The 112,767-nt window shown below is 69.6% G+C and carries 103 protein-coding genes (2 of these 103 running past the window's edge); 56 read left to right on the top strand and 47 right to left on the bottom strand.

Going from position 1 to position 112,767, the window contains the following annotated elements; translation table 11 throughout:
- Positions 1-491: the 3' portion of a hybrid sensor histidine kinase/response regulator gene (locus CFB46_RS30730; RefSeq protein WP_027786027.1), read on the top strand. 1,816 nt of this gene lie to the left of the window's left edge; the window shows 491 of its 2,307 coding nt (coding positions 1,817-2,307); its start codon lies beyond the left edge, outside the window; it ends in the stop codon at positions 489-491.
- Positions 492-513: 22 nt separating this feature from the next.
- Here CFB46_RS30730 and CFB46_RS30725 read toward each other — a convergent pair whose 3' ends face one another.
- A complete protein-coding gene (locus CFB46_RS30725; RefSeq protein WP_027786026.1) occupies positions 514-1,560 on the bottom strand; it encodes a UDP-glucuronic acid decarboxylase family protein in 1,047 nt (348 codons plus the stop codon).
- Complete coding sequence (locus tag CFB46_RS30720) at positions 1,560-2,879, bottom strand: glycosyltransferase family 4 protein (protein WP_089502449.1); 1,320 nt, start codon at positions 2,877-2,879, stop codon at positions 1,560-1,562. The genes CFB46_RS30725 and CFB46_RS30720 overlap by 1 nt, the downstream gene beginning before the upstream one ends.
- A gap of 245 nt (positions 2,880-3,124) precedes the next feature.
- Between CFB46_RS30720 and CFB46_RS30715 the strand changes: the two genes are divergently transcribed.
- The 7 genes from CFB46_RS30715 (at position 3,125) to CFB46_RS30685 (ending at position 7,842) form a co-directional block, all read left to right on the top strand.
- Entirely contained in the window at positions 3,125-3,526 is a 402-nt protein-coding gene (locus CFB46_RS30715; RefSeq protein ID WP_027786024.1) for a BON domain-containing protein, read from the top strand.
- A 27-nt stretch (positions 3,527-3,553) separates the two neighbouring features.
- Entirely contained in the window at positions 3,554-4,582 is a 1,029-nt protein-coding gene (locus CFB46_RS30710) for an SDR family oxidoreductase (RefSeq protein WP_027786023.1), read from the top strand.
- A gap of 27 nt (positions 4,583-4,609) precedes the next feature.
- The gene (locus CFB46_RS30705; protein WP_027786022.1) at positions 4,610-4,909 is read left to right on the top strand and encodes a DUF2795 domain-containing protein; all 300 of its coding nucleotides are present in this window, start codon (positions 4,610-4,612) and stop codon (positions 4,907-4,909) included.
- A gap of 61 nt (positions 4,910-4,970) precedes the next feature.
- Positions 4,971-5,537, top strand: a complete 567-nt coding sequence (locus CFB46_RS30700) for a hypothetical protein (RefSeq protein WP_027786021.1) — start codon at positions 4,971-4,973, stop codon at positions 5,535-5,537.
- A gap of 128 nt (positions 5,538-5,665) precedes the next feature.
- The gene (locus tag CFB46_RS30695; protein WP_027786020.1) at positions 5,666-6,523 is read left to right on the top strand and encodes an SDR family oxidoreductase; all 858 of its coding nucleotides are present in this window, start codon (positions 5,666-5,668) and stop codon (positions 6,521-6,523) included.
- Positions 6,524-6,557: 34 nt separating this feature from the next.
- The gene (locus tag CFB46_RS30690) at positions 6,558-7,172 is read left to right on the top strand and encodes a DUF4142 domain-containing protein (RefSeq protein ID WP_027786019.1); all 615 of its coding nucleotides are present in this window, start codon (positions 6,558-6,560) and stop codon (positions 7,170-7,172) included.
- A 58-nt stretch (positions 7,173-7,230) separates the two neighbouring features.
- On the top strand, positions 7,231-7,842 hold the full coding sequence (locus tag CFB46_RS30685; RefSeq protein WP_027786018.1) for a hypothetical protein: 612 nt from the start codon (positions 7,231-7,233) through the stop codon (positions 7,840-7,842).
- Positions 7,843-7,936: 94 nt separating this feature from the next.
- Here CFB46_RS30685 and CFB46_RS30680 read toward each other — a convergent pair whose 3' ends face one another.
- Positions 7,937-9,229: an Nramp family divalent metal transporter gene (locus CFB46_RS30680; protein ID WP_027786017.1), complete on the bottom strand. Its 1,293-nt coding sequence runs from the start codon at positions 9,227-9,229 to the stop codon at positions 7,937-7,939.
- On the bottom strand, positions 9,226-9,888 hold the full coding sequence (locus CFB46_RS30675; protein WP_089502430.1) for a UdgX family uracil-DNA binding protein: 663 nt from the start codon (positions 9,886-9,888) through the stop codon (positions 9,226-9,228). The genes CFB46_RS30680 and CFB46_RS30675 overlap by 4 nt, the downstream gene beginning before the upstream one ends.
- Positions 9,889-10,120: 232 nt before the next feature.
- Here CFB46_RS30675 and CFB46_RS30670 point away from each other — a divergent pair, with 232 nt between their 5' ends.
- A complete protein-coding gene (locus CFB46_RS30670) occupies positions 10,121-10,600 on the top strand; it encodes a response regulator (protein ID WP_089502448.1) in 480 nt (159 codons plus the stop codon).
- 30 nt (positions 10,601-10,630) lie between these two features.
- Here the strand turns inward: CFB46_RS30670 and CFB46_RS30665 are convergent, their stop codons facing one another.
- Together CFB46_RS30665 and CFB46_RS30660 are read right to left on the bottom strand one after the other, a co-directional pair.
- Complete coding sequence (locus CFB46_RS30665; RefSeq protein ID WP_027786014.1) at positions 10,631-11,842, bottom strand: MFS transporter; 1,212 nt, start codon at positions 11,840-11,842, stop codon at positions 10,631-10,633.
- Positions 11,843-11,877: 35 nt separating this feature from the next.
- On the bottom strand, positions 11,878-12,147 hold the full coding sequence (locus tag CFB46_RS30660; RefSeq protein WP_027786013.1) for a DUF4148 domain-containing protein: 270 nt from the start codon (positions 12,145-12,147) through the stop codon (positions 11,878-11,880).
- A gap of 192 nt (positions 12,148-12,339) precedes the next feature.
- Between CFB46_RS30660 and CFB46_RS30655 the strand changes: the two genes are divergently transcribed.
- Entirely contained in the window at positions 12,340-13,233 is an 894-nt protein-coding gene (locus CFB46_RS30655) for a LysR family transcriptional regulator (protein ID WP_027786012.1), read from the top strand.
- A gap of 99 nt (positions 13,234-13,332) precedes the next feature.
- Here the strand turns inward: CFB46_RS30655 and CFB46_RS30650 are convergent, their stop codons facing one another.
- From CFB46_RS30650 to CFB46_RS30640, 3 genes are all read right to left on the bottom strand, one after another.
- A complete protein-coding gene (locus CFB46_RS30650; protein ID WP_006498342.1) occupies positions 13,333-13,815 on the bottom strand; it encodes a PRC-barrel domain-containing protein in 483 nt (160 codons plus the stop codon).
- A 91-nt stretch (positions 13,816-13,906) separates the two neighbouring features.
- Positions 13,907-14,338, bottom strand: a complete 432-nt coding sequence (locus CFB46_RS30645) for a CBS domain-containing protein (RefSeq protein WP_027786011.1) — start codon at positions 14,336-14,338, stop codon at positions 13,907-13,909.
- An 88-nt stretch (positions 14,339-14,426) separates the two neighbouring features.
- Positions 14,427-14,681, bottom strand: a complete 255-nt coding sequence (locus CFB46_RS30640; RefSeq protein WP_027786010.1) for a hypothetical protein — start codon at positions 14,679-14,681, stop codon at positions 14,427-14,429.
- Between the two features lie 171 nt (positions 14,682-14,852).
- Here CFB46_RS30640 and CFB46_RS30635 point away from each other — a divergent pair, with 171 nt between their 5' ends.
- The 12 genes from CFB46_RS30635 to ligD all read left to right on the top strand — a co-directional run bounded on the left by CFB46_RS30635 (position 14,853) and on the right by ligD (position 25,729).
- Positions 14,853-15,155 (top strand): hypothetical protein, encoded by a 303-nt coding sequence (locus tag CFB46_RS30635; protein WP_027786009.1) that lies wholly within the window; start codon positions 14,853-14,855, stop codon positions 15,153-15,155.
- Between the two features lie 194 nt (positions 15,156-15,349).
- Positions 15,350-15,601: a hypothetical protein gene (locus tag CFB46_RS30630; protein ID WP_027786008.1), complete on the top strand. Its 252-nt coding sequence runs from the start codon at positions 15,350-15,352 to the stop codon at positions 15,599-15,601.
- Positions 15,598-15,909, top strand: coding sequence for a hypothetical protein (locus CFB46_RS30625; RefSeq protein WP_027786007.1), 312 nt, complete (start codon positions 15,598-15,600; stop codon positions 15,907-15,909). Before CFB46_RS30630 ends, CFB46_RS30625 begins: the two co-directional genes overlap by 4 nt.
- Positions 15,910-15,960: 51 nt before the next feature.
- Positions 15,961-16,275 (top strand): hypothetical protein, encoded by a 315-nt coding sequence (locus tag CFB46_RS30620; protein WP_027786006.1) that lies wholly within the window; start codon positions 15,961-15,963, stop codon positions 16,273-16,275.
- A 76-nt stretch (positions 16,276-16,351) separates the two neighbouring features.
- The gene (locus CFB46_RS30615; RefSeq protein WP_089502429.1) at positions 16,352-16,861 is read left to right on the top strand and encodes a DUF892 family protein; all 510 of its coding nucleotides are present in this window, start codon (positions 16,352-16,354) and stop codon (positions 16,859-16,861) included.
- Between the two features lie 190 nt (positions 16,862-17,051).
- On the top strand, positions 17,052-18,485 hold the full coding sequence (locus CFB46_RS30610) for an RNA polymerase factor sigma-54 (RefSeq protein ID WP_027786005.1): 1,434 nt from the start codon (positions 17,052-17,054) through the stop codon (positions 18,483-18,485).
- Positions 18,486-18,556: 71 nt separating this feature from the next.
- Positions 18,557-18,745 (top strand): DUF3008 family protein, encoded by a 189-nt coding sequence (locus CFB46_RS30605; RefSeq protein ID WP_027786004.1) that lies wholly within the window; start codon positions 18,557-18,559, stop codon positions 18,743-18,745.
- A 46-nt stretch (positions 18,746-18,791) separates the two neighbouring features.
- Complete coding sequence (locus tag CFB46_RS30600; RefSeq protein WP_006498332.1) at positions 18,792-18,953, top strand: DUF1328 family protein; 162 nt, start codon at positions 18,792-18,794, stop codon at positions 18,951-18,953.
- Positions 18,950-19,336 carry a DUF3022 domain-containing protein gene (locus tag CFB46_RS30595; RefSeq protein WP_027786003.1) on the top strand — a complete coding sequence of 129 codons (387 nt, stop codon included), beginning with the start codon at positions 18,950-18,952 and terminating at the stop codon, positions 19,334-19,336. The genes CFB46_RS30600 and CFB46_RS30595 overlap by 4 nt, the downstream gene beginning before the upstream one ends.
- Positions 19,337-19,461: 125 nt before the next feature.
- Positions 19,462-21,567, top strand: a complete 2,106-nt coding sequence (katE, locus tag CFB46_RS30590) for a catalase HPII (protein WP_027786002.1) — start codon at positions 19,462-19,464, stop codon at positions 21,565-21,567.
- 361 nt (positions 21,568-21,928) lie between these two features.
- Positions 21,929-22,939, top strand: a complete 1,011-nt coding sequence (gene ku / locus CFB46_RS30585; RefSeq protein ID WP_027786001.1) for a non-homologous end joining protein Ku — start codon at positions 21,929-21,931, stop codon at positions 22,937-22,939.
- Positions 22,940-22,984: 45 nt separating this feature from the next.
- Positions 22,985-25,729: a DNA ligase D gene (gene ligD / locus CFB46_RS30580; protein ID WP_089502428.1), complete on the top strand. Its 2,745-nt coding sequence runs from the start codon at positions 22,985-22,987 to the stop codon at positions 25,727-25,729.
- Positions 25,730-25,732: 3 nt separating this feature from the next.
- Here the strand turns inward: ligD and CFB46_RS30575 are convergent, their stop codons facing one another.
- Positions 25,733-27,055 (bottom strand): cation:proton antiporter domain-containing protein, encoded by a 1,323-nt coding sequence (locus CFB46_RS30575; RefSeq protein WP_027785999.1) that lies wholly within the window; start codon positions 27,053-27,055, stop codon positions 25,733-25,735.
- Between the two features lie 42 nt (positions 27,056-27,097).
- Entirely contained in the window at positions 27,098-27,454 is a 357-nt protein-coding gene (locus CFB46_RS30570; protein WP_027785998.1) for a DUF3175 domain-containing protein, read from the bottom strand.
- A gap of 157 nt (positions 27,455-27,611) precedes the next feature.
- On the opposite strand from CFB46_RS30570, the gene CFB46_RS30565 reads away from it, so the two are divergent.
- The 5 genes from CFB46_RS30565 to CFB46_RS30540 all read left to right on the top strand — a co-directional run bounded on the left by CFB46_RS30565 (position 27,612) and on the right by CFB46_RS30540 (position 30,117).
- The gene (locus CFB46_RS30565) at positions 27,612-28,061 is read left to right on the top strand and encodes a hypothetical protein (RefSeq protein ID WP_027785997.1); all 450 of its coding nucleotides are present in this window, start codon (positions 27,612-27,614) and stop codon (positions 28,059-28,061) included.
- Between the two features lie 84 nt (positions 28,062-28,145).
- Positions 28,146-28,511 carry a DUF3022 domain-containing protein gene (locus CFB46_RS30560; protein WP_027785996.1) on the top strand — a complete coding sequence of 122 codons (366 nt, stop codon included), beginning with the start codon at positions 28,146-28,148 and terminating at the stop codon, positions 28,509-28,511.
- A 230-nt stretch (positions 28,512-28,741) separates the two neighbouring features.
- The gene (locus CFB46_RS30555) at positions 28,742-29,290 is read left to right on the top strand and encodes a type 1 glutamine amidotransferase domain-containing protein (RefSeq protein WP_027785995.1); all 549 of its coding nucleotides are present in this window, start codon (positions 28,742-28,744) and stop codon (positions 29,288-29,290) included.
- Between the two features lie 4 nt (positions 29,291-29,294).
- Positions 29,295-29,624, top strand: a complete 330-nt coding sequence (locus CFB46_RS30550) for a DUF1488 domain-containing protein (protein ID WP_027785994.1) — start codon at positions 29,295-29,297, stop codon at positions 29,622-29,624.
- A gap of 256 nt (positions 29,625-29,880) precedes the next feature.
- A complete protein-coding gene (locus CFB46_RS30540) occupies positions 29,881-30,117 on the top strand; it encodes a hypothetical protein (RefSeq protein WP_089502427.1) in 237 nt (78 codons plus the stop codon).
- A gap of 22 nt (positions 30,118-30,139) precedes the next feature.
- On the opposite strand, the gene CFB46_RS30535 is transcribed toward CFB46_RS30540, so the two are convergent.
- A complete protein-coding gene (locus CFB46_RS30535) occupies positions 30,140-31,390 on the bottom strand; it encodes a phosphatidylserine decarboxylase family protein (protein WP_027785991.1) in 1,251 nt (416 codons plus the stop codon).
- A 117-nt stretch (positions 31,391-31,507) separates the two neighbouring features.
- On the opposite strand from CFB46_RS30535, the gene CFB46_RS36125 reads away from it, so the two are divergent.
- Positions 31,508-31,762: a hypothetical protein gene (locus tag CFB46_RS36125; protein ID WP_179235143.1), complete on the top strand. Its 255-nt coding sequence runs from the start codon at positions 31,508-31,510 to the stop codon at positions 31,760-31,762.
- 37 nt (positions 31,763-31,799) lie between these two features.
- Here CFB46_RS36125 and treY read toward each other — a convergent pair whose 3' ends face one another.
- The 12 genes from treY to CFB46_RS30470 form a co-directional block, all read right to left on the bottom strand.
- A complete protein-coding gene (treY, locus tag CFB46_RS30525; protein ID WP_051421427.1) occupies positions 31,800-34,595 on the bottom strand; it encodes a malto-oligosyltrehalose synthase in 2,796 nt (931 codons plus the stop codon).
- Positions 34,592-36,823, bottom strand: coding sequence for a 4-alpha-glucanotransferase (gene malQ, locus CFB46_RS30520; RefSeq protein WP_027785990.1), 2,232 nt, complete (start codon positions 36,821-36,823; stop codon positions 34,592-34,594). The genes treY and malQ overlap by 4 nt, the downstream gene beginning before the upstream one ends.
- Positions 36,820-38,691: a malto-oligosyltrehalose trehalohydrolase gene (gene treZ / locus CFB46_RS30515; RefSeq protein WP_027785989.1), complete on the bottom strand. Its 1,872-nt coding sequence runs from the start codon at positions 38,689-38,691 to the stop codon at positions 36,820-36,822. Before treZ ends, malQ begins: the two co-directional genes overlap by 4 nt.
- 8 nt (positions 38,692-38,699) lie before the next feature.
- On the bottom strand, positions 38,700-40,814 hold the full coding sequence (glgX, locus tag CFB46_RS30510) for a glycogen debranching protein GlgX (RefSeq protein WP_027785988.1): 2,115 nt from the start codon (positions 40,812-40,814) through the stop codon (positions 38,700-38,702).
- 32 nt (positions 40,815-40,846) lie between these two features.
- The gene (gene glgB / locus CFB46_RS30505) at positions 40,847-43,054 is read right to left on the bottom strand and encodes a 1,4-alpha-glucan branching protein GlgB (protein WP_089502426.1); all 2,208 of its coding nucleotides are present in this window, start codon (positions 43,052-43,054) and stop codon (positions 40,847-40,849) included.
- The gene (gene treS, locus CFB46_RS30500) at positions 43,051-46,461 is read right to left on the bottom strand and encodes a maltose alpha-D-glucosyltransferase (protein WP_027785986.1); all 3,411 of its coding nucleotides are present in this window, start codon (positions 46,459-46,461) and stop codon (positions 43,051-43,053) included. Before treS ends, glgB begins: the two co-directional genes overlap by 4 nt.
- Positions 46,461-49,853, bottom strand: coding sequence for a maltotransferase domain-containing protein (locus tag CFB46_RS30495; RefSeq protein ID WP_027785985.1), 3,393 nt, complete (start codon positions 49,851-49,853; stop codon positions 46,461-46,463). Before CFB46_RS30495 ends, treS begins: the two co-directional genes overlap by 1 nt.
- A 160-nt stretch (positions 49,854-50,013) precedes the next feature.
- The gene (locus tag CFB46_RS30490; RefSeq protein ID WP_027785984.1) at positions 50,014-50,517 is read right to left on the bottom strand and encodes a phage protein NinX family protein; all 504 of its coding nucleotides are present in this window, start codon (positions 50,515-50,517) and stop codon (positions 50,014-50,016) included.
- A 28-nt stretch (positions 50,518-50,545) separates the two neighbouring features.
- Positions 50,546-51,346 (bottom strand): endonuclease/exonuclease/phosphatase family protein, encoded by an 801-nt coding sequence (locus CFB46_RS30485; RefSeq protein WP_027785983.1) that lies wholly within the window; start codon positions 51,344-51,346, stop codon positions 50,546-50,548.
- A complete protein-coding gene (locus tag CFB46_RS30480) occupies positions 51,337-53,535 on the bottom strand; it encodes a VTT domain-containing protein (RefSeq protein WP_027785982.1) in 2,199 nt (732 codons plus the stop codon). Before CFB46_RS30480 ends, CFB46_RS30485 begins: the two co-directional genes overlap by 10 nt.
- Positions 53,532-53,870, bottom strand: a complete 339-nt coding sequence (locus CFB46_RS30475; RefSeq protein ID WP_089502425.1) for a hypothetical protein — start codon at positions 53,868-53,870, stop codon at positions 53,532-53,534. The genes CFB46_RS30480 and CFB46_RS30475 overlap by 4 nt, the downstream gene beginning before the upstream one ends.
- Positions 53,867-54,562, bottom strand: a complete 696-nt coding sequence (locus tag CFB46_RS30470) for an MgtC/SapB family protein (protein WP_027785980.1) — start codon at positions 54,560-54,562, stop codon at positions 53,867-53,869. Before CFB46_RS30470 ends, CFB46_RS30475 begins: the two co-directional genes overlap by 4 nt.
- A 177-nt stretch (positions 54,563-54,739) precedes the next feature.
- On the opposite strand from CFB46_RS30470, the gene CFB46_RS30465 reads away from it, so the two are divergent.
- Both CFB46_RS30465 and CFB46_RS30460 read left to right on the top strand, forming a co-directional pair.
- Positions 54,740-54,982 (top strand): DUF6566 family protein, encoded by a 243-nt coding sequence (locus CFB46_RS30465; RefSeq protein ID WP_027785979.1) that lies wholly within the window; start codon positions 54,740-54,742, stop codon positions 54,980-54,982.
- 87 nt (positions 54,983-55,069) lie between these two features.
- The gene (locus CFB46_RS30460; protein ID WP_027785978.1) at positions 55,070-55,777 is read left to right on the top strand and encodes a succinate dehydrogenase/fumarate reductase iron-sulfur subunit; all 708 of its coding nucleotides are present in this window, start codon (positions 55,070-55,072) and stop codon (positions 55,775-55,777) included.
- Positions 55,778-55,780: 3 nt separating this feature from the next.
- On the opposite strand, the gene CFB46_RS30455 is transcribed toward CFB46_RS30460, so the two are convergent.
- Positions 55,781-56,455, bottom strand: coding sequence for an HAD family hydrolase (locus CFB46_RS30455; protein WP_027785977.1), 675 nt, complete (start codon positions 56,453-56,455; stop codon positions 55,781-55,783).
- 207 nt (positions 56,456-56,662) lie between these two features.
- Here CFB46_RS30455 and CFB46_RS30450 point away from each other — a divergent pair, with 207 nt between their 5' ends.
- Positions 56,663-57,847 carry a sugar transporter gene (locus CFB46_RS30450; protein WP_027785976.1) on the top strand — a complete coding sequence of 395 codons (1,185 nt, stop codon included), beginning with the start codon at positions 56,663-56,665 and terminating at the stop codon, positions 57,845-57,847.
- A 64-nt stretch (positions 57,848-57,911) separates the two neighbouring features.
- On the opposite strand, the gene CFB46_RS30445 is transcribed toward CFB46_RS30450, so the two are convergent.
- The 4 genes from CFB46_RS30445 to CFB46_RS30430 form a co-directional block, all read right to left on the bottom strand.
- Positions 57,912-59,081, bottom strand: a complete 1,170-nt coding sequence (locus CFB46_RS30445; RefSeq protein WP_230469153.1) for a helix-turn-helix domain-containing protein — start codon at positions 59,079-59,081, stop codon at positions 57,912-57,914.
- 159 nt (positions 59,082-59,240) lie between these two features.
- Positions 59,241-60,368 carry an NAD(P)-dependent alcohol dehydrogenase gene (locus tag CFB46_RS30440; protein WP_027785974.1) on the bottom strand — a complete coding sequence of 376 codons (1,128 nt, stop codon included), beginning with the start codon at positions 60,366-60,368 and terminating at the stop codon, positions 59,241-59,243.
- A 14-nt stretch (positions 60,369-60,382) separates the two neighbouring features.
- A complete protein-coding gene (locus tag CFB46_RS30435) occupies positions 60,383-61,855 on the bottom strand; it encodes a benzaldehyde dehydrogenase (protein ID WP_027785973.1) in 1,473 nt (490 codons plus the stop codon).
- Between the two features lie 509 nt (positions 61,856-62,364).
- Positions 62,365-63,933, bottom strand: a complete 1,569-nt coding sequence (locus CFB46_RS30430) for a DUF262 domain-containing protein (RefSeq protein ID WP_080681401.1) — start codon at positions 63,931-63,933, stop codon at positions 62,365-62,367.
- A 758-nt stretch (positions 63,934-64,691) separates the two neighbouring features.
- Between CFB46_RS30430 and CFB46_RS30425 the strand changes: the two genes are divergently transcribed.
- The 7 genes from CFB46_RS30425 (at position 64,692) to CFB46_RS30395 (ending at position 71,124) form a co-directional block, all read left to right on the top strand.
- A complete protein-coding gene (locus CFB46_RS30425; protein ID WP_027785972.1) occupies positions 64,692-65,828 on the top strand; it encodes a muconate/chloromuconate family cycloisomerase in 1,137 nt (378 codons plus the stop codon).
- Between the two features lie 51 nt (positions 65,829-65,879).
- Entirely contained in the window at positions 65,880-66,821 is a 942-nt protein-coding gene (catA, locus tag CFB46_RS30420; RefSeq protein WP_027785971.1) for a catechol 1,2-dioxygenase, read from the top strand.
- Between the two features lie 116 nt (positions 66,822-66,937).
- Positions 66,938-68,296 (top strand): Rieske 2Fe-2S domain-containing protein, encoded by a 1,359-nt coding sequence (locus tag CFB46_RS30415; RefSeq protein ID WP_027785970.1) that lies wholly within the window; start codon positions 66,938-66,940, stop codon positions 68,294-68,296.
- Positions 68,293-68,781, top strand: coding sequence for a benzoate 1,2-dioxygenase small subunit (benB, locus tag CFB46_RS30410; protein ID WP_027785969.1), 489 nt, complete (start codon positions 68,293-68,295; stop codon positions 68,779-68,781). The genes CFB46_RS30415 and benB overlap by 4 nt, the downstream gene beginning before the upstream one ends.
- A 39-nt stretch (positions 68,782-68,820) precedes the next feature.
- Complete coding sequence (gene benC, locus CFB46_RS30405) at positions 68,821-69,843, top strand: benzoate 1,2-dioxygenase electron transfer component BenC (RefSeq protein ID WP_027785968.1); 1,023 nt, start codon at positions 68,821-68,823, stop codon at positions 69,841-69,843.
- Positions 69,840-70,616, top strand: coding sequence for a 1,6-dihydroxycyclohexa-2,4-diene-1-carboxylate dehydrogenase (locus tag CFB46_RS30400; protein ID WP_027785967.1), 777 nt, complete (start codon positions 69,840-69,842; stop codon positions 70,614-70,616). Before benC ends, CFB46_RS30400 begins: the two co-directional genes overlap by 4 nt.
- Before the next feature lie 109 nt (positions 70,617-70,725).
- Positions 70,726-71,124 carry a RidA family protein gene (locus CFB46_RS30395; protein WP_027785966.1) on the top strand — a complete coding sequence of 133 codons (399 nt, stop codon included), beginning with the start codon at positions 70,726-70,728 and terminating at the stop codon, positions 71,122-71,124.
- 212 nt (positions 71,125-71,336) lie between these two features.
- Here the strand turns inward: CFB46_RS30395 and CFB46_RS30390 are convergent, their stop codons facing one another.
- The 4 genes from CFB46_RS30390 to CFB46_RS30375 all read right to left on the bottom strand — a co-directional run bounded on the left by CFB46_RS30390 (position 71,337) and on the right by CFB46_RS30375 (position 77,133).
- Positions 71,337-72,143: an oxidoreductase gene (locus tag CFB46_RS30390; RefSeq protein ID WP_027785965.1), complete on the bottom strand. Its 807-nt coding sequence runs from the start codon at positions 72,141-72,143 to the stop codon at positions 71,337-71,339.
- Between the two features lie 34 nt (positions 72,144-72,177).
- Positions 72,178-75,318 carry an efflux RND transporter permease subunit gene (locus CFB46_RS30385; protein ID WP_027785964.1) on the bottom strand — a complete coding sequence of 1,047 codons (3,141 nt, stop codon included), beginning with the start codon at positions 75,316-75,318 and terminating at the stop codon, positions 72,178-72,180.
- Entirely contained in the window at positions 75,315-76,433 is a 1,119-nt protein-coding gene (locus CFB46_RS30380) for an efflux RND transporter periplasmic adaptor subunit (RefSeq protein WP_027785963.1), read from the bottom strand. Before CFB46_RS30380 ends, CFB46_RS30385 begins: the two co-directional genes overlap by 4 nt.
- 82 nt (positions 76,434-76,515) lie before the next feature.
- Entirely contained in the window at positions 76,516-77,133 is a 618-nt protein-coding gene (locus CFB46_RS30375) for a TetR/AcrR family transcriptional regulator (protein ID WP_027785962.1), read from the bottom strand.
- A gap of 77 nt (positions 77,134-77,210) precedes the next feature.
- Between CFB46_RS30375 and CFB46_RS30370 the strand changes: the two genes are divergently transcribed.
- A complete protein-coding gene (locus CFB46_RS30370) occupies positions 77,211-78,671 on the top strand; it encodes an efflux transporter outer membrane subunit (RefSeq protein WP_027785961.1) in 1,461 nt (486 codons plus the stop codon).
- Positions 78,672-78,877: 206 nt separating this feature from the next.
- Here the strand turns inward: CFB46_RS30370 and CFB46_RS30365 are convergent, their stop codons facing one another.
- From CFB46_RS30365 to coxB, 4 genes are read right to left on the bottom strand one after another with little or no spacing between them, the layout of a single operon-like run.
- Positions 78,878-80,455 (bottom strand): cytochrome c, encoded by a 1,578-nt coding sequence (locus CFB46_RS30365; RefSeq protein ID WP_089502424.1) that lies wholly within the window; start codon positions 80,453-80,455, stop codon positions 78,878-78,880.
- Entirely contained in the window at positions 80,446-80,847 is a 402-nt protein-coding gene (locus CFB46_RS30360; RefSeq protein WP_027785959.1) for a hypothetical protein, read from the bottom strand. The genes CFB46_RS30365 and CFB46_RS30360 overlap by 10 nt, the downstream gene beginning before the upstream one ends.
- Complete coding sequence (gene ctaD, locus CFB46_RS30355) at positions 80,844-83,483, bottom strand: cytochrome c oxidase subunit I (protein ID WP_027785958.1); 2,640 nt, start codon at positions 83,481-83,483, stop codon at positions 80,844-80,846. Before ctaD ends, CFB46_RS30360 begins: the two co-directional genes overlap by 4 nt.
- Before the next feature lie 13 nt (positions 83,484-83,496).
- Complete coding sequence (gene coxB / locus CFB46_RS30350) at positions 83,497-84,558, bottom strand: cytochrome c oxidase subunit II (RefSeq protein WP_027785957.1); 1,062 nt, start codon at positions 84,556-84,558, stop codon at positions 83,497-83,499.
- Between the two features lie 304 nt (positions 84,559-84,862).
- Here coxB and CFB46_RS30345 point away from each other — a divergent pair, with 304 nt between their 5' ends.
- The gene (locus CFB46_RS30345; RefSeq protein WP_027785956.1) at positions 84,863-85,846 is read left to right on the top strand and encodes an SDR family oxidoreductase; all 984 of its coding nucleotides are present in this window, start codon (positions 84,863-84,865) and stop codon (positions 85,844-85,846) included.
- A 5-nt stretch (positions 85,847-85,851) separates the two neighbouring features.
- Positions 85,852-87,630 (top strand): glycoside hydrolase family 15 protein, encoded by a 1,779-nt coding sequence (locus CFB46_RS30340; RefSeq protein ID WP_034185542.1) that lies wholly within the window; start codon positions 85,852-85,854, stop codon positions 87,628-87,630.
- A 45-nt stretch (positions 87,631-87,675) separates the two neighbouring features.
- Here the strand turns inward: CFB46_RS30340 and CFB46_RS30335 are convergent, their stop codons facing one another.
- Entirely contained in the window at positions 87,676-89,520 is a 1,845-nt protein-coding gene (locus CFB46_RS30335; protein WP_027785954.1) for a thiamine pyrophosphate-requiring protein, read from the bottom strand.
- A gap of 131 nt (positions 89,521-89,651) precedes the next feature.
- Between CFB46_RS30335 and CFB46_RS30330 the strand changes: the two genes are divergently transcribed.
- The 9 genes from CFB46_RS30330 (at position 89,652) to CFB46_RS30290 (ending at position 97,211) form a co-directional block, all read left to right on the top strand.
- Positions 89,652-90,752 carry an enolase C-terminal domain-like protein gene (locus CFB46_RS30330; protein WP_027785953.1) on the top strand — a complete coding sequence of 367 codons (1,101 nt, stop codon included), beginning with the start codon at positions 89,652-89,654 and terminating at the stop codon, positions 90,750-90,752.
- Between the two features lie 19 nt (positions 90,753-90,771).
- The gene (locus CFB46_RS30325; protein WP_027785952.1) at positions 90,772-91,623 is read left to right on the top strand and encodes a hypothetical protein; all 852 of its coding nucleotides are present in this window, start codon (positions 90,772-90,774) and stop codon (positions 91,621-91,623) included.
- Positions 91,620-92,285 (top strand): gluconate 2-dehydrogenase subunit 3 family protein, encoded by a 666-nt coding sequence (locus CFB46_RS30320; protein WP_027785951.1) that lies wholly within the window; start codon positions 91,620-91,622, stop codon positions 92,283-92,285. The genes CFB46_RS30325 and CFB46_RS30320 overlap by 4 nt, the downstream gene beginning before the upstream one ends.
- Positions 92,272-93,942 carry a GMC family oxidoreductase gene (locus CFB46_RS30315; protein WP_027785950.1) on the top strand — a complete coding sequence of 557 codons (1,671 nt, stop codon included), beginning with the start codon at positions 92,272-92,274 and terminating at the stop codon, positions 93,940-93,942. Before CFB46_RS30320 ends, CFB46_RS30315 begins: the two co-directional genes overlap by 14 nt.
- Before the next feature lie 99 nt (positions 93,943-94,041).
- A complete protein-coding gene (gene copM, locus CFB46_RS30310) occupies positions 94,042-94,425 on the top strand; it encodes a CopM family metallochaperone (RefSeq protein WP_034185502.1) in 384 nt (127 codons plus the stop codon).
- A 127-nt stretch (positions 94,426-94,552) separates the two neighbouring features.
- A complete protein-coding gene (locus CFB46_RS30305; protein ID WP_027785948.1) occupies positions 94,553-95,293 on the top strand; it encodes an FRG domain-containing protein in 741 nt (246 codons plus the stop codon).
- Positions 95,294-95,451: 158 nt separating this feature from the next.
- Positions 95,452-95,955 (top strand): low affinity iron permease family protein, encoded by a 504-nt coding sequence (locus CFB46_RS30300; RefSeq protein ID WP_027785947.1) that lies wholly within the window; start codon positions 95,452-95,454, stop codon positions 95,953-95,955.
- A 181-nt stretch (positions 95,956-96,136) separates the two neighbouring features.
- Complete coding sequence (locus CFB46_RS30295) at positions 96,137-96,616, top strand: BON domain-containing protein (protein ID WP_027785946.1); 480 nt, start codon at positions 96,137-96,139, stop codon at positions 96,614-96,616.
- Positions 96,617-96,728: 112 nt separating this feature from the next.
- A complete protein-coding gene (locus CFB46_RS30290; RefSeq protein WP_027785945.1) occupies positions 96,729-97,211 on the top strand; it encodes a hypothetical protein in 483 nt (160 codons plus the stop codon).
- Here the strand turns inward: CFB46_RS30290 and CFB46_RS30285 are convergent.
- Entirely contained in the window at positions 97,186-97,692 is a 507-nt protein-coding gene (locus tag CFB46_RS30285; RefSeq protein WP_034185501.1) for an NUDIX hydrolase, read from the bottom strand. The genes CFB46_RS30290 and CFB46_RS30285 overlap by 26 nt on opposite strands.
- Positions 97,693-97,857: 165 nt before the next feature.
- Positions 97,858-98,058 carry a hypothetical protein gene (locus CFB46_RS30280; protein ID WP_027785943.1) on the bottom strand — a complete coding sequence of 67 codons (201 nt, stop codon included), beginning with the start codon at positions 98,056-98,058 and terminating at the stop codon, positions 97,858-97,860.
- Positions 98,059-98,217: 159 nt separating this feature from the next.
- Between CFB46_RS30280 and CFB46_RS30275 the strand changes: the two genes are divergently transcribed.
- The 3 genes from CFB46_RS30275 (at position 98,218) to CFB46_RS30265 (ending at position 102,965) form a co-directional block, all read left to right on the top strand.
- Positions 98,218-99,606 carry an HlyD family secretion protein gene (locus CFB46_RS30275; RefSeq protein ID WP_027785942.1) on the top strand — a complete coding sequence of 463 codons (1,389 nt, stop codon included), beginning with the start codon at positions 98,218-98,220 and terminating at the stop codon, positions 99,604-99,606.
- An 85-nt stretch (positions 99,607-99,691) separates the two neighbouring features.
- Positions 99,692-101,284: a DHA2 family efflux MFS transporter permease subunit gene (locus tag CFB46_RS30270; protein WP_027785941.1), complete on the top strand. Its 1,593-nt coding sequence runs from the start codon at positions 99,692-99,694 to the stop codon at positions 101,282-101,284.
- Between the two features lies 1 nt (position 101,285).
- On the top strand, positions 101,286-102,965 hold the full coding sequence (locus CFB46_RS30265) for an efflux transporter outer membrane subunit (RefSeq protein ID WP_227789679.1): 1,680 nt from the start codon (positions 101,286-101,288) through the stop codon (positions 102,963-102,965).
- A 67-nt stretch (positions 102,966-103,032) separates the two neighbouring features.
- Here the strand turns inward: CFB46_RS30265 and CFB46_RS30260 are convergent, their stop codons facing one another.
- The gene (locus CFB46_RS30260) at positions 103,033-103,743 is read right to left on the bottom strand and encodes a response regulator (protein ID WP_027785940.1); all 711 of its coding nucleotides are present in this window, start codon (positions 103,741-103,743) and stop codon (positions 103,033-103,035) included.
- A 587-nt stretch (positions 103,744-104,330) separates the two neighbouring features.
- Here CFB46_RS30260 and CFB46_RS30255 point away from each other — a divergent pair.
- Both CFB46_RS30255 and CFB46_RS30250 read left to right on the top strand, forming a co-directional pair.
- Positions 104,331-104,663, top strand: a complete 333-nt coding sequence (locus CFB46_RS30255; protein ID WP_027785939.1) for a hypothetical protein — start codon at positions 104,331-104,333, stop codon at positions 104,661-104,663.
- A gap of 23 nt (positions 104,664-104,686) precedes the next feature.
- Entirely contained in the window at positions 104,687-104,908 is a 222-nt protein-coding gene (locus CFB46_RS30250) for a hypothetical protein (protein ID WP_089502423.1), read from the top strand.
- 22 nt (positions 104,909-104,930) lie between these two features.
- Here the strand turns inward: CFB46_RS30250 and CFB46_RS30245 are convergent, their stop codons facing one another.
- From CFB46_RS30245 to CFB46_RS30220, 6 genes are read right to left on the bottom strand one after another with little or no spacing between them, the layout of a single operon-like run.
- Positions 104,931-105,470 carry a GNAT family N-acetyltransferase gene (locus tag CFB46_RS30245; RefSeq protein ID WP_027785937.1) on the bottom strand — a complete coding sequence of 180 codons (540 nt, stop codon included), beginning with the start codon at positions 105,468-105,470 and terminating at the stop codon, positions 104,931-104,933.
- Between the two features lie 27 nt (positions 105,471-105,497).
- Positions 105,498-106,310, bottom strand: coding sequence for a DeoR/GlpR family DNA-binding transcription regulator (locus tag CFB46_RS30240; RefSeq protein WP_227789678.1), 813 nt, complete (start codon positions 106,308-106,310; stop codon positions 105,498-105,500).
- A gap of 34 nt (positions 106,311-106,344) precedes the next feature.
- Positions 106,345-107,319 carry an N-acetylglucosamine kinase gene (locus CFB46_RS30235; protein WP_027785935.1) on the bottom strand — a complete coding sequence of 325 codons (975 nt, stop codon included), beginning with the start codon at positions 107,317-107,319 and terminating at the stop codon, positions 106,345-106,347.
- Positions 107,316-108,497: an SIS domain-containing protein gene (locus CFB46_RS30230; protein ID WP_027785934.1), complete on the bottom strand. Its 1,182-nt coding sequence runs from the start codon at positions 108,495-108,497 to the stop codon at positions 107,316-107,318. Before CFB46_RS30230 ends, CFB46_RS30235 begins: the two co-directional genes overlap by 4 nt.
- A 22-nt stretch (positions 108,498-108,519) precedes the next feature.
- Positions 108,520-109,815 carry a D-tagatose-bisphosphate aldolase, class II, non-catalytic subunit gene (locus CFB46_RS30225; protein ID WP_027785933.1) on the bottom strand — a complete coding sequence of 432 codons (1,296 nt, stop codon included), beginning with the start codon at positions 109,813-109,815 and terminating at the stop codon, positions 108,520-108,522.
- The gene (locus CFB46_RS30220) at positions 109,812-110,714 is read right to left on the bottom strand and encodes a DMT family transporter (RefSeq protein ID WP_027785932.1); all 903 of its coding nucleotides are present in this window, start codon (positions 110,712-110,714) and stop codon (positions 109,812-109,814) included. Before CFB46_RS30220 ends, CFB46_RS30225 begins: the two co-directional genes overlap by 4 nt.
- 363 nt (positions 110,715-111,077) lie before the next feature.
- Between CFB46_RS30220 and CFB46_RS30215 the strand changes: the two genes are divergently transcribed.
- Positions 111,078-112,767, top strand: partial view of a glycoside hydrolase family 36 protein gene (locus CFB46_RS30215; RefSeq protein WP_027785931.1) — the 5' portion only. It continues 446 nt past the right edge of the window; the window shows 1,690 of its 2,136 coding nt (coding positions 1-1,690); it begins with the start codon at positions 111,078-111,080; its stop codon lies beyond the right edge, outside the window.

Here is a 112,767-nt window from a genome sequence, read left to right as displayed (position 1 = left end):
GCACGACGTTCACGGTGACGCTGCCGGCCGGATGGCAGCCGGGCGGCGCGTTGGCGTGGGGGATCGTGCACGCGGGCAGCCGTCGCGATGCGCTCGTGCTCGATACGCAGCGCATCCTGATCGTCGACGACGATGCAACCACGCGTGCCAGCCTCACGGCCGCGCTCACCACGTTCGGCGCGGCCGTCGCGATCGCATCGTCCGGCCGCGAGGCGCTCGCGATGGCGGCCGACATGCGGCCGACGGTCGTGCTGTCCGATCTCGCGATGCCCGACGGCGACGGCTTCTGGCTGCTGGACGCGTTGCGGCGCGGCACGACGAACGGCGACAACGGTCCGCTCGACGTGCGCGTGCTGGCCGTCACCGCGCATGCGGGCCTCGCCGACGAACGCCGCGCGCTGGAAGCCGGCTTCGACGGCTACCTGTGCAAGCCGGTCGACGTGCGCGAACTGGCGCTGAAGATCGCGCACGTGACGAAGCGCGACGGCTGACGCGCGTCGCGCTTCGGCCGCGTCAGGTGGTCGGCGCCGGCCGGTTCTGCGTATGGACCTGGGCGAGCAGATGCGACGCGATTCGCGTGCTGCGCACGAGATCGCCGGGCGTGTGATGCGTGACCTGACGCTGAATGAAGTATCGCGCGGTGTGCGCGAGTCCGTTCGCGAGCGTCGTCGTCGCGCGCCAGCCGAGTCGCTTCTGCGCGGCGGCCAGATTCGGCCGCCGCTGGCGCGGATCGTCCGACGGCAGCGGCCGGAACTCGATCGGTACGCTCGCGCCCACGATCCGTACGACTTCCCGCGCGACGTCGATCATCGCGATCTCGACGTCGCTGCCGAGATTGACCGGCTCGCTCGCGTCGCCCGGTTCGTCCATCAGCCGGATCAATGCGTCGATCATGTCGTCGACGTAGCAGAACGAGCGCGTCTGCTTGCCGTCGCCGTAGACGGTCAGCGGCTGTTCCGCGAGCGCCTGGGTGACGAAGTTCGACACCACGCGCCCGTCGGCCGGGTGCATGCGCGGGCCGTACGTATTGAAGATCCGCGCGATCCGCACGTCGACCCCGTACTGGCGGTGATAGTCCGCGAACAGCGTTTCCGCGCAGCGCTTGCCTTCGTCGTAGCACGCCCGGATGCCGGTCGGATTGACGCGCCCGCAGTAGTGCTCGTCCTGCGGATGGACGTCGGGGTCGCCGTACACCTCGCTCGTCGATGCCTGCAGGATGCGTGCCTTCACGCGTTTCGCGAGGCCGAGCAGGTTGATCGCGCCGTGTACGCTGGTCTTCGTCGTCTGCACGGGGTCGCGCTGGTAGTGAACGGGCGACGCCGGACACGCGAGGTTGTAGATCTCGTCGACTTCGACATAGAGCGGAAACGTCACGTCGTGGCGCATCAGCTCGAAGTTCGGCGCATCGAGCAGGTGCGCGATGTTGTCCTTCGTGCCCGTGTAGAAATTGTCGACGCACAGCACGTCGTGCCCGGCCGTCACGAGCCGTTCGCACAGATGCGAACCCAGGAAGCCGGCGCCGCCGGTGACGAGGACGCGTTTTCGATCGTAGCCCTTCATTACGTATTCTCCTTGCGGTGTGCGAGCATGCCCGTCGTGGGGCCGACCGGCGTGCGCCGGCCGGTGCCGGCCGACGTGCCGGCGCGCTGTGCGTGGGCGACGTCGCGATAGATGGCGACGAGCCGGTCGGCTACGCCTTGCCAGGTGTAGAAGCGATGCGCGCGCAGGTAACCGGCGCGGCCGAGCGCCGCGCACAGGTCGGGTTGCGCCCGTAGTTGCACCAGGCGCGCGGCCAGCGCGGCCGGGTCGCGCGGCGGCACGAGATAGCCGGTGGTGCCGTCGTCGACCGTCGTGCGGATGCCGCCGACGTCGCTGCCGATCACCGCCGCCGCGCACGCCATCGCCTCGACCGGCGTGATGCCGAACGGCTCGTACCACGGCGTCGTCACGAACACGTCGGCCGCGCTGTAGTACAGGTGCAGCGCGTCGCGGTCGCGCCGGCCGACGAAGGTCACGCGGTTCGCGATCCCGAGTTCGTGCGCGAATGCGGCGAGCCGCGCGAGTTCCGGGTCGCGCGCGGGGTCGGGCTCCGCCTGGCTGCCGCCGACGACGTACAGGTGCGTCGGCCGCTGCGGATCGCGCGGCATGCGCGCGAGCGCGTCGATCACGGTATCGATGCCCTTGCGCGGCACGAGGCGGCCCAGTTGCAGCACGACGAACGCGTCCTGCGGCCAGCCCAGCCGCGCGCGCGCATCGACGCGCGGCACCGGCCGGAATTCCCGCGCGTCGAAGCCGCACGGCACGATCTCGATCCGCGCGGTGTCGGCGCGATAGTGCGTCGTCAGGTCGAGCGCATCCTGCGGACACTCGGCGATCAGGCGGTCCGAGCGGCGCGCGAGCGTGTCCTCGATCGCGAAGCGCGTGTCGGGGAAGCCATCGGCCGTGCCCTGGTGCAGCCGCCGCACGCGGCCGAGCGCATGGAACGTCGTGACGAGCGGGATGCCGAGCGCTTTTTTCACGCGCAGCGCCGCGTCGCCGGACATGAAGAAGTTCGCGTGCATCACGTCGACGGGGTCGGGCTCGCGCCGCATGCGCGCGATCATGTATTGCGCGAATGCGCCCATGTACGGCAGCAGCCGCTCCTTGGGCACGTCGGTCGGCGGTCCGGCCGGCACGTGGATCACGCGCATGTGCGGGCCGATCGGCACGACTTCCGGCAAATGCGGATTGTCGCAGCGCGTATAGACGTCCACGTCGAGGTCGCGCTCCGCGAGTTGCTTGGCGACGTTCGCGACATAGATGTTCTGACCGCCGGCGTCGACGCCGCCGATCACGCCGAGCGGCGATGCATGTTCACTGATCAACGCGATTCTTTGCATGGTATTGCTCCCGATATCGGGGCCGCGCACACGGGCCGCCGTCATCGGTCGCTCGGCAATCGGCATGCCCGGGGGATTGCGGGGAAAACCGCTTCCCTGTGTGCCGAAAAAATTACAACGCGTTGGATGAAAGGGCGTCTGATCGCGGTTTCCCGCAGGCATGCGGCGCACGCGGCGCGGCACGCGATTTGCGCGACCTCTGCTCACCCGCCGGCCCGGCCGGCCCGATGAAAAAGGAGGTCACGATGAAGGTATTCCAGCTGCAAGCCCGCTCCCCGCGCATCCGCCGCCAGCGCGCGATGCGCACCGGCATGGCGGTCGCGATCGCCGCGGCCACCGCGTGCATGGTCGTCGCGCCGAACGCGGTCGCCGCCGGCGACGACGGCGCCGCATCGTCGTCGACGTCGTCGCATTCGAGCACCGGCACGAAGATCCGCGACGCGACGATCACGACCAAGGCGAAGGCCGAACTCGTCGGCACGAGCGGCCTGTCGGCCGGCGACATCCACGTGAAGACGCGGCACGGCACCGTGACGCTCACCGGCAGCGTGCCCGACGAGCAGCAGCGCACGCAGGCCGTCGGCGTCGTGAAGCAGGTGGACGGCGTGCAGTCCGTGCGCGACCAGTTGACCATCCGGCCCAAATAACCGCGCGGCCGTAACAGGAGTCCAGCGATGAACTGCATGCTCAAACCGGTCGGCGAACAGACGATCGTAATCACCGGCGCGACCAGCGGCATCGGTCTCGTCACCGCGCGCAAGGCGGCACGACGCGGCGCGAAGCTCGTGCTGTTCGCGCGCAACGAGGAAGCGCTGAACACGCTGTGCGAGGAAATCCGCCAGCACGGCGGCCTCGCGGTGCCGGTCGCCGGCGACGTCGGCAATATCGAGGACCTACAGCGCGCGGCCGCGAAGGCGGCCGACACGTACGGCGGCTTCGACACCTGGGTCAACAATGCGGGCGTGTCGATCTTCGGCACGGCCGCCGCGGTGCCGCTCGAGGATCAGCGCCGGCTGTTCGACACCAACTACTGGGGCGTCGTGCACGGCTCGCTCGTCGCGGCCGACCATTTCCGGCGCAAGAGCGATTTCCACGGCGGCGCGATCATCAACATGGGCAGCGAGGCGTCCGACGCGCCGGTGCCGCTGCAAAGCGCGTATGTCGCGTCGAAACACGCGGTGAAGGGCTTCACCGATTCGCTGCGGCTCGAGATGGAGGCGGATCACCTGCCGGTGTCCGTCACGCTGATCAAGCCGGCCGCGATCGACACGATGTTCGTGATGCACGCGAAGAACTACATGAACGTCGAGGCGAAGCTGCCGCCGCCGATCTACGACCCCGATCTGGTGGCCGACGCGATCCTGTTCGCGGCCGCGCACGCGCGCCGCACGCTGTTCGTCGGCGGTGCCGCCAAGTTCACGTCGGCGAGCGCGTACCACGCGCCTCGCCTGTTCGATCGCGTCGCGGCCACGCTGTTCTCGCGCGGCCAGCGCACGGTGCGTCCGGCGCGGCCGCGCGACGACAACGCACTGTACGACTCGCGCCACGCGCTGCACGAGCGCGAAGGCATGGAGGGGCCGGTGCTGCGCAGCTGTGCGTACAACACGGTGGTGCAGCGGCCCAAGGTCGCCGGCGCGGTCGCGCTGGGCGCGGCGGCGGTGGTGTTTGCCGCGTTCGCGCGGTCGCGCCGCTCGTCCGCGTGATTTCATCGATTTTCCAAGGAGGCTTTCATGACATCCCGACAACATACGGGCCACGAATACAGCCACTCGCGCGCGCACGAAGGCGAGCGCACGCAGCAGGACCACGACAAGGGCGGGCACCAGACCGGGCACGGCAAGCCGCCGAGCCCGGTCGACGTGCAGAAGGCGCTGAAGGGAATGGACTACCCCGCCAGCAAGTCCGACGTCGTGCAGTGCGCGGAACGCTCGCATGCGGACCGCCAGGTGCTCGACATGCTGCGCAAGATTCCCGAGCGCGAATACGACACGCCGGCGTCGGTATCGAAGGAACTCGGGCGGCTGATGTAAGCGCCGCCCCGTTGCGTCGCGCGCGCGAGCGCGCGGCGCACCCATCATGAGGAGCACGACCATGGCGATGATCGTCGCAGGCCGTTTCACGACGTTCGATGAAGCGGAAGGTGGGGCGCGTCACCTTTACGAGCGCGCGTTCGGGCCCGACGACGTGTCGATCTTCTTCCTGAACCCGGGCGGCCAGCATGCGCGCTTCCCGATCGGCGGCGACGTATATGCCGACACGGCGGCGAAGCCGGGCGGCCGGGGCGCGATGATCGGCGCGATCCGCGGGTTGCTGATCGGCGTCGTCATCGGTTTGATCGTGTACGCCGTCGGCTTGCGCTACTGGTTCGTGCCGGCCGCGGGCGCGCTGGCCGGCGCGTATCTCGGCGCCTTCGGCGGCGCGCTCGGCCGGATGCGCGGCCAGCAGGCCGAAGGCAAGGGCACGCTTGCGCAGAGCGAAACGGGCGTGATCCTCGCCGCGCGCGTGACGCCCGACACCGCGACGGCCGCGGAAGACGTGCTGCGTGCGACCGGAGCGAAGTCGATCGAGCGCGTCGAAGGCGAATGGCAGGACGGCGAATGGCGCGACTTCGATCCGGTGCGCCGGCCGGACGAAGCCGAATCCGGCGGCCCGCACTGAATACGCCCTTTTTTCCAAACGCTTGCAACGCCAGCCGTCGAAACACGGCGGCCGCGTGCGGGCCGGCGTGCGGCCCACGCGGCACGCCGCTTGCGCAGCCTCGGCGGCATCCGTTCAAGGAGGAACCCATGACCACCCCACAGACGCCGCCGCCGCAGAAACAGGCGCATCAGCCGGGCACCGAGCGCGACATGCATCCGAAGCCGCGCGACGAAGCGGCCGACTACGTCGGCAGCGGCAAGCTCGCCGGCAAGGTCGCGCTGGTGACGGGCGGCGACAGCGGGATCGGCCGCGCCGTCGCGGTCGGTTTCGCGAAGGAAGGCGCGGACGTCGCGATCGTCTACCTGAAGGAATCCGACGATGCCGCGCATACGAAGCAACTGATCGAGCAGGCCGGCCGGCGCTGCGAGGCGATCGCATGCGACGTCGGCGATCGCCGGCAGGCGCGCGACGCGGTCGCCCGCACGGTCGAACGGCTCGGCCGCCTCGACGTGCTCGTGAACAACGCGGGCGAGCAGCACCCGCAGCCGGGCATCGAGGACGTGTCCGAGGAACAGCTCGAGCGCACGTTCCGCACGAACGTGTACGGGATGTTCTTCTGCACGCAGGCCGCGCTGCCGCACATGAAGCAGGGCGGACGCATCGTCAACACGGCCTCGGTCACCGCCTATCACGGCAGCCCGAAACTGCCCGACTACTCGGCGACCAAGGGCGCGATCGTCGCGTTCACGCGGTCGCTGTCGATCGAGCTGGCCGAACGCGACATCCGCGTGAACGCGGTCGCGCCGGGGCCGATCTGGACGCCGCTGATTCCGTCGACGTTCACGCCCGAACAGGTCGAGAAATTCGGCTCGAACGTGCCGCTCAAGCGGCCGGGGCAACCGGACGAACTGATCGACTGCTACGTGCTGCTCGCGTCGGACGGCGCGAGCTACATGACCGGGCAGACGCTGCATCCGAACGGCGGCTCGATCGTCGGCGGCTGACGGCCGCGCTCACGCAAATACAAGGAGAAAGCAGATGAGACAACCCAACTGGACCATTGCGGCGCTCGCCGCCGGCGTGCTCGCCGTGTCGGGCCTCGCCCGCGCGCAGATGCCGAGCGAGCCGCCCGCGTCGAATTCGCATGTGCCGGGCGGCGTGATCAATCCGTCGTCGGGCGCGGGCGGCGCGGGTGACCCCGGCATCGCGAAAGCGCCGAAGGGCGCCGACGCGGAGTTCGTCGACAAGGCCGCGATGGCCGGCAAGGCGGAAGTGCAGGCAAGCCAGCTAGCGCTGAAGCAGGCGCAGTCGGCGGACGTGCGCGCTTTCGCGAAACGGATGGTCGCCGATCACGGCAAGGCGAACGCGAAGCTCGAGGAAATCGCCGCGCGCAAGGGCATGAAGCCGCAGGTCGACCAGATCTCGGACCCCGACGTCGAGGCGCTGCGCGGCAAGAGCGGGCACGACTTCGACACCGCGTATCTCGCGGCGGCCGGCCCCGATGCGCACAAGAAGGCGGTCGCGTTGTTCGAGGACGAAGCCCGCGACGGCAAGGACGCGCAACTGCGCGCGTTCGCCAAGTCCACGCTGCCGACGCTCAAGCATCACCTGAGCATGGCGGAGACGGTTGCACGCAAGGTGGGCGCGCAATAGTGCGTGCCCGGTTCACCTCCGGGCCGCACGTGCGGCCCGCTTTTTCGGAGAAGCAGTCATGGCCCAACGGCAATCGAAGCACGAAGGTATCCTCGAACTGCTCTGCCAGGCATACGAGACCGAGCTTGGCGGCGCGCAGATCTACGAGGCCGCACTCCAGTGCGCGACCGACGAGGACCTGCACAAGGAATGGGAGAAATACCACCGCGAGACGCTGCATCACCAGGAGGTGCTGCGCAAGGTATTCGAAACGCTCGGCCTCGATCCCGATGCGCAATCGCCGGGGCGCGCCGCGGTAGCGGCCACCGGCAAGTCGCTGGTGCAGGTGATCGAGCAGGCGAGGAAGCAGGCCGACCCGGCGGTCGCGCAGGTGGTGGCGGCCGAGTGCGTGGTGCTGGCCGAAACCAAGGATCACCTGAACTGGGAACTGATCGGCTACGCGGCCGACCAGTTGCCCGACAGTGACGCCGCGAAGGCGCTGAAGGCCGCGCACGACGAGGTCGAGGCCGACGAGGATCATCACCTGTATCACACGCGTGGCTGGGCGCGCGAGATGTGGATCGAGTCGATGGGCTTCAAGGCGGTGCTGCCGCCGCCGGAGGAAGTGAAGAAGGTGGAATCCGCCGCCGATGCGGCACGTGCCGAGCGCTCGCGCGGCAAGATGATGTAACGCCCGGGCGGGCGGCGTCGCGCGTGGCGCGGCGCCCGCCTGCTCGTCATGAAGGTTGCGTACGCAACTTACTGTACCCGGCCGTATCGATCCCTCACGTCAGCGCGTCGACGATCATCGTCACCACCGACGCCGCCATCAGCACCACCGCCAGCCAGCCGAACAGTTTCGATACCGGGCCGCTCCCGGGCTGGCCGGCAGCGTCGCGCTTCCCCGACAGCAACATCACGAGCACGAGCATCGGCACCGCGGCCACGCCGTTGAGCACGGCGCTCCAGTACAACGCCCGGATCGGGTCGATCGGGCTGAAGCAGATCGCGATGCCGACGATCACGCACAGCGCCAGCACCGTGTAGAAGGCGGGCGCGCGCCGCACGGGCTCGTTCAGCCCTTCGCGGAACCGCCAGGCTTCCGCGCAACCGTAGGCGGCGCTGCCCGCGAACGCGGGAATCGCGAGCAGGCCGCAGCCGACGATGCCGAACGCGAACACCAGGAACGCAGCTTCGCCGGCGATCGGCCGCAGCGCCTCGGCGGCCTGCGCGGTGCTGCCGATGTCGTGCCGGCCGTGCGCGAAGAAAACGGCCGCGCCGATCACCATGATGCAGAACGACACCGCGTTGGTGACGACCATGCCGGTCCACGTATCGACCGTGACGCGCTGCTCGGTCTCGCGGCGCGTGTCGCGTTCGCCGTCCTGTTGCTCGGCCGTGGTTTGCTCGACTTCGAGCGCGGCCTGCCACACGAACAGGTACGGGCTCAGCGTCGTGCCGAGCACGGCGACCGCGGTGGTCGCATACGCATGCGTGAACGCGATCTGCGGCAGCACGATCGCATGCAGCACGTTGCCCCAGTCGACGTGCACGAAGCCGAGTTCGAGCACGTACGCGATCAGGCCAAGCGTCATCCATTTCAGCCAGCGCGCGTAGCGCTCGTATGACAGCATCACCTGCAACGCGAGCGATGCGATCCCGTAGACCGGCGCATACCAGTAGCTGCGGCCGCCGACGACGAGCGCTGTCGCATCGCCCATCGCCGCAAGATCGGCGCCGACGTTCACGACGTTGACGATCACGACCATCACGATCAGCGTCTTCGCGACGCGATCGGAAAAGTGTTCGCGAATGCCGGCCACGAGACCTTCGCGATTGCGTCGCCCGATGAACGCCGCCGCGAGCTGCACGGCGACCATCATCGGCAGCGTGACGACGATCATCCACAGCATGTTGAAACCGAACTGGCTGCCGGCCTGCGCGTAGACGGCGACGTTGCTCGGATCGGCGTCCGACGCGCCCGCGAGCAGGCCGGGGCCGAGCCGCCGATACCACGGTTTCGCGGCGGGCGGCGGCGCCCCGGCCGCCGCCCGCGCGTCTTCGCCCAGTCGGCTCATCCGGCATCCCCGTGCGACGGGTGCCCGCCGCCGTGGCGTCGCTCGCGCGCGAGGCGCGACGCGGTGCGCAGCGCGTCGACCAGCGTGCGGTACGCGTGTTCGCGGGAATCGGCGCCGCGCGTGCGCAGCACGTACGACGGATGATAGGTGGCGACGACGAGCCGGCCGTCGTCGGTGCGCACCGGCGCGCGCGTGCGCTCGAGCGTCGCGTCGTTGTCCAGCAGCACCGCGCGCAACGCCGTCGCGCCGAGCGCGACCACCACGCGCGGCTGTACGGTTTCCAGTTCGCGTTCGAGCCAGTAGCGGCACGCGGCCACTTCGCGCTGCGCGGGCGTCTTGTGCAGCCGCCGCTTGCCGCGCGGTTCCCATTTGAAGTGCTTGACCGCGTTCGTCAGGTAGACGTGCGAGCGTTCGATTCCGGCTTCGTCGAGCGCGCGGTCCAGCATGCGGCCGGCCGCACCGACGAACGGCATGCCCGCGCGGTCTTCCTGGTCGCCCGGCTGCTCGCCGACCAGCATGATCGTCGCGTCGACCGGCCCTGCGCCCGGCACCGGCTGCGTCGCGTGTTCCCACAGCGCGCAGCGGCGGCACGCGTCGAGCGTGCGCGGGGCCTCGTCGTCGGGCGGCGAAGCCGGAGGGGCGGGCGCTTTGCGGGTCATGCGGCGCCTCCGGCGCAGGCCGACGCAGCAGCGCGCCGCGATCGGGCGGAACGCTTCGGCAATCGCGTGGTCGCACGCGCAGAGGGAGGCAATCGGGCCGATTGAAGCCGCATCGCACGCATGAAGGACTCCGGAGTCGACGATACGAACGAGACAGCAACCGGCATGCCGCATGCGGTCGGTATGGGCGCGCGCCTTGCGTGGCAAGCCCGGCCAACGACAGGAGAAGCAGATGCAACCCGACCCCGGCGACGATCCCGCCGCCGACGACGTGCTGCTGTGGCGCGCGCCCGACAGCGTGCCGCGCCGCCCGCGCCGCGTGCTGGTCGTCGACGACTATCGCGATGCGGCGGATGCGCTGCGCCTGCTGCTCGAGGCGCGCGGCTTCGAGTGCCGGGTCGCCGACGATCCGTTCGCCGTGTGCGACGTCGCGCGCGACTGGCAGCCGTTCGCGGTCGTGCTCGATATCGCGATGCCGGGCCTCGACGGACTGGAACTCGCGACGCGGCTGCGCGGCGATCCGCAGACATCGGACATGCTGCTGGTCGCGTGCAGCGGGCTGGCGTCGCGGCGGGATCGCGAACAGGCGAAGGAAGCCGGCTTCGATGCGCATTGCGCGAAGCCGCTGACGCCGCACCGCCTGCTGGGCTACCTCGAATCGGCGAGCGGCGGTGCGGTGACGCCGGACGAGGACGTTACACGACCCTTGTAAAAAGGCCGGCGGCGCGCAGGGCGCGGCCGGTCAGGCGACGGTGCGCGGCGCGGCACGGGCGCTCGACCGCCCCGCCGCGACGGCCAGCGCGCTGGCGAGCACGAGCAGCGCGGCGCTGAACGCGAAGGTCGCACGGTAGCCGTGCAGGTCGAACAGCAGGCCGCCCGTCGTCGCGCCGAGCGTGATCGCCAGTTGCACGACCGCCACCATCAGCCCGCCGCCGGCCTCCGCGTCGCGCGGCAACGTGCGCGCGAGCCAGGTCCACCAGCCTACCGGCGCCGCCGTACCGAGCAGGCCCCACAGCGCGAGCAGGCACGCGGTTGCCGCCGTCGACGCGCCGAAGCCCGTCAACGCGAGCGCGATCGCGGCCATCAGCAGCGGCGTGGCGACGAGTGCCCGGTACAGCCCGTATTTCAGGACGCCGCCGATCAGCGCCGTGCCCGCGACACCCGCGATGCCGATCCCGAGCAGCATCAGCGACAGCGCGGTCGTGCCGGCATGCGTGACGGTTTCGAGAAACGGGCGCAGGTAGGTGAACAGCGCGAACTGTCCCATGAAGAACACGCCCACCGCGGCCATGCCGACCGCGACCGGCGGCCGGGCCAGCAGCGTCGCCGCACCGACCCGCGTGCGCTGCGGCGCCGAGGGCATCGACGGCAGGCTGACGAGCTTCCAGCCGAGCGCGAGGGCGGCCACCGGCACGACGCAGAAGAATGCCCAGCGCCAGCCGACGATCGCGCCGAGGAAGCTGCCGAGCGGCGCGGCCACGACGGTCGCGAGCGCGTTGCCGCCATTCACGATCGCGAGCGCGCGCGGTACCTGCCGGTCCGGCACGAGGCGCATCGCGGTCGCGGCGGACATCGACCAGAAACCGCCGATCGCCACGCCGATCAGCGCGCGGCCGGCGATGAACGCCGCATAGTTCGGCGCGAACGCGACGACCGTGCCGGACACGATCGTCAGCAGCGTCAGCGACAGCAGCACGCGCTTGCGATCGCAGCGCCCGGCGAGCGACGCGATCAGCAGGCTCGTCACGAGCGCGAACGCGCCCGATACGGAGATCGCCTGGCCGGCCTGACCTTCGCTGACGTGCAGGTCGCCCGCGATCGGCGTGAGCAGGCTGACCGGCATGAATTCGGAGGCGACCAGCGCGAACGCGCCGAGCGACATCGCAAGGACGGCGCCCCATGCGGCGGTATGGCCGGCTGCGGCGCCGCGCTCGGGAGTGGAAACGGAGGGCATGACGGGAATCGATGCGGAAGGCGTCGGTCGTGCGCTCAGTCGCAATGCGCGGCCGTGTCGCGGCCGGCCAGATGCGTGCTCGCGTCGTCGTTGCGCGCGGCCTGCACCTTCACGGCGGCGGCCTGTGCGTCGTCGACCCACGTGCGCGGATTCATGCGGGCGGGATTGAAACCGGCCGATGCGTAGCGAACCATGTCCTCGCGGACCTGGTCGCGCGTGAGGCCAGGCGCGGATTGCGCGAGCAGCGGGGCGGAGCCGACCAGCGCGGCGACGGCGGTAACGAGGGGGAAAACGCGGATTTTCATGGCGTGTGGTTCCGAAAGGGGCGGCGTGTCGGCTGGGAGCGCGACGCGACGCGATGGGTCGATGGCTTCGCAGTCTAGCGAGCCGTCCGGCATCGATTAAGTAGCTCGCCGCGCTTGGACTTATTAGCCACGCCGATGAATTGGCGCGGGCGGTGCTAGGATTGACGTTCGTCCCGACCGGAGCCTGCCGACATGGCGCGCGAAAATTTCAACGACCTGCTCGTCTTTCTCGCGGTGGCCCGCGATCGCAGCTTCACGCGCGCGGCCGCGCGGCTCGGCGTGTCGCAATCGGCGCTGAGCCAGACCGTGCGCGATCTGGAAACGCGGCTTGGCGTGCGGCTGCTGGCGCGCACGACGCGCAGCGTGTCGACGACCGAGGCCGGCGAGGCGCTGTTCCAGGCGGTGGCGCCGCGCATCGACGAGATCTCGGCGCAACTGGCCGCGCTGTCCGATTTCAGGGACAAGCCGGCCGGCGTGGTGCGCATCACGGCCACCGAGCATCCGATCGACACGGTCGTCTGGCCGAAGCTCAGGAACGTGCTGCCCGACTATCCGGACATTCGCGTCGAGCTGTCGGTCGACTACGGGCTGTCGAACATCGTCGAGGAGCGCTACGACATCGGCGTGCGGTACGGCGACCAGGTGGCGCAGGACATGATCGCGGTGCGGATCAGCCCGGACATCCCGATGGCGATGGTCGCCGCGCCGTCCTATCTCGACGGCCGCAAGCCGCCGAGGAAGCCGCAGGATCTGCTCGACCACGACTGCGTCACGCTGCGGCTCGCGACCGCGAAGGGTATCTATGCGTGGGAATTGAAGAAGGGCAAGAACGCCATCCAGGCGCGCGTGAACGGCCGGATCACCTGCAATACGCAGCCACACATGGTGCAGGCGGCGCTCGACGGTTTCGGCATCGCGTTCGTCGCCGAGGATGTCGCGCACGCGCATCTGCGCAGCGGCGCGCTGCGCATCGTGATGCCGGACTGGTGCCCGGTGTTTCCGGGCTACCACGCGTACTATCCGAGCCGCCGCCAGGCGTCGCGCGCGTTTTCGGTCGTGATCGACGCGCTGCGGCACCGGCCGTAGCGCGCGGCGTTCGCCGCCGCGGCGCGGGCAAAAAAACGCCCCGCGGGCGGGGCGTGTCGAACCGATGCGCCGGCGAACCGGCGCCGCGTCATGGTGCGGTCAATGGCGGCCGCGCGTGCGCGGATCGTCGAGGTCTTCGGTCGGGTCGGTCAGCCCGAGCTCGTCGCCGGCACTCCAGTACGGGGTGCTGCCGTAGAACTCGTGCAGCGGCTCGGCCCATTGCGGATCGGCCATCGCCGGCCAATGGTCCTTGTCGAACCCCGGCGCGTTGCGAATCCGTTCCGACGATACCGACAGCAGGAAGCACTTGCGTTCGGTGTCGAGCGTCAGCGCGCTCCACGGAATCGCGTGGAGCTTGTCGCCGATGCCGAGGATGCCGCCGCTCGACAGCACCGCATACGCGATGCGGCCGGAGCGCACGTCGAGCATGATGTCCTTGATCTTGCCGACATCGTCGCCGTCCGTCGTATAGACCTTGTCGCCTTCCAGCGTATCGGCCGCCATCACGTCGGGGCCGGGGCCGGCCGCCGTCGCGGCGCCCTTGCCGATGATGCGGGTCTGACCTTGATCGGGAGTCTGCATGGTTTCCTCCAGGCTGCGTGGGGCGCGACCGTGCCCGGGGCGGGCCCTGCGGGTCGCGCGGGGTTGTCGAGGCGGGGCGGAAATCGCTCCGTCACGTCTGCTTCGGTTGCGACACGCCTTCCAGCGTGTTCGCCACGTCGTCGCGCTCGGGGCTGGCCGTGCGCGTCGCGATGTCGGCGAGCGACAGCATGCCGACCAATCGCTTGTCGTGATCGACGACGGGCAGCCGGCGCAGTTGCGCATCGGCCATGTAGTGCTGGATCTCGTCCAGCGAATCGTCGTCGAAGCACCATTCGATCGGGCCGGACGCGACCTCGTGGACCCGCGTCTCCGGCGGTTTGCCGGCCGAGATCGCGCGCACCGCGAGATCGCGGTCCGTCACCATCCCGATCAGCCGGTTGTTGTCGCACACGGGCAGCGCGCCGATGTCGTAGCGCTCCATCAGTTGGGCGGCGTGACGGATCGAGTCGGTCGGGGCGATCCGCACGACGTCCTGCGACATGATTTCGTTGACGCGATGCATGAAATTCTCCTTGGCGGTGGGTGAAGCAATGTGCCGATGCGGCCGCTCCGTCTCCAGCAAACCGCATGCCGTGCGCGGGCCGTCCTTGTCATTCGTCGTCGCGTTTGCGCTTGTCCTGCCACGGCCCGTCGTCGTGCGTCCCGGGCGGCGTGTCGGGCTCGATGCGCGTGACGCCGCCGGTCGCGGGCGGGTCGCTCGCCGGAAACGTGTCTTCGAGCTGCTTGTCGATATGACGCTCCGAGTGGCGCGTGTGCGTGCGGTCCTGATGCTTCAGCGGCGGTTGCGGATCGGGCTGCCGCTCGTGCGCCGGTGCGTCGTGGCCGTGCCGGGTCGAATCCTTCATGGCGGTGCTCCGTATCGGGGACGATGAGCCCGCTCTGCCGCAACCTGCGTTCCCGGCCCCCGCGCGCGGCACGCGACTTGCCGCCGCAGCGGCGATGACCACGACGACGACCATGACGACACGGCGCAGCAGGGTTGCCTGCTGCGCGCACATCGAGCAGGAGGCACGACGATGATTCCGAAACGACGACCAGGAGTGCGCTACGAGATCAACGTATGCGGCGGCGGATTCGATTCGGTGAAGAGCCATTTCGATACGTGGAAGCACGAACCGCTGATCTACCGGCCCGAGCGCCGGATGTTCGAAGGCAAGGCCGACGTGCGGCGGCTCGGCGACGAGACGTTCGGCGCGACCGAGCCGGCGCGCTTCGCGCTGCAGTGCGCGTGCGAGCCGTCCGATCCGTACGCGCTCGCCGCGCGCGTGCGGGACGACGGCCGCGAGCTGTGGCTGGTGATGGCGGCGTACGACGCATAGCGGTGCGCTTGCAAGTTTTGCAGCGAGCGGTGTAGCGAATGCATGGCGAAGGCATGGCGCTTCGTCCGCGGCCGCGCGGCGGCGCGGCGACTCCGTGTAAGGGCGATACGAACGGACGGCACGCGGTTTGCGAATCATTCGGTACGCGCCCGGCGCGCCGATATCGACCCGAACCCCGCAACGATGGAATGCCGATGACCCACGAACCCGTGCAATGGCTGCAACGGCCCGAACCGCCGATCCCCGACATCGAGCCGGACCCCGAGCCGCCCGATCCCGACGACGTACCGCCGGACATGCCCGAACCGTACCGGGAACCGGAGGGCGATCCGCCCGGGCATGCGCCGCCGGAACGCGATCCGCCGTCGCCGGAGCCGCCGGTGCGTGCCGGCTTGGCGGGGCCGGTGCGCGCAAGGCCGCGAACGAAAACGGAGGTGCTGCAATGAGCATTCGCGTGAACCCCGGCATGCTGCGCGACCTCGCCGAGACGTTCGGCCGCCATTTCGAGGCGCGCGAGATAGCGTTCCATGTGGAGGAACAGCCGCCCGGTGCGCTGCATATCGGTTTTCGCGTCGACGGCCATCCGGCGTCGCTGACCGTCACGTTCGACCCCGACGCCTTCGCCGCGCTCGAACGGGCCGACGTCGAACGGCAGCGCGGCACGCTCACGCGCGTCGCGGCCGAATTCGACGCGATGATGGCGCGCCGCGCACCGACCGCTTACGCGGGCGATTTCCATTTCAACCGGCTCTGAACGGTGCCGCCGCGGCGTGGCCCCGAGCCGTCGACTCCAGGGAGGGATTCGATGAACACGATCCAGACGATACGGGTGGGCGCCTGTGCGTTCGCCGCTGCGTGCGCGCTGGGCGCATGCACGCAACCGACCAGCGGCCCCTACGGCGCGCATCCGGCGCCGCCCGCGCCGCCCGACGGCCGTGGCGCGCAGTCGACCACGACGATGCCGGATGCGAATACGCGCTACGACCCGCGTCCGTCGCCGGGCAATACGATGCCGCCGGGCGCGACCGTCGGCGAACCGGTCGACGTGCCGCCGCCGGGGCCGAATGGCACGCAGGGCGACCAGCCGCTGCCGGGCACGCCGCCGCCGATGCAGTACTGACACGACGCGTTGCGGCGACGCGTCGCGGCGTTGCGGCACGGGCAACGCCGCACCGCGATGCCGCGGGAGGAATGCGATGGCGAATCAGCACGAACATCTGGAGGACTGGCTGCGCGATGCGTACGCGATGGAGCGCCAGGCCGAGATGATGATCGACGCGCAGATGAAGCGGGTCGGGCACTATCCGCAATTGCAGGATCGGCTTCGGCTGCATCTCGACGAGACGCTCGCGCAGCAGGCGCTCGTCGAAGCGTGCCTGATGCGGCTCGGTACGTCGCCGTCGGCGACCAAGGATCTCGCCGCGCGTGTCGCCGCGTACGGTCAGATCGCGAGCGGCATGCTGGCGGACGACGAAGTCGTGAAGACCGCGTTGGCCGGTTATGCGTTCGAGCAACTCGAAATCGCCGCGTACACGGCGCTCGTCGCGGCGGCGCACGCGGCCGGCGAGGAAGAGATCCGTGCGTGTTGCGAGCGGATCCTGCAGCAGGAGCGCGACATGGCCGCATGGTTGCTGCGCCATCTGCCCGAGTTGACGACCGCCTTTCTCGATCGTTCGGCGGTCGACCGCATCGATGCGAAGCGGTGACGGGGCGCTCCCCGAGCGAAATGCGTGCCCCAAACTTCCCCCGGCTTGTAAAAAAGCGGCCTCGGCGTCCGGCAAAATGGGGTGCGAACTCCCGAGAGCCGCGACATATCGCGCTTCGCGCGACTGGCACGGAAGCTGCATCACGTTCGGCAGAAGACATACCGCGAACCGAACCGTCAGGAGGCTTTCGATGCCCGTCTCGCTTGCGCTGCAGATGCGACAGCATCTGGCACTTACGCCGAGGCTTCAGCAGTCGCTGCGGCTGCTGCAGTTGTCCTCGCTCGAGTTTCAACAGGAATTGCGTCAGGCGCTCGACATGAACCCGTTTCTCGAAGACGGCCAGGGCGACGAGGAAACGGCTGCCGAGGCCCCCGAGCAACCGACCGAAGCGGCCGCGCCCGAAGCGGCGCCCGAGCGCGACGAAATCCGCCCGCCGGATGGCGAGGTGCCGTTTACCGCCGCGCCCGCGCCGCGCGGCACGAGCCGCCAGGGCGAGGACGGAGACGGCCTGTCGCCGGGCGAATGGATGGCCGCCGAGCCGTCGCTGCATCAGCAATTGCACGATGCACTCCGGCTCTATCCCCTCAACAAGCGCGACCGCGAAGCCGCGCGCCTCGTGATCGATGCGCTGGACGACGACGGCTACCTGCGTCAGGAGCTTCCCGAACTCCTGGTCGCCGCCGATCCGGCGTGGCTGCTGTCGGAGCAGGATCTCGCGGTCGCGCTGCGGCTCGTGCAGATGCTCGACCGGCCCGGGATCGCCGCCCGTTCGTTGTCCGAATGCCTGGTGTTGCAGCTCGATGCGATTCCGGCCGGCACGCCGGCGCTCGCGGAAGCGAAAGCGATCGCGCGCGAGCATCTGGAACGTCTTGCGCGCCGCGAGACGGCCGAGATCCAGCGGCGCCTCGGCTGCAACCAGCAGACGCTGCACGCGGCCTGCGCGCTGGTGCGCGGGCTGGACCCGCGCCCCGGCAATCACTACGGCAGCACGCGCGGCGATTACGTGGTGCCCGACGTGATCGTGCGCCAGGTGCGCGACGAGTGGATCGTCACGATCAATCCGGCCGTGCTGCCGCGTGCACGCTTGCACGAGCGCTACGCGACGCTGTTCGCGCAGTCGAGCGGCGAGCGCGATTCGCCGCTCGGCCAGCAGTTGCAGGAGGCGCGCTGGCTGATCCGCAACGTGCAGAAGCGCTTCGACACGATCCAGCGCGTGGGCGAATGCATCGTCGCGCGGCAGCGCGATTTCTTCCGCTACGGCGAGATCGCGATGAAGCCGCTCGTGCTGCGCGACATCGCGGAAGAGCTCGACCTGCACGAATCGACCGTCTCGCGCGCGACCGGCAACAAGTACATGGCCACGCCGCACGGCACGTTCGAGTTCAAGCATTTCTTCCCGCGCAAGCTCGAGGCGGCCGGCAAGGGCGTGTGTTCGGCGTCGGCCGCGAAGGTACTGATCCGCGACATGATCGCGGCCGAGCGGCATACCGATCCGCTGTCCGACGTCGCGCTCGCGGAGAACCTCGCGGGCCGCGGCATTCTTCTTGCGCGTCGCACGGTGACGAAGTATCGCCAGGCGATGAAGATTCCGCCGGCCGACTTGCGGCGTCGCGACGCCGCGTGACGGCCCGATTGTCCCAACCCGCGCGTGCCGCGCATGGCGTCGGCGCGCGCGCCAACGAGAGGAGCGCAACCATGCCAGCCAAATCCCAGGCCCAGCAGCGCGCCGCGGGGGCCGCGCTATCGGCCAAGCGCGGCGACACGAAAGTGAAGGATCTCAAGCCGCCGGCGAAATCGATGGCCAAGTCGATGAGCGAGAAAGAGCTCGAGAAAATGGCGTCCACATCCGCGCACGGCAAACCGAAACACAAGCACGATGCGTGACCGGCGCCGACGTTTAGTGACGACTGCTGTCATCCAGGAGGGTTCCATGCTTCGATACGCCATCATTTTCTTCGTCATCGCGATCATTGCCGCCGTGTTCGGCTTCGGCGGCATCGCCGCGGGCGCGGCCGAGATCGCGAAGATCCTGTTCTACATCTTCGTCGTGATCTTCCTGGTCACGCTGCTGCTGGGCGTCGTCCGACGATGAGCGTGACGCCCGACCGGTCGGAGCGCGTGAAGGAGCTCGAGCACGCGTTCGCGATCGGTTTTCCGTCGCAGTCGACCGTCGTCGTGCAGCCGGACGACGCATCGGGTCGGCTGACGATCCACGTGTCGTGGGTGCGCGTGCCGTCCGACGAGGACGCGCGCGAATGGCGCTGCACGGTCGACATGCGGTTCGATGCGGACGTGATCGAACGCTACGCGTTGCTCGATGACGCCGACCGGCTGCGCGTGCGCACGCAGCTATGCGACCGCGCGCGGCGCGCGGTGGACGAGCACAAGCCGCGCATCGAGGATGCCGCGATCGAATGCAACGTGGCGCTCGACGTGACGCGCACCCAATTCGACGCGGCGCTGCGCGCGCCCTGACGCCGCGGCCGGCCCGCGGTCGTTCGCGGCGCGCCGGGCCGGCTTTCCCTGCCGTCCGCACGCGTCGCGCCGCGGCGCGTCGCCGTGCGGCGGCTTCCTATCGAATGCCACGAGGACACCTAGCGATGACGAATCCCCCATCCGCCGGCAAGACCCCGCCGACGCAACCGCACGACAGCGTGAAGTCGCGCCAGCTCGAGGAGAACCGTGCGCGGCCCGACGGCGAGGCGCTGCGCACCAACCAGGGCGTGCGGATCGCCGACAACCAGAACACGCTGCGAGGCGGCGCGCGCGGCCCGTCGCTGCTCGAAGACTTCATCATGCGCGAGAAGATCACGCATTTCGATCACGAGCGCATTCCGGAGCGCGTGGTGCATGCGCGCGGGTCGGCCGCCCACGGCGTGTTCCGCGTGTACGAGCCGATGGCCGACTACACGAAGGCCGCGTTCCTGCAGGACCCGGCCGCCGAAACGCCGGTGTACGTGCGTTTCTCGACCGTGCAGGGGCCGCGCGGCTCGTCCGACACCGTGCGCGACGTGCGCGGCTTCGCGGTGAAGTTCTATACCGAGGAAGGCAACTACGACCTCGTCGGCAACAACATGCCGGTGTTCTTCATCCAGGACGCGATCAAGTTCCCCGACTTCGTGCACGCGGTGAAGCCGGAAGCGCCGAACGAGATGCCGACCGGCGCATCGGCGCACGACACGTTCTGGGATTTCGTGTCGCTGGTGCCGGAAACGACGCACACGGTGCTGTGGCTGATGTCGGACCGCGCGTTGCCGGCGAGCTATCGCGCGATGGACGGCTTCGGCGTGCACACGTTCCGCTTCGTGAACGCGGCCGGCGTCGAGCGTTTCGTGAAATTCCACTGGCGGCCCGTGAGCGGCGCGTATTCGCTGCTGTGGGACGAGGCGCAGCGAATCGCCGGCCACGACCCGGATTTCAATCGGCGCGACCTGTGGACGGCGATTGAGCGCGGCGACTATCCGGAGTTCGAGCTCGGTGTGCAGATGATCGATCCGGCCGACGCGGACAAATTCGACTTCGACCTGCTGGATGCGACCAAGCTCGTGCCGGAAGAGCTCGTGCCGGTGCGGCCGATCGGCCGGATGACGCTGAACCGCAACCCCGACAACTTCTTCGCGGAGACCGAGCAGGTCGCGTTTCACCCGGGCCACGTGGTGCCGGGCATCGACTTCACGAACGACCCGTTGTTGCAGGGGCGGCTGTTCTCGTACACCGATACGCAACTGAGCCGGCTCGGCGGCCCGAATTTCCACGAGATTCCGATCAACCGGCCGGTGTGTCCGTTCGCGAACAACCAGCGCGATGCGCTGCACCGGCAGACGATCAACGTCGGGCAGGCGTCGTACGAGCCGAACTCGACGAGCGGCGGCTGGCCGCGCGAGACGCCGCCCGCGCCGTCCGGCGGCGGTTTCGAGACCGTGCCCGAGCCGCTCGAAGGCAACAAGGTGCGCGTGCGCAGCGAATCGTTCGCGGACCATTTCTCGCAGCCCGCGCTGTTCTATCAGAGCATGACCGAGATCGAGCAGCGGCATATCCGCGACGCGTACTGCTTCGAGCTCGGCAAGGTCACGCAGCCGAAGATTCGCGAGCGGGTGGTCAACGAGATCATCGCGCGCTTCGACGCGGGGCTCGCCGCGCAGGTCGCCGAGCGGCTCGGGCTGCCCGCGCCGCAGGCGGCCGCGACGCCGGCCGTCGCGCAGCGCTCGCCCGCGCTGAGCCTGATCGGCCGCGCGAAGCCCGGCATCCGTTCGCGCAAGATCGCGCTGATTGCGACGCCCGGCGTGAATCAGGTGCTCGTCGAGCAGGTGCGCGACGCGCTGCAGGCCGCGCACGCGGTGCCGACGATCGTCGCGCCGACGCTCGCGCCGATCGGCGGCATCGTGCCGGAGGCGACGCTGGTCGGCATGCCGTCGGTGATGTTCGATGCGGTGTTCGTCTGCGGCGGCGACGGCGACGGGCGCGACCTCGCGCACAGCGCCGACGCCCGCCATTTCGTGCGCGAGGCGTTCAAGCACCTGAAGCCGATCGCGGCCGTCGGGTCGGGGCGGCAACTGCTCAGCGCCGCCCACCTGCCCGATCCGGCCGAAGGCGTGTGCGTCGGGCAGGCGGTCGATCTCGACAAGGTGCTGAACACGTTGTCGGATCACCTCGGCCAGCATCGCGTGTGGGCGCGCGAGCAGCAGGCGGCTGAACTGCCGGCATAGGGCCGGCTGCGGTTTGCGCCGGTCGGCGCGCCTGCCTTTGGGCGGGCGCGCTTTCGGCCAGGGCCTGTTCACGCTAATAACGGGCTTGCGCTGGCCCCCAGAAGGGCCGAGCGCAAGGATTGCGACGAAGCGAATACTCGACGTATTCGCGAGGAGCATGACGCGGCGATCGGCCCTTCTGGGGGCCAGCCCCGCGAATGCATTTTTCTAAACAGGGGAACGTGCCTTTCCGCCCGCATGGCGGCGTCGTTCGTCGTTGCAATAGCAACGGCTATTGCGCCTCCTCTCTTCTTGCCCTGCGGGCGGAAAGGCACGTTCGCAAGCCCGTTATTAGCGTGAACAGGCCCTAGGAGGAACACGCATGGCACCGCGGATGATATGGAAAGGCGCGATCAGCTTCGGGCTCGTGCACGTGCCCGTGCAGTTGTTCCCGGCGACGCGCACGGTGAAGCCGTCGTTCCGGATGCTCGACAAGCGCTCGATGGACCCGATCGGCTATCGGCAGATCAACAAGCGCACCGGCAAGGAGGTCACGCGCGAGGACATCGTGCGCGGCTACGAGTACGAGAAGGAGCGCTACGTCGTGCTCAGCGACGACGAAATCCGCGCGGCGAATCCGGAATCGACGCAGACGGTCGACATCCTGACCTTCGTCGACGAGGACGCCGTGTCGTTTCTCTATCTGGACACGCCTTACTACCTGGTACCCGACCGCAAGGGCGAGAAGGTCTACGCGCTGCTGCGCGACGCGCTGAAGGACAGCGGCAAGATCGGCATCGCGCTCGTGGTGATGCGCGACCGCCAGCATCTGGGCGCGCTGATTCCGGTCGGGCCGATGCTCGCGCTCGATACGCTGCGCTGGCAGGAGGAATTGCGGCCGCTCGCCGAATTGTCGGTGCCGGCCGACGACGCGAAGGGCGCCGGCGTCACCGCGCGCGAACTCGACATGGCGAAGAAGCTGATCGACGACATGTCCGGCAAATGGACGCCCGACGAATATCACGACACGTTCCGCGACGATATCCTCGAACTGGTCGAGCGCAAGGTGCGCGCGGGCAAGATCGAGGAGATCGAGGACCGGCCCGCGCAGACCGGGCGCGCGGCGAGCAACGTGGTCGATCTCACCGAGCTGCTCAAGCGCAGCCTGAAGGGCGGCGCCGGCGCGCGCGCGGCGGATCTGCGCGACGAGCGCGGCGAAGCGGAGGGCGAGGCGTCGTCGTCGCGGGGCGGCGCGCGCCGCAAGCCGGCGGCGAAATCCGCGGCGAAAGGCGCGGCGACGAAAACCGCGGCGAAGCGAACCGCCGCGAAACGCGGCGCGACGAGCGCACCTGCGGCGAAGAAGACCGCCGCGCGCCGCAAGCACGCGGCGTGATGCCGATGACGCCGATTCCGACTCCGATTCCGACGAGGTGACGCGATGGCCGGCAAGCTCGATCCGTACCGCCGCAAGCGCCATTTCGGCGCGACGCCCGAGCCCGAAGGGGCGCACGGGAAACGTCGCGCGAAAGCGCAGACGCAAGCGGACACGAAGCCGAAGGCGAAGCCTGCCGCGCGTGCACGCCATGCGCTGCGCTTCGTGATCCAGGAGCACCACGCGCGACGGCTGCACTACGACTTCCGGCTCGAACTCGACGGCACGCTCAAGTCGTGGGCCGTGCCGAAGGGGCCGAGCTTCGATCCGCGGGTGAAGCGGCTCGCCGTGCACGTCGAGGACCATCCGCTCGAATATGCGTCGTTCGAAGGCGAGATTCCGGCCGGGCATTACGGTGCGGGGTCGGTCGTCGTCTGGGACGAAGGCACGTGGACGCCCGATGGCGGCGTGGCGCACGCGCGCGAAGGCTATCGGGCGGGCAAGCTGACGTTCCGGCTCGACGGCCACAAGCTGCACGGCGGCTGGGCGCTCGTGCGCAGCGGGCGGCAGGAAGGGCGTCAGGAGCAGTGGCTGCTGATCAAGGAGCGCGATGACGACGCGCGCGGCGCCGATGAATTCGACGTCGTCGGCGAGCGGCCGGGAAGCGTGCATGACGGCGCGTCCAACGGCGCGGCGCGCAAGCGCGCGGCGTCTCGCCGCGAATCGGCTGGCGCGGACGGCGATGCACGCGACGCGCGACACGACAACCAGCGTCCCACCGAACCGTCGCAAGTCGAAGGCGCGGTGCGCGCGCCGCTGCCCGAGCGCGTCGCGCCGCAACTCGCGACGCTGGTCGACGCACCGCCGACCCAGGGCGGTTGGTGCTACGAACTGAAGTTCGACGGCTATCGGATCCTGGCGCGTATCGTGGGGAAGGGCGCGCGTCGGCGCGTCACGTTGATGACGCGCGAAGGCCGGGACTGGACCGCGAAGCTGCGCGCGCAGCGCGACGCGCTCGCGGCGCTCGACGTCGACGACGCATGGCTCGACGGCGAGGCCGTCGTGCTCGGCGAAAACGGCCTGCCCGATTTCCAGGCGTTGCAGAACGCGTTCGGCACCGGGCGAGCGGATGCGATCACTTTCTTCGTGTTCGATCTGCCTTATCTCGACGGATACGACCTGCGCGATGCGCCGCTCACGGCCCGCCGAGCGCTGCTCGAACCGCTGCTCGCGAACGGCGACCCGGCGCGCGTGCGCTTTTCGCCCGATCTCGGCGAGGACGTCGCGTCGCTGATCGCGAGCGCCTGCGACACCGGCCTCGAAGGGCTGATCGGCAAGCGTGCGGACTCGCGCTATCGCGCCGGCCGTTCGCCTGCCTGGATCAAGCTCAAGTGCCGGCGCCGGCAGGAGTTCGTGATCGGCGGCTTCACGGAGCCGTCGGGCAGCCGGCACGGCTTCGGTGCGCTGCTGCTCGGCGTGCACGAACCGGCGCCGGCCGGCAAGCGGCGGCGCGGGCCCGGGCCGCTGCGCTACGTCGGCCGTGTCGGCACCGGCTTCGACGCGCGGATGCTCGATCGTCTCGCCGCGATCCTGCGCCGGCACGAACGCGACACGATGCCGTTCGATGCACCGCCGCGCGAACGCACGCGCACGCGCGTGCACTGGGTCGAGCCGATACTCGTCGCCGAATGCGAATTCGCGGAATGGACCGGCGACGGCATCGTGCGGCAGGCCGCATTCATCGCGCTGCGAGAGGACAAGCCGGCGGAGCAGATCGTTCGCGAGATGCCGAAACACATGGAAACGGAGGGGGCGATGGATCAGCATTCGACCACGCAGGACAAGCCGCGGCGTGCGTCGCGCACCGATCGTCACGCGAGTACGGGCACGGCGCGCGGCGCGCGCGCCTCTGCCGACGCCGATACGCTCGGCCGCGTGCGCATCACGCATCCCGAGCGCGTGCTCGACCCGCAAGGCGGCACGCGCAAGATCGATCTCGCGCGGTACTGGCAATGGGTCGCGCCGTGGCTGTTGCCCGACCTGAAAGGGCGGCCCGTCTCGCTCGTGCGCGCACCGGGCGACATCGCCGGCGAACTGTTCTTTCAGAAGCATGCGGAGCGCCGCGAGATTCCGTTCGTCACGCAGCACGAAGGGCTCGATCCGGGCCACGGGCCGCTGCTGTCGCTCGATAGCGTCGATGCGCTGCTCGGCGCGGCGCAGATGGGCACGGTCGAACTGCACACGTGGAACGCGCATGCGTCGAACATCGAGCGACCCGACCGCATCGTGTTCGACCTCGATCCCGACCCGGCGCTGCCGTGGCGCACGATGATCGACGCCGCGCAACTCGTGCGCGGGCTGCTCGACGAACTCGGCCTCGTGTCGTTCTGCAAGACCAGCGGCGGCAAGGGGCTGCACGTCGTCGTGCCGCTCACGCGGCATGCGGGCTGGGACGACGTGAAGGACTTTTCGCGCGCGGTCGCGCAGCACGTCGCCGGCACGCTGCCCGACCGTTTCACCGCGACGATGGGGCCGCGCCACCGGCGCGGCAAGATCTTCGTCGACTACCTGCGCAACGGGCGCGGCGCGAGCACGATCGCCGCGTATTCGGTGCGCGCGCGCCCCGGCATGGGCGTGTCGGTGCCGCTCGACTGGGACGAAGTGCCCGACACGACGGGCGGCGCGCAATGGACGATCGATACGCTGCACGAACGTCTGGACACGTTGAAGCGCGATCCGTGGGACAGCTACGAGAAGGCGCGCCAGCGCATCACCGCGGCGATGCGGGCGCGGCTCGGCGCCGACGCGTGACCGTCAGCGCCGATGCTGCTGCAGCCGGTAATACCAGTTCATCAGCGGCGTCGCCGAAATCCCGTGCGCGACCACCGACGCGGACACGACCGCCAGCACCGGCGCCGCGAGCGGGCGTACGACCTCGGACGGACCATGCTCGAGCGCGAACAGCAGGTAGTAGAACGAACCGATCCCGCGGATGCCGAACCACGCCATCAGCCGCCGCTGCGCATGCGTCGCGCGCGACCCGGAAAGGGTGACCAGCACCGCGAGCGGACGCACCGCGACGAACAGCACGGCGGCCAGCGCGGCGGCACCCCACGTGATCAGCGGGCCGGGCAGCGTCGAGAGCACGCTGCCGATCATCGTCATCACGATCGCTTCCGCAATCCGTTCGAGCTCGATCGTGAAGCCGAGCACCGATTCGGCCATGAACGCATGTGCCTTCTCCGGATGCTTTTCGGTGGCGACGACGTCTTCCGAATCGATCTGGCCGATCACTTCGCGCGGCGGGCGGTCGCCGCTCGCGCGATGCTCGACGCGCCGCATCGCGACGCCGGCGGCGAACGTCGCGATGAAGCCGAACGTATGCGCGAGCTGCGCGGCGCCGAACGACAGCACGATCAGCGCCAGCGCGAAGAAGCCTTCGAGGCCGAGCGCCTGCGCGTGGCGCGTGCGCAGCCAGCCGATCGTCTTCGTCGTGACCCAGCCGAGGCCGCCGCCGATCGCGGCCGCGCCCGCGATGCCCCACAGCGCGACGAGCGCGAACGTGCCGGACAGCGGCGGGATGCCGTACGTCGCATCGGGTGCGCCGCACAGCGCGAGCCCCGCGAGCGCGAACGGCAGCGCGATGCCGTCGTTCATCCCGCCTTCGCCGGACAACGCGAAGCGCACCAGGTCGCGATCGCCGGGATCGTGCACCTGCACGTCGTGCGCAAGCACCGGGTCGGTCGGCGCGAGGATCGCCGCGAGCAGCAGCGCCGGCCCCCAGCCGAGGCCCAGCGCGAGCACCGCGCACACCGCGAGCAGCGGCACGGTCACGATCATCGCGAGCAGCCCGAGCCGGCACGGCACGAGCCACAGCTTGTCGGACAGCGGCACGCGCAGCCGCAGCCCGATCGCGAACAGCGACACGAGCAGCGCGACTTCGACGATCTCGCGCAGCAGGCGGCCGTCGCGTTCGAGATCGAGGTGCAGCAGGCCGGCGCCGGCCGGGCCGAGCGCGACGCCGAGCACCAGGTAAATCATGGCCGAGCTGCAGGGGAGGTGGCGCAGCGCGGACGTCACGACGCCCATGGTCAGCAGCACCGCGCCGATGATCAGATACCAGAGGGTTTCATGCATGCGTGTGATCGCGGCAGGTCGGTACGGGCGGCGCGCCCACCGTCAGGGCTTGCGGCCGAACGCCTCGCGCAGTTTCCGCTTCGCGCGTTCGAGCGTCGTGCGGCGCGTCTTGGGCAGGTTGCGGCCCGCGCGGTTCACGTAGAAATTCAGCATCGACATCGCCGACTGGAACGGCGACGCCTTGCGGCGGCGGCTGTGTTCGGCCGAGCGCTTCAGCGACGCAGCGATCGCGGCCGGATCGTCGGATTTGAAGATGTCGGGCTCGATGTCGAGCGCCTCGCTTTTTTGCGTGACTTCGCCGGACCAGCGCTTGCGGTGGGCCGGGTCGGCGCTGCGCGCGCGGCCCGGGCGGCGCGTGTGGCGCTTGCCGTGCGGATGGGAAGCAGAAGCGGAAGGCATGGGGCAGGGCTCCGTATGGGGTCAGAGGACAGGCGTGTGGAGAAAGGCGACGCAAAGCGCGTGCCGCACCACGAACGTTGCCCGCGACGGCATGGGCCTTGCTGACAGATCGGAGCAGGAATTCCCATCACGCAATCATCCACAAGGAGAAAACGCCATGAAGTCAGCATTCGAATCGAAGTTTGTCGCGCGGCGTGTGCTGGCCTGCGCGGCTGTCGCGCTCGTCGCGGCCGCGCCGGCCGCGTGGGCGCAGAACTCGCAGCGCTCGGACGAGGGCACCGGCGCGCCGAATCCGTCGATGGACATGTCGACGCCGGGCACCAACGGCAATACGGCCGCGCCGCCTCCGCCGGCGGGCACGCAGCGGCACGGCATGAAGCACGGGATGCGCTCGCACGGCGCGTCGGCCCGTCACGTGAAGCCGGGCGGCGGCCCGAACGGCGCGGGCGAGGGCGGTAGCGGCGCCACGGGCGGCGGTGTCGGCGGCGGCTCGGGCGGGGCCGGTGGCGGCTCGGGTGGCGCCGGCGGCGCCGGCAACGGCGGTGGGGCAGGCTCGACGGGCTCGGGCGGCGGCGGGGCCGCCGGCGGCGGTTCCAGCGGTAAGTGACGGTGTCGTGCCGGCGCGGCCGGCACGGCGCGATGGCGGCGCGGTTCCCGGCATGGGCGCGCCGCCACCACGCAGGAGGACATCATGCAATCGAATTCCCGGATTTTCCTGGAGCACGACGAGATCGACGACGATGCAGTCGACACGGACGATCTCGACACGACGGTCCACGTGGACGTCGAAACGGGCAGGGTCATGTTTCATGCGGCGTGGGCGAATGCCGTCGAGGCGCCGCCGGAAGCGGCCCGACATTCGGTCGTGCTTGCGCTCGAATGCTCGACGATGGAACGCTACGCGGATCTCGACGACGGCGCGCGGATGCGTGTGCACGCGATGCTGCACGACGCCGTGCAGCAGACGCTCGAGCAATTGCCCGATACCGACGAGAACCTGACGCTGACCATCGAGTTGACCGACTCGATGCTCGATGCGGCACGCCATCTGCAGTAATCGCGTCGGATCGACGCACGGCATCGCGTTACATCACGTTGAAATCTTTGCAGCCGGGCCGGTGTTGATACGGACTGACCGGGCCACGGGGCGCCTATCCCCCCGATCGCGGGTCGTTCCCCGATGGACGCCACGCTACACGCGGGCGGCCGGAACGGCGATTGCTGCATGACGGCACGACAGGCACGGCACACCGTGTACTCCCTTATTCCCTATCCACGGAGGCATTCATGAGCGGCAGGCTGGATCATTGCAAGGTAGCGATTCTCGCGGTCGACGGCTTCGAGGAAGCCGAGCTCGTCGAACCGCAGCGCGCGCTCGCGGCCGAAGGCGCGCAGGTGGACGTGATTTCGCAGAAGCGCGGCGAGATCCAGGGTTTCCGGCACGTCGACAAGGGCGAGCGCGTGAGGGTCGACCGCACCTTCGACGATGCGCGCGAAGGCGACTACGACGCGGTCGTGCTGCCGGGCGGCGTCGTGAACGGCGACGCGATCCGGATGCTGCCGGCCGCGCGCGAATTCGTGACGGCGGCCGTCGGCGCCGGCAAGCCGGTCGCGGCGATCTGCCACGGCGGCTGGCTGCTCGTGTCGGCCGGGCTCGTGGAGGGCAAGACGATGACGAGCTGGCCGAGCCTGCAGGACGATATCCGTCATGCGGGCGGCAAGTGGGTGGACGAGGAAGTCGTGCGCGACGGCAACCTCATCACGAGCCGCAAGCCGGCCGATCTGCCCGCGTTCAACGGCGCGCTGGTCGAGCGCCTCGCAGCGCGGGGGGCATGAGCCGATGCCGGCCGATTCCGCCCGCCCCGTGACGCTCACCGACGAACCGCCGACGTTCGACGGCGCGGCGCTGCAGTTGCGCTTCGTCGTCGACGTCGATGGCGCGCCGCAGACCTGCGCGATTACCGTCGAGGCGCTGGAGGATCATTTCGGTGCGCGGTCCGCGCTGGAAGCCGACCTGCGCGATGCGTTCGAGCGCGGCCGCGCGCGCATCGAAGCCGCATGCGCGGACGTGCTGGCCAGCGGCAACCACGACGTGGTGCTGCATAGCGGGTATTTCCGTGCGCCGGACGGGCGCGCGCGGGCGGGCTTGTTTCGCCAGCGGCAGTCGTGAGGGGATTGCATTTGCCGCAGCGTTTCTTCTGCCATCGTCGCTCGCCCGCCCTTACATGCCGTTGAAAACTTTGCAGCGGCTCGAACGCGCCGTCGGGTGCCACATCGCGCGGCGCGCGCACCGCACGGACGCCGCTCGCATCACGCGGATTGGCACGATCCGTGCGTGCTCGTAACGTCGCCGGCGCACGCTTCGCGCCGCCTGCCGATGCGACGCCGCTGTCGCGTCGTGCGTAGCCGCCAACGGGGAAACGAGCATGCTGACCGCCCATGAATTTGCCGCGCTGTTCCTGGTGCATCACGCACCGGAACAGATCCAGATCGACCGCGACGACGTCGTCGCGCTCGTCGAACAACAATTGATCGTGATGCAGCGCGACGACGCATCGGGCGCGCACCGGCCCGCATTGACGGCCGACGGACTGTCGGTCCTGCGGTGCGTGCAGCGTCATGACGCCGACGAGCCCCGTGCGATCGACATCACCGACGCGTGACGCACGGGGCCGCGCGCGGCACTCACCGCGCGATCGCGACGGATGCGTTGACCTGCACGACCGGCGGCTGGCCTTCGAACGGCGGCGCGTGCAGGAAGCGGTCGATCACGCCGGCCTCGAACAGTAGACAGTAGGTCGAGCCGCCGAACTGGAAGTAGCCGATCTCGTCGCCCTTGTCGACGCGCTGGCCCGGCACGACCTCGATCACGCACGACGACACGTCGCCCATCCCGACGAACACGGCCGCCACGGTGCCGATGCCGGGATCGTCGCTCGAGATCGCGACCACCGCGCGCGCGGCGACCGCCGTCGTGTAGCCCTGCGAGTCGTTGAGCCCGGCCGGGTCCGGGCCTTCCGCTTCGGCGACCGAGTAATACGTGCCGTCCACCCGATACGCATGCGTGACGACGCCGCGCACCGGCGCATGCCAGCGATGGTAGTTGTACGCACTGAGGTAGGCCTGGTAGACGTCGCCGCCGACGAAACGCTCGGCGAGCGACAGCCATGCGGGCGTGAAGAGGTCGCGCAGCGAATACGGCTGCGCCTTGATCCAGAACGTGTCGCGCAGCTTCACGTTGGTTTCGGTGTGATAGGGCGCGGCTTCGCACGCGCTGACGATCACGTGCGGATCGTCGGGCGCCGCAACGGGCCGCGCGCCGTCGCGAAAGCGGCGCGTGAAGAAGTCGTTCCACGAATCGAAGCCCCAGTGCGGCTGGTCTTCGCGATACTGGAATTGCGACAGCCCCAGGCGCTTGCGCGCTGCGTCGCAGAACCAGCCGTCGGGCGCCGACGTGTCGAGATGCGCGCGCGAATGCGGGCCGCCGAGGAAGTCGCACCAGACGTTCAGCACGCGTTTCAACTGCGCGTTGACGGCCGCGTCGCGAAACACCGCGTGGCCGGACGGCATGCACATCGGCCAGTCGAAGAACGCGTTCAGCGGGCACACGATCAGGCTTTCCTCGCTGAACGGCGGCGTGTAGGTCATCAGATGGTCGAGCACGGTCATCAGCTCGCCGATCGACGCGTAGCCGAGCCGGTATCCCGATTCGCGCGCTTCGTCGATTGCGCGGGTCAGGCTCATGTGCAGCACGGCGTTGTCGTCGAACAGCCGCGCGAGTTCCTGCACGGCCGGCGTGCGCAGGCGCTCGCCGGCATGCGCGCGCGCTTCGCTCGCCATTTTTTCGCGGAACGCGGCCATGTGAGATTCCTCGGTGGCCATCCATCCGCCGAGACGGCGGCGTGTGGCGGGCGGCGTGTTGCGATTCGTCGGCATCGTCACCTCCGGAACGGTTGCGGTCGAATCGATGTAGCAAGACGCTTGCCCGACGGACGGCACCGAAATTGCTGCGTTCTGGACGACCGGTTTCCTTCGATGACTCAGGAGAGAAAAATGGCTACAGCTTCGAATGCACGACAGACGAACGACGCGGGCGCGACGGACGAACGCCGCCGCAACGGACAGCGAACCGTGACGCCGACGCGCACGCGAGCACGTCCGGCGGCGTCTCGCGACGGCGCGCGGCAAGCCGGGCGCGGTAACGACAGCGGGAACGGGCCGGTGACGCCGAGCCGCGGAGAAGAAGAGGCAAGGAAGCCGCTGTGGGAGGACGACAGCGGCGAGATGCCGCCGGAAGAGTGGTCGTGAGGGGGCCGTTACTGGCCGGCCGATCCGGGGGAGTGAACTACTGGCCGCGCGCGTGTCGGGGCCGATCCTGACCCGCCGCCGACGCCGCGACGAGCACCGCCACCGGTAACCCGCCCAGATAGCGATCGAGCGCCAGCGCACCTTCCGGCGCATCGATCGCATCCCCCGCATTCAACCAGTCGATCCACGGCCCTTCAACGCCGCGCGGCAGCACGACCGCCGTATCGCCCCATTCCCGAGGCTCCACGCGCGGCAACGCCGGCGCTTCGCCCAGCAACCGGCACGCGAGCCGCGTCGCGACCACCACCACGGTGGCCGCGTCGTCGCACCGCGCGAACGCCACCGCATGCCGCCCGAGCTTGCCGCGCACACGCAGCGGAACGTACGCACCGTCCGCGAACGTGGCCGGCCATCGCGCACGCAGCGCGAGCATCCGCTCGATCAGCGCGCGCTTCACGCGCGCATCGGGCCACGTCGGCAGATACGACGCGACCGGTCCGTCGACCGATTGCGCTGCCAGCGTCGCGAACGGCACGTCGCGCCGATTGTCCGGATCGACGAGCGAGTGATCCCATGACTCGGTACCCTGATACAGATCGGGCACGCCGGGCGACGCGATCCGCAGCGCGGTTTGCGTCAGGCTGTTGACGACGCCGGCCGGCGCGATCCGCGCGACGAACGCGTGCAGCCGATGCGGAAAATCGCCGGCGCCGCGCGGCGTCAGGATCGCGCGAACGAACGCTTCGCAGCCGCGCTCGTAATCCGGCTCGGGCGCGAGCCAGTCGGTGTATTGCTTCGCTTCGCGCAGCGCCTTCGTCTGCCATTGCACGACGCGCGTCGCGAGCGCGGCGAGCCCGGCCGCATCGTCGGGCGCGAGCGCCGGCAGCCAGCAGCCGACGAGCGTCTGGTACAGCATCGCCTCGGCGGCCGGCCCGGGCGTCCACGCGAGGTCGCGGTGCGCGCCGCCGCGATGCGGCAGGTTCAGCGCCGACCAGTCGAGCGACACCGCGCGCCACGCATCGGGCGTCTCGCTCAGCACCGCGAGCCGCGCCCGCGCGTCCTCGCCGCGCTTGTGGTCGTGCGTGGCCGTCGCGACGAGCCCGTGCGGCACGGTGCGCGCGCGGCGCCGGTTGCGCGCATGGAACGCGCCGCGCGACAGGCTGAAGTCGCCGGCGTCGGCGCCGACCTCGTTGCGCGACAGCAGCCGGCCATAGCGATAGTTGGCCGTATCCTCGACGCCCTTCGCGGCCAGCGGCGCGGTGAGCTGCGCGAACGCGACACGCGCCGCGACCAGCGCATCGGCGTTCGCGCGCGGCACGCGCACGACCGGCAAGCCGAGCCACGCGGCGACGCGCTCGAGCGCGAACCGGTCGGCCGGATCGAGCGCCGCGTACGCGCCGTCGTACGCGTGCGCGAGGACGCGACGGTCGGCGTCGGCGGGTTCGTCGCCCGGCGCCGGATACATCCGGTACACGGGCAGCCGCACCGCGAGTTCGCCGAGCATGCGCTGGATCGCGATTCGGCTGACGTCGCGCGTCGCGGGCGAGGCCCGCGCGATCCCGTGCAGCAACCGCGCGACCCGGGCATGCTCGACGGCGAGCTGACGCATCAGCACGCGCCGCTTGCCGTCGAGGGCTTCCTGCGCGAACGTGCGCGTGGACCCCGATACGGCCGCCCAGTGCGCGGCGAGCGGTTCGGCGCCGGCCGGGTCGTGCAGCAGCGCGCCGACGTCGTTCATGAAGTCGTAGCCGGTGGTGCCGTCGACGGCCCAGTCGGTGCGCAGCGCCTCGCCGGGCGCGAGGATCTTCTCAACGACGACGTAGGGCCGCGCGTCGCGCTGCGCGGCGAGCCGCGCGTGCAGCCGGCGGCAATACGCGCCGGGATCGGCGAGGCCGTCGACGTGATCGACGCGCACGCCGTCGACGAGCCCGGCCGCATGGAGGCGCAGCGGCAGCGCATGAACGGCGTCGAATACGGCGTCGTCGTCGACGCGCACGGCCGCGAGCGTCGCGATGTCGAAGAAGCGCCGCCAGTTCAGCTCGTCGGCGGCCGTGCGCCACCATGCGAGCCGGTAGTGCTGGCGTTCGAGCAGATGATGCAGGCACGCGCGCGAGCGCGCGCGGCGCGGGTCGGCGCCGCGCAATACCGCGTCGAGCGCGTGCGGGCCGTGCGCGCTCGCATGGTCGCGCAGCGCCGCGTGGGCGGCGGCGAGCCGCGCGCTGTCGCGTGGCGGCGCGGCGTCGAAGCGCTCGGCGAGCGCGTTCAGGTCCGCGCGGTTCGCGATGCGCAGGATCTCCGCGTAAGTGGCGACGGCAACCGGCAGCCGCCGCCCCGGGCACGCGATGGTGAAGCGGCCCGCGGCCGGATCGGCGCGCAGCGTGATGTCGCCGGCCGCGAGCGCATCGCCGTACGGCGCGCCGAGGCACGGCAGCAGCACCTTGCCGTCGAGCGCCGGGTCGGGCGGATGCCAGTCGATGTCGAAGGTGCGCGCGTACGGGCTCGCCGGTCCCCATTCGAGCACGTCGTTCCACCAGCCGTTCGACGACCCGCCGACGCCCATGTGGTTCGGCACGATGTCGACGATGATGCCGAGGCCGCGCGCGCGCAGCGCGTCGACGAGCCGCATGAAGCCGGCTTCGCCGCCGAGTTCCGCGCCGAGCGCGCCGTAGTCGACGGTGTCGTAGCCGTGCAGCGAGCCCGGTTCGGCCGTCGACACCGGCGACAGGTACAGATGGCTGACGCCGAGCCGCGCGAAGTAGTCGGCGTGCGCGGCCGCGTCGTCGAACGTGAAGCCCGCATGCAGCTGTAGCCGCAGCGTCGCGCGTGGGGTCATGGGCCGTGCCTCCGCGCGCGGCGCGCGTGCACGACGGCGGCGATACGGGTGCGCACGTCGGCGTCGAACAGCGTGTCGATCGTGCGCGGCAGCCGCTGTCGCCAGTTCGGATGGCCGCACGGCGGTCCCGGCAGGTTCGGCTGTGCGTCGAGCGCGAGCAGATCCTCGAGCGGCAGCAGCGCGAGCGGCGACGGGCTGCTCGCGACGTATCCGAGGATCGCGGTCACCGGCGGCATGTCGGCCGGCGGCATCGCGGCGCCGGCCGGCACGCAGCCGGCCTCCTGCAGCGCGTGCCACAGCGCCGCGCGCTCGGTGGCGCGTTCCGCATGAGCGGCGAGCAGCTCGGCAGACGAGGCCCGCGGAGGCGTCGGGGGGCCGGGTTCGGGGCGCTGCACGGTGTCGTGTCCGAACGCCATGCTTTGCACGATCTCGTCCGAATCGTGCGCGCTCGCGTCGTCCGGCGCCGGTGCGCCGACGTCGCCCGGCTGCGTTGCGTCGCGTCGTCTCGCGGCTTCGGCTTCGGCCTCGGCTGCAATGCGCCGCCATCCGAGATCGATGCCGCGCCACCAGCCGGCCACGGTCGGCAAATCGTGCGTCGAGGTCGTCGCGATCGCATGGCGATCCCACGCGGACGGCGGCCGGAACGCGCCATTCGCATCGCGCTCGAACCACAGCACGCGCATGCCCGCGACACCTTGCGTGCCGAGCCGTTCGCGCAATCCGGCCGGCACGGTGCCGAGATCCTCGCCGATCGCGATCGCGCGATGGCGGGCCGCCTCGAGCGCGACGAGCCGCACCAGATCGTCGAGCGGATAGCGCAGGTACGCGCCGCTGCGCGGCGAGCCGCCGTCCGGCACGATCCACATCCGCGCGAAGCCGAGCACGTGATCGATGCGGATGCCGCCCGCGTGCGCGAACGCGGCGCGCAGCAGCTCGATGAACGGCATGAAGCCGTCCGCGCGCAGCGCATCGGGCGTCCACGTCGTCACGCCCCACGCCTGGCCGGCCGCATTGAACAGGTCCGGCGGCGCGCCGAGCGACACGCCGCGCAGCAGCGTCGTGCCGTGCGCCCACGCGTCGCTCCCGGCGCGATCCGAGCCGACCGCGAGATCGGCGATCAGCCCGGTCGCCATGCCCGCGCCGCGCGCCGCGTGCTGCGCGTCGCCGAGCGCGCGCGACGCGCACCATTGCAGGAACGTGTGGAATGCGATCGTGTCGGCATGCGCGTGCGCGAACGCGTCGACTTCCGCCGATCCCGGCATGCGCCATGGCGCGGGCCACTGCCGCCAGTCCGCGCCGATCCCGTGCTCGATGCAGAACGCCTGCAGCGCATCGAAGCGCGCATGCGCGTCGAGCGCCGCGCCGCCCGCCGCGCGAAAACGCTGGTACGTGTCGCGCGACGGGTCGTCGCTGGCGCGCCACGCGTCGAAGCACGCACGCAGGCGGCGCAGCTTCGCCGGCAGCACGCGCGGCCAGTCGATCAACGCGGTATCGGCCGTGGCCGTGGATGCGCGAGGCGCGGCATCGGCGCCCGGTACCGCGTCGCAGTCGAGATACGCGACGTTGTGCCAGCGTCGCGACGACGGCGAATACGGGCTGTCGTGCGCGGGGAGCGCCGGATAGCCGGCATGCGTCGGGCTGATCGCCACCGCCTGCGCGCCGTGGCGCGCCGCCTGCGCGGCCAGCCGCGCGAGTGCCGTGTAGTCGCCCGCGCCGTCGTCGCCGGTGCGGCGCAGGCTGTAGAGCTGCGCGGCGATACCCCAGCGGCCCGCGTCGCGTCCGCGTGCGAACGCGTCGAAGGGCTGCACACGCGGCGGCGCGATCGCCAAGCCGATGCGCTGCTCGCCGACGTCGAGCGCGTGATAGCCCGGCATCGCGAGCGGCGGCAGCGTGCCGTGTTCGCCCGCGCCGCCCACGCGCCCGTCCACGTGCCCGCCGGTTTCGAGCGAGATCCGGAAGCGCGCGCCCGGCGACGCGACGGTCGCGGGCAGCGTCAGCGGCAGGCCGGCGTCGCCGGTCACGACGCGCGGCGGCGCCGCGTTCGCGTCGGCGAGCGCCGCCGCGCTGTCGACCCGCTGGATCGCGGTGCCGCACGGCCAGCCGAGCGCATCGACGAGCGCGACGAGCGCGTCGTCGTCCACGCGCCGAGCGACGCCGCCCGCGTCGGTCCATTCGGGTTCCAGCCCGGCCGCACGGGCGAGCGCCGTGATCGGAACGTCGGTCGTCATGATGCGCTCCGTCCGTTCGCGCGGTGCTGCCGCGCATCCTGGTTGACCGCGCCGTCGCGCCACGCGATGCACGCGCGCGGCGGCAATTGCCGGCCCGGCAGCCGGTCGCGTGCGCGCGGCGGCGTCTCGAACACGATCTTGCCGACCGGCAGCCCGGGCAGCGCCGCGTCGTGCGACCCGAGATTCAGCGCGATCGTCAGCGTGCTGCTGTCGCCGAGACGCCAGCGCGCGACGAGCGCCTGCGGGTCGCCGTCGCCCGCGAGCAGGTCGACGCCGAGCGACCGCACACCGGCCAGATGCGGGATCACGAGCGCCGCGCGCACGGCCAGCGCGCTGCGGTAGAAGCGGCGCCAGGCGGCCGCGTCGGGCCACGACTCGTCGGGCGGGTGGTGCGACGACGAACGCACGAACGTCGCGATGTCGTTCGGGTCGGGAATCGCGTCGCGGTGCGCGGCGTCGGCGAATGCGGGAAACGCGGCGAATTCGCGGCGCCGGCCGTCGCGCACCGCGTCGGCGAGCGCGCCGCGATAGTCGGTGAAGAACTGGAACGGCTGCGTGCTGCCGTCCTCCTCGCCCATGAACAGCAGCGGAATCGACGGTGCGAGCAGCATCAGCGCGGTCGCCGCGCGCACGGCGTCGTCGTTCGCGAGCGCGCGCAGCCGTTCGCCGAACGCACGGTTGCCGATCTGGTCGTGGTTCTGCAGGAACGCGACGAACGCGGTCGGCGGCAAATGCGTGCTCGGCTCGCCGCGTGCGGCGCCGTCGCGCAGCGGCGACGGCTCGCCCTGATACGCGAAGCCTTCGCCGAGCGTGCGCGCGAAATGGCGCAGCGGCGCGTCGGCGTACGCGCGGTAGTAGCCGTCGCGCTCGCCGGTCAACAGCACGTGCGCGCTGTTGTGGAAGTCGTCGTTCCATTGCGCGTCGAAGCCGCCGGGGCCGAGCAGGCTCGCGGTATTGCGCTCGTTCTCCAGCACGAGATGCACGTGGCGCGCGTCGCCCGCGTACGCGCGCACGCGGCGCGCGAGTTCGCGCAGCCACGCGTCGTCGTCGATCGCGTGCGCGGCGTCGATGCGCAGCCCGTCGAAACGGTATTCGTCGAGCCAGTACAGCGCGTTGTCGATGAAGAACGCGCTCGTTTGCGGCCGAGAGAAGTCGATCGCCGGCCCCCACGCGGTCTGCTGGTCCGCGCGGAAGAAATCGGGCGCGTAGCGCGGCAGCAGGTTGCCTTCGGGGCCGAAATGGTTGTACACGACGTCGAGGAACACCTGCAGCCCGAGCCCGTGCGCGGTGTCGACCAGCGATTTCAGCTCCTCGGGCCGCCCGTACGACGCATCGGGCGCGAACGGCAGCACGCCGTCGTAGCCCCAGTTGCGCGCCCCGGGGAACGCATTGACGGGCATCAGTTCGACCGCGGTCACGCCGAGTTCGGCGATCGACGGCAGCCGCCGCTCGACGGCCGCGTAGCCGCCGCATGCGCCGACGTGCAGCTCGTACAGCACCGTTTCGTGCCACGGGCGGCCGCGCCACCCGTCGTGGCGCCAGCGGTACGCGGCCGGATCGACGACCTGGCTCGGGCCCAGCACGTCGTAGGGCTGGAAGCGCGACGCGGGATCGGCCACCGCGAGCGCGTCGTCGAGCAGGTAGCGATATAGCGTGCCGGGGCCGCACGGCGCGACCGTCTCGAACCAGCCGTCGCCGGCCGGCGTCATCGGAATCGCTCGGCCGCCTTCGTCCTGCAGCTCGACGGCGGCCGTACGGCTCGCGGGCGCCCACAGCCGGAAGCGCGTGCGGTCGGCCTCGACGCAGGTCGCGCCGAACGACGATTCGAATGCATGCGTGCCGGTGGGGCGGGCGGAACGGGTGGTCATGGCGGTCCTCAGGAAGGATGATCGGGCGGCACGGCCGCGACCGCGATCACGGCCGTGTGCGCGGCGACGTCGAGCCCGGTTTCCGGCCACGAACGCGGGCCGGCGTCGGGTGTCGCGGTATCGACCAGGATGCGGTACTCGAGCACGGGCGCCGGCGGCTTGAACGTGATGGTCCCGGCCGATGCGTTCAGCATCACGAGCAATGCCTCGGTGCGGCCGGTGCGGCCGGTGCCGACACGCCGCATCGTCAGCGCGCGGCCTTCGCCGTCTTCCCATGCGGGCACGGTGAGCGCGTCGCCGCGTTCGTCGAACCAGCCGATCTCGCGCATGCCCGGCGCGCCGTCGCGGTCGCCCGACGGATAGCGCGGCGCCGACATCACCGGATACATGCGCCGCAGCGCGGCGAGCCGCGACACGAAGCGCGTCATCTGCACGCCGTCGTCGCTGCGCGCCAGCTCCCAGTCGAGCCAGGACAGTTCGTTGTCCTGGCAATACGCGTTGTTGTTGCCGTGCTGCGTGCGGCAGAATTCGTCGCCGGCCACGAGCATCGGCGTGCCGAGCGCGGTAAACAGCGTCGCGAGCATCGAGCGCGCGATGCGCCCTCGCACGGCGCGGATCGCCTTGTCGTCGGTCGGCCCTTCGGCGCCCCAGTTCGCGCTGCAGTTGTCGTCGCGGCCGTCGCGGTTGTCCTCGCCGTTCGCGTCGTTGTGCTTGCCCGCATACGACACGAGGTCGGCCAGCGTGAAGCCGTCGTGCGCGGTGATGAAATTGACCGACGCCCACGTGCGGCGCCGCCCGTGGTTGAACAGGTCGGCCGAGCCCGACAGCCGCGCGGCCAGTTCCGGGCGCTGTCCGGCGTCGCCGCGCCAGAAGCGCCGCACGGTGTCGCGGAACCGGTCGTTCCATTCGGCGAAGCCGGGCGGATGGCGGCCGAGCTGATAGCCGCCGGGGCCGAGATCCCACGGCTCGGTGATCAGCTTGCGCTGCGCGAGCACCGGGTCCTGCCGCAATGCGTCGAAAAACCCCGCGCCCGGCTCGAAGCCGTGATCCTCGCGGCCGAGCGTCACGCCGAGATCGAAGCGGAAGCCGTCGATGTTGAAGGCGGTCGCCCAGTAGCGCAGCGAGTCCATCACCATCTGCACGACGCGCGGATGCGACATGTTCAGCGTGTTGCCGCAGCCGGTTTCGTCGACGTGGTAACGCGGATCGTCGGGCCGCAGCCGGTAATAGCTCGCGTTGTCGAGGCCGCGCCACGACAGCGTCGGCCCGAGCTGATTGCCTTCGCACGTGTGGTTGTAGACGACGTCGAGCACCACTTCGATGCCGGCCGCATGCAGCTGGCGGATCGCGATGCGCATTTCGTCGAGCCGTCGCGTCGTGAGGTACGCGGGTTCCGGCGCGAAGAACGCGGCCGTGTCGTAGCCCCAGTAGTTGCGCAGCCCGCGATGCACGAGCGCGCGCTGCTGCAGGAATGCATGAACCGGCAGCAGCTCGACCGTCGTCACGCCGATCGACAGCAGATGATCGACGAACGCCGGATGCGCGAGCGATGCGAACGTGCCGCGCTCCGGCTGGCGCAGCCCGGCGCGGCGCATCGACGCGCCGCGCACGTGGGTCTCGTAGATCACGGTGCTGCGCCACGGCACGTTCGGCCGGCGGTCGGTGCTCCAGTCGAACGCCTCGTCGACGACCACGGCCTTCGGCATCGCGGGCGCCGAATCGCGGCGGTCGATCGACAGGTCCGCCCGGTTCGAATGCACGCGATAGCCGAACAGCGCGTCCGACCAGCGGAAATGGCCGACCAGCTTGCGCGCGTACGGGTCGAGCAGCAGCTTGGTCGGATTGAAGCGGTGGCCGTGTTGCGGCTGGTACGGGCCATCCGCGCGAAAGCCGTACACGGTGCCCGGATGCGCGTTGGGCAGGTAGCCGTGCCACACCTCGTCGGTGCATTCGGGCAGGTCGAGGCGCGCGAGCTCCTTGCGGCCGGTCGGATCGAACACGCACAGCTGGATGCGCTGCGCATGCGCGGAAAATACCGCGAAGTTGGTCCCGAGACCGTCCCAAGTGGCGCCGAGCGGGTAGCAGCGGCCAGGGTCGAGACGGGCAGGCAGGGCGGTCGGCATGGGGCGGATCTCCGTGTCGAAGGCGCGGGAAATCAGGCAGGTGTCAGCCACAGGGTCGCGAGCGGCGGCAGGCGCAAGGTCGCCGACCACGCCTCGCCGTGAGCGGGCACGGCTTCGGCCCACACGGCGCCGTCGTTGCCGGCGTTGGCGCCGCCGTACGTCGCGGCATCGGTGTTCATCAGTTCGCGCCACTGGCCGGCCGCGGGCAACCCGAGGCGATAGCCGGCGCGCGGCACGGGCGTGAAGTTGCAGACGGCGACGACCAGGCGCCCCGCATCGTCGCGGCGCACGAACGCGAACACGCTGTTGTCGCGGTCGTCGCCGATCAGCCAGGAGAATCCGGCCGCATGGCAGTCGAGCGCATGCAGCGCCGGTTCGGCCGCATACGCGCGGTTGAGGTCCCGCACGAGCCGCTGCACGCCGCGATGCGCGGGCGCGTCGAGCAAGTCCCAGTGCGGCGTCGCATCGTGCGCGAACTCGGCCCATTGCGCGAATTCGCTGCCCATGAACAACAGCTTCTTGCCGGGATGCGCCCACATGAAGCCGAAATACGCGCGCAGCGTCGCGAGCCGCTGCCATGCGTCGCCGGGCATCTTCGCGACGAGCGAACCCTTGCCGTGCACGACCTCGTCGTGCGACAGCGGCAGCACGAAGCGCTCGGAGAACGCGTACACGAGCCCGAACGTCATCCGGTCGTGGTGATAGCGGCGGTGGATCGGGTCTTCGTGCAGATACGCGAGCGTGTCGTGCATCCAGCCCATGTTCCACTTGAAGTCGAAGCCGAGCCCGCCGTCGCCGGTCGGCGCGGTGACGCCCGGCCACGCGGTCGATTCCTCCGCGACGGTGACGACGCCGGCCGGCGCGTCCGCACCGTGCAGCGTGTCGTTCAACCGGCGCAGGAACGCGACCGATTCGAGGTTTTCGCGGCCGCCGTACACGTTCGGCACCCATTCGCCTTCCTTGCGCGAATAGTCGCGGTACAGCATCGACGCGACCGCATCGACGCGGATGCCGTCGACGTGATAGCGGCGCGCCCACGCGAGCGCCGACGCGACGAGGAACGCGCCGACCTCCGTGCGCCCGACGTTGAACACGCAGGTGTTCCAGTCGGGATGCATCCCCTCGCGCGGATCGGCGTGCTCGTACAGCGCGCTGCCGTCGAATTGCGCGAGCCCGTGCGCGTCGTTCGGAAAATGCGCGGGCACCCAGTCGACGATCACGCCGATGCCGGCCGCATGCGCGCGATCGACGAACCGCGCGAAACCGTCCACCGGCCCGAAGCGCGCGGACGGCGCGAACTGCGCGAGCGGCTGGTAGCCCCACGAGCCGCCGAACGGGTATTCGGCGATCGGCATGAATTCGACGTGCGTGAAGCCCATTCCCTTGACGTAGGGAATCAGCCGCTCCGCCAGCTCGTCCCACGTCGCGCTGCGCTCCATTTCCTCGGGGATGCGTTGCCACGACTCCGGATGGACCTCGTAGATCGACCACGGCACGCGATAGCGATCGGTGCGCGGCCGCGCATGCATCCAGCCGTCGTCGTGCCACGCGAACGCGTCGAGCGCCGCGACGTCGGCGACCACCGACGCCGTGCGCGGCGGCGCCTCGGTCGCGCGCGCGCACGGATCGGCCTTGTGCGGCAGCACGCGCCCGTCGGCCGCGCGCAGCTCGTACTTGTAGCGCTCGCCCGCGCCGATGCCCGGCACGAACAGCTCCCACACGCCCGACGGCCGTCGCAGCCGCATCGGATGGCGGCGCCCGTCCCACCCGTTGAAATCGCCGACCACCGATACGCGCTGCGCGGTCGGCGCCCAGACCGCGAAGCGCACGCCGTCGGTATCGCCGACGCGCACGGGCGTCGCGCCGAGGCAGTCGAGCACGGCGGCCGGGTCGCCGGCCGAGAAGCGCGCGAGCGCCGCGTCGTCGAGCAGCGTGCCGAAGGCGTACGCGTCGTCGGTCACCTGGTGCGCGTTCGGCCAGTCGATCGCGAGCAGGTAATGGGGCCAGCCGCCGTCGTGCGCGATCGTCCCCGCGAAGCAGCCGGCGCGATCGATGCACGCGAGCGCGCCGAGTTCGGCGCCGTCCGGCGACAGCGCGCGTACTCGTTCGGCGCCGGGCAGCAGCGCCCGCACGACGATCCGGTCGGCCTGTTCGTGCGGCCCGAGGCACGCGAACGGGTCGGGATGGCGGCCGGCGAGCAGTGCATCGATATCGGCGCGTTCGAACAGCGTGTCGGTCATGGGTTTCCTCCGTCGTCGGGCAGCGCGCCGTCGCCGAGCAGGCGCTCGACCAGCGCCGCGAGCCCGCCGACCGGCACGCTCAGCCAGTCGGGCCGGTTCGAGGCCTCGTAGCACAGCTCGTACGACGCCTTGTCGATCAGGAACAGCGCGAGCAGGCGGTCCGCGTAGCGCGGGTCGACGAAGCGCGCGGGCGCGAGGTCCGCGGCCGCGCGATAGCATTCGACGAAGCGGTCGGCGGCGGCCTGGCCGAAGCGGTCGAACAGCGCGCGCTTGCGGCCGGCGGCTTGCGGCGGCGCTTTTTCGATCGCGAACTGCGCGGTCGCGCTCACGTACGACAGCGAGCGCAGCAGGCCGGCCACGTCGCGCAGCGGATGCGATTTCGCGCGACGCCGCTCGAGCGGGCGCGCCGGTTCGCCTTCGAAGTCGATCAGCAACGCGTCGCCCTGCACGTCGAGCACCTGGCCCAGATGAAAATCGCCGTGAATCCGCGTGCATTGCGCATCGAGCGTGCGCGGCACGAGTTCGCCGAGCGCCCGCACGGCCGCGTCGCGCGACGCGAGCAGCGCGTCGGCCGACGCCCGGGTGGCCGCATCGAGCGCGTCGAGCCGCGTGCGCAGCACGTCGAGCGCATGCTCGAACGACGCGATCGCGTCCACGCACCAGCCGTCGACGTGCTCGGGCGTCGCGCGCTCCGGCGCGAACGCGGGATCGTCCGACGGCTGCGCGAGCGCGACGTGCAACTGGCCGAGCCGCGTGCCGATGATGCCCGCGAACGCCGCGTAGCCGAGCAGCGCATCGGGCTCTTCCTCCGTCTCGGCGGCCTCGCCATCGCCCGCGGCCGGCAGCGCCAGCTCGTCGATCGCGCGACGCAGGAAGTCGAACGAACGCGTCCATGCGTCGCCCTGGTTGTCGACGTAGCGCTGCAGGATCGCGACCGTGTGCGGCGTGCCGTCCGGATCGACGTGCACGACTTCGCCGGCCAGCGTCGCGGTGTTCGCATAACCGATGCGCGTCAGGTGCCGGCTCATTTCCGCTTCCGGATGAATGCCGTGCGCGACCTTGCGCACGAGTTTCAGCACGATCGCGTCGCCGATCACGAGCGAGCTGTTGCTCTGCTCGGCCGCGAGCCAGCGCACTTCCGCGTCGTCGCCCGGGTCCAGCCCGACGAGTGCGTCTTCCGGAAGAAAGGTGAGCCGGCCGCTGTCGGACGTCGGCACCGTCGCGCCGTCGCGCAGCTTGCGCAGCATTCCGCGCGCGAACGCCGGCAGCGCGAACGCGTCGGTCAGGTAGCCGACCGTGTGGCCGCGCCGCACGCGCGCCAGGGCGAGCTGCGCGAACAACGGATGGGACGTCTCGCCGCCCCAGGCGGCCGCGAGCGGTACCACATAGCGTTCGACGCGGCCGTCGCTCGCGGACACCCACGCCTCCGCATACTGGAACGATTCATCCGGCACCGGCGTGACGACGTTCAGCCACGCGTCGCCGATCGCGCGATCCTTCGACGCGAACCAGCGCCGCCGCGCGAGCCACGACGCGAGCGCGTCGTGCGCGAGCGCGTGCAGCTGCGAGACGTCCGGCCGCGTATCGCCGCGCCGCATCACGAGCGTCACGTATTCGGGCAGCGGCTCCGCGTGCGGCTGCCGCCACGACGGCTCGCGGCCATGCTCGGCGAGCACGAACCACAGGAACCCGTACGGCGGGAAGGTGAGGAGATACGGGAGCTGGCCGACCGGCGGAAACGGCGAATCGGACGTCATCTCGATCGGCACGCGGCCCGCGAATTCGGACAGGTCGAGTTCGACCGCCTGCGACGCGCGCGACAGGTTCGCGACGCACAGCACCGGCTCGTGGCCGTCCAGCTCGCGCAGGTACGCGAGCACCTTGCGGTTCTCCGGCCGCAGGAAGCGGATCGTGCCGCGCCCGAACGCCTGCGATGCGCGGCGCGTCGCGAGGATGCGCCGCGTCCAGTTCAGCAGCGAATGCGGATCGCGCGTCTGCGCCTCGACATTGATCGCGTCATAGCCGTACAGCGAGCCCATTACCGGCGGCAGCACGAGCATTTCCGGGTCGGCGCGCGAGAAGCCGCCGTTGCGATCCGACGACCACTGCATCGGCGTGCGCACGCCGTCGCGGTCGCCGAGGTGGATGTTGTCGCCCATCCCGAGCTCGTCGCCGTAGTAGATCACCGGCGTGCCGGGCATCGACAGCAGCAGCGAATTGATCAGCTCGATGCGGCGCCGGTCGCGCTCCATCAGCGGCGCGAGCCGGCGCCGGATGCCGAGATTCAGCCGCGCGCGGCGGTCGCTCGCGTAGGTCTGCCACAGCAGGTCGCGCTCCGAATCGGTGACCATCTCGAGCGTCAGCTCGTCGTGGTTGCGCAGGAACACGGCCCACTGATTGCTCGGCGCGAGCGCCGGCGTCTGCCGCATGATGTCGAGGATCGGGAAGCGATCCTCGCTCGCGATCGACATGTAGATGCGCGGCATCAGCGGGAAGTGGAACGCCATGTGGCATTCGTCCTCGTTGCCGAAGTATTCCTGCACGTCTTCCGGCCACTGGTTCGCTTCCGCGAGCAGCATCCGGTTCGGATACTCGGCGTCGATCGTCGCGCGGATCCGTTTCAGGATCGCGTGCGTTTCCGGCAGGTTCTCGTTGTTCGTGCCTTCGCGCTCGACCAGGTACGGCACCGCGTCGAGCCGCAGCCCGTCGATGCCGAGGTCGAGCCAGAAGCGCATCACCTGGATCACTTCGCGCACGACCGCCGGGTTGTCGAAGTTCAGGTCCGGCTGGTGCGAATAGAAGCGGTGCCAGTAGTACTGGCCGGCCACCGGGTCGTGGGTCCAGTTCGACGTTTCGGTATCCAGAAAGATGATCCGCGTGCCCGCGTATTTCGTGTCGGTATCGGACCACACGTAGTAGTCGCGATGCGTGGAGCCCGGCTTCGCGCGGCGCGCGCGCTGGAACCACGGGTGCTGGTCCGACGTGTGGTTGATCACGAGCTCGGCGATCACGCGGATGCCGCGCGCGTGCGCCTCGCGGATGAAGCGCCGCACGTCGGCCAGCGTGCCGTAGTCGGGATGCACGTCGCGGTAGTCGGCGATGTCGTAGCCGTCGTCGCGGCGCGGCGACGGATAGAACGGCAGCAGCCAGATCGTGTCGACGCCGAGTTCGGCGATGTAGTCGAGCTTCGCGATCAGGCCGGGGAAATCGCCGATGCCGTCGTTGTTCGAGTCGTAGAACGACTTCACGTGCACCTGGTAGATGATCGCGTCCTTGTACCACAGCGGATCGTCCGCACAGAGCGCGGGTTCGCGGCGGCGCGCGCGGCGCCGGCGCGGCGTGCCGGCCGGCGCGAGCGACGGGAACTGCGCGCGCCGTACGTCGTCGAGGGAATCTTCGCGTTTCATCATCCGTGGGCTCCCGAGGAGTGTCGGGCGTCGTCCGGTGCGGGCGCCGCCGCCCGCGCGGCGCCCGGAGACGGCGCGAGCCGCCAGATTGCGTACGGCCGCACGTGCGGATCGAGCGAGACGTACTGGCGACGGCCGCGCCAGGTTTGCGCATGCGCGGCGTCCTGTTCGAGCGCATCGAGCGGTTCGCCGTCGACCAGCCCGAGGCCGCGCCACAGCGCCGCATCGAGCGTGAAGTTCGCGGCCTGCGGATGCCACGGGTCGAGGCTGATTGCAACGACCACCACGCTGTCGAACGCGGGCGTCGCCTTCATGAATACGAGCACCGAGTCGTTGTCGGCATCGACGAACGTGAGCCCGAGATGAGTCTGCAGCGCCGGGTGATCGCGCCGCGCGCGGTTCAGCCGTGCGATTTCCGTGCCGATGTGCGCGGCCTTGCTCCAGTCGCGCGCGCGCAGCTCGTATTTCTCGGCATTCGCGTATTCCTCGCTGTCCGGCAGCGGCGCCGATTCGCCGAGCTCGAAGCCCGAGTACAGGCCCCACGAGCCGGCCAGCGTCGCCGCGAGCGCCGCGCGGATCACGAACTGCGAGCGCGGCGCGTTCTGCAGGTGGCGCGGGTTGATGTCGGGCGTGTTGACGAAGAAGTTCGGCCGGAAGAATTCGCGCGCGGGGCCGGCCGTCAGTTCGGTCAGGTAGTCGATGAAGTCGCGCTTCGACTCGCGCCACGTGAAGTACGTGTACGACTGCGAGAAGCCGACCTTGGCGAGCCGGTACATCATCCCCGGCCGCGTAAACGCCTCGGACAGGAACACGACGTCCGGATGCCGGCCGCGCACGTCGGCGATCATCCATGCCCAGAACGGCAGCGGCTTCGTGTGCGGGTTGTCGACGCGGAAGATCCGCACGCCCGCGTCGACCCAGAACAGCACCGCGTCGCGCAGCGCGAGCCACAGGTCGGGCAGCGCGTCCGGCGCGTAGAAATCGGGGTTCACGATGTCCTGGTAGCGCTTGGGCGGATTCTCCGCGAAGCGCAGCGAGCCGTCGGGCCGCCACGCGAACCAGCCCGGATGCGCGGCGAGCCACGGATGGTCGGGCGAGCACTGGATCGCGAAATCGAGCGCGATGTCGAGCCCGTGCACGCGCGCGGCGTCGATCAGCGCGCGGAACGATTCGAGCGTGCCGAGCTCGGGATGCACGGCCGTGTGCCCGCCGTCGGGTGAGCCGATCGCGTACGGGCTGCCGACATCGTCGGGGCCGGCGGTCAGGCTGTTGTTGCGGCCCTTGCGGGCCGACGTGCCGATCGGGTGGATCGGCGGGAAATACAGCACGTCGAAACCCATGTCGCGGATGCGCGGCAAATGGCCGATCACGTCGTCGAACGTGCCGTGCCGGTGCGGATCGTCGCTCGCCGAGCGCGGAAACATCTCGTACCAGCTCGAGAAGCGCGCCTTGCGGCGTTCGACCTCGACCGGGTAGGTCGTCGCGTCGTGCGTGACGAACGGGCGGTAGCGCAGCGCCGCGAACGCATCGGCGAGCGCGGGCGCGCCGATCCGCGCGAGGCGCTCGTCGGGCGACGCGTCCTTGAGCTCGGCGGCGAGCCGCTCCATCTGCTTGACCGCGCGCGGATCGGCCGGCTCGGCGAGCTTCAGCGCGGTCGCGAGCAGCAGTTGCGCTTCGCGCACCTCCAGCGTCACGTCCTGGCCGGCCGCCCGCTTCTTCGCGATGTCGGTGACCAGCGACGCCCAGTCGTCGCGCCACGCGATCACCCGAAATTCATGGCGACCGAGCCGGTCGAGCATGACGCGCGCATGCCAACGGTCGTTCGGCTCGGCTTCGAACGGTATTTCGCGCCAGGTGTCCTCGTCGGCGGCGCGCCACTGGAGCATGGCCGCCAGATGCGCGTGCCCGTCCGTGAAGATCGACGCACGGACGACGAGCGGCTCGCCGATCACCCGCTTGATCGCGAAGCGGCCGTCGTCGACCGACGGCTCGACGCGCTCGATCGCGATCCGGTCGCCCGCGAGCGCCGCCGACAGCACGGTGCGCTCGCGCGCAGCGTCGGGGCGCGTCGTGACGGGCGGCGCCTGCCACGCGTGCAGCAGCGCATACGCGCCGGGCGCGAGCGTGAACGGCTCGAGCGCGGCCGGCGGATGCGTTCGCGCGCCGTCCTGCGTGACGACGCGCGTGAAGCCGCCGGGCACGCCGGGCAGGATCGTCGCGGGGTCGACCGTGGCCGGCGCGTCGAGATCGGGGTTCAACGCGATCAGCAACGCCGCGTCGTCGTGTTCGAGCAACGGCCCGGTGCCGCGCAGCAGCACGGTCGCATTCGCGCCCGGCGCGCTCAGTTGCGCGATTTCGCCGCGAGCCGCCACGACGGGCGTGGCGCGGCGCCATGCATTTGCGTTGGCGATCGCGCCCGACAGGTCGAAACGGGCGTGCTCGAATGCGGCGCGGTAGCGTTCGGCATCCGCGTCGCGGGCCATCAGCGGCACCGTCACGCCGCGCTCGAAGCCCATCGGCACGAGCCAGCCGGTGCCGACGGCGGCGGCCGTCCAGAGCGCGCGGCGATACGCGCGGGCAAGGGTGTCGTCCGATGCGTCGGGCCAGTCGTCGGCGAGACGCGGGCCGTCCGGCGCATCGGGAAACGCGATCGGCGCGCCGATGCGCCGCAGCAGCCGGTGTTCGTCCGCGAACCACGGCGCGTGCAGATCCCACCAGCGCACCGATGAAAACACCGCGTCGAACCCGGCGGTTTCGAACTGCGCGAGCGCGTCGCGCGCATGGCCGGGCACCCCGGCGAGCACGGCGACATCCGGGCGCGCACGGCGCAGCGCCGCGCGCCAGCCGGGCCACCATTCGGCCGGCAGATGATGGGGGGCGTCGATCAGGAAGCCGGCCGCGCCCCCGTCGGCGAACGTCGCGAGATGCGCGCACCACCATGCCGAGAGCGCGTCGCGCGCCGCTTCATCGCCGGCGTTCGCGTGCGCGATGTCCAGCGCGTGCGCGGTGCCGCGCGGATCGATCAGCGCGTCGTCGTGCGTGTGCTCGACGTACCAGTCGGGATGCTCGGCGCGCAGCGGGTTCTCGCGCGCGATGCGATCCGGCACGACTTCGAGCAGCAGGCGCAGCCCGTGGCCCTTCGCAAGCTGCGCGAGCCGCGAGAAGGTTTCGAGCGCGCTCGCACGCGTCGCGAACGACTGGGCCGGCCGCCGGAAATCGGCCACGTGGCGCGGAAAGCCGGCGACGCTCGCGGCCCAGAATGCACCGACGAGCACGTGATCGAAGCCCATGCCGGCGATATGCGCGAAGGTTCGCGGCCACGCGTCGAGCGGCCCCACGAGGCGGGCGTCGCAGAAGTAGAGGTGCGGAGCGAACGGCGGTGTGGAGTCCATGGCGTGGGGCGGGCGGGTGGCGGGAGCGGTAAAGCCGGTGCGTCGCAACGTGCGTGCCTGCCGCGCGACCACCGGCGGGGCGGGGCGTCCGCGGGAATGCGGTTTGAAGGGGACGAAGGGGACTGTCGTTTTTACATGACCGCCGGACCCGCGCCTGCACTCACATGCGCGGTATCGACCGAATATCCGAATGCTCGCCGATGGCCGGGTCGCCGGCCGCCGGATCGCCGTCCGTGTCCGGAATCGGCACACCCGGGTCATACCGCACCACCGTGCCGTGTTCGATCCGGTGCGGGAACGGCGGCGGCTCGTCCACCTCGTCGCCGAAGCGCGCGCGCACGAACGCGCGCAGCAGCGCTTCGCGCGCGGTGTGGCCCCGGGCGCCGCAGGTCGACGGACCGTCGACGAAGGTCGCGTCGCATTCGACGTCGGCGCCATGGCTGGCGATCCGCAGATCGGTCACGCGATCGAGCACCGCGCCCGCATCGGCCCACGAGGCCGAAGGCGCGAACGGCGCATCGAGGTGCCGGAGCGCGTCGCACGCGGCCGTCACGACGACGGTGGGCGCGACGGCCGTGAAGCGCAGCGTGTCTTCGTCATCCGCGCACAACGCGCGTGCGCACCAGTAATCGAGATCCTTTCCGTCGAGTGCGTCGGTTCGCATCTGCTGGCTCCGTCGGATCGAAAAAAGCTTACCGCGCAAGCGCCGTGCCCATCGCGGGCGTGGCGAGCGGCGCCCGCATCCGGGCCACCAGCGGGTAGTGGTCGGACGCGTGCCGCGCCCGCGCGCTGCGGTGCACGACCACGTCGACCAGCAGCTCGCCCGGATGGATCCAGATCCGGTCCAGCGAGAACACCGGCCATACGGTCGGGAACGTGCGCGGCGCAGGCGCGCGCCGGAACCGCGTGACGAGCGCCTGCAGCGCACGGCCGCGCACGAACCATTCGTTGATGTCGCCGAGCAGGATCACCGGCATCGCGCCCGTGTCGAACGCCGCGAGCAGCCGCTGCACCTGGGCGCTGCGCTCGCCGGCCGACAGCCCGAGGTGGGTTGCGACCACGCGGATCGTGCCGGCGCCGCAGTCGATGTCGGCATCGAGCGCGCCGCGCGGCTCGCGCGGGTGGAACGACAGGTCGAGCGTGCGCGCCGCGCGGATCGGGCAGCGCGACAGCACCGCGTTGCCGTAGCGGCGCTCCGGCGTGTCGATCGTCGGCCCGGCCGCCGCGTGCATGCCGGTCGCGTCGCGCAGGTGCGCGAGCACGTCCGGCGCACGCGTGCCGCCGAGCGGCACTTCCTGCAGCGCGATCACGTCCGCGTCGAGTTCGTCGATCACCGCCGCGATCCGGTCGGCCGCGCGCGCCGACCATACGCCGGCCCCGCCGCGGATGTTGTAGGTCGCGATGCGCAGGTCGCGCCCGCCCGGCGCGGCGGCGGGCGCCGCGTCGGCGGTGACGACGTGCGGCGGCGGGGCCGCGTGTGTGCTCAGCGCCATCGTCGCAGCACCCTCACGAGCAGGATCGACACGCCGACGAGCACGAGGCCGATCGCCGCGAGCCACGCGAATGCACCGGGCCCCGGATGGCTGAGCGCGGCGGTCAACTGGTGCGCGAACGTAACGGTCAGCACGATGCCGGGCAGCATCCCGAGCGCGGTGCCGATCAGGAAGTCGCGCAGCCCGATGTGCGACGCGCCGGCGACGAGGTTCACGACGGTGAACGGGGCGATCGGCAGCAGCCGCAGCACGGCCATCGCGACCACGCCGCGTCGGCCGATGTGCTCGCTCAGCCGGTTCGCGCGCGGGCCGGCGAGCCGGCGCACCGCGTCGCGCCCGAGCCAGCGGCCGAGCGCGTAGGTCGCGGCGGCGGCCGCCATCGAGCCGATGCCCGCATATGCGAAGCCCGGCCAGGCGCCGAACACGAGCCCCGTCGCGGCGATCAGCAGCGTGATCGGCACCGCGAAGGTCGCCGCGACCACGTAGGCCGCGAGCAGCAGCGCCGGCGCGGCCGGCAGCCGCGCGATGCCGGCCAGCGCGTGCGACAGCGACGCGACGTTCAGGTGCTCGCCCAGCGGCGTGAAGCGCCACGCGAGCGCCAGCGCGGCGATGGCGAGCACGATCGCCCCGAGCACGAAAAAGCGCGCGGTGAGCGAGCGATGCTGCTCGTGCGGCACGAATTCGCGGACGAACCGGTCCGGCTCGATCGGCTGCTCGGGGTCGAGCCGGGCGCTGACCGGCACGAGCGCCTCGAATTGCGGCGACACGGCCGGGTCGAGCGTGCGCAGCGTGCGGCCCGGCTTCGCGCGCAGCCGGTCGAGGACGACGTTCGGCCGCTCCCCGCACGCGAACGCGTCGGCCACCGCATCGGGCGTCGTGCCGAGATGCTCGGCCAGCAGCCGCTCGCGCATGCGGGCGATCGCGCCGCGAATGCGTGCGTCGCCGGCCGCGACGAGCGCGATGCAGCATTCGGTATCGAGCAGCATCGAGCGGTTGTTCAGGTTCGCGCTGCCGATCACGATGCATTCGTCGTCGACGATCGCGACCTTGCTGTGCACGTTCACGCACGCGTCGCCGAGCCCGTCGACGTGCGGATACAGCAGCCGGTAGCGGTCGAAGCGGTCGGCCGCCGCGAGCGTCGCGTGCAGCCGCGCGCGCAGCACGCCCATCGTCGCTTCCTGCAGCCAGCCGCTCTGCACGCGCGGGGCGACGACCGTCACGTCCGGCCCGTGCGCGTCGGCGAGTCGGGCGGACAACGCTTCGCGCACCACCGCCGCGGTGAAGTACTGGTTTTCGACATAGAGGTGCCGCTGCGCGGCGCGGATCGCGTCCTCGACGAGCGCGCGCACCTGCAGTACCGGCTCGCGGCCGCCGTGGCGCGGCGCCGTATAGGCGATGCCGAGCCGCACGTCGCGCACGTCGACGCGCGCGTCGGGCGGCCACGGATCCTCGTCGTCCGCCCGGTCGAGATGGCGCCGCGCGCGGATCGCGATCGGGCGCCCGCATGCCTGCAGCCAGCGAGCCCGCGCCTGTTCGCCGATCGCGGCGGCGGCGTCGCCGTCGAACATCGCGTGCACGTCGTGGAACGGCCCGTACGGCATGCCGTGCTCGTCGCGGCGGCGCGGGTCGTCGGCCGCATGCGCGGGCGTGTCCCAGCGGGCGCGCGTCAGATCGAGGCCGCCGACGAACGCGAGCCGGTCGTCGATCACGACCAGCTTCTGGTGATGCGACGCGCCGCGCGGGTGCGCATCGTCGAGCCGGAACCGGATGCCGCGATGCGCGCGCCAGCCGGCCCGATACACGGGCGGCCAGTCGCGCTCCAGCGCGTAGATCATCGCGAAGTCCCACGCGAGTACGTAGATGCGCAGGTTGTGGCGGGCGGACGCGAGCGCGTGCAGGAAGGCCGCGAGCGTGTCGGGCAACGTGTCGTCGGCGCCGCCCGGCGCGAGCCGCATCCGGCTGTCGACGTCCCAGCCGACGATGAACACCGTATGGCGCGCGCGCAGCAGCGCGGCGCGCAATGTCGAGAAGTACGCGTCGCCGTCGACCAGCATCGCGAAGCGGTCCGCGCCGCGGATCGTGTCGCAATTGCGCCCGCGTTCGAGCAGGCCGTGCCGCGGCGTCCCGTGCGCCGGCGCGGCGTCGAGCAGGCGGTCGTCGGCGTGGGTCGCGCGATCCGGCACGATCATCGGGCGCCGACGTCCCGGTCGCCGTCGATCCGCTGCAACAGCGCATCGCAGCGCGCGCGCAGCGCCTGCAGTTCCGGCGAATGCGCATCGAGCCGCACGCGTTCGCCGCTGTGCGGATCGCCGCGCGCGACCGCGATTTCGTAGATCTCCTGCGCGATCGTCGCCGACGCTTGCGCGATCCTGATCCGGTCGAGCCAGTCGCATTCGGCGTGCCGGCACGCGAGCCACGCGCGCAACGCGCCGACCAGCTGGCTGGTCGTGAGCCACGCGCCGCCGCGCATGCGCGCGGCCAGCTGGCTCGTCACGAGGTAGGAGAGCAGGTCGGTCTGGGTCACACGAAACTCCTTGACGAGGTGTCGGGTTGACAGGTCCGTACGCACGCGATGTTTTGCAGCGTCTCGCAAATTGCCGCGAATTCCGGTCCGCTGGTGCGCGAGAACGACACGGAGATGTCGTCGGTGTCCGGATCGTCGTCCGACTGCTGGACGATGAATCGTTTCACGCGCACGCGGCCGGGGCCGAGCGCTTCGTGCAGCGTGCCGAGCGTCAGGCCGCCGCGCTCGGCCACGAGCAGCAGCGTGCGCTGCTGGCGCTGCGCGATGAAGCGGCGCTCGAGCGGCTTCACGCCCGCGAGGATCACGAGCACGATCGCGGTTGCACCGATCGACGCAACCACCATGCCGCCTCCCGCGGCGAGCCCGACGCCGGCCACGGCCCACAGGCTCGCGGCCGTCGTCAGCCCGCGCACCATTTCGCCGCGCAGCAGGATCGAGCCCGCGCCCAGAAAGCCGATGCCGGACACCACCTGCGCGGCGACCCGCGACGGATCGAGCACGACGCCGTTTTGCCCGCGCACGTCCTCGAAGCCGAACGTCGACACCAGCATCACGAGCGCGGAGCCCACGCACACGAGCATGTGCGTGCGCAGCCCTGCGGCCCAGTTCAGGCGCTCGCGTTCGAGCCCGATCACGCTGCCGAGCAGCGCGGCCAGCAGCAGGCGTCCCAGTAGTTCGAGGTGGCCGATCATGATGTGCATCCCTTCCGGCCCTGCACGATGCGGGCCCGGTAACGGTTCGATGCGGAAAAGGGACGCAAGCAGCGTGCCGGCCGGGCACGCCGCGTGCGCACGAGGCCGACGGCGTGCGCGGCGCCCAGGCGGCGCGCATTTTTTGCATCGCCATCGCAGATAAGACAGGAGGCCACCGTGGCACATCAAGAGGACGCACAGGTTCGGGACCCGTATCGCGGTCACGAAATCCTCGTATGGGCGCGACCCAACGAGCGAGGCGCATGGCGCGACGAGGTCCAGGTGTACGTCGCCGGCGAGCGCATCGAACTGCTTGTACCGGAGGCCGCCGGCCCCGAATGGCTGACCGAGGTCGAGGCGCTGCGCGCGGGCGTCGAGCGCGGCCGCTATCTGATCGACAAGCGCGTGGACGACGACTGACCGGTATGGCGCTTGCAACGCCGTGTGCCGCGACGGCACTCCGCCGCACCCCCGTGAACCCATGCCGGCCCGCGCCGGGAGGAACCGATGAGCGATCCGCGTACTCTGCATATCTACCGCTACGACCCCGACCGCGACGCGCGGCCGTACCTGCAGCGCTACGAGATCGACGTGGACCCGGCCGACCGCATGCTGCTCGACGTGCTCGGCCGCGTGAAGCGCGACGACGAGACGCTCGCGTACCGGCGCTCGTGCCGCGAGGGGATCTGCGGCTCGGACGCGATGAACATCAACGGCAAGAACGGCCTCGCGTGCCTGACCAACATGCAGACGCTGCCGCGCGAGATCGTGCTGCGGCCGTTGCCGGGGCTGCCGGTGGTGCGCGACCTGATCGTCGACATGACCGACTTCTTCAATCAGTACCACTCGATCCGGCCATACCTGATCAACGACACGACGCCGCCCGCACGCGAGCGGCTGCAGTCGCCGGAAGAGCGCGACCAGCTCGACGGGTTGTACGAATGCATCCTGTGCGCATGCTGTTCGACGTCGTGTCCGAGCTACTGGTGGAACCCGGACAAGTTCGTGGGGCCGGCCGGGCTGCTGCAGGCGTACCGCTTCATCGCCGATTCACGCGATCTGGCGACCGCCGAGCGGCTCGACGATCTCGAGGATCCGTACCGGCTGTTCCGTTGCCGGACGATCATGAACTGCACGGACGTGTGCCCGAAGGGGCTGAACCCGACGAAGGCGATTTCGGAGATCCGGACGATGCTGGTCAGGCGGACGGTGTAGCGGTTACGGCCGCGCGGCCACCTCGTCGAGGTGCCACAGCAGGTCCGCCGGATCGTCGTACACGCGCAACGCGCCCGCGCGTTCCAGTTCGTCGCTGCCGTAGCCGCCCGAGAGCAGGCCGACGCCGAGCGCGCGGCAGCGGGCGGCGGCGAGCATGTCCCAGATGCTGTCGCCGACCACCACCGTATGCTCGATCGGCACGTTCAGCTTCGCGGCGGCGGTCAGGAACAGGTCCGGGTCCGGCTTCGCGTACTTCACCTGATCGCGCGTGACGACCACGTTCTTCGCCGGATCGACGCCGAGCGCCTCGAGATTGATCGCCGCGGTTTCCATCCGCCCGCTGGTCGCGATCGCCCAGCGAATGCCCGCGTTCGACAGCGCGGCCAGCAGTTCGCGCGCGCCCGGCAGCGGCCGGACCTGCGCGCGCAGCCGCTGGTACGCGGCCGCATGCAGCCGGGCGAGCCGCTCGACGCGCTCGGCGTCGATGTCGCCGGCCGTCTCGCGCAGCAGCTGATTCAGGAACAGGCCGCCGCTCATCCCGATCTTGCGGTGGATGCGCCACACCGACAGTTCGATGCCTTCGGCATCGAGCGCTTCCTTCCACGCGAGCACGTGCTGATAGACGCTGTCGACGAGCGTGCCGTCGAGGTCGAACAGAAATGACGTTTCAATGCGCATGTGAATCTCCTGGCCCGATGGCGTTCGGGCAAATCAAATCGTCGGCAAAACCCGATTCGTCACATTATCGGCGCGCGGCCGTGTCACCGCCATGTCCCGCGTCGCACGCACCGCGCCCGGCGGCAGCGTGCCGAACGGCGCTGGTACAATCGCGCCGATGCGCCGGGCGGGCCGCCCGCGCGCGCCCAACCTTCGCCGAATTCCCGTATGGCAACCCCCGACGCCGTCAGTTCCGAACAATCGTGGTGGGGCGTGCTGGCCCTGGCACTCGCCGCCTTCATCTTCAATACCACCGAATTCGTGCCCGTCGCGCTGTTGAGCGCGATCGGCGACAGTCTGCAGATGCAGCCGACCGCGGTCGGCCTGATGCTGACGATCTACGCGTGGGCCGTTGCCGTCGTATCGCTGCCGCTGACGTTCGTCACGCGTCACGTCGAGCGCCGCAAGCTATTGAGCGTGGCGCTGCTGGTGTTCGTCGGCAGCCATGTCGTGACCGGCGTCGCGTGGAATTTCACGGTGCTGATGATCGGCCGGCTCGGCATCGCGTGCGCGCATGCGGTGTTCTGGTCGATTTCGGTCCCGCTCGCCGTGCGGCTCGCACCGAGCGACCGCAAGAGCCGTGCGCTCAGCCTGCTCGCGATGGGCTCGGCGATCGCGATGGTGGCCGGGATTCCGCTCGGCCGCGTGATCGGCGAGGCGTTCGGCTGGCGCGTCACGTTCCTGATCATCGCGGGCGCGGCGGGCGTCGCGTTGCTGTTGCTGCGCGCCACGTTGCCGTTGCTGCCGAGCCAGGGCGCCGGGTCGCTGAGCAGCATCGGCGTGTTCCTGCGCAAGCCGGCGCTGGTCGCGCTGTACGCGATCACCGTGCTCGTCGTGTCCGCGCATTTCACGTCGTACACGTACATCGAACCGTTCGTGCAGAGCGTCAACCATGCGAGCAGCAGCCGGATCACGTACGTGCTGATCCTGTTCGGCGTCGCCGGCCTGCCGGCCGCGATCTGCTTCAATCGGATCTATCCGCACCGGCCCGACGATTTCCTGCTGGCGTCGATCGTCGCGCTGTCGGGCTGCCTGCTGATCCTGTTCCCGAGCGCGCTGAACATCGTCACGCTGTCCGTGCACACACTGGTGTGGGGCGGCGCGATCGTCTGTTTCGGGCTGGCGATGCAGGCATGGGTGCTGAAGCTGGCGCCCGAGGCGACCGACCTGGCCGTATCGATCTACTCCGGGCTGTACAACGTCGGCATCGGCGCCGGCGCATTGCTCGGCAACCATATCGCGGGCGACTTCGGGCTGCCGTGGATCGGCACCTTCGGCGGCGTGGTCGGCGCGTTCGCGGCCGGGATCGCGTGGCTCGCGTTGCGGCTGCATGCGCGGCGGGGAGTGGCTTAAGGCCTCTTCCCGCTGATTGCGGGCTTGCGCTGGCCATCAGGGCCCGCTGCTGCATCCCGAATCGTCAATGCGACCCGTCGTGCCGGATCCCCGCCGCATCGAGCTGACGAAGTTTCGTGTACAGCGTCGTGCGTGAAATGCCGAGTTGCCGCGCGGCCGCCGACACATTGCCGTCGTGCTCGTCGAGCGCCCGGCGGATCGCATCGAGCGACTGTTCGTGCAGGCTCGCCTGCGGACCGGCGGCTGGCGCCATGTTGCATACGTCGGCGGCTTGTTCGAGCACATCGGCCTGACGCGCGGCCGTCGCCCGGTCGAGCGGCGCACGTACGGTGCGCACCCATACGTGGCTACCATCGTCGCGCGCGATCCGCTGCGGCGTGCGCGCCGGTGTCAGCAAACGGCGCTGCTGCGCGGGCGTCGCGCCGGGAAACAGTTGGCGGAGATCGCATGGCCCGAGCGGCCCTTCCGGCGCGAGATCGAGTATCCGGCGCGCCAGCCGGCTCACCGCGCGCACGCGGCCCGCTTCGTCGAGCGCAATGACGCCCGCGAGCGGCGTGCCGAGCCAGCGTGCGTCATGCTGCACCTGCAGCAGATGGCAGTCGCGCAGCATCGCATAGAGCCGCTGCTCGGCGGACAGCGACGCGTGCCGGAATTGCTCGCGCAGCTGCGCGACGTTGCGCCGGCCGATGCCGGTGATATCCAGTGCACCGATCACTTCGCCGTCGAAGCCGACCAGCGGCACCGCGAGACAGAACACCCGCGAAAACTCGTCGAGATAGTGCTGCGCGCCCGCGACGACGGTTTCGGCGCCGTCGTGAATCACGCAGCTCGGGGCGGTCGTTCCGATGTTCGGTTCGACGATCCGGCGTCCGGCGACGATCGGCGTGAGCAGCGCGTCGTCGCATTGCGGGCTGCGCCGCGCATGGACGATCGTGCCGTGCGGATTGACGCACATGATCGTCCATTCGCTGCCGCCGAATGCGGCCCACAGCGGCTCGATTTCCTGCGCGACGCAGCGGGTCAGCCGCCGGTCCGCGCGCGATTCGTCGAGTTCGCGCTGCATTTCATAGCGGGCGGTTTGCCAGGGCCGGAGCCCGGCGTCGCGCGAACGCAGCCACGAGCGCGCGACGCTGGCCGGCAACGCCGTGTCCGGCAGCGGCTCGCCCGCGGCGAAGCGGGCGCGGAGCCGGTCGAGGTCGACCGGCCGTGAAACGGATTCGGGGGCTGGGTTCACGCTGCGCTCCAGTTGGGTCGAGGTCCGGGCCGGGTGTGCCGGCCGGGCGTGTCGCGCGAATGCGTAATATAGCCCGGTGCCTGAAGCGGGGTATTTTTCCGGGAAGGGCGCCGCCGCGTGCGGCCGATCTGCATCGGCGGCCGGCGGCGCCCGTTGCGTTCAATGCGGCAAACGCAGGATCGGCTTGAGCGTGCTCCCGTCGCTGCTGTCCGCCGCCGCCTGGTTGATCTGGTCGAGCGGATAGAACTTCACCAGCCGGTCGAACGGAAACCGCCCTTGCAGGTGCAGTTGCACGAGCTGCGGGATGAACGTCTGCGGCACGCTGTCGCCTTCGACGATGCCGCGGATCGTGTGGCCGCCGAGCAGCAGGCTGTTCACGTCGAATTCGGCCTTCGTGCCGAGCTTCGGCGCGCCCACCACGCCCATCGTGCCGCGCGAGCCGAGCGCTTCGATTCCTTGCGACAGCACGGCCGGCAGCCCGGTCGATTCGAGCGCGAAATCGGCGCCGCCGCCGGTGATCTCGCGGATCGCGTCGACGACGTCGACTTCCCGGCTGTTGATCGCGTGTGTCGCGCCGAGCTCGAGCGCCAGCGCGAGCCGCGACGGCACGATGTCGACGGCGATGATCGTCGTCGCGCCCGCGATGCGCGCGGCCATCACGGCGCTCATGCCGACCGCGCCCGCGCCGAAGCTCGCGAAGCTGCTGCCCGGGCGCACCGCGAGCGAATGGATCACCGCGCCCGCGCCGGTCTGGATCCCGCAGCCGAGCGGGCCGAGCAGTTCGAGCGGCGCTTCCTTCGGCACCTTGATCGCGTTGTTCTCGCGCGCGAGCGCGTAGCTCGCGAACGACGACTGCGCGAAGAAATGATCGTGCAGCGGTTGCCCGGCTTCGTCCCGGATCGCGGTCTGCCCGTCGGCATCGGCGCCGCCGAAATTCAGCGCGAAGAACTGCCGGCAATACGCGCCGTGACCGCCGACGCACGACGCGCAGTGGCCGCACGCGCCGTAGGTCAGCACGACGTGATCGCCCGCGGCGAGCGTCTTCACGTTCGGGCCGACCGCCTCGACCACGCCGGCGCCTTCGTGACCGAGCACGGCCGGCAGCGGTACCGGATAGTACTGGTCGCGCACGATCAGGTCGGTGTGGCACAAGCCGGTCGCGACGACGCGCACCAGCACCTCGTCGCCGCGCGGCGCGCGGATCCGGGCCGCCTCGATCGAGAAGGGCGCGCCGGCGGTGCGCGCGACGGCCGCGGTGACGGCGCGTGTATCGTGTTCGGTGTACATGGTCGGTCTCCTCGTCAAATCGGATAGAGCGGCGCTTCGCCCTTGATCGTCAGCCACTGCCACTGCGTGAATTCTTCCCAGTTTGCCGCACCGCCGATGCTCGAGCCATTGCCCGACGCGCCGACGCCGCCGAACGGGTTGATCGCCTCGTCGTTGACGGTCTGGTCGTTGATGTGCAGCAGCCCGGTGTTCAAGCGCTCGCCGATCCGCAGTGCGCGGCCGACGTCGGCCGACAGGATCGCCATCGACAGCCCGTATTCGGTCCGGTTCGCGAGCGCGATCGCGTCTTCGTCGGTATCGAACGGCACGACGACTGCCACCGGCCCGAAGATTTCCTCGTCGAAGGCCGGATTGCCCGGCGCGACGCCGCTCAGTACCGTCGGCTCGAAGAACAGGCCGCGATGGCCGCCGCCCGTCTCGACGCGTGCGCCCGCGCGGCGCGCCGCGTCGACCAGGTTCGCGGCATGGTCGCGTTGCGCGGCGTTGATCAGCGGGCCGAGGCCCACGTCGCCGGCGGCGGGGTCGCCGACGCGCAGGCTTTGGGCCTTCTCGACGAGCTTCGCGACGAAGCGATCGTGAATCGCGCGCTGCACGAGCACGCGGCCGGTCGCCATGCAGATCTGGCCTTGGTGCAGGTACGCGCCCCATGCGGTGTTGGCGATCGCGCGGTCGAGATCGGCATCGTCGAGCACGATCAGCGAGTTCTTGCCGCCGAGTTCGAGCGACACCTTCTTCAGGTGGCGGCCCGCCGCTTCGCCGACCTTGCGCCCGGCCGCGGTGGAGCCGGTGAACTGGATCATCGCGACGTGCGGATCGGCGACCAGCGTCGCGCCGGCCGCGCCGTCGCCGGGCAGCACGTGCAGCACGCCTTCGGGCAAGCCGGCGAGCTCGAACACGCGCGCGATCGCGACGCCGCCGCACACGGCGGTGCGCGGATCGGGCTTCAGCACGACCGCGTTGCCGAGCGCGAGCGCGGGTGCCACCGCGCGCATCGCGAGGTACAGCGGGAAGTTGAACGGCGAAATCACGCCGACCACACCGCGCGGGCGGCGGCGCGCGAGCGACAGCCGGCCGGCTGCGGACGGGAGCACTTCGCCGGCTGCGCGTGATGGCAGGCTGGCTGCTTCGTGGAGCGCCTTGATCGTGACCGAGGTTTCGAACGCCGCCTTCGCGCGCGTCGAGCCGCTTTCGCGCACGAGCCAGTCGACGATCGCGTCGAAGTGCGTTTGCGCGACCGCTGCGGCGCGGCGCAGGACCGCTGCGCGCTCGTCGTAGGGGAGGGCGAACCATGCGGGCTGGGTGCGGTGTGCGGTGGCTGATGCTTCGGCGACGGCCGCGCCGTCGGCGAGGCCGACGCGGCCGAGCGTGTTGCCAGTCGCCGGTTCGATCACGTCGGCCGCGTGCGGGCTCGCGTGCCAGCTTCCGTTGAAGATCTTGCCGCGCCAGACGTCGGTGTCGAACAGTGCGGGGTTGCTGCTGCTATCCATGTGCGCTCCTGGGGAATTCGGATCGGCCGGGTCGGGGGTGTTGGTTGGCTTGGGCGTCGACCGGCATGCGCGGGAGGGTAGGCGGGGGTGGAGAAGCGGGGCTATCCGGGTTTCTTCCCACGCGCGAGGGGCGCGTGGATTGGGAGGTGTTTGCGATTCTGTGTGCGGAAACTGAACAGTTGCTGTGGGAGGCTTTGCCGCATGCCGTCGGATGACACGCAGATATCGTTGTGCGGTACCGCCTATGCTGCGTCCGAAGGCTCGGCGCGCTGATGCGCCGAGACGGACGTTCGCTCTTCATGCTTCTCGGGAGCGGCAGTTACCGAACTGAAGCGGACGCCGAAAGCCTCGCCATATCGACGACAGCTATCAAAGGTACAACCGCCATCCGTCCTGAGAGGCGGCTGACACCTTCGCGACCTGAGGCAGCCACTCGGCATCCAAAATATCAAGAGAAAGTCGGCGGTCGCACTGTCGCGTTGTCCATCAGGTGAGTACGCAGATGATAGCTACGCCATAAGCTCTTGCGCTCGCGCAACAAGCAGTTCTACACGAGCATTGATAAACTCATCGTAGCTCTTATTCTCCGTATCAGCGGGACAGTACGCGCTCGCAAGATACTCCGACTTTTTCTCCGGATCGAGCCGTGCCAAATACTCCGACGGGGCTTTCGCACGAATTGTATTGTTGTCGGCGCGCGTAAGGAAGCAAATGTTGGCCAAAACATTTATGCTTCGCTCGTCAGCACCCAATGTCTGCAAATATTTTTGCGGGAAAATATGGTGGAATTCGTGTTTGCTGGCTTTTTTTAAGACCTTATCTGGATCAACTTTAGCACCACTCAGAAACGAATACGCATTATCAGAACTCAACAGCAGAATTAAAACGCGCGAGTTTGCGTTGGCCGTCGAAAAAGTATCCTTGGCAAAATCTATTTTAAGCTCAGTTCGCGGCAATTTGAATCTGTGATCCTCGTCATCCGCAAGTTTTTTCATTTCCACAATATCCAGCGCCTGGCGTTCATTGACGTCAGCAGAAAAGCGCCGACTGAAAAGAGATCGCCAAAACCATCGAAGTAGCATATGCTTCTGCTTTTCCGTATAATTAAGACCTTCAACCTTTTCGGTCGCAAAGAAAACGCTTAACGGAACTAAGATGCCGGGAAACGGGAGCATCTTATAATGCTTCACGTTTGCCTCTCTACTCAAAAAATCCAGCGCGCCCAAAATCCCTCGCTCGATGATCGGAAACTTTGCTCGGATCTCTTCGCCGTTCAGTTCCAGAATTCGCTTTGGAGTGGTCTCTCCGCTGATGACTCCGGCACAGATTCTGAGCTGTAGATCACGGTCATCGCCGAGGTCATCAAATCCGTGGTCCGCAATAGCATCTTGAAGAGTGGAGAATTTTTCTACAAGATCGAATTCTTCAGACCAACTCCATGCAGAAAGTAGTTCGAAAACGTTAAGATCAGTTCCCGCGCGATTGATTCGTTCGAAAACGATCGCAACCTTGTTTCGATCGTCTGATTCGAATACTTCGTTTGGAACCAAATACTCTTTAAATCGCGCCTGCAAATCATCCAGACGTTCAAGCTTTTCATCTGAAAACGTACTTGTAGCCTTCCGGTATGCTACGGTGTCAAACAATGTCTTGACAGGAAAATGTCGATTGGCATCGACCTCTGCCGTTTCAAGCGCAACGAACAGTGATTCTTGCACTGTCTCTTGTGCAAGCATATCGAAATAAACGTCAACCCATTCGTCACTTTCTGGCTCTAAATCAGTCTGGAAAACGCTAAAAAGACTCGTTAATCGTTGCTGGCCATCAAGAACGTAGTTGACCGGATAATCTTTCTGCGGCTCGGGTAACGTGAAGTAACCCATGCGTTTTTCGGCCTTCAGGCGCGTATCTGTTTTCCACAAAATAATGGTGCCAATTGGAAATCCCTTATAAATGCTATCCAACAAGAAAGCAACTTGATCCGGCTCCCACACAAAATTTCTTTGGAATGCAGGTATGCGAATATCGCCAGACGAAATTCGATCTATCAGCTTTCTAATTGTGAGTGCATCACTCATAAGGTTCACCTTTCCCGAAAATTCGACGAATTATGCGTTATGTCCGGCGTCCGCGGCCCAGCGCGACAAGCTGGGGCACTGAATTCGCTACATCATAAACGCTTGTAAGCTTTTCCGTAAATCTTTCCGCTTCCACTTCCGTTTCCGCTTCCGCTTCCGGTTCGGCGGCGGCAATTCTTGCGTCGTTGGCAACAACCCTACAGGAAGGACCGGTTATCAATGATGGTCCAGGACCGACCTACATGGTCAGCTTGCGAAAGTCCGCTGTGTAGGCCAAGGCGACATTTGACCGTCCGCGTGAGAGCAGACGGCCGTAGATGGCGGATAGCTGCCGTCGACATTCTGATGAACAATCAAGATCGGCGACGGAGACCAATACCTGCCTTTCCACTTCCTTTCCGTCGTTCTCGGAAACCGAAGAAACCGAACGCCGGCGCGTCCCGCGCCACCGCTTTCTCCTCAGGAAAACCCTGACCGACTCCGGCCAGCCGCCGATTTCAGCCAATTTTCCCGCTGCAGAAAGCAACCGCGTCGCACCCCAGCCCACGCAATATCCCGCACCCGCCCGACCACGCTCCAGCAACCCTCCCAGCCCGCATATCTAGCTAAATCAGGTATGGTGCGACGCAATATTCCCCATCATGATCCAGATTTCCATACCCACCAGGTATCAAAAATCCCGACCAAAAGTATTGGACGCTCCATTTCCCCGCCGCGTATAAATCCCTCCCATGAACTCCCCCCACGCAGCGCACCCCATGTCCTCCGCCACCATCGAACGCATCGAAACCCGCCTCGTCGACCTGCCGACGATCCGCCCGCACAAGCTGTCGGTGGCCACCATGCACGGCCAGACGCTGATGCTCGTGAAGGTGTTCTGCAGCGACGGCGTGGCCGGTATCGGCGAAGGGACGACGATCGCCGGGATGGCCTACGGCCCGGAAAGCCCGGAAGCGATGAAGCTCGCGATCGACGCGTACCTCGCACCCGCGATCGTCGGCAAGGATGCGACGCGCGTCCAGACGCTCATGGCGTTCGTCGGCAAGCTCGCGAAGGTCAACCACTTCGCGAAGAGCGCGCTCGAAACCGCGCTGCTCGACGCGCACGGCAAGCGGCTCGGTGTGCCCGTCAGTGAACTGCTCGGCGGGCGCCGCCGGGATCGCCTGCCGGTTGCATGGACGCTCGCGTCGGGCGATACGTCCAGCGACATCGCGGAAGCCGAGCGGATGCTCGACCTGCGCCGCCACAACGTATTCAAGCTGAAGATCGGCGCGAAGGCGCCGAAAACGGATATCCGCCACGTGGCCGAGATCAAGAAGGCGCTCGGCGATCGCGCGTCGGTGCGCGTCGACGTGAACATGGCGTGGAGCGAAACGCAGGCCGCCCGCGCGATTCCGGCGCTGGCCGATGCGGGCTGCGAGCTGGTCGAGCAGCCGGTGGCTTCCGCCGCGGCGCTGGCGCGCCTGATGCGCCGCTTCCCCGTCGCGCTGATGGCCGATGAAATCCTGCAGGGCCCCGACAGCGCATTCGACATCGCGAAGCATCACGGCGCGGACGTGTTCGCGATCAAGATCGAACAGAGCGGCGGACTCTTCGCCGCGCAGCGCGTGGCCGCGATCGCGGACGCGGCCGGCATCGAACTGTACGGCGGCACGATGCTCGAAGGTGCGTTCAGCACGGTGGCGTCCGCGCACCTGTTCGCGAGTGTCGCGAACCTGCAGTGGGGCACCGAGCTGTTCGGGCCACTGCTGATCACCGAGGAAATCCTGACGCAGCCGCTGGATTACAGCGACTTCGAACTGACCGTGCCGGACGGCCCCGGTCTCGGCATCGCGCTCGACGAGGACAAGGTCAGGCGCTTCACCCGCGACGGGCTGACGAAAGTCGTGCGGTAATCGAGTCAGGCAAAGACCGTCATTCCCCCAAATACACGTGGAGACAGCATCATGAGCGTCAAAGTTTTCGATACCAAGGAAGTGCAGGACCTGCTGAAGGCCGCGTCGAACGCGGGCGCGAACGGCACGAAGGGCGACGCACGTACGCAGCAGATCGTGCTGCGCCTGCTCGGCGACCTGTTCAAGGCGATCGACGATCTCGACATCACGCCCGACGAAGTGTGGGCCGGCGTGAACTACCTGAACAAGCTTGGTCAGGATGGCGAAGCGGCGCTGCTCGCCGCCGGCCTCGGTCTCGAGAAATATCTCGACATCCGGATGGACGCCGAGGACGAAGCGATCGGCCTGAACGGCGGCACGCCGCGCACGATCGAAGGGCCGCTGTACGTGGCCGGCGCACCGGTGCGCGAAGGCGTCGCGAAGATCGACCTCGACGCGGACGACGGCGCGGGCCCGCTCGTGATCCACGGCACGGTCACGGGCCTCGACGGCAAGCCGGTGGCCGGCGCGCTGGTCGAGTGCTGGCACGCGAACTCGCACGGTTTCTACTCGCACTTCGACCCGACCGGCGCGCAGAGCGATTTCAATCTGCGCGGCGCGGTGAGGACGGGCGCGGACGGCAAATACGAATTCCGCACGCTGATGCCGGTCGGCTACGGCTGCCCGCCGCAGGGCGCGACGCAGCAACTGCTGAACCGCCTCGGCCGTCACGGCAACCGTCCCGCGCACGTGCACTTCTTCGTCGACGGTCCCGATCACCGCAAGCTGACGACGCAGTTCAACATCGACGGCGATCCGCTGATCTGGGACGACTTCGCGTATGCGACGCGCGAGGAGCTGATTCCACCCGTGGTCGCCAGGACCGGTGGCACGGCGCTCGGCATGAAGGCCGACGCGTACCAGGACATCGAGTTCAACGTCGTGCTGACGCCGCTGGTGCAAGGCCAGGACAACCAGATCGTCGAACGCCCGCGGGCTACCGCCGCGGCATAACCGCCGGCGGCACGGCGACGCGCCTGCGCCGCCGCTGCCGGCCGGTCCCCCGAGATTCAACCGATACCGATGCGAGCGTGCTTGCAGGACGCGGCACGCGCATGGGAGGAGCCATCATGTCCGCCACGATCGACCACACCGACACACTGGATCACCTGCTCGACACCGCCGTGCAGGATGACAAGGAGGCCGGCATCTTCCGCTGCCGCCGCGACATCTTCACGAACGCGGAACTGTACGAGCTCGAGATGAAGCACATCTTCGAGGGCAACTGGGTGTACCTGGCGCACGAAAGCCAGATTCCGGACAACAACGATTACTACACGACGTGGATCGGCCGCCAGCCGATCGTCATCACGCGCGACAAGACCGGCGAGCTGCATGCGGTCATCAACGCATGTGCGCACAAGGGCGCGATGCTGTGCCGCCGCAAGCACGGCAACAAGGGCAGCTTCACGTGCCCGTTCCACGGCTGGACCTTCTCGAACACCGGCAAGCTGCTGAAGGTGAAGGACGAGAAGACGACCGAGTACCCGGTGCAGTTCAACACGCACGGCTCGCACGACCTGAAGCAGGTCGCGCGCTTCGCGAACTATCGCGGCTTCCTGTTCGGTAGCCTCAACGCCGACGTGCTGCCGCTCGAGGACTACCTCGGCGAAGCGCGCGTGATCATCGACCAGATCGTCGACCAGGCGCCGAACGGGCTCGAAGTGCTGCGCGGCAACTCGTCCTACATCTACGAAGGCAACTGGAAGATGCAGATGGAGAATGGCTGCGACGGCTATCACGTCAGCACGGTGCACTGGAACTATGCGGCGACGATGGGCCGCCGCAAGGAAGACGGCACCAAGGCGGTCGACGCGAACAGCTGGAGCAAGTCGGTCGCGGGCGTGTACGGCTTCGATCACGGCCACATCCTGCTGTGGACCCGCACGATGAATCCGGAAGTGCGGCCCGTGTACCAGCACCGCGACGAAATCCGTGCGCGCGTCGGCGACGTGCAGGCCGACTTCATCGTGAACCAGACGCGCAATCTGTGCGTGTACCCGAACGTGTTCCTGATGGACCAGTTCAGCACGCAGATTCGCGTGGTGCGGCCGCTCGGCGTCGACAGGACCGAGGTCACGATCTTCTGTTTCGCGCCGAAGGGCGAGAGTGAAGCGGATCGCACGACACGGATTCGCCAGTACGAGGATTTCTTCAACGTGACCGGCATGGGCACGGCCGACGATCTCGAGGAGTTCCGCGCGTGCCAGGCCGGCTATGCGGGCATCACGGCGATGTGGAACGACCTGTCGCGCGGCGCGCCGCTGTGGATCGACGGGCCGGACGAGAACGCGAGAAAGATGGGGCTGAATCCGCGTATTTCGGGTGAGCGCAGCGAGGACGAAGGGCTGTTCGTGTGCCAGCACGAACACTGGGTGCACGTGATGCGCGATGCGCTGAAGAAGGAACGCGGGGAGGTGGCGGCATGAGCTTCGATTACCGGACGATTTGCGCGACGCTGTATCGCGAAGCGCGCCTGCTCGACGATCGCGAGTGGGACGAATGGCTGACCTGCTACACCGAGGACGTCACGTACTGGATGCCCGCGTGGGACGACGACGACCGTCCGACCGACGACCCGGCCAGCCAGATCTCGCTGATGTACTACGCGGATCGCGGCGGCCTCGAGGATCGCGTGTTCCGGATCAAGACCGAGCGCAGCGGCGCGTCGACGCCCGAGCCGCGCACCTGCCACAACGTGACGAACGTCGAGGTGCTGGCCGAACGCGACGGCGAGGTGGACGTGCGCTACAACTTTCACACGCTGAACCACCGTTACCGCGTGACCGATCACTTCTTCGGCACGATGTTCGTCACGTTGCGCAAGGTGAACGACGCGCTGCTGATCTCGCACAAGAAGATCGTGCTGAAGAACGATTACATCCGGCAGGTGCTCGACGTGTATCACGTCTGACGCCGATTGTTTCGACAGGAAGGAAAGGGAGGCGACGCCATGTCCACCTACAACATTGCACTGAATTTCGATGACGGGGTGACCCGCTTCATCGATTGCAAGGCCGGCGAGAAGGTGCTCGACGCGGCCTTTCGCGCGAAGATCAACCTTCCGATGGATTGTTCCGACGGCGTGTGCGGCACCTGCAAGTGCCGCGCCGAAAGCGGCCGCTACGACCTCGGCGACGATTACATCGGCGACGCGCTCACCGAGGACGAAAAGGCGGGCGGCCTCGTACTGACGTGCCAGATGGTGCCGCAAAGCGATTGCGTGATCGCGGTGCCGACGTCGTCGGTCGCCTGCAAGACCGGGCAGAGCAGCTTTGCCGCGACGGTCACGAAGGTCCAGCAGCACAACGATGCGGCCGTCGTGCTCGAACTCGACGTCGGCGCGGGTGCGCCGGTGTTCCTGCCGGGCCAGTACGTGAACATCGACGTGCCGGGCAGCGGTCAGCACCGCTCGTATTCGTTCTCGTCCGCGCCGGGCGACGCGAAGGTCGGCTTCCTGATCAAGAAGATTCCCGGCGGCGTGATGAGCACGTGGCTCGAATCGGCGCGGCCGGGCGACACGCTCGACCTGCACGGGCCGCTCGGCAGCTTCTACCTGCGCGACGTCGCGCGGCCGCTGCTGTTCCTCGCTGGCGGCACGGGTCTCGCGCCGTTCCTGTCGATGCTCGACGTGCTCGCGCGCAGCGGGTCGCGGCAGAAGGTGCACCTGGTATACGGCGTCACGCGCGATCTCGATCTCGTGCTGGTCGACGCGATCGAAGCGCTTGCGGCGAAACTGCCGAACTTCAGCTTCGCGACGGTCGTCGCGGACGCCGCGTCGAGCCATCCGCGCAAGGGCTGGGTCACGCAGCACATCCCGGCCGACGCGCTGAACGATGGCGACGTCGACGTGTATCTGTGCGGGCCGCCGCCGATGGTCGATGCGGTGCGCCAGTACTTCGACGACGCAGGCGTGAAGCCGAACAGCTTCCACTACGAGAAGTTCACCCCCAACGTCACGGCAAAGGCGGCATGACCATGCAACGATTCTCCGGCAAGGTCGTCGTCGTCACCGGCGCGGCGCAGGGCATCGGCCGCGGTGTCGCGCTGCGCGCGGCGGCCGAGGGCGGCAAGGTGCTGTTCGTCGATCGCGCGGAGTTCGTGGCCGAGGTGGCCGCGCAAGCGCCGGGCGGCGACACGGCGGGCTTCGTCGCTGATCTCGAGACGTACGACGGCGCGCATGCGGCGATCGCGTGCGCGGTGCAGGCCTTCGGCGGCATCGACATCCTGATCAACGGCGTCGGCGGCGCGATCCGCATGCGGCCGTTCGCCGAGTTCGAGCCGGCGCAGATCGACGCGGAAATCCGCCGCTCGCTGATGCCGACGCTCTATACGTGTCATGCCGTGCTGCCGCACCTGATCGCACGCGGCGGCGGCACGATCGTCAACATCTCGTCGAACGCGACGCGCGGCATTCGCCGCGTGCCGTACTCCGCGGCGAAGGGCGGCGTGAACGCGTTGACGTCGGCGCTCGCGATGGAATACGCGGAACACAACATCCGCGTCGTCGCCACCGCGCCGGGGGGCACCAGCGCGCCGCCGCGCCGCGTGCCGCGCAATGCGGCCGGCGATACCGAGCAGGAGCAGGCGTGGATGGGCGAGGCCGTGCGGCAGGTGACCGAATCGACGTACTTCAAGCGCTACGGCAGCCTCGACGAACAGATCGCGCCGATCCTGTTCCTCGCGTCGGACGAGGCGAGCTATATCACCGGTACGGTGCTGCCGGTCGCGGGTGGGGATACGGGTTGACGGGCGCGCCTGCCGATTTGCTTGCTGCACAGGTGCACGCGCCGCGGCCGGGCGCACGGCGACCATCACATAACCGGCCGGCGCGGCAAGCGCGGCCACGGAGACACTCATGAGCAAACGCGAAGCGATCATCCCGGCCGGCATGGAAGTCGTGTACGAAAAAATCGGCTATGCGCCGGCGATCAAGGTCGGCGATACCGTTTACGTGTCCGGCCAGATCGGCCGCGACGCGGCGATGCAGCTGGTCGAGGACCGCGAAGCCCAGATCGTGCAGGCGTTCGAGAACCTCAGGCGCGTGCTGGAGGCCGGCGGCGCGTCGCTCGACGACGTGGTCGACCTCACGACCTTCCATACCGACATGCGCGACCTGCCGTTGTTCATGCAGGTGCGCGACCGCTATTTCCATGCGCATCCGCGGCCGGCGTGGACCGCGATCGGCGCGCACATGCTCGGCGGCTCGCCCGGCTATATCGTGGAGATCAAGGCGGTGGCGGTGCTGCGGGCCTAGTCGCGGCGGCACGACGCCCGCGCCGGGGTAAAACCGGGTCGGCGGCCAGCCCGTATGCATGTATCCGATGAAGGCCGCGTACAACGGCTCGGGGTCGATCAGGGACGCGGCGAACTATTCGTGCAAGTGACGGCCGGGGCGCGCTGCGGCGTGTCGCGATGGCCGGTGCACGTCGATGACGGGCGGCCTCGGCACGGGCCGCTCGCGCCGCATCAAGCGAGCCGGAATTTCTTGCGCAGGCTCGAATCGACGGGCCCGGCCGGCATGAAGCGCCGCAGCTTGCTCAGGAGCGAGGCTTCGCCCCGCGGCGTGCGCCGCATGCGCCACGCGCCGAGCGCGGCTTCGACGATGGTATCGGCCACGCCGCCGGGGGGCGGGGCAGCTTTGACGCTGTCGACGACGGCGCGTGCGGCGAGCGCGCGTTCGCGGCCGTAATCGTCGATTCGTGCGCCGGTCTGCGGCGCATTGACGTCGAGGTTGGTCCGCGTAAACGACGGTTCGACCAGCGTCGCACGAATGCCGAACTGGCGCACCTCGTGATCCAGCGTTTCGGTCAATCCCTCGAGCGCATGCTTGGACGCCGCATAGAGGCCCATGTACGGCGCCGGCAGGAATCCGAGCACCGAGCTGACGTTGACGATGCGTCCGCCGCGTCGTGCGCGCATGTGCGGCAGCACCGCTTGCGCCGTGCGCAGGATGCTGAACACGTTGGTGTCGAACAAAGCGGCCGCTTCGATCACCGACGTTTCCTCCACCGCGCCGATCAGGCTCGTTCCCGCATTGTTGACGAGCACGTCGATCCGTGCGGCGCGATCGATGATCGTTTGGATTCCGGATCGAACGGACGCATCGTCACGCACGTCCATCTCGATCAACTCGACGCCGGCGACGGGTGCGGTGCCGGCAATGCTGCGTACGGTGCCGAACACCCGGCACCCGCGCCGGGCAAACTGCTCCGCGCTCGCGCACCCGATACCCGACGACACGCCGGTCACGACGACGACGGTGGAATTCGACATGGCTGCTTCCTTCGATACGGTGAATGGGGGAGTGTCAATCGCGGGCATCGAGCGCGGGCTGAAGCGCGCGCTCGCCCGGCGATGCCGGTTCATGCCGGCCGTGATGCGAGCCGGCGGCATGGCCCGGCCTGATCCTGAACCAGATCGCGTACATGGCCGGCAGGAACACCAGCGTCAGCACCGTGCCGGCGAACGTGCCGCCGATCAGCGTGTACGCGAGCGTTCCCCAGAACACCGAATGGGTCAGCGGAATGAACGCGAGCACCGCCGCCATGGCCGTCAGGATCACCGGGCGCGCACGCTGCACGGTCGCTTCGACGACCGCATGGAACGGATCCAGTCCCGCCTGTTCGTTCTGGTGAATCTGCCCGATCAGGATCAGCGTGTTGCGCATCAGGATGCCGGACAGTGCAACGAGCCCGACCAACGCGTTGATGCCGAACGGTTGCCGGAACAGAATCAGTGTCGGCACCACGCCGATCAATCCCAACGGGCTCGTCAGAAACACCATCACCATCGCGGAAATCGAGCGCACCTGGAAGATGATGATGATCAGCGTCACCGCCAGCATGATCGGGAACAGCGGCGCCATGGCCGTCGTCGCCTTGGCCGATTCCTCGATCGAGCCCGCCTGTTCGATGCGGTAGCCGCCCGGCAGCGTGTCCATGATCGGCTGAAGCTGCCTGGTGATGGCCGTCGAGACGTCCGGCGGCTGCAAGCCGTCGGCGATGTCGCCCTGTACCGTGATCGTCGGCACGCGGTCGCGCCAGCGCATGATCGGCTCCTCCATCCGCACGTCGACCTTGCCGACCTGCGATAGCGGAACCCGCTGCCCGTTCGCGCCGGCCAGCGTGAAGTCGCCGAGCCGCGCCGGATCGAGCCGCGCATCGCCGCCCGAACGCGCGATCACCTGCACGGTGCGGATATCCTCGCGCACCTCGGTCACGGGTACGCCGGTGAGCAGGAACTGCAGTTGCTGTGCGACGGCGCTCGAGGTCAGCCCCACCGCCTGCAGTCGGTCCTGCTGCAACGTGAAGTGCAGCGTCGGCGCGCGCGTGCCCCAGTCGGCGTTGACCGTGCGCATCATCGGGCTGCGGTTCATCACGCGTTCGATGGCGGCCGCGATGCCGCGCAGCTTGTCCGGATCGGGGCCCGTGATCCGATAGGCCACCGGGAACGGCGAGTACGGGCCGAACACGAGTTGCGTCACGCGCACGCGCGCTTCGGGCGCCAGGCCGTCCGCGATCGCGCGCCGCAGTCGTGCCTTCAGCGCATCGCGTGCGTCCTGGCTGTCCGTGCGAATCACGATCTTCGCGAACGACGGATCGGGCAGCTCGGGCCCCATCGCCAGATAGAAACGCGGCGCGCCTTGTCCGACGTACGCGGTGACGATCTCGGCCTCCTTCTGTTTGGCGAGCCACGCTTCCACCTTTTTCGTCGCGGCGCTCGTTTGCGAGATGGAGGTGCCATACGGCATCTGCACCTCGACGAGCACTTCGGGGCGATCGGAGATCGGAAAGAACTGTTTCTTGACGATCGCCATGCCGAGAATGGCGAGCACGAACAGGCCGACGACCGACCCGGCAACCAGCCATTTACGTGCGATCACGCGCGTCAGCAACCGACGGAAGCGGTTGTAGCGGGGCGTGTCGTAGATCGCGTCGTGCCCGCCTTCGACCTTCCTGAAGTCGGGCAGCATCTTCACGCCGAGATAGGGCGTGAAGACCACCGCGACGACCCACGATGCGATCAGCGCGATCCCGACGATCCAGAACATGTTGCTGGTGTATTCGCCGGCACTGGATCGCGCGAAACCGTTGGGCATGAAACCGACCGCGGTCACCAGCGTGCCGGCCAGCATCGGCGCGGCCGTATGGCTCCACGCATAGGCCGACGCCGCCACGCGGCCGTAGCCTTCCTCCATCTTCACGACCATCATTTCGATCGCGATGATCGCGTCGTCGACCAGCAGCCCGAGCGCGAGGATCAGCGAGCCGAGCGTGATGCGGTCGAAGTTCTTGCCCGTGGCGGCCATGACCACGAACACGATGGCCAGCGTCAGCGGCACGGCCGCGGCGACGACGAGGCCGACGCGCCAGCCCATGCTGACGAAGCTCACCAGCATCACCACCAGCAGCGCGGCGAAGAACTTGATCATGAATTCGTCGACCGCGGAGCTGATGTTGACCGCCTGATCGGTGACCTTGGTCAGACTCATGCCGAGCGGCAGCTCGCGATTGATCGCGCCGACTTCGCCGTCCAGTGCCCGACCGAGGTCGAGCCCGTTCCAGCCGTCGCGCATCACGACGCCGAGCAGCAGCGCCGGTTCGCCGTTGTTGCGGATCATGAAGGTCGCCGGATCTTCATAGCCGCGCTCGACGGTGGCGATGTCGGACAGCTTCAGCGTGCGGCCCTGCACGACGATCGGCGTGTCGCGAATCGTCTGCAGCTTGTCGAACGCGCCGTCCAGGCGGATGAAGATCTCCGGCCCGCGGGTCTCGACGGAGCCGGCCGGCGTCAGCGCGTTCTGGCCGTTGAGTGCCGCGAATACTTCCTGCGGGCTCACGCCGAGCGTCGCGAGCCGGTCGTGCGACAGCTGCACGTAGATGCGCTCGGCCTGCTCGCCGATGATGTTGATCTTCTTCACGCCCGCCACGTGCAGCAGCCGCTGGCGCAGCGTTTCGGCATCGCGCACCAGCAGCCGCTGCGGTTCGCCCTTGGCCTTCAACGCGAAGAGCGCGAAGGTGACGTCCGCGTATTCGTCGTTGACCATCGGCCCGATCACGCCCGACGGAAGATTGTTCGCCTCGTCGCCGATCTTTTTCCGTGCCTGATAGAACTGCTCCTGCACTTCCGACGGCGGGGTGCCGTCGAGCAGCGTCAACGTCGTGAACGCGAGGCCGGGCCGCGTATAGGTTTCGCTCCGGTCGTACCAGCGCAGCTCCTGCAGGCGCTTTTCGATCTTTTCGGCGACCTGGTCGTGCACTTCCTGCGCGGTGGCGCCCGGCCATGCGGTGACGATGGTCATCACCTTGACCGTGAATGCCGGGTCTTCCGCGCGGCCCAGCTTGAAGAACGACACGAGCCCGGCCAGCGAGATCAGGCAGATCAGGAACAGCGTGATCGCGCGCTCGCGCACGGCGAGCGCCGACAGATTGAATCGGCCTTCGCTCACGATCGTGCTCCTTCGCTCGCGATCTTGGCGGCCTGCGCCGATACACGGACCGGCTGGCCGTCGTGCAGCAATTGCGCGCCCAGCGCGACGACGCGCTCGCCCGGCTTCAGTGTGCCGGACACGCGCGCGCTGTCGTCGTCGAGATGCTCGACCTTGACGGGCCGCCACGCCACCTTGGCCGGTTCGCCGGCGACGACCCAGACACCGGGCCCGTTGCCCGCGTCCAGCAGCGCGCCGATCGGCACCTGCATGCCGCCTTGCGGCGCCGCGTGCGCGTCGTCCAGTATGCGGATCGTGACGGTCGCGCCCAGCGGGGCATCGGCCAGCGCGCCCTGCAGCACGTAGCGCGCTTCGAAGGTCCGCGTCCTGGCGTCGGCGGTGTCGGAAAGCTGGCGCAGCGTCGCGGGGACGCTGACGTCCGGCTTGCCGAACAGCCCGGCCTGCGCGACCGAGCCGAGCGTCGGGCGCAGGGTTTCGGGCAACGCGATCACGGCCTCGCGGCTGCCGGCGTGCGCGAGCCGCACCACGGGCTGGCCCGCGCTGACGACCTGACCGGGCTCCGCGAGCGTTTCCATCACCACGCCGTCGCCGTCCGCGACGAGTTGCGCATAGCCGGTCGCATTGCGCGCGACGTCGGCGTCGGCTTCGGCGGCGCTGAGCTGGGCTTTCGCGGCATCGGCGGCCGCCTTGACCTGGTCGTAGGCGGATGCCGATATCGCGCCGCTGCCGCGCAGGTCGCGGTAGCGGGCTTCGTCCTCGGCGGTCTGTCGCGCCCGGGCCCGTGCGGCGGCGACTGCCTCGTCGCGCGCGCGCGCCGCGAGCTTCAGGTCGATCGGGTCGAGCCGCATCAGCGGTTGGCCGCGCCGGACCGTTTGCCCGGTATCGACGAGCCGCTCCAGCACCTTGCCGGATACCCGGAACCCGAGATCGCTCTGCACGCGCGCGGCGACGGTTCCGGTGAACGAGCGCGACGCGGGAGCGGCCGTCTGCACGAGGGCGGTACGCACGAGCGGCGCCTCCGTGCGCGGATCCGAAGGCGTTTTTCCGCTGCAGGCGGCTAACGCGAGGGGCAGTGCGCAAGTGACTGCGAAGAAAGCGAGGCGATGCCGAACCATGAAAGACCCAGTGACGAAGTGATCGGGGCTTTCATTGTGTATCTAGTGACCAATATAGTCAATAGTCACAAACGGTGACGCATCACGGCGCGAGGCTGCGGAGGACGAGGCTGGACAGTTGGGCGGGCGCGGCGTCGGTCGTGTCGAGGTTGTATTGCAGCAGCAGCGGATTCAGGTACGGCCGCATCACGAGATAGATGGCCGTCGCGGTTTCGTCCAGCGGCGTCTTGCGCTCGAACTCGCCGCTTTGCCGGCCTTCCTGCAGCACCTCCTGCAGCAGCTTCTGCACGCGTGCCTCGTAGGCCTGCACCGACCGCCAGTTTTCGGTGGCGGCCGACGCCGCGATGTCGTACAGCTTGCGGTCGCGGAAGAAGAGCCGCAGGCTCGCTTCGGTAAAGACCCTGAACATCCGCCGCAGCTTTTCGGTGGGCAGTTCGGCCTCGGCGACGGCCGCGCGGACGTCCGTTTCGATCTCGTGCAGGCAGTTCGCGCAGATCATTTCGCCGATCGCCTGTTTCGACTCGAAGAACTTGTAGATATAGGCCTTCGAGAAGCCGATCGCCTTCGCGAGGTCCGACACGGTCGTCTTTTCATAGCCGTACCGGCTGAAGTGCTCGGTGGCGGCGGCCACGATCTGATCCCGGACGTCGTGGTCGGCCGGGCCGCGTGCGGGTGCTGCGGAAGGGAGGGTTTTTTTCATGGGCGACAGCGGACAGGAATGGACAACGAGTGACTATTTGGTATTATAGTCACTATCGGATTCTTGCTAAAGCCCTCATGCTACCCAAACCCATCATTGCCGCGGCGCTGGCCGCCACCTTGTCGGCGGGATGTGCCGTCGGTCCCGACTATGTGCGGCCGGACGTGGCGATGCCGCGGCAGTTCGAGGGCCAGCATGCCGTGGACCAGCGCCACGCGGCGGCCGCCGCCGAACTCGCGACGTGGTGGACGGGCTTCGGCGATCCGCAACTGACGCGATTCGTCACGCTGGCGCTCGCGCAGAATCTCGATCTTGCGCAGGCCGCGGCGCGCGTCGCGCAAGCGCGCGCAGGCCTCGGTGCGGCGAATGCGGCGCTGCTGCCGTCCGGCAATGTGACCGGTCAGGCGGCGCGCGTCTACCAGTCGGTCGAAACGCCGCTGGGGCGCGTGTTGAATTCGACGCCGGGTTTCGATCGACATGGCAGCGACTACGAGGCCGATTTCAACGCGAGCTGGGAGCTGGACGTATTCGGCGGATTGCGCCGCGGCCGCGAAGCGGCGCTCGCCGACTATCAGGCATCCGAAGCGGCGGCGGTCGCGACGCGGCTCGCCGTCGCCGCGCAAACCGCGGATACCTACATCACAATTCGCGGGTTGCAGGGCCGGCTCGACGTCGCTCGGCGCCAGGTGCGGACCGAGCAGGATTTGCTGTCGACCCTCAACCTGCTCTATGGAAAGGGCCTCGCGGCGGAGCTTCAGGTGAGGCAGGCCGAAGGCGCGCTCGCGCAGGTGCGCGCCACGGTGCCGGTGCTCGAAGCGGCGCTGGACGCGGCGATGAATGCGCTCGACGTGATGCTCGGCTCGCAGCCCGGCACGCACCGCGCGGAATTGCTCGCCGGCGGCGAGGTTCCGGCGGCGCCGCGGATCGCGGCGACGGGCACGCCCGGCGAACTGCTCCGGCGCCGGCCCGACCTGATCGTCGCCGAGCGGCGCGTGGCGGCGTCGAACGCGCGCATCGGCATGGCCATCGCCGAGTATTACCCGAAGTTCTCGTTGAGCGGGCTGATCGGCAGCGCGACGACGATGGGCGCGGGCAACCTGTTTGCCGGCGGCGCGAACCAGGCTGCGGGCGTGCTCGGCCTGCGCTGGCGCCTGTTCGACTTCGGCCGGATCAATGCGCAGATCGCGCAGGCCAAAGGGCAGGATGCCGAAATGCTGGCCGCGTATCGGCTCGCGGCGCTGCACGCCACCGAGGACGTCGAAAACGCGTTCTCGGCGCTCGTCAAGCGTGACGAGCAGGCGGCCATTCTGGGCGACGGCGTGAATTCGCTCGGCCGCGCGCGCGCGGCATCGTTCGCGGCCTACCAGAAAGGGGTGGTCAGCCTGATCGAGGTGTTGCAGGCCGACGAAAGCCTGTTGCGCGCATCGGATGAACGCGTGCAGGCACGAACCGAATCGGCGCGCGCGGCAGTGGCTGCGTTCAAGGCGCTTGGCGGTGGCTGGCAGGCGCCGCAAGCGCAGGCCGTCGCGAGCCGGTAGCGGTATCGTCGAAACCTGATCGGTCGGGCCGGACAAGCGCCGACCGATCGCGGTTCCGGGGGCCGTGAGCCGGGCGCGTTCACGGTGCCTACGGATCTGACGCACAACGCGTCCGCGGAAAGACGATCGTCGTGGTGTTGTGTGGCGGCGACGAGTCGACGCAGAACGGCCTGCATCGTCCGGGAAGCCCCGCGCGCAGCACGCCGCTACCGATGTATCGCCGCCCGCAACCGCCTCACGTCCTGCTCCGACACCGGCGCGGCCCGATTCCCCCACGCGCCGCGCACGTAGCTGACCACCGCGGCGATCTCGGCGCTCGTCAGCGCGCCGCGCATCGCCGGCATCCGCTGCACCGGCCCTGGCGTCCCGGGCGCGGGCCGCGCGCCTTCGACCACGATCCGGATCGCGCTGGTCGGATCGGCCGCCACGACGATCGAACTGCCCGCGAGCGGCGGCCCGTGGTCGCGCACGCCCGTCCCGTCCGCGCCGTGGCAACGCGCGCAGAACCCCGCGAACACGCCGGCTCCCGGCGCCTGCTGGCCGCCTTCCGGGCGAGGGCCGGCGGCCGTCAGCCGCGGGACGCCGACCCCCAGCGGATTCGTCGCGGCGGTCGGTTGCGCCGGCAACGACTTCAGGTACACGGCGATCGCATGGCGGTCGGCGTCCGTCAGCAACGCGGTGCTTTCGCCGACGACCGGCGCCATCGCGCCGAACACCGCGCCGCGCGCCGCATGGCCGCTGCGCAGGAACGTCGCGATGTCGTCGGCCGACCAGCGGCCGAGGCCGTCCGGGTCCGCGCCGGTCAGGTTCGGCGCGAACCAGTGATCGTTGATGCCGCCGGTGAGGAACGCAGGGCTGCGCTCGTCGTAACCGCGTTCGTTGTAGGCCGGCCCGCGCGGCGTATGACATGCGCCGCAATGGCCGAGCCCCTGCACGAGATATGCGCCGCGATTCCAGTCCGCCGATTGCGACGGCTGCGGCGTGAACCGGTCGCGGTTCGCGAATGCGAGGCTCCACAGCCCGAGCGCCCAGCGCTGGTTGAACGGAAACGGCAATTGCGTGAGCTTCGCCGCGTTCGGGGAAGGCGCGACGCCGCGCATGAAATACGCATACAACGCGCGCACGTCGTCGTCGCTCAGGTGCGCGAGCGACGGGTACGGCATGGCCGGATACAACCGGCTGCCGTCCGCGCGCACGCCGCGCCGCAATGCATCGTCGAACTGGTGCAGCGTGTAATGGCCGATCCCGTGCGTCGGGTCCGGTGTGATGTTCGGCGCATAGATCGGCCCGAATGGCGAATTCACCGGCTGGCCGCCCGCGTACGGCGTATGGTCGGCCGCGTCGTGGCACGCGGCGCAATCGCCCGCGAGCGCGAGGTAGCGGCCGCGCGCGAGCGTCGCGGCGTCGGCGCTCGCGGCCGCCGCGGCGATCACCGGGCGCCGGGCGGTCGACGCGGAAGCCGCATGGGGCGGCGGGGCGGCCGCGCTCGATGCGCCGGAATCCGCTGCGCTCGCATCCCGCGATCGGGAAAGCCGCGGATCGTCTCTCGCGCGAGCGGACATCGACGCGCCGGCATCGGCCGCCGACGTGCGGATCCGCACGAACCGCCAGCCCGACGCGGGCTCGGGCGCTTGCGCCGCCGATGCGGCGCCGGCCGTGTCGCTGGCGGCGGCCGCGTCGTCGTCGCGCTGCATGTCGCACGCGCAGAGCGCGGTGCATACCGCGAGCGCGATACCCGCGCGGCGGCCCGGTACGAAGCACGAAGCGAACGAGATCAGCGCCATGGGCTGCAAGGCCCCACGAAAGCGGTGACGATCCCCGTAAACACCAGACCGATCACGAAGCCGAGCGCGGCGAGCATGCCGCAGCGCGCGAGAAAGCGCGTACTGTCGTCGCGCGTCGCGGCCGGCGCATCGGCATCGTGCCGGTGTCGCCACGCACGCGCGAGCCACGTCGCGCAGGCCGCGGCCAGCGCGAACGCGCCCGCGGCGATCAGCGCGAGCCACACGCCGACGTGCGCCCAGCGCGGCGCGGCCTGCGCGACACCGAGCGGATAGCACGCGGTGGACGCGAGCGTCTCCGACACGAGCATCTGCGCGAACCACAGCGCGGGCGCGCCGACGAGGCCGGCCGCGATCGCGAGCAGCGGGGTCCACGCGCGGCGGGCGTCGTTCATCCGGTACTCCTCAGCCAGAATGGCGATACGTACAGCGCGGTGAAGATGAACAGCCACACGATGTCGACGAAGTGCCAGTAGAGCCCGCCGACGGTCAGCGCGACGCGTCGCTCGCGGCCGAAGAACCCGGCGGCCGTCCACCCGGCGAGCAGCGCGAGGATCGCGAGGCCGGCCACGACGTGCGCGAGGTGGAACCCGGTGATCGTGAAGTAGAGGCTGCCGTACAGATGCGCGGTCGGGCCGTACGGATGGTCGCGCCATTCGTGCAGCTGGACCAGCGCGAACGCGGTGCCGAGCACCAGCGCGACGACGAGCATCGCGACCGCGCGCGCCTGCCTGCCGGCGCGTACCGCGCGTTCCGCGAGCCACACGAACACGCTGCTCGACAGCAGCACGACCGTGTTGGCGGCCGCGAGCCCGATCTTCGGCATCCCTTCGGGCGGCCACGGGGCGGACCACTGCGACTGCAGGTAGAAGTAGCAGAACAGCAGGTAGCCGAACAGCCCGGCCTCGGTCACGATCAGCGTGAGCACGCCCCACCAGCCGCCCGCGCGCTCGCCGCAACTGCCAACCGGCAGCGGCTCGATGCACGCGGCCGGCGCGCCGGCCGGGGCCGTCGCCGACGGCGGCTCGTCCGGATGCGGCCCGGCCGCCGCGGCGGGCGCCTGCGTGTCGGCGCGGGCCGGCAGGCGCGCGCGCTGCCCGAGCGTGCGGCGCGGCCACAGCCAAGCGGCGGTGGCGATCGCGCAACCGGCGAGCGCCACGCAGACGAGGGTCGGCGAGCGCGCGAGCATCGCCGCGAACACGGCGGTCGCCAGCAGCGCGAGCACGAACGGCACGCAACTGTCTTCGGGCATCTTCAGGATCGCGCTGGGTGTCGCGGCGAGCGGCGTGACCGCGAGCGCCTCGCGCCCGTCCGCGAGCCGGTAGCCGACCCGCAGGCTGGTGCGCTTCGGATCGTCGCGCGTTTCCCACAGCGGATGCCGCGACGCGACGAGCGGCAGCACCGCGAAGTTGTACACGGGCGTCGGCGACGCGACCGACCATTCGAGGCCGGCCCCGCCCCACGGGTTGTCGCCGGCGCGCGCGCCGCGCCGCGCGCTCAGCAGCGCGTTGACGACGAACATCACGATGCCGATCCCGAACACGAACGAGCCGATCGTCGTCAGCAGGTTCGACGTGTCCCAGCCCATCCCGGACGGATAGGTATAGATGCGGCGCGGCATCCCGAGCAGCCCGGAGACGTGCATCGGGAAGAAGCCGAGATTGAAGCCCACCAGCACGACCCAGAAGGTCCAGCGGCCGAACCGCTCGTTCATCATCCGCCCGGTGAACTTCGGGAACCAGTACGTGACGCCGCCGAGCACCGGAAACACGTTGATGCCGAGCAGCACGTAATGCAGGTGCGCGACGACGAAGTACGTATCGGTGAGCTGCCAGTCGAGCGGCACGGCCGCGGTCATCACGCCCGACACGCCGCCGATCACGAACATCAGCACGAAGCCCGCGAAATACAGGAACGGCGTGCGGAACACGGGGCGGCCGGTCCAGATCGTCGCGATCCACGCGAACACCGCGACCGCGCTCGGGATCGAAATCAGCATGCTCGCGGCGCCGAAGAACGCCAGCGCGAGCGGCGCGATGCCCGTCGCGAACATGTGGTGGACCCACACCTCGAAGCCGATCAGCATCGTCGCCACGGTCGACACCGCGACGGCCTCGTATGCGACGAGCGGCCGCCGGCAGAAGGTCGGCAGCGCGTCGGACACGATCCCCATTGCCGGCAGCACGACCACGTACACCCACGGATGCGCGAACATCCAGAACAGGTGCTGCCACAACAGCGGCCGGCCGCCGTGCGCGACGTCGAAGAAATGCGTGCCGGCATTGCGGTCGAGCCACAGCAGCAGGAACGCGAGGCTCACCGACGGCACCGCGACCAGGTTCGCGACCGACGCGGTCAGCGTGCCCCACACGATGATCGGCAGCCGGTCGATCGACATGCCGTGCGCGCGCATCCGCAGCAGCGTGACGACGAAGTTCGCGGCGCCGCCCGTCGTCGAGATGCCGAGCAGGATCATCCCGAGCGCATAGATGTCGATGTTCGCGCCGGCGCTGTAGTCGAGCGACGTCAGCGGCACGTAGTTGAACCAGCCGCCGTCCGGCACCGCGCCGAGCGGAAAGCTCGCGTACAGGAACAGCCCGGCGAACAGGAACGCCCAGTACGAGAACGCGTTCAGCCGCGGGAACGCCATGTCGCGCGAGCCGAGCATCAGCGGCCACAGGTAGTTCGCGAAGCCGGACAGCACCGGCAGCGCGTAGAGGAAGATCATCGTGACGCCGTGCATCGTGAACAGCGAATCGTATTGCGCGGGCGTGAGCAGCGTCGCGTTCGGCCGCGCGAGCTGGATGCGCATCACGAGCGCCTCGACGCCGCCGAGCAGCAGGAACACGAACGCGGTGACGATGTAGCGCAGCCCGATGCGCTTGTGATCGACGGTGCCGAGCCAGCCGCGCCAGCCGGGTTCCGATTCCCACTGCTCGGCCAGCGCGCGCTCGTGCGCGGAACCGGGCGGCGCTTCGCCGAGGTCGGGTACGCGGCTGAGCGGGGTGGGCGTGTCGTGGGCAATGGCCATCGGCATCCTCGGTTCAGTGCAGCGTCGCGAGATACGCGGCGAGATCGTCGGCGTCGCGCGGCGCGAGCGCGATCGACGGCATCAGCGATTGCGGCTTGATCTGCTGCGCATGCGCGATCCACCGGCGCAGGTTGTCGGGCGTGTTGTCGAGCGTGCCGGCCGCGAGCAGCCGGCGCGTGCCGACGTGCGTGAGATCGGGGCCCGCGTCGCCCGTCGCGTCGGTGCCGCGCACCGCGTGGCAGCCCGCGCAGCGCGCGGCGAACACGCGCTGGCCGCGGCGCTCGACCCCGGCGCCCGCCGTGGGCGCCGGGGCCGGCTGGCGTTGCGCGGCGAGCCATGCACGGAACGCGGCCGGCGGCTCGGCCACGACTTCGAACGCCATGTGGGCATGCTGCGCGCCGCAGTATTGCGAGCACTGCCCGCGATAGATGCCCGGCCGGTCGGCCTGCAGCCATTGGCGATTGGTCTGGCCGGGAATCGTCTGGGTCTTGCCGGCGAGTTGCGGCACCCAGAACGCATGGATCACGTCGGCGCTCTTCAGTTCGATCGCGATCGGTTCGCCCACCGGAATATGGATTTCGTTCGCGGTGACGAAGGCCGGCCCGCCGGCATCGTCCGGATAACGAACGGCCCACCACCAGTCTTGCGCGGTCACCGTGATCGTCAGCGCGGGCGGGCGCGGCGGCGCCGCGATCGCGCCCAGCACGCGCAGCATGTAGACGAGCGCGCCGAACAGCAGCAGGATCGAGATCGCGGAGCCCACGGTCACGATCGTCAGCCCGCTGCCGTGGCCGCCGCCCGCCTGCGCGCGACGGCGAAACAGCGCGATCAGCAACAGCACGGCGATCGCGACGCAGACGAACGTGCACAGCGCGAGCAGCGCCCAGCCGAGCACGAGGACCGGCTGTGCCGCGGGGCCGGCTGCGTGCATGACGTAGGCGAGCGGCAGCGGTGCGGCCGGATTGCCGGGCTCCGCAGGCTCGGCGGCCGCGCGCGCGACCAGCGGCGCGACCGCCCACGCGAACGGTGCGATGCATGCGATATGACGCGTTTTCCTGGACAGCGGAACGAGCAACGCGACTCCTTGCCGAATGCGGCGGCATGACGAAAGCCGTTCGCGGCCGAGCAAGTTTCGTGCGCACGCGGCTCGCTCGTAGGCCGCCGTGGGGACGCGGGATTGCGCGCGCAACGGCCGGTGCGTTACAGCCGCTTTGTAAATTGGGTGACCGTTCACGGCACGCATCGGGGCAATACGGCCTCCGAGGGCCGGCGTGGCCGGCGCGGCATGTCGTTTGCTGCGCCGATCCCGTTCCGGCATGCTGCGGCGCGAAAGCCTCGTAGGCGTGCCGGCCCTCATCGGACAACGGGAGGAACCGACCGTGAAGACCGTCGCGATCACCGGCGCAAGCGCCGGCGTCGGCCGCGCGACCGCCCACGCATTCGCGCGGCGCGGCGCGAACGTCGCGCTGCTCGCGCGCGATCCGGGCGCACTGGATGACACCGCGTGCGAGGTGCGTGCGTACGGCGTCCGGGCGTTGCCGATCGCCGTCGACGTCAGCGATGCGGCCGCGCTCGACGCGGCAGCCGAGCGGATCGAACACGAGCTCGGGCCGCTCGACGTGTGGGTCAACAACGCGATGGTCACCGTGTTCGCGCCGTTCGACGCGATCTCGCCGGAAGACTATGCGCGCGTGACGGCCGTCACCTACCTCGGCTGCGTATACGGCACGCGGGCCGCGCTCGCACGGATGGCGCCGCGCAACCGCGGCACGATCGTGCAGGTCGGCTCCGCGCTCGCGTACCGGTCGATTCCGCTGCAAGCGCCGTACTGCGGCGCGAAACACGCGATCCGCGGCTTCACCGACGCGCTGCGCTGCGAGCTGCTGCATGCGCACAGCCGTGTGCGCGTGACGATGGTGCAATTGCCCGCGATCGACACGCCGCAGTTCGACTGGGCCGAATCCGTGCTGCCGCACGCACCGCGGCCGGTCGCGCCGGTCTATGCGCCGGAGGTGGCGGCCGACGCGATCGTGCACGCCGCGCGGTATCCGTGCCGCGAGCGCTGGGTCGGCTGGTCGTCGCTCGCGGCGATCGTTGCGAACGGTATCGCGCCCGGCTGCTTCGACCGCTATCTCGCACGCACGGCGGTGCGCGGCCAGCAGCGCGCCGAGCCGGCCGGCCCGCGCCCGTCGAACCTGTGGACGACCGTGCCCGGCGGGCATGCGACGCGCGGCGCGTTCACCGACGAAGCGCACCGCACGGGCGCCGAGGCCGGGCTCGGCGCGTCGCGTGCGCTCGCATTCGGCGCGGCGGTCGCCGTGCTCGCGACCGCGTTTGCCGTCACGCGCAAATGGAACCGGTGAGCGCGATGCGGATCGAGGATTACGCGCTCGTCGGCGACGGTCGCAGTGCGGCGCTCGTCGCCCGCGACGGCAGCATCGACTGGCTGTGCTGGCCGGATTTCGATTCGCCGCCGTGCTTTGCCGCACTCGTCGGTACGCCGGACAACGGCCGGTTCCGGATTGCGCCGAGCGAGCCGGATGCGCGCGTGACGCGGCGCTATCTGCCCGGCACCGCGATACTCGAAACGACGTTCGAAACACCGTCCGGCTGCGTCGTGATCACCGACTGGATGAGCTGGAACTCGGCCGATCCGTGTCTGATGCGCAGCGTGTGCGGCGAGCGCGGGACGGTCGACGTCGACGTCGATCTCGGCGTGCGCTTCGACTATGGCAGCGCGCTGCCGTGGTGCCGGCGTTTCGGCCGGCGCTGGCGGATGATGACGGGCGGCGATGCGATGTGGCTCGACACGGATGCCCGGCTCGACGTGCAGAGCGACCGGCTCGTCGGCACGCTCCGGATCTCGGCCGGCGAGCGGACGGATTTCTGCATCAGTTATGCGCGTTCGTTCGACGCGGCGCCGGCGGTGCCCGATGCGTATGCGTCGCTGCGCGACACGCAGGCATTCTGGCGCGCCTGGTCCGATTGCAACGCGGCCGACGGCCCGTATCGCGACGCGATCGAACGCGCGCTGATCACGATCAAACTGCTGTCGAGCCTGCGCACCGGCGGCATCGTCGCGGCACCGACCAGTTCGTTGCCCGAGCGCCTGGGCGGCGCGCGCAACTGGGACTACCGGTTCTGCTGGCTGCGCGATGCGAGCTTCACGCTGCGCGCGCTGGTGCGCTGCGGCTATCGCGACGAAGCCGCCCGCTGGCGCGACTGGCTCGTGCGCGCGATCGCCGATCACCCGTCGCAATTGCAGGTGCTGTATGCGGCCGACGGCGGCCGGCGCGCGGCCGAGTGGGAGGCCACGCATCTGGCCGGCTATGAAGGCGCGCGGCCGGTGCGTTTCGGCAACGCGGCGGCCGACCAGTTGCAGCTCGACGTGTACGGCGAGGTGCTCGGTGCGCTGTACCAGGCACGCCGGCATGGGCTGCCGCCCGACGACGACGCGTGGACGCTCGAGCGGCGCCTGCTCGAACATCTCGCGACGATCTGGCGCGAGCCGGACGAAGGTATCTGGGAGGTGCGCAGCGGGCGGCACCCATTCACGTCGTCGAAGGTGATGGTATGGGCCGCGGTCGAAAGCGCGTACCGGTCCGCACGCGCATTCGGCCATCACGCGCCGCTCGCCGTGTGGCGGCGCTGGGCCGACGCGGTGCGTGCGGAAGTGCTCGAGCACGGCTATCACGCGCGGCTCGGCCGCTTCGTCGATCGTTTCGACGGCGACGGCATCGACGTCAGCCTGCTGCTGATTCCGCTCACGGGGATGCTCGACGCGTCCGATCCGCGCGTCGTCGCGACGGTCGCCGCGATCGAGCGTGAGCTGGTCGACGACGGCCTGCCGTTCCGCTATCGGCCGCCGCGTTTCGGGGACGGCTGCGAAGGCGACGAAGGCGCGTTTCTCGCGGCCGGCTTCTGGCTCGTGCAGGTGTACCGGATGCAGCGGCGCGACGACGACGCGCACGCGCTGTTCGAGCGGCTGCTCGGCTTGCGCAACGACGTCGGGCTGCTGTCCGAGGAATACGACGTGAACGCGCGGCGCATGTGCGGGAATTTTCCGTTCACGCTCGCGCAGGTCGGGCTCGTGAATGCGGCGCTCGCGCTGCAGGGCGACGGGCGGGACGACGTCGACATCGACTAGGCGACTACGCTAACCAGGTGCCACGCCGTTCCGCGCCTGCCTTGCTTACGATTCGCCTTTCCCTCCCTTGTCGTCCTTGCCGCGCTTGTCGCCGTGCTCGCCGTTGCCGGGCAGCACGGCCGACAGCACCTGCCGCGCGGTCTCGACGATCACGTTGGCTTCGCGCGCGTCGCCTTTCACCAGCGTTTCGGCGAAATGCTTCGCCTGCTGCAGCGTCACGTGCGGCGGCAGCGGCGGCACCTCGGGGTCACTCTTCACCTCGAGCACGACCGGCCGGTCGGACGCGAGCGCCTCTTCCCACGCGGCGCCGAGCTGCTCCGGATCGTCGACGTAGATGCCCTTGAGGCCGAGCAGCGTCGCGAAGCGGTAGTAGGGCACGTTCGGGATCTGCTGCGACGCGTCGAACTTCGGGTCGCCTTCCATCACGCGCTGCTCCCACGTGACCTGGTTCAGGTCCTCGTTGTTCAGCACCATGCAGATCCAGCGCGGGTCGGGCCACTGGCGCCAGTATTTGGCGACCGTGATCAGCTCGGCCATGTTGTTCATCTGCATCGCGCCGTCGCCGACCATCGCGATCACCGGGCGCACCGGATACGCGAATTTCGCGGCGATCGCATAGGGCACCGCGGCGCCCATCGACGCGAGCCCGCCGGACAGCGAGCCCATCATCCCGCGCCGCATCATCAGGTCGCGCGCATACCAGTTCGCGCAGGAGCCCGAATCGCTCGTCAAGATCACGTCGTCGGGCAGGCGCGGCGACAGCTCGGTAAACGCGCGCTGCGGATTCACGCCGCGGCCCGGGCTGGCCTTCGCGGCCGCGCGGGCCGCGAGCGTGTCGTGCCAGTCGTGGTTCCATTTGGCGATCCGGTCGCGCCACGCGGTATCGCGCCGCTCGTTCAGCAGCGGCAGCAGCGCGCGCAGCGTCTCGGCGCTGTCGCCGACCAGATTGACTTCCATCGGGTAGCGCAGGCTCAGCATGTCGGCCTTCAGGTCGATCTGCACGCCGCGCGCCTGGCCTTCCTTCGGCAGGAATTCCGAATACGGAAAACCGGAGCCGACGACCAGCAGCGTGTCGCATTCGGTCATCAGCTCGTAGCTCGGCTTGGTGCCGAGCAGCCCGATCGAGCCGGTGACCCACGGCAGGTCGTCCGGCAGTGCGGCCTTGCCGAGCAGCGCTTTCGCGGCGCCCGCGCCGAGCCGGTCGGCCACCGCGATGACCTCGTCGGTCGCGCGCAGCGCGCCAGCGCCGACCAGCAGCGCGACTTTCGACCCCGCGTTGAGCACGTCGGCCGCGCGGCGCAGGTCGTCCGCATACGGCACGACTTTCGGCGCCGTATAGCCGACCCCCGAATGCACGGTGCCGTGCGCGCGTTTCGGCGGCGCGTAGTCGAGCTCCTGCAGGTCGTTCGGCAGCACGAGCGCGGTCACCGTGCGCGCGCCGAGCGCGGTGCGCACCGCGCGGTCGACCAGATGACGCACCTGGCCCGGCACCGTCGCAAGCTGGACGAATGCGCCCGCAACGTCCTTGTAAAGCGCCGGAAGATCCACTTCCTGCTGATAGTGGCCGCCGAGCGCGGCGCGCGCCTGCTGACCGACGATCGCGAGCACCGGCATGTGGTCGAGTCGCGCGTCGTACAGGCCGGTCACGAGGTGGGCGGCGCCGGGGCCCGACGTCGCGACGCATACGCCGAGCTCGCCTGTAAATTTTGCATGCGCGGACGCCATGAAGGCCGCCATCTCCTCGTGGCGCGCCTGGATGAATTCGATCTTGCCGTCCGCGCGGTTCAGCGCGCCGAAAAAGCCGTTGATGCCGTCGCCCGGGTAGCCGTAGATGCGGCGCACGCCCCACGCGTACAGCCGCTCGACGATGAAATCCGCCACTGTCGCCATGCCGTTTCTCCTTGGTTCGGAATGAGCCGATGCGAGGCTGCCGCGCAAGGCACGTGCCGCGCCGCGTGCGTCGGGCACAGCGGTTGCACGCGCTGTCCGCAAGCAAAAAGCAAGCTGACCGGAGCGTAACGATGGCGCTTTCCGCCGCACCGGCGATCGACGACGTGCGTGCTCGCGCGTATCGCGTGCCGACCGACCGACCCGAAGCCGACGGCACCTATGCATGGACCGCGACGACGGTCGTCGTCGTCGAGATCGACGCGGGGCCTGTGACGGGGCTCGGCTATACGTATACGGATGCGAGCGCCGTGCCGCTCGTGACGTCGCTGCTGGCCGGCGTGGTGCGCAACCGGCCGGTGGTGGACATCCCGGCCGCTGTCGATGCGTTGTGGCGCGCGGTGCGCAACCTCGGCCGCAGCGGGATCGCGGCCACCGCGATTTCGGCGCTCGATGCCGCGCTGTGGGACGCGAAGGCGAAACTCGCCGACGTGCCGCTCGCATTGCTGCTGGGCCGCCTGCGCGAACGCGTGCCGGTGTACGGCAGCGGCGGGTTCACGACTTACGATGCGCCGACGCTCGCCGCGCAACTCGAAGGATGGCGCGCCGAGCACGTGCACGCGTGCAAGATCAAGATCGGCGTGCAGGATGCGCGCGATCCGTCGCGCGTGCAGGCGGCGCGCGATGCGCTCGGGCCGGGCGTCGACCTGTTCGTCGATGCGAACGGCGCGTACGCGCCGCGCACCGCGCTCGCGTTCGCGCAGGCGGCCGCCGATTGCGACATTCGCTGGTTCGAGGAGCCCGTCAGCAGCGACGACGTCGCCGGGCTGCGCTTCGTGCGCGAGCAGGTCGGCGCGCGAGTCGACGTCGCGGCCGGCGAGTACGCGTATACGCCCGACGATTTCCGGCGATTGCTGGAAGGCCGGGCGGTCGACGTGCTGCAGGCCGACGCGACGCGCTGCGGCGGCGTCAGCGGCTTTCTCGCGGCCGCCGCGCTTGCCGATGCGCACCACGTCGACCTGTCCGCGCATTGCGCGCCCGCGCTGCACCGGCACATCGGATGCGCGGCGCCGCGCCTGCGCCACGTCGAATGGTTTCACGATCACGTCCGCATCGAGCGGATGCTGTTCGACGGCGCGCCGATGCTCGTCGACGGCGCACTGGAAATCGACGCGGCGCGCCCCGGGTTCGGCCTTGAATTGCGCACCGCCGACCTGCTGGATTTCGCGCTCTGACTGCCGAGGAGGAGGAACGATGCGACACCACCGACATCGCGCGGCCGAGCGCGACAGGTTGCTGGCCGACGCCGCGCGACTGCTGAACCGCAGCGCGTTGCTGCTGGCCGGCTCGGTGCTCGCCGACAGCGGCGTCGAACACTATCGCGGCACCTTTCACAATCGCGCGATGCTCACGCCGCTCGCGATGTCGACGCTGTCGGTGATCGCGAGCGTGCACGGCCACGCGGACGACACGCCCGCGCGCCACCGGCTGCGCGACGCGGTGCACGTCGCATCGGCCGCGGTCGGCGTCGCCGGTTCCGCGTTCCACCTGTACAACGTGACGAAGCGGCCGGGTGGTTTCAGCTGGCACAACCTGTTCTATGGCGCACCGCTCGGCGCGCCGTTCGCGCTGCTGCTGTCGGGCGCGCTGGGCGCGGCGGGCGAGCGGTTGCGCGAGAGTCCGGCCGATGCGCCGCGGCTCGCCGGACTGCCGGCCGGGCGCGCGCTGGCTGGCCTCGTCGCGGCGGGGCTCGTCGGCACGCTCGGCGAAGTCGGGTTGCTGCATTTTCGCGGCGCCTTCCAGCATCGCGCGATGTTCGCGCCGCTCGTCGTGCCGCCGCTTGCCGCGCTGGCGACTGCCCAGCTCGCGCTGTCGCGCCCGCGCGCCGACCGGCGGTTCTGCCGCGGGTGGCTGCGCGCGACGGCCGTGCTCGGGTTCGTCGGCGTCGCGTTCCATGCGCGCGGCGTCGCGCGGCAGATGGGCGGCTGGCGCAACTGGTCGCAGAACCTGCTGTCGGGGCCGCCGCTGCCGGCGCCACCGAGCTTCACCGCGCTCGCGATCGCCGGGTTGGCCGCGACCGCGCTCGCCGAACAGGAGGCGTCATGAGCGACGCGAACCGCAAACCGGTCGCGCTGCCGCGCTACCCCGGCTACGACGTGCTCGCCAAGCGCGATACGCCGTCGTGGAACGATGCGACGCGGCGTGCGATCGATGCGCGCCTGCGCGTGGCGGCGAATGCGCCGCGTCATCTGGATTCCGAACGATACGCGACGCTCGGCGCATTGTGCGCGCGCATCGTGCCGCAGCAGCCGGGCGGCGCCGGTGCGATTCCGACCGCCGCGCTGGTCGATGCGCGGCTCGCGGCCGACGACGGCGACGGCTATCGCGATGCGCGTCTTCCGCCGCTGCGTGCAGCCTGGCAGACGGGCCTCGCCGCGCTCGACGCGATGGCGCGGCACGCGCACGGCTGCGCGTTCGCGGCACTCGGTGCGCGCGACGCCGACGCGTTGCTGCACGCGGTGCAGAAAGGTGACGTCGACCGGAAGGTGGAACCGGCCTGGGACGGCATGGACCCGCGCACGTTCTTCGCGAAGCGCGTGCTGATGGATATCTGCGGCGCGTATTACGGCCATCCGTTCGCATGGAACGAGATCGGCTTCGGCGGCCCCGCGAGCCCGCGCGGCTACGTGCGGATGGACTTCAACCGCCGCGACCCGTGGGAAGCGGAACTGCGCGTGGAGGAGGGCGATCGCGATGGCCGCCGATGAACCGCTGTCCGCCCCCTCGCCGCGCGGCCGCGACGGCCGTGCGCCCGATCCGTTGCGGGTCGGCGGCTGGTCGCCGATGCGGATGTTCCGCGACGACGAGGCGGTCGACTTCGTGATCGTCGGCACCGGCGCCGGCGGCGGCACGCTCGCGTGCAAGCTCGCCGAATACGGCTTCTCGGTCGTCGCGCTCGACGCGGGCGCATGGTGGCGGCCGCTCGAGGAATTCGCGTCGGACGAGACGCATCAGCACAAGCTGTTCTGGACCGACGAGCGGATCTGCGACGGCGCCGATCCGCTCACGCTCGGCACCAACAACAGCGGTCGCGCGATCGGCGGCAGCACCGTGCACTTCGCGATGGTGTCGCTGCGGTTCCGGCCCGAGTGGTTTCGCTCGCGTACCGCGCTCGGCTACGGCGTCGACTGGCCGCTCGACTGGCGCGAGATGTGGCGCTACTACCGCGAGGTCGAGCTGGCGCTGAGGATCAGCGGGCCGGTGAACTACCCGTGGGGGCCGCCGCGCCCGCGCTATCCGTATCGCGCCCACGAACTGAACGCGGCCGCGCTCGTGCTTGCGCGCGGTGCCGAGGCCATGGGCATCGACTGGACGCCGACGCCGCTCGCGACGCTGTCCGCGCCGCGCGGCCGCGCGCATCCGTGCGTGTATCGCGGCTTCTGCATCGCCGGCTGCGCGACCAACGCGAAACAGAGCGCGCTCGTCACGTGGATTCCGCGCGCCGTCGCGGCCGGCGCCGAAGTCCGCGATCTCGCGATGGCGCTGCGCATCGAGGCCGACGGCGATCGCGTGACCGGCGTGCACTACGCGCGCGACGGCCACACGCGGTTCCAGCGCGCGCGCAACGTCGTCGTTGCCGGTTATGCGATCGAGACGCCGCGCCTGCTGCTGCTGTCCGCGAACGGGCGGCATCCGCAGGGGCTCGCGAACCGTTCTGGCCTCGTCGGCCGCTACCTGATGGCGCAGCTCAACCAGGCGTCGTGGGGGACGCTGGACGACGAAGTGCGCTGGTACAAGGGGCCGCCGTCGCTGTCGATCACCGAGCACTGGAACTACGCGGACGAAGGCAAGGATTTCTTCGGCGGCTACTGCTGGATGAGCCAGGGGCCGCTGCCGATCGAATGGGCGCGCAAGGTCGCCGCGCGCGGGTTGTGGGGCGACGCGCTGAAGCGCGAGATGGCGCGCTACAACTTCCAGGCCGGCCTGAAGATCGTCGGCGAGACGCTGCCGCGCGCGGACAACCGCGTGACGCTCGCCGACGAACGCGACGCGTTCGGGCTGCCGATCGCGCGCGTCACCTATTCGTACGACGACAACGACCGCCGGATGATCCGCCACGCGTTCGCGCAGATGGGGCGTTCGCTGGAGGCGGCCGGCGCGCGCGACATCTGGCACGAGGAGGACGACACATGCCATCTCGCCGGCACCGTGCGGATGGGCGACGACCCGGCGACGAGCGTCGTCGATGCCGACTGCCGCAGTTGGGACATCCCGAACCTGTGGGTGTGCGACGGCTCGGTGTTCCCGACCGTCGGCGGCGTGAATCCGTCGCTGACGATCCAGGCGATCGCGTGTCGCACCGCCGATCGCATTCGCGCACTGGTCGCGCGCGGCGACGCGCATGCGCGTGCGCGATGGCGGTGAATTCGCGGCGCGGCCCCAGCGGCAGCCGATACGACAGGTGCTTGCACGCGAGGATGCCGTAAGCGAAACCCGTTCACTTTCTTGTCGAGGAATCGTCTCATGCGTACATTCAACCGTTCATCCCTGCGCCGTTGCGCCGCCTGCGCACTGCTGACGGCGTGCGCGTCGGCGCTGCCCGCGGCCGGACAGTTGCGCCCGCCCAATCCGGTCAGCGCACCCGATACGTCCACCCAGGCGTTCAAGCGCGCCGACCGAAAAATGATGGAGGCGATGGAGAGCGCGCCGTACACGGGCGACGCCGACCGCGATTTCGTCGCGCACATGGCGCCGCATCACCAGGGTGCGATCGACATGGCGCAGGTCGAGCTCAAGTACGGCAAGGACCCGACGCTGCGGCAGCTCGCGAGCCGGATCGTCGCGGCGCAGCGCGACGAAATCGCGCTGATGGAGCGCTGGCAGAAGGAGCACGGCAAGACGCCGTGAACCGCGATGCGATACGGCGATACGCAGCGGGCCCTACCGGTAGCGCCGCATCCGGCAAGCGACGATATCGGACACGTGCCGATGCAATCGCCGCGAATATGGGCAGGCGAGACAGGAGGCGCGATGCATGGACGATGAACGCGACGCGGCAAGCCGCTCGATCGACAGCGTGGCCGACTACATGGCCGTGATCGGTGCGCAGCGCCGGACGATGGCGCTGCGGCTCTTTCGCGGCCAGTGCAACGCCGGCTGGCCGCTCGTGCCGGGCATCGCGCGGCAGTGCGCGTCGCCCGACGTCGAAGCGCGGATGCTCGACGAATTCACGCGGCGCGCGCTGCCGCATCTCGAACCCGGGCAGAACCTCGATGCGTGCGACTGGCTCGCGCTCGCGCAGCAGCACGGGATGCGCACGCGCCTGCTCGACTGGTCCGGCAACGCGCTGGCCGCGCTGTGGTTCGCGGTCAGGCGCGCGGGCGAATCGGGTGGAGACGGCGTGGTGTGGTGCCTGTCGCACGACGCCGACGACATCGCCACCGCCGCCGAACGGCGCGCCCCGCTGCAGGTCGCGCGCACCAAAGTGTTCCGGCCGCGCCACGTGATGCCGAGGATCACCGCGCAGGACGGCTGGTTCACGATTCACTGTTACGACGCCGGCGCCGAGCGTTTCGTGCCGCTCGACGAGGATGCGGACCTCGCCGGCCGTCTCATGCGCATCGTCGTGCCGGGCGCCCGGTTCGCGACGATCCGGCAGGAGCTGGCCGGGGTTGGCGTGAGCGTCGCGACGATCTTTCCGGATCTCGACGGCATCGCCCAGTTGACCGACACGCGCTATTTCCCGGACGACGAGGACACGCACGCGCCGCGGTGAGGCCGCGCTGCACGGGCGTGGGGGCCGGGCACGCACGATGCTCCCCTCGACGGCGCGCAGATGGGACCGAACCCCAGCGGCCAGCTTGCGTCCGGTTCGCGGCGGGTGGCGACGCGGTTCATGCGCATTCCAACAAACCATCGAATCCGGAGGCTTTCATGCGCGAACCCAACGAACCACCGAACGAGCGTCGCGACACGGCGTGCGAGCCCGGCGCCGGCTCCCGCCCGGCCGGGCACGGCGTCACCCGCGCATTCGAACGTTTTGCGTCGAGCGTGACCACCTGGGCCGGCTCGCCGGTGGCGTTCGGCAGCGCGGTCGCCATCACCGTGCTGTGGCTCGTGAGCGGGCCGGTGTTTCATTACTCCGACGCGTGGCAGCTCGTCATCAATACCGGCACCACGATCATCACGTTCCTGATGGTGTTCCTGCTGCAACGTAACCAGAACCGCGACAGCGTGGCGTTGCACCTGAAGCTCGACGAACTGCTCGCGGTCACGCGCGCGGCGAGCGACCGGCTGATCGGGATCGAGGATGCGTCGGAGGAAGAATTGCGCGCGCTGGCGCAGACCTACGTCGAAATGGCGCAGCGCGCGGCCGAACGCGGCGAGGACGAACCGGGCGCCAGGCGCGCGGAAACGGCCGACACGCCCGAAGCCTGATCCTCCTGTCTGCCGATCTTCCGGTCGAGCGATGCGCGGCCCGATGATTTTTCAAACGCTTGTCGTTTCCGGCGCCGCATTACCGCGCGACGGCTTGCGCGCGACGCTCGCACCGGGGAACGGCACGTGCTGCATACCGAAACGAAGCCCGGCTGTCCCGGGTATTGCCTACGGTGCCTCCATGAACTCCAGAACCCCTTCGAATCCGTTGCTGAATCTTGCGGTGGCCATTGCCTGCGGGGCGGCCGCGATGTACTTCCTCGATCCTTCGTCCGGCCGGCGGCGACGCGCTTATCTGCGCGACAAGGCGGTTGCGGGCCGGCACGGCGTCGCCGATTATGCGAATACGCAGGCGAAGCGGGCGGCCGACCATGCGCGTGGCGCGATCGCCGGCTTGCGGGCGGACTGGCTCGCGGGCGATGCGAGCGACGTGCAGGTCGCCGAACGCGTCCGTGCGGCGCTCGGCCGGCTCGTCGCTCGCCCGCGCGACATCGACGTGAGCGTCGAGCGCGGCGACGTGTGCCTGACCGGACAGGTCGAGGAGGCCGAACGGCAGGCATTGATCGACGGCGTCGCCGCCCTGCATGGCGTGCATCACGTCGAGGACGCGATGGGCGCGCGCAGCGAATACAAGGCGCCGCCCGGCGGTCGTTCTCACTGACGCGGCCGCGGTTGCCCGCCCCGGCGGGGGGCGGTGAACGAGTACGACACGCATTCGGCGCACGCACCGCTGCCGGCCGACGGCAGCCTGGCGCCCCAACCGGAGCAAGCCCATGACCGAACGCCAGTCCCCCGACACGACACCTCCGCATCCGGAGCCCGGCGCACACGACGCGCTCGAACACCTGCTGGGCAGTCTGCATCGGCACGGCTTCCTGCGCTTCGCGAACGAGGTGGTCAGCGCGAACGCGCGGCTGGCCGACACGTTCGTCGATGCGCTCGACAAGCCCGGCATGCAGAGCGGCATGCAGAATCTCGCGATGCTGGTGACGGCGCTGTCGCGCATTCCGCCGGAACAGTTCGGCCGCGCCGCGTTCGCGGCGGCCGACGCGCTGCATCACGTAGGCGCATGGCAGCCGGCGCAGCACGAGCACGTCGCGCCCGGCGTGCGCGGCGTCTACCGGCTGCTGCACGACGAGGCGTTGTGGGATGCGCTGACGCCGTTGCTGGAAGGACTGAAGGTTTTCGCGCAAGGGCTCGCGCGCGATCCGCAGCCGCCGATTGCCGGCCTCAACGAGACGACGAAAGACGCGTGACCGGCGCCGGCTGCAGGCCGCACGCGGCGCTCAGGTCCGCGAACTGGCGAATGATGCGCTGTGTCGGCGCGCTCGCCGGCCAGTGCGGCACCGCGTCGATTCGAACCCAGCGGCACAGCGCGATCTCCCGGCCCGGGCACGCGTGGGCGCCGCGCGGCAGGCTCGCGACGAATACGTGATGGCGTTTCACGCTGCCGTCCACGTAGAAGAAATACGCGAGGTCGAGATCGGCGAGCCCCGTTTCCTCCCGAAGTTCGCGATGCGCGGCGTCGAGCGCCGATTCCCCCCGGCGAATCACGCCGCCCGGTAGCGTCCAGCGCGACGACGGTCCGCGGGCGACGAGCAGCACGCGCTGGTTGCGATGGCAGACGATCGTTGCGCGTTCCTTCGCCAGCGGCGCCAGCGGCACCGCGCGCACAGGGAAATCGGACGGGTCGGGTAGCGTCATGAAGGGCAGGCGACGGGTGATTGAAAGATCCATGCCCCCGTGCCGCAACTTGCGTTCCTGCATCGCCACCGCGCCGGGCTTCGCGCGAGCGTTTCGGAGCCGCCTGCCGGTCGTCGTCCGCGATTTTTCAACGGCTTGTCATTTCTGCCGCCGCCTGTCGCGGCCAAGCGAGCGGCGATTCCGTGCGACGCGCGGCGCTCACGCGTCGCCGTGTTCCCCGGATGGCGTGCGATGCGGCGGTGTCCCGCCGTCCGGCTCGGCCGGCTTGCCTTCGGCCGGATCGTGGGCGCTGCGCGGCGGCGGCGTGGCCGTGCCGCGGCGCTTGCCTTCGGGGCCGGGCGTGCTGTCGCCGCGATCTTCGCCGCGTGTGTCGGTGTCGAGTGAGGTCGAGCGTGTCATGGTTCGCGAGTCCTGTCGGGGCCGTCCAAGCCTGCCTGTCGCGCATCGGGCGTACCGGGTGCGGGCGAAGCACGTCGCCGGGTCCGCTGTTTGCTTGATCGCGCGCTTGAGGTCGGCGCGGGCAATGACGCGCGCCGCCACCGTCTGGAGCCTCGTTTCATGCCCGATGCGATTCTGTGCCCGTTATCCGTTCGTGAGCGATTCGGCGTCGCGCTCCGGCGCGCGTCGACGGTCGGACGGTACGGCGCCGGCGCGCCGGACGCGTTCGCGCCGGCGAGGGCCGATGTCGTACCGTCGACGCCGCTGCACGCCCGCTGGCCGACCGCCGTCGCGCGTGCGGGCGACAGCCAGTCCGGCGGCGGCGGCTCGGGCGCCGCGCCGGACCGCGGCGGCGAGCGCCCGACCGACGCGCCGGGCGGCGGTGGCGGCGACCACCATCCGCACGACGATCGCGGCGGCCGCACCGGCGGCGACGGAGAGGGCGGCAACGGCAACGGCGACGGAGAACGCAAGCGGCCCGGCAAAAAGCCGCTGATCATCCTCGGTGCGGTGGTGTTCGTGCTGCTCGTCGCCGGGCTCGTCTGGTGGTTCGCGACGCGCAACCAGGAAAGCACCGACGATGCGTACACCGACGGCAACGCGGTCGCGGTCGCGCCGCACGTGTCCGGCTACGTGACGCGGCTGGCGGTCGACGACAACACGTTCGTGCGGCGCGGCGACGTGCTCGTCGAGATCGATCCGCGCGACTACCGTGCGCAGGTCGATGCGGCGCAGGCGCAGCTCGGTCTCGCGCAGGCGCAGCTCGACGCGGCGCGCGTGCAGCTCGATATCGCGCGCGTGCAGTATCCGGCCCAGTACCGGCAAGCGCGCGCGCAGATCGAATCCGCGGAAGCCGCGTACCGGCAGGCGCTCGCCGCGCAGACGCGGCAGCGCGCGGTCGATGCGCGCGCAACGTCGCAGCAGGCGATCGACGCGGCCGACGCGCAGCGCGCGACCGCCGATGCGAACGTCGCGATGGCCCAGGCGCAGGCGCGCACCGCGAGCCTCGTGCCGCAGCAGATCCGGCAGGCCGAGACGGCCGTCGAGGAACGCCGCCAGCAGGTGCTGCAGGCGCGCGCGCAGCTCGAGACGGCCAACCTGAACCTGTCGTACTGCGAGATGCGTGCGCCGTCCGACGGCTGGGTCACGCGACGCAACGTGCAACTGGGCTCGTTCCTGCAGCCGGGCACGTCGATCTTCTCGATCGTCACGCCGCGCGTGTGGATCACCGCGAATTTCAAGGAGTCGCAGCTCGAGCGGATGCGCATCGGCAACCGCGTCGACGTGTCGGTCGACGCGTATCCCGATCTCGACCTGCACGGCCACGTCGACAGCATCCAGCTCGGCAGCGGGTCGCGCTTCTCCGCGTTCCCGACCGAGAACGCGACCGGCAACTTCGTGAAAATCGTGCAGCGCGTGCCGGTGAAGATCGTGCTCGACGGCCCGCTGCCGACCCGTCCGCCGCTCGGTCTCGGCCTGTCGGTCGAGCCGACCGTCCACCTGAAATGACCGGCCGCCGTGCCGCGGCCGGTTTCGACCGGAGCGATCCGATGCCCGATACCCGCATGCCGTCCCTGCCTCACGAGGCCCGCCGATGAACCGGCCGCCCGACCGCGGCGGCGCGTCCGGCGGCACGTGGCGTCCCGCCGCGAACCCGTGGCTCGTCGCGATCGTCGTCACGCTCGCCGCGTTCATGGAAGTGCTCGACACGACGATCGTCAACGTCGCGCTGCCGCACATCGCCGGCACGATGTCGGCGAGCTACGACGAGGCGACCTGGACGCTCACGTCGTACCTCGTCGCGAACGGCATCGTGCTGCCGATCTCGGGGTTCCTCGGGCGCCTGCTTGGCCGCAAGCGCTACTTCATGCTGTGCATCGCCGCGTTTACCGTGTGCTCGTTCCTGTGCGGCGTCGCGACCAACCTCGGCGAACTGATCGTGTTCCGCGTGCTGCAGGGGCTATTCGGCGGCGGCCTGCAGCCGAACCAGCAGTCGATCATCCTCGATACGTTTCCGCCCGAGCAGCGCAACCGCGCGTTCTCGATCTCGGCCATCGCGATCGTCGTCGCGCCGGTGCTCGGACCGACGCTCGGCGGCTGGATCACCGACCATTTCTCGTGGCGCTGGGTGTTCCTGCTCAACGTGCCGATCGGCGCGCTGACCGTGCTCGCGGTGATGCAGCTCGTCGAGGATCCGCCGTGGCGGCGCGGCGCCGAACGCGGGATCTCCATCGACTACATCGGCATCGGTCTGATCGCGATCGGGCTCGGTTGCCTGCAGGTGATGCTCGATCGCGGCGAGGACGAGGACTGGTTCGGCTCGAACTTCATCCGCGTCTTTGCCGTGCTGTCCGCGCTCGGGCTGATCGGCGCGACGCTGTGGCTGCTGCGCACGAAGAAACCGGTGGTCGACCTGTCGTGCCTGCGCGATCGCAATTTCGCGCTGGGCTGCGTGACGATCGCGACGTTCGCGGCCGTGCTGTACGGCAGCGCGGTGATCGTGCCGCAGCTCGCGCAGCAGCACCTGGGCTACACGGCGACGCTCGCGGGGCTCGTGCTGTCGCCCGGCGCGCTGCTGATCACGCTCGAGATTCCGCTCGTGAGCCGGCTGATGCCGCACGTGCAGACGCGCTATCTCGTCGGGTTCGGTTTCGTGCTGTTGTGCGGCTCGCTGATCTATTCGCGCACGCTGGTGCCCGACATCGACTACAAGCACCTCGTGATGATCCGGTGTGCGCAGTCGCTCGCGATCGGCTTCATGTTCGTGCCGATCACGACGCTCGCGTATCTGACCGTGCCGCGGCGGCTCAACGACGACGCGTCCGCGCTGTTCACGATGTTCCGCAACGTCGCGGGCTCGATCGGCATCTCGGTGTCGACCGCATTGATCCGCGAGCGCACGCAGGCGCGCATGGCCCATCTGTCCACGCACATGTCGACGCTGTCGCAGAACTTCCAGGACGCGCTGCAGGAGAACGCACGCGCGATCGGCGCGCTGACGGGCGCGCCGCCGTCGGCCGCGCTGCAGACGGCGAGCGGGCGGCTGTACGAGACATTCATCGCGCAGGCGACGATCCTCGCGTATATCGACGTGTTCGCGATCCTCGCGGTGTTCTGCGCGTTCAGCATTCCGCTGACGTTCCTGTTCACGCCGGCGAAGGCCGCGGGCGGCGCGGGAGGGCATTGACATGCGCATGCATCGGGACAACCGCAACCGCCGCCCGGTTCGCACCATCGCGTGTCGCGCGGCGACGATATTCACGGGATGCGCCATTGTCGCGAGCTGCACCGTCGGGCCCGACTACCAGCCGCCGCACGCGGACGTTCCGGACACCTGGCACGCGATGCAGGCGCAAGGCCAGGCGGCAGCCCCTGCATCCGGCGTGGCCGCACGCTCTTCGCCGACGATCGATGCCGACCCCGATCCGCGCTGGTGGCGCGCGTTCGGCGATCCGCTGCTCGATCAGCTCGTCGAGCGCGCCGCGCACGACAACCTCGACGTGCAGGCCGCCGTGCTGCGCATCGCCCAGGCACGCGCGCAGGTTCGCGCCGCCGCCGCGCAGGGTTTGCCGGACGTGCGTGCGACCGCGAGCTACCAGCGCGAACAGCTCGGCCTGAAAGGCATCGTCGAGGAGCAGGGCATCGACCAGCGCGTCGATCGTCTCGGCGCGCCGGGCTCGCCGCTCGACCGGTTCGGGCCGGGAACCGGCGCGCGCGTGCAGCAAGGCGCGCGCGGCGCGCTCGATGCCCTCGAAGCGCCGGTCAACCTGTGGCAGGCCGGGTTCGACGCATCGTGGGAACTGGACCTGTTCGGGCGCGTGCGCCGCTCGGTCGAAGCGGCCGGCGCCGAGACGAGCGCGGCGGTCGCGAGCCGCGACGACGCGCTGCTGTCGCTCGAGGCCGAAGTCGCGCAGACCTATCTGCAATTGCGCGGCGCACAAGCGCAGCGCGCGCTGGCCGACGACCTGCAACGCGCGCAGCGCGACCTGCTCGACCTGACGCGCGAGCAGGCCGCGCATGGTCTCGCGAGCGATCTCGACGTGCGCAGCGCCGACGCGCGGCTCGCGCAGATCCGCGCGCAACTGCCGCAGTTCGACCAGCAGATCGTCCTGCTGCGCAACGGCCTCGCGTATCTGGTCGGCGGCGCGCCGGGCGCGCTCGACGACTGGCTTGACGCCCCGCGCGCGCTGCCGGACGTGCCGCCGACCGTACCCGTCGGCCTGCCGTCGACGCTCGCGCGCCGGCGCCCCGACATCCGCCGCGCGGAGGCCGAGCTGCATGCGGCCACCGCCGACGTGGGCGTCGCGGTCGCGCAGTTCTATCCGGACATTTCGCTGACGGGGCAGGTCGGCCTGCGCGCGTCGCACGTGCGCGAGCTCGCGCACTGGTCGCATCTGTTCTATGCGTTCGGGCCGGCCGTGTCGCTGCCGATCTTTTCCGGCGGCGCGCTCGTGTCGAACCTGCGGCTGTCGCAGGCGCGCCAGGCCGAAGCGGCGCTCGCCTACCGGCAAGCCGTGCTCGTCGCGCTGCGCGACGTCGACAATGCGCTGGCCGTGTACCGCACCGACCAGGCGCGCGCGGCCGCGCTCGACGATGCGGTGAAGGCCGAACAGGGCGCGCTGGACCTCGCGCGCGATCGCTACCGGAAGGGGTTGTCGCCGTTCCTCGACGTGCTGGACGCCGAGCGGCAATGGTCGGAAGGCCGGCAGCAGGCCGAGCAGGGTGCGTTGCAGAAGACGACCGATCTCGTCGCGCTTTACAAGGCGCTCGGCGGCGGATGGCAGGCCGGCGCGAGCACGAATACGAGCACGAATACGAGCACGAATACGAATACGAATACGGATACCGGTACGGCTCGCCCGCAATAGCCGCGAGCGCGCGCCGCACCTCGCGGGCCGCGCGCGCGCACTGCCGCCCGTCGGCCCACGCGCGGCCTCATTCCCATCCGTGCTTGCTGAACTGATAGCCCTTGGAGCGGATGGTCTTGATCCGTTTCGGTTCGTTCGCATCGTCGCGCAGCTTGCGGCGCAGCTTCGAGATGCGGCCGTCGATCGAGCGATCGAGGCCGTCGAACGCGATGCCGCGCAGCAGCAGCGTCAGGTCTTCGCGGCTGACCACCTCGCCCGCGCGGCACACGAGGGCCCACAGCAGGTCGAATTCGGTCGACGTCAAACGCGGCATGCTGCCGTCGGGAAGATGCACGCGGCGATCGGCCCGGTCGATCGAGAACTTGCCGAACACGTATCGCTGCGGCGAATCCGGCACGGGGTCGCCCGCCGGCACGCGCGTGCGCCGCAACTGCGCCTTGATCCGCGCGAGCAGCAGGCGCGGATCGATCGGCTTGCGGAGAAAGTCGTCCGCACCGAGTTCCAGGCCGAGCAATTCGTCGAACGGCTCGTCGCGGCCCGTCACCATGATCACGATGCCGTCGTACTGCATGCGGGCCTCGCGGCAGATCTCGAAGCCGTCCTTGCCCGGCAGGTTGACGTCGAGCAGCACCAGATCGGGTCGGTTCGCGACGATCGCCGGCACCGCGCCGGCGCCGTCGAACAGCGTGTCCACCTGGTAATGATGCTTGCGCAGATACTCGGCGATCAGCGCGGACAGCGGGACGTCGTCTTCGACGAGCAGGATTCGGATGGGCATCGGTAAACGAAGAGGCAAAACGGGAAGGTGGCGAGCGGTCAGGCCCAGTCCGAACGCGTCGTAGCCGAAGCGACGTGGATGATACTGCGCAACATTCCGGCGGAATGTGACGAAATCTGGATCGTTCGGTGAACTGAGCGATGGGCAAATCGCTGCCGGAAGTAGAAAGCGCGGGCCGGGCGGCGCCGGGCCGTGTGTGACGTTGAAACGGGCCGATGCGAGCGCCGGCGCGGCGCTCGCGACGATGCGCGAGCAGGCATCCTTCAGACGAAAACGTTTGCGTCAACCGGGCGTCGCGAACCTCGCCACCACCGGCCGAACCCACGCCAGGCAAGGTTAGTCGACATATCATTACAAAATATTACCGACGTGGGCACGTTCCGCTCCCTACAATTCCCGGACCTGACTCACGCGCGTCGGATACTGCGGTGGCGTTCTGTTTCCCGGTCGCCTCGACTGCGTGCTTCTACGACACGTCGAGTCGTGCTGCGCGCGTGCGGAACCGGATGCGCGGGGTCGGCTCGACGCCGCGACGGCTGCCGACGGGCCGGCAAGCGGACAGTACGAATCATTCACGGGGAGGCGAAATGACGCCGTTGCAAGTCGTTCTGAGTCTCGAGTCGCTCACGCATGCGATCGAAGCAGCGGTGGCGCGTGCCGACTGGAGCGAGGCCGTCCGGGCTGCCGAGAGGCGTTCGGCGTTCATCGTTGCGCTCGCACCCGATCAACCGGACGAGGTCGTCTCGGCGCTGATGAAACTGCAGGAGATCGATGTCCGGATCTCCACCGCGGCGCGCGACACGCTGGAGGCGCTCATCGCGGAGGGCTGGACGGCGTTGCAGGCAACCCGCGCGGCAACGAACGCGCAGAGGGCGCGGCAGCGGTCGCTCGACACCGGTGCCGCGGCAACGCGACACTGAGATTCGTTTCCTTCGGTGGTGGTATGAAATTCAGAAAACGCGCCGGTCAGGTCGATGCGGCACGATGGTTCGCCGACGGCGACCATGAACGGGTAGAGCGCCGTCACGGCAGGTGGGCCGTCGCGACGCCGGAAGGCTGGCGGCCGGTGAAGCCGGGCGACTGGATCCTGCGCGATGAATCCGGCAACTGCTGGCCGATGGACGACGGCCTCTTCATGCATTGCTACGAACCAGTCGCCGACTGACGCGGCCGCCGGTTCGCCGCACCTAGCGACACTTGCGCGAAAACATCAACGAATCGGCGTCGTTCAAGCGGATGCGCAGCGGCTCGCCGTAACCGGCTTTCTCCGCGACCCGAATCGACGCGACATTGGTCGGCGCGATCAGGCACACGCTGCGTTCGAAGCGCTGCTGCGCGTCGAGCCAGGCGAGCGCGGCCGCGAGCGCCTCGGTCGCATAGCCGTTGCCTTGCGCCCAGGTCGCCAGCGCCCAGCCGGCTTCCGGCACGCCGCGAATCGACGGCTCGATGTTTCGATGGAAATCGGCGAAGCCGAGATCGCCGACATAGCGGCCCGACGCCTTTTCGCGGATCGCCCAGTAGCCATGGCCGAGCAGCGGCCACAGCCCGCGATACGCGAGCATGCGCATCCACGAGTCGCGCGGCGTGGACGGCTCGCCGTTGAAGATATGGGCGACGACGCCGGGTTCCGCCCACATCGCGGCGAGTGCGTCGAAGTCGCCGAGCGGATGGCCTTCGAGAATCAGGCGCGGCGTATCGAGAACGGGCGGGGACGAGACGGAGGGCATCGCGGTATCCGGATGGGAATCGGGCGGCTAGACCGTCAGCACGTCGATGCCGCGCTGGCGCAGGTCGTCGACCACGGCCGCGTCGGCGCCCGTATCGGTGATCAGCATGTCGAGCTGCTCGACGCTCGCGATCACGGACAGGTTGCGTTTCATCAGCTTCGACGAATCGGCGACCGCGATCACCTGGCGCGAGATCTTCAGCATCTGCGCGTTGAGCTGCGCTTCGAGCAGGTGCGGCGTCATCAGGCCGATCTCGGGATCGAGGCTGTCGACGCCGAGGAACAGCCGGTCCGCGTACAGCCCCTGCAGCGCGACGACGGCCTGTGGCCCGGACAGCGAATAGGAGTTCGGCCGAAGCTGCCCGCCCGGCATGATCAGGTTGATGTGCGGCGCGGCCGCGAGCAGCACCGCCACGTTCAGCGCATTGGTGATGACGTTCAGCGATTGCAGCTTCATCGCGAGGATCTGCTTCGCGATTTCCTCGGTCGTGCTGCCGGAGTCGAGCAGGATCGTTTCGCCGTCGCCGATCAGCGCGGCGGCCGCCGCCGCGATCCGCACCTTCTCCGCGTGACGGAGCTTCTGCTTGACCGCGATCGGCACCTCGTCGCTCTCGCGCAGCACCAGCGCGCCGCCGTGGGTACGCAGCACCGCGCCGGCCGCCGCGAGCGCGTTCAGGTCGCTGCGCACCGTGACGAGCGAAATGCCGAACCGCTCGGCCAGCTCCTCGACGGTCACCTTCTCCCGTTCGCGCACCAGCTCGCAGATCAGGCGGCGACGTTCTTCGACAAGCAGCGGCGCGTGATCGACGGCGGGCGGCGGAGGCACTCGGTGAGCGGGCATGTCCATTTCGGCAAGACAGGGAGCCGAAATGATATCAAAACCCCTGCCCGGGCTGGAGCGCATGCAAGGCCGGCGTGTCGAGCGGCATGCCCGCCAGCCGGGCCGCGTGGACGGCCGCGCCGACGTGCGGCCCGAGCCGCGGCGCGGTGAGCACCGCATGCGGTACACGGCGCGCGAGCGCGTCGCGCAGCGGATCGAGCACGAGCGCACCGGCGTTGAACACGCCGCCGGAATACGACACCGGCAGCGGCTCGCCGGGCGGCCAGCCGAGGGCGCGCGCGACGCCCGCCGCGAGTTGCGCGAGTTCGTCCGTCGCGCGGTCGATCAGCGCGTGCGCTTCGCGGTCGCCCGCGTGCGCCGCATCGATCACGAGCCGCGACAATTGCGCGAAGCGGCTGCGCACCGCGCCGGAATTCACGGCCGCGCACACGTCGAGATCGTGTTCCAGCGCGAAGTGCGCGCGCACGATGTCGAACAGCGGCCCGCGTGCGGCGCGGCCGTCCGCCATCCGCGAAAACGCGGCTAGCCCTTCGCGCGCGAGCCAGTAGGCCGAGCCCTCGTCGCCGAAGATCTCGCCCCAGCCGCCGCAGCGCGCGGCGCGGCCTTCGAGCTGGCCGTACGCGATCGATCCCGTGCCGGCGACGATGCTGATGCCGTCGCCGCCCGCCAGCGTGCCGGCCCAGCTGCACACCATGTCGTTGCCGATCCGGTAGCGCTCGCGCGCGAACAGCGGCGCGAGCAGGCCGTCGAGTTCGGGCAGCAGGCGGCTGTCCTCGCCGTACGCGGGCAGGCCGGCGAACGCGAACGCGACGTCGTCGCGCGCGACGTTCGCCGCGGCCAGCACCGCGCGCACGCCGTCGGCGAGCAGCGTGCGCAGCGCGTCCATGCCGATCTCGAGGTAGTAGCTGGTGGTCGTTTCATGGCGTGCCCGCACGCGGCCTTGCCGGTCGATCACCATGAACGCGGTTTTCGTGCCGCCGCCGTCGATGCCGAGAAAAAGTGGAGTCATGTGGGCTGCCCCGCATACGGATGAATGGTGACGCCGGCCACGACGCGATTGACGGTGCCGGACGCGCTCGGGTTGTCGGGCGTCAGTCCGAGCCGCAGCGAGGCGAGCAGCGCGAAACACTGCGCGAGGATCAGCGCGACGGGCGCGAGCGCGAGATCGGGCAGGCCGGGCGGCAGCGGCACCGTCAGGTCGTCGTCGGACGGCGGCAACGTGCGGGCGTCGCCCGCGCCATCGGCCGGCGCGACGCCGATCGACAGTATGCCGGCCGCGCGGTTTTCGCGCCGCAGTTCGTGCAGCAGGTCGAGGTCGTAGCGATGCGTATGCGGATCGCCGGACAGCAGCACGACGACGAGCGTCCGTTCGTCGAGAAACGTTTTCGGGCCGTGCCGGAAACCGAGCGGCGATTCGGCCATCGCGACGATCTGCCCGTCGGTGAGTTCCAGCAGCTTCAGCGCGGCTTCGCGCGCGAGCCCGAGCAGCGTGCCGCTGCCGAGATACACGACGCGCTCGGGCAATTGCCGCACGTGCGCGGCGAGCCGCGACGCCTGTTCGCGCAGCATCGTGCGCGCGGCGTCGGCCAGCGGCCCGACCGGCATGCCGGCTACGCCGAACGCCCAGGCCGCGCCGAGCAGCATGCCGCTGAAACTGGACGTCATCGCGAACGCCTGATCGTGCGTGGCCTCGGGCAACAGCACGACGTGCGCGCGCGGATGGGCGCCGAGGCGGCGGTTCAGCATGCCGTCGGCCGCGCACGTGAACGCGAGGTGGTGGCAGCCGTCGACGAGGCGATCCGCCAGCTCGACGGCCGCGACGCTTTCGGGGCTGTTGCCGGAGCGCGCGAACGAGACCAGCAGCGTCGGCATGCCCGGCTCTAGCGTATCGGCGGGGTTCGCGACGATGTCGGTGGTGGCCACCGCTTCGACGCGGCCGCCGAAGCGGTGCCGCAGCGCGGGCACGAGGCACTGTCCGATGAACGCCGAGCTGCCGGCGCCGGTCAGGACGATGCGCAGCCGGGGATCGGCGAGCAGCGGCGCGAGAAACGCGTCGAGCGCCGTGCGCTGCGCGTCGACGACGGCATGCACGTCGGGCCAGACGTCGGGTTGCTGGGCGATTTCGCGTGCCGTGTGAGCGGCGTGGCGGCGGGTGAGGTCGGCGGGATCGAGGTCGAGAAATTCCATGAGCGGATCTGAGGAGAGTCGGTCACGCGGCACACGCGTGGAGATACGGACGGACGGCCGCGGCCGTACCGTCTTGCAACAGGGCGCCGGCGCGCAGCGCGAGCCGTCCTTCGCGGATGGCCTCGTACTGGCGCGGCAGATGCTGGCTGACCAGCGTGAGCGGCGGCGGCGACGCATCGAGGCGCGCGAGCAGGTCGGCGCACGCGCGCTGCACGGCGGGATGCGTCCAGTAATAGCGGATGCGGTCGCTCAGGCTGTACGCGAGGTCGAGTTCGAGTTGCGCGCCGCCCGGGTAGTAATCGCGCCAGTGCGCCGGTTCGCTGCGCATCACGCCGAGCACGGTCGCGATGAAACCGTCGTCGCCGCCGAGCCATTCGCGCTCGATCGCCGCGAGCGCCCACAGCGTTTCGCGCATCGCGAAGGTCACGCCGGGGCCAACCTTCAGGATCGCGAAGTGATCGCGTACGAGCTGCGCGAGGTTGTCGGGCGTCTGGTAATCGGTCGAATGCGCTTCGAACACGAGCGCGGGTTCCTTGGCGATGAATGCGCTCAGTTCACGCGCGTTGCCGGCGTCGTAGTCGATCACCTTGTGATGATCGAACTCGACACCCGGCTGCACGACCATCGCGATCACGCGCGCCCACGCATCGTCCAGGCCGGCGCGCGCGAACGCGTCGCGGTGCAGCGCGAGTGTCGAACCGGCTGCTTCGGGCGCGGTGACCGCCAGCGCGTCGAGCGTCTCGTGCGCACCGCCGGGCACCGGGACCTCGGTGCCGATTACATAGACGGGCGCGTCGCCGCGCGGCGAACCGGCCGCCCACGCGGCCTCGGCGGCGCGGCACAGGCGCACCGCACGCGCGGCGATCTCGGCTTCGGGCAACGGCGACGGATCGTCCGCGCACGACATCGAGCAGTCGAGATGCAGCTTGCGGAAGCCGGCCGCCACGTACTGCGCGACCATCGTCTCGGCCTTGTCCATCGCATGCGCGGCCGGCAGCCGGCGCCAGGCGTTCGGGCCGAGGTGGTCGCCGCCGAGCAGAATCGCATCGGGGCTCACCTGTTCGCGCGCGGCGATGTCGAATACGTGGCGGCGAAAGTCGTGCGGCGTCATGCCCGTGTAGCCGCCGTCCTGGTTGACCTGGTTGCAGGTCGCTTCGATCAGCGCGGGGCGTTCGCGCGCCGCGCATTCGCGCAGCGCGGCGGCGATCGCGACCGGATGCGCGGAGCACACGGACGGGATGCCGATCGCGGGCGTGCCGGGCGGCGCGTGACGAGACGACTGCTTGTGACGTCGGACGAGATCGAGCAGGTGGTTCATGCCGATTCCCCCGCCGCGTCGGTCGCCCCGGCGCCTTCCGGCTGCAGCGCGAGCAGCAGCGCGGCCAGCAGCGCCAGCGCGATGCCCGTCAGCTTGCTGCCGGTCGGCGTCGTACCGGTGACGGCCATCGAGATCACCGACGTCAGCAGCGGCGCGCCCGCGTTGACGAGCGGCGACACGACGATCGCCTTGCCGAAGCGGAACGCATAGACGAGCGTCAGCGCGCCGATCGCATTCAGCACCTGGATCACGGCGGCGAGGCCCGGGCCGTTGATCCCGTAGTTGATCGTGCGGCCGAAGTCGGTCATCCACAGCGCGAACGGCACGCAGAGCAGGCCCGTGAGCGCCATGTAGAAGAAGATCGATTCCGCGTCCATCGTCGCGTTCGCGATCTTGATGAAATACGCCTGCAGCCCCCATGCCACGAGCACCAGCAGCGCGAGCGCGAACCACAGCCCGAACCGCGCGGGCCCCTGGCCCGACTGGAAATCGAACAGCGGCAGCGAGCACAGCGCGAGCACGATGCCGGCCACGCCGAGCTTGCCCGTCCGTTCGCGCAGCAGCAGGAACGACAGCGCGATCGTCAGTGCCGGCGACAGCGACACGATCGGGAACACGAGATACGGCGGCCCCGATTCGACCGCGCGGAACAGCAGCATCTGACCGCCCGCGCCGAGCAGCCCGATGGCGAGCCCGAGCGCCAGCGAACGGCCGTCGTGCCGCACGCGCCAGCCGGCGCGTCCGAGCGCGACCAGCGCCGGCGGAATCATCGTGAACGCCCAGACCACGTAGATCAGCGTATCGGGGAAGCCATGCTCGGCGGGCAAGCCGGTGAATGCGCCCCACACGCCCCATAGCAGGGTGGTGACGAGCGCGTGAACGAGCCAGTTGTTTTGCATCGGTCGCGTCTTTCCAAGTGAGTTCTGATCCGTCGAATACTTTCGTTTGATGCCGTGCAAGGCGGAATCGGTCGCATTCGGCGGGCGGGCCCGACGACGTTTCATCGGAAAACGCCAGAATCATCCGTCGGGAGCCGCCAATCTACGGCCTTTCGTTTTCTTTCGTTATTAGTGTAAACCACAAACGAAAGAAAACGAAAGATCGACTAGATTGCCGATCTGCGCAAGGCGGATGTGTCGGCGCACGGCCCTTCTTCACGAGGAATTCGGTATGAACGCTTGCTTTTCCTTTCGATTTCCACTGCCTGTCCGGCTCGTCGGCAGGCCGGCGCGCCGCGTGCCGCTGCGTCGCGAGGTGCGCCCATGACCACCCGGCGCGCGTTCGTGCAGTGGCTGGCCGCCGGTGCGGCGAGCCCGATTCTGGTCGGTGTCGGCGTGCGCGATGCGCGCGGCGGCGAGCCGCAGCGCGTCGCGCTGCGTGACGACCGGCTCGTGATCGAGTTCGATCCGGCGATGCGCAGCCGGCTGGCCGTGCGTCGCGGCGGCGGCACGCGTGCGCTGACCCGCTTCGATGCGAGCGAGACGCTCGAACAGCTGGTCGGCCCGGCGCCGGCGCCGACCCCGGACGGCCCCGCGCCCGACACGCGGCCGGTGCGCACGATCGACCGCTTCGCGCTCGTCGACGCCGCGCATGCCGACGTCTCCACCGTATTCGGCGCGGGGCGGCAACTGCGGCTGGTGGGCCGGTCGGCGAACGGCTTCGAGAAGACGGTGCGCGTCACGTTGCTCGAAGCGCGGCCGGGCGTCGCGCTGATCGACACGCAGTTCCGCAACGTCGGCACGCAGGCGACCGACGTCCGCGCATGGAACGTCGCCGCGCACCGGCTGCTGCCGGCCGCGGCCGGCGCGGGCGGCTACTGGACCTATTCCGGCGCGAGCCACGCGGATCGGCGCGACTGGGTGCAGCCGGTGAAGACCGGCTTCGACCAGCGCAATTTCATGGGCATGAACGCGTCGGACTATGGCGGCGGCACGCCGGTCGTCGATGTGTGGCGGCGCGATCAGGGCATCGCGCTCGGGCATCTCGACACCGTGCCGCGCCTCGTATCGCTGCCGGTGAAGGCGGTGCGCGACGAAGTCTCGCTCGGCCTGCGCGGCGAGAAGACGATCACGCTCGCGCCGGGCGCGACGCTCGATACGCCGACCGCATTCGTGATGCTGCACGACGGCGATTATTTCGTCGCGCTCGACACGTATCGGCAGATGATGGGCGCGCAGGGTTTCCATTCGCCGCAGCCGCCGGCGAGCGCGTACGAGCCGATCTGGTGTGCGTGGGGCTACGAGCGCCAGTTCAGTCTCGACTACGTGCGTGCGACGTTGCCGAAGGTGCAGGCGCTCGGCTTCAAGTGGGCGGTGCTCGACGACGGCTGGCAACGGCGTACCGGCGACTGGGTGCCGGACCGCGCGAAATTCCCGGCCGGCGACGCGGACATGAAGGCGCTCGTCGACGACATCCATGCCAGCGGGCAGAAGGCACGGCTGTGGATCGCGCCGCTCGCCGTCGCGCCGGGCAGCGACGAACTGCACGACCACACCGACATGCTGCTGCTCGACGCGGACGGCGCACCGCAGGCGATCACCTGGTGGAACAGCTTCTATCTGTGCCCGGCCTACGAAAAGACGCAGGCGCACGTCGCCGCACTCATGAAGAAGGTGATCGGCGAGTGGGGCTTCGACGGCGTGAAGATCGACGGCCAGCACCTGAACGGCGTCGCGCCGTGCTACAACCCCGCGCACCGGCATGCGCGGCCGGAGGATTCGGTCGAGCATCTCGCCGATTTCTACCGCGTGTTTCATGCCGCCGCGCATGCGGTCAAGCCGGACGCGGTCGTCGAAGTGTGCCCGTGCGGCACCGCATACGCGTTCCACAACATGCGCTACATCGATCAGGCGCCTGCATCCGATCCGCTGTCGAGCTGGCAGGTGCGCCACAAGGGCAAGACGTTGAAGGCGTTGATGGGCGCGTCGTCCGCGTATGCGGGCGACCACGTCG

The sequence above is a fragment of the Burkholderia sp. HI2761 genome, assembly GCF_002223355.1.
GTDB lineage: Bacteria > Pseudomonadota > Gammaproteobacteria > Burkholderiales > Burkholderiaceae > Burkholderia.
Note: the sequence above shows the minus strand (reverse complement) of the source record. Positions and strands in the feature narration are given on the sequence as shown.

What these genes read in the sequence shown, in the direction of transcription:
- CFB46_RS30710 (WP_027786023.1), top strand. Translation starts at nt 3,554, where the DNA reads ATGAACTGCATGCTCAAACCGGTCGGCGAACAGACGATCGTAATCACC.
- CFB46_RS30635 (WP_027786009.1), top strand. Translation starts at nt 14,853, where the DNA reads ATGATTCCGAAACGACGACCAGGAGTGCGCTACGAGATCAACGTATGC.
- CFB46_RS30535 (WP_027785991.1), bottom strand. Translation starts at nt 31,390, where the DNA reads ATGCCGACGAATCGCAACACGCCGCCCGCCACACGCCGCCGTCTCGGC.
- CFB46_RS30430 (WP_080681401.1), bottom strand. Translation starts at nt 63,933, where the DNA reads ATGAGTGATGCACTCACAATTAGAAAGCTGATAGATCGAATTTCGTCT.
- treZ (WP_027785989.1), bottom strand. Translation starts at nt 38,691, where the DNA reads ATGACCACCCGTTCCGCCCGCCCCACCGGCACGCATGCATTCGAATCG.
- CFB46_RS30270 (WP_027785941.1), top strand. Translation starts at nt 99,692, where the DNA reads ATGAACCGGCCGCCCGACCGCGGCGGCGCGTCCGGCGGCACGTGGCGT.
- CFB46_RS30555 (WP_027785995.1), top strand. Translation starts at nt 28,742, where the DNA reads ATGAGCGGCAGGCTGGATCATTGCAAGGTAGCGATTCTCGCGGTCGAC.
- benB (WP_027785969.1), top strand. Translation starts at nt 68,293, where the DNA reads ATGAGCTTCGATTACCGGACGATTTGCGCGACGCTGTATCGCGAAGCG.
- CFB46_RS30440 (WP_027785974.1), bottom strand. Translation starts at nt 60,368, where the DNA reads ATGTACACCGAACACGATACACGCGCCGTCACCGCGGCCGTCGCGCGC.
- CFB46_RS30380 (WP_027785963.1), bottom strand. Translation starts at nt 76,433, where the DNA reads ATGGTTCGGCATCGCCTCGCTTTCTTCGCAGTCACTTGCGCACTGCCC.
- CFB46_RS30695 (WP_027786020.1), top strand. Translation starts at nt 5,666, where the DNA reads ATGACCACCCCACAGACGCCGCCGCCGCAGAAACAGGCGCATCAGCCG.
- glgB (WP_089502426.1), bottom strand. Translation starts at nt 43,054, where the DNA reads ATGACCGACACGCTGTTCGAACGCGCCGATATCGATGCACTGCTCGCC.
- CFB46_RS30540 (WP_089502427.1), top strand. Translation starts at nt 29,881, where the DNA reads ATGCTGACCGCCCATGAATTTGCCGCGCTGTTCCTGGTGCATCACGCA.
- CFB46_RS30295 (WP_027785946.1), top strand. Translation starts at nt 96,137, where the DNA reads ATGAACTCCAGAACCCCTTCGAATCCGTTGCTGAATCTTGCGGTGGCC.
- CFB46_RS30335 (WP_027785954.1), bottom strand. Translation starts at nt 89,520, where the DNA reads ATGGCGACAGTGGCGGATTTCATCGTCGAGCGGCTGTACGCGTGGGGC.
- CFB46_RS30365 (WP_089502424.1), bottom strand. Translation starts at nt 80,455, where the DNA reads ATGGCGCTGATCTCGTTCGCTTCGTGCTTCGTACCGGGCCGCCGCGCG.
- copM (WP_034185502.1), top strand. Translation starts at nt 94,042, where the DNA reads ATGCGTACATTCAACCGTTCATCCCTGCGCCGTTGCGCCGCCTGCGCA.
- CFB46_RS30575 (WP_027785999.1), bottom strand. Translation starts at nt 27,055, where the DNA reads ATGCATGAAACCCTCTGGTATCTGATCATCGGCGCGGTGCTGCTGACC.
- CFB46_RS30650 (WP_006498342.1), bottom strand. Translation starts at nt 13,815, where the DNA reads ATGCAGACTCCCGATCAAGGTCAGACCCGCATCATCGGCAAGGGCGCC.
- CFB46_RS30605 (WP_027786004.1), top strand. Translation starts at nt 18,557, where the DNA reads ATGCCAGCCAAATCCCAGGCCCAGCAGCGCGCCGCGGGGGCCGCGCTA.
- CFB46_RS30315 (WP_027785950.1), top strand. Translation starts at nt 92,272, where the DNA reads ATGGCCGCCGATGAACCGCTGTCCGCCCCCTCGCCGCGCGGCCGCGAC.
- CFB46_RS30725 (WP_027786026.1), bottom strand. Translation starts at nt 1,560, where the DNA reads ATGAAGGGCTACGATCGAAAACGCGTCCTCGTCACCGGCGGCGCCGGC.
- CFB46_RS30225 (WP_027785933.1), bottom strand. Translation starts at nt 109,815, where the DNA reads ATGAACCACCTGCTCGATCTCGTCCGACGTCACAAGCAGTCGTCTCGT.
- CFB46_RS30470 (WP_027785980.1), bottom strand. Translation starts at nt 54,562, where the DNA reads ATGATCGGCCACCTCGAACTACTGGGACGCCTGCTGCTGGCCGCGCTG.
- CFB46_RS30690 (WP_027786019.1), top strand. Translation starts at nt 6,558, where the DNA reads ATGAGACAACCCAACTGGACCATTGCGGCGCTCGCCGCCGGCGTGCTC.
- ku (WP_027786001.1), top strand. Translation starts at nt 21,929, where the DNA reads ATGGCACCGCGGATGATATGGAAAGGCGCGATCAGCTTCGGGCTCGTG.
- CFB46_RS30400 (WP_027785967.1), top strand. Translation starts at nt 69,840, where the DNA reads ATGACCATGCAACGATTCTCCGGCAAGGTCGTCGTCGTCACCGGCGCG.
- treS (WP_027785986.1), bottom strand. Translation starts at nt 46,461, where the DNA reads ATGAAACGCGAAGATTCCCTCGACGACGTACGGCGCGCGCAGTTCCCG.
- CFB46_RS30625 (WP_027786007.1), top strand. Translation starts at nt 15,598, where the DNA reads ATGAGCATTCGCGTGAACCCCGGCATGCTGCGCGACCTCGCCGAGACG.
- CFB46_RS30285 (WP_034185501.1), bottom strand. Translation starts at nt 97,692, where the DNA reads ATGGATCTTTCAATCACCCGTCGCCTGCCCTTCATGACGCTACCCGAC.
- CFB46_RS30460 (WP_027785978.1), top strand. Translation starts at nt 55,070, where the DNA reads ATGAGCGATCCGCGTACTCTGCATATCTACCGCTACGACCCCGACCGC.
- CFB46_RS30395 (WP_027785966.1), top strand. Translation starts at nt 70,726, where the DNA reads ATGAGCAAACGCGAAGCGATCATCCCGGCCGGCATGGAAGTCGTGTAC.
- CFB46_RS30255 (WP_027785939.1), top strand. Translation starts at nt 104,331, where the DNA reads ATGACGCCGTTGCAAGTCGTTCTGAGTCTCGAGTCGCTCACGCATGCG.
- CFB46_RS30685 (WP_027786018.1), top strand. Translation starts at nt 7,231, where the DNA reads ATGGCCCAACGGCAATCGAAGCACGAAGGTATCCTCGAACTGCTCTGC.
- CFB46_RS30260 (WP_027785940.1), bottom strand. Translation starts at nt 103,743, where the DNA reads ATGCCCATCCGAATCCTGCTCGTCGAAGACGACGTCCCGCTGTCCGCG.
- CFB46_RS36125 (WP_179235143.1), top strand. Translation starts at nt 31,508, where the DNA reads ATGGCTACAGCTTCGAATGCACGACAGACGAACGACGCGGGCGCGACG.
- CFB46_RS30220 (WP_027785932.1), bottom strand. Translation starts at nt 110,714, where the DNA reads ATGCAAAACAACTGGCTCGTTCACGCGCTCGTCACCACCCTGCTATGG.
- CFB46_RS30290 (WP_027785945.1), top strand. Translation starts at nt 96,729, where the DNA reads ATGACCGAACGCCAGTCCCCCGACACGACACCTCCGCATCCGGAGCCC.
- ctaD (WP_027785958.1), bottom strand. Translation starts at nt 83,483, where the DNA reads ATGGCCATTGCCCACGACACGCCCACCCCGCTCAGCCGCGTACCCGAC.
- CFB46_RS30610 (WP_027786005.1), top strand. Translation starts at nt 17,052, where the DNA reads ATGCCCGTCTCGCTTGCGCTGCAGATGCGACAGCATCTGGCACTTACG.
- katE (WP_027786002.1), top strand. Translation starts at nt 19,462, where the DNA reads ATGACGAATCCCCCATCCGCCGGCAAGACCCCGCCGACGCAACCGCAC.
- CFB46_RS30265 (WP_227789679.1), top strand. Translation starts at nt 101,286, where the DNA reads ATGCGCATGCATCGGGACAACCGCAACCGCCGCCCGGTTCGCACCATC.
- CFB46_RS30235 (WP_027785935.1), bottom strand. Translation starts at nt 107,319, where the DNA reads ATGACTCCACTTTTTCTCGGCATCGACGGCGGCGGCACGAAAACCGCG.
- CFB46_RS30570 (WP_027785998.1), bottom strand. Translation starts at nt 27,454, where the DNA reads ATGCCTTCCGCTTCTGCTTCCCATCCGCACGGCAAGCGCCACACGCGC.
- CFB46_RS30325 (WP_027785952.1), top strand. Translation starts at nt 90,772, where the DNA reads ATGCGACACCACCGACATCGCGCGGCCGAGCGCGACAGGTTGCTGGCC.
- CFB46_RS30455 (WP_027785977.1), bottom strand. Translation starts at nt 56,455, where the DNA reads ATGCGCATTGAAACGTCATTTCTGTTCGACCTCGACGGCACGCTCGTC.
- CFB46_RS30620 (WP_027786006.1), top strand. Translation starts at nt 15,961, where the DNA reads ATGAACACGATCCAGACGATACGGGTGGGCGCCTGTGCGTTCGCCGCT.
- CFB46_RS30435 (WP_027785973.1), bottom strand. Translation starts at nt 61,855, where the DNA reads ATGGATAGCAGCAGCAACCCCGCACTGTTCGACACCGACGTCTGGCGC.
- CFB46_RS30300 (WP_027785947.1), top strand. Translation starts at nt 95,452, where the DNA reads ATGCGCGAACCCAACGAACCACCGAACGAGCGTCGCGACACGGCGTGC.
- ligD (WP_089502428.1), top strand. Translation starts at nt 22,985, where the DNA reads ATGGCCGGCAAGCTCGATCCGTACCGCCGCAAGCGCCATTTCGGCGCG.
- CFB46_RS30340 (WP_034185542.1), top strand. Translation starts at nt 85,852, where the DNA reads ATGCGGATCGAGGATTACGCGCTCGTCGGCGACGGTCGCAGTGCGGCG.
- CFB46_RS30245 (WP_027785937.1), bottom strand. Translation starts at nt 105,470, where the DNA reads ATGCCCTCCGTCTCGTCCCCGCCCGTTCTCGATACGCCGCGCCTGATT.
- CFB46_RS30425 (WP_027785972.1), top strand. Translation starts at nt 64,692, where the DNA reads ATGTCCTCCGCCACCATCGAACGCATCGAAACCCGCCTCGTCGACCTG.
- catA (WP_027785971.1), top strand. Translation starts at nt 65,880, where the DNA reads ATGAGCGTCAAAGTTTTCGATACCAAGGAAGTGCAGGACCTGCTGAAG.
- glgX (WP_027785988.1), bottom strand. Translation starts at nt 40,814, where the DNA reads ATGCCGACCGCCCTGCCTGCCCGTCTCGACCCTGGCCGCTGCTACCCG.
- CFB46_RS30375 (WP_027785962.1), bottom strand. Translation starts at nt 77,133, where the DNA reads ATGAAAAAAACCCTCCCTTCCGCAGCACCCGCACGCGGCCCGGCCGAC.
- CFB46_RS30600 (WP_006498332.1), top strand. Translation starts at nt 18,792, where the DNA reads ATGCTTCGATACGCCATCATTTTCTTCGTCATCGCGATCATTGCCGCC.
- CFB46_RS30485 (WP_027785983.1), bottom strand. Translation starts at nt 51,346, where the DNA reads ATGGCGCTGAGCACACACGCGGCCCCGCCGCCGCACGTCGTCACCGCC.
- CFB46_RS30370 (WP_027785961.1), top strand. Translation starts at nt 77,211, where the DNA reads ATGCTACCCAAACCCATCATTGCCGCGGCGCTGGCCGCCACCTTGTCG.
- CFB46_RS30630 (WP_027786008.1), top strand. Translation starts at nt 15,350, where the DNA reads ATGACCCACGAACCCGTGCAATGGCTGCAACGGCCCGAACCGCCGATC.
- malQ (WP_027785990.1), bottom strand. Translation starts at nt 36,823, where the DNA reads ATGACGACCGACGTTCCGATCACGGCGCTCGCCCGTGCGGCCGGGCTG.
- CFB46_RS30390 (WP_027785965.1), bottom strand. Translation starts at nt 72,143, where the DNA reads ATGTCGAATTCCACCGTCGTCGTCGTGACCGGCGTGTCGTCGGGTATC.
- CFB46_RS30490 (WP_027785984.1), bottom strand. Translation starts at nt 50,517, where the DNA reads ATGCGAACCGACGCACTCGACGGAAAGGATCTCGATTACTGGTGCGCA.
- CFB46_RS30560 (WP_027785996.1), top strand. Translation starts at nt 28,146, where the DNA reads ATGCAATCGAATTCCCGGATTTTCCTGGAGCACGACGAGATCGACGAC.
- CFB46_RS30230 (WP_027785934.1), bottom strand. Translation starts at nt 108,497, where the DNA reads ATGGAATTTCTCGACCTCGATCCCGCCGACCTCACCCGCCGCCACGCC.
- benC (WP_027785968.1), top strand. Translation starts at nt 68,821, where the DNA reads ATGTCCACCTACAACATTGCACTGAATTTCGATGACGGGGTGACCCGC.
- CFB46_RS30720 (WP_089502449.1), bottom strand. Translation starts at nt 2,879, where the DNA reads ATGCAAAGAATCGCGTTGATCAGTGAACATGCATCGCCGCTCGGCGTG.
- CFB46_RS30240 (WP_227789678.1), bottom strand. Translation starts at nt 106,310, where the DNA reads ATGCCCGCTCACCGAGTGCCTCCGCCGCCCGCCGTCGATCACGCGCCG.
- CFB46_RS30640 (WP_027786010.1), bottom strand. Translation starts at nt 14,681, where the DNA reads ATGAAGGATTCGACCCGGCACGGCCACGACGCACCGGCGCACGAGCGG.
- CFB46_RS30480 (WP_027785982.1), bottom strand. Translation starts at nt 53,535, where the DNA reads ATGATCGTGCCGGATCGCGCGACCCACGCCGACGACCGCCTGCTCGAC.
- CFB46_RS30320 (WP_027785951.1), top strand. Translation starts at nt 91,620, where the DNA reads ATGAGCGACGCGAACCGCAAACCGGTCGCGCTGCCGCGCTACCCCGGC.
- CFB46_RS30550 (WP_027785994.1), top strand. Translation starts at nt 29,295, where the DNA reads ATGCCGGCCGATTCCGCCCGCCCCGTGACGCTCACCGACGAACCGCCG.
- CFB46_RS30275 (WP_027785942.1), top strand. Translation starts at nt 98,218, where the DNA reads ATGCCCGATGCGATTCTGTGCCCGTTATCCGTTCGTGAGCGATTCGGC.
- CFB46_RS30305 (WP_027785948.1), top strand. Translation starts at nt 94,553, where the DNA reads ATGGACGATGAACGCGACGCGGCAAGCCGCTCGATCGACAGCGTGGCC.
- CFB46_RS30705 (WP_027786022.1), top strand. Translation starts at nt 4,610, where the DNA reads ATGACATCCCGACAACATACGGGCCACGAATACAGCCACTCGCGCGCG.
- CFB46_RS30565 (WP_027785997.1), top strand. Translation starts at nt 27,612, where the DNA reads ATGAAGTCAGCATTCGAATCGAAGTTTGTCGCGCGGCGTGTGCTGGCC.
- CFB46_RS30700 (WP_027786021.1), top strand. Translation starts at nt 4,971, where the DNA reads ATGGCGATGATCGTCGCAGGCCGTTTCACGACGTTCGATGAAGCGGAA.
- CFB46_RS30495 (WP_027785985.1), bottom strand. Translation starts at nt 49,853, where the DNA reads ATGGACTCCACACCGCCGTTCGCTCCGCACCTCTACTTCTGCGACGCC.
- CFB46_RS30715 (WP_027786024.1), top strand. Translation starts at nt 3,125, where the DNA reads ATGAAGGTATTCCAGCTGCAAGCCCGCTCCCCGCGCATCCGCCGCCAG.
- CFB46_RS30250 (WP_089502423.1), top strand. Translation starts at nt 104,687, where the DNA reads ATGAAATTCAGAAAACGCGCCGGTCAGGTCGATGCGGCACGATGGTTC.
- CFB46_RS30415 (WP_027785970.1), top strand. Translation starts at nt 66,938, where the DNA reads ATGTCCGCCACGATCGACCACACCGACACACTGGATCACCTGCTCGAC.
- CFB46_RS30595 (WP_027786003.1), top strand. Translation starts at nt 18,950, where the DNA reads ATGAGCGTGACGCCCGACCGGTCGGAGCGCGTGAAGGAGCTCGAGCAC.
- CFB46_RS30360 (WP_027785959.1), bottom strand. Translation starts at nt 80,847, where the DNA reads ATGAACGACGCCCGCCGCGCGTGGACCCCGCTGCTCGCGATCGCGGCC.
- CFB46_RS30655 (WP_027786012.1), top strand. Translation starts at nt 12,340, where the DNA reads ATGGCGCGCGAAAATTTCAACGACCTGCTCGTCTTTCTCGCGGTGGCC.
- CFB46_RS30280 (WP_027785943.1), bottom strand. Translation starts at nt 98,058, where the DNA reads ATGACACGCTCGACCTCACTCGACACCGACACACGCGGCGAAGATCGC.
- CFB46_RS30645 (WP_027786011.1), bottom strand. Translation starts at nt 14,338, where the DNA reads ATGCATCGCGTCAACGAAATCATGTCGCAGGACGTCGTGCGGATCGCC.
- CFB46_RS30665 (WP_027786014.1), bottom strand. Translation starts at nt 11,842, where the DNA reads ATGCCCTCCGTTTCCACTCCCGAGCGCGGCGCCGCAGCCGGCCATACC.
- CFB46_RS30615 (WP_089502429.1), top strand. Translation starts at nt 16,352, where the DNA reads ATGGCGAATCAGCACGAACATCTGGAGGACTGGCTGCGCGATGCGTAC.
- CFB46_RS30330 (WP_027785953.1), top strand. Translation starts at nt 89,652, where the DNA reads ATGGCGCTTTCCGCCGCACCGGCGATCGACGACGTGCGTGCTCGCGCG.
- CFB46_RS30680 (WP_027786017.1), bottom strand. Translation starts at nt 9,229, where the DNA reads ATGAGCCGACTGGGCGAAGACGCGCGGGCGGCGGCCGGGGCGCCGCCG.
- treY (WP_051421427.1), bottom strand. Translation starts at nt 34,595, where the DNA reads ATGACCCCACGCGCGACGCTGCGGCTACAGCTGCATGCGGGCTTCACG.
- CFB46_RS30675 (WP_089502430.1), bottom strand. Translation starts at nt 9,888, where the DNA reads ATGACCCGCAAAGCGCCCGCCCCTCCGGCTTCGCCGCCCGACGACGAG.
- CFB46_RS30450 (WP_027785976.1), top strand. Translation starts at nt 56,663, where the DNA reads ATGGCAACCCCCGACGCCGTCAGTTCCGAACAATCGTGGTGGGGCGTG.
- CFB46_RS30660 (WP_027786013.1), bottom strand. Translation starts at nt 12,147, where the DNA reads ATGAAAATCCGCGTTTTCCCCCTCGTTACCGCCGTCGCCGCGCTGGTC.
- CFB46_RS30670 (WP_089502448.1), top strand. Translation starts at nt 10,121, where the DNA reads ATGCAACCCGACCCCGGCGACGATCCCGCCGCCGACGACGTGCTGCTG.